The 97,936-nt window shown below is 65.6% G+C and carries 84 protein-coding genes and 4 tRNA genes (1 of these 88 cut by a window edge); 40 read left to right on the plus strand and 48 right to left on the minus strand.

Annotated elements, in window-relative coordinates:
• Together ACIBI6_RS35800 and ACIBI6_RS35805 are read right to left on the minus strand one after the other, a co-directional pair.
• Positions 1 to 611 carry the 5' end (the start) of a 3-oxoacyl-[acyl-carrier-protein] synthase III C-terminal domain-containing protein gene (locus ACIBI6_RS35800; protein ID WP_364347370.1) on the minus strand. 619 nt of this gene lie to the left of the window's left edge, so the window shows 611 of its 1,230 coding nt (coding positions 1-611); its start codon is at positions 609 to 611; the stop codon falls past the left edge of the window.
• An 88-nt stretch (positions 612 to 699) separates the two neighbouring features.
• Positions 700 to 2,172, minus strand: a complete 1,473-nt coding sequence (locus tag ACIBI6_RS35805; protein ID WP_396959374.1) for a cytochrome b5 domain-containing protein — start codon at positions 2,170 to 2,172, stop codon at positions 700 to 702.
• A 431-nt stretch (positions 2,173 to 2,603) separates the two neighbouring features.
• Here ACIBI6_RS35805 and ACIBI6_RS35810 point away from each other — a divergent pair, with 431 nt between their 5' ends.
• Complete coding sequence (locus ACIBI6_RS35810) at positions 2,604 to 3,434, plus strand: LppX_LprAFG lipoprotein (protein ID WP_364347149.1); 831 nt, start codon at positions 2,604 to 2,606, stop codon at positions 3,432 to 3,434.
• 291 nt (positions 3,435 to 3,725) lie between these two features.
• Here the strand turns inward: ACIBI6_RS35810 and ACIBI6_RS35815 are convergent, their stop codons facing one another.
• From ACIBI6_RS35815 to pdxH, 4 genes are all read right to left on the minus strand, one after another.
• Complete coding sequence (locus ACIBI6_RS35815; protein WP_364347147.1) at positions 3,726 to 4,088, minus strand: FKBP-type peptidyl-prolyl cis-trans isomerase; 363 nt, start codon at positions 4,086 to 4,088, stop codon at positions 3,726 to 3,728.
• Positions 4,089 to 4,130: 42 nt separating this feature from the next.
• Complete coding sequence (locus tag ACIBI6_RS35820; RefSeq protein WP_364347145.1) at positions 4,131 to 5,435, minus strand: citrate synthase; 1,305 nt, start codon at positions 5,433 to 5,435, stop codon at positions 4,131 to 4,133.
• Positions 5,436 to 5,591: 156 nt separating this feature from the next.
• Entirely contained in the window at positions 5,592 to 6,875 is a 1,284-nt protein-coding gene (locus ACIBI6_RS35825) for an MFS transporter (RefSeq protein ID WP_364347143.1), read from the minus strand.
• A gap of 115 nt (positions 6,876 to 6,990) precedes the next feature.
• The gene (pdxH, locus tag ACIBI6_RS35830; RefSeq protein ID WP_396959378.1) at positions 6,991 to 7,731 is read right to left on the minus strand and encodes a pyridoxamine 5'-phosphate oxidase; all 741 of its coding nucleotides are present in this window, start codon (positions 7,729 to 7,731) and stop codon (positions 6,991 to 6,993) included.
• 190 nt (positions 7,732 to 7,921) lie between these two features.
• Between pdxH and ACIBI6_RS35835 the strand changes: the two genes are divergently transcribed.
• From ACIBI6_RS35835 to ACIBI6_RS35850, 4 genes are all read left to right on the plus strand, one after another.
• A complete protein-coding gene (locus ACIBI6_RS35835; RefSeq protein WP_364347139.1) occupies positions 7,922 to 9,070 on the plus strand; it encodes a citrate synthase 2 in 1,149 nt (382 codons plus the stop codon).
• 134 nt (positions 9,071 to 9,204) lie between these two features.
• Positions 9,205 to 10,065 carry a polysaccharide deacetylase family protein gene (locus tag ACIBI6_RS35840; RefSeq protein WP_364347137.1) on the plus strand — a complete coding sequence of 287 codons (861 nt, stop codon included), beginning with the start codon at positions 9,205 to 9,207 and terminating at the stop codon, positions 10,063 to 10,065.
• A 285-nt stretch (positions 10,066 to 10,350) separates the two neighbouring features.
• The gene (locus tag ACIBI6_RS35845; protein WP_396959381.1) at positions 10,351 to 13,074 is read left to right on the plus strand and encodes an ATP-binding protein; all 2,724 of its coding nucleotides are present in this window, start codon (positions 10,351 to 10,353) and stop codon (positions 13,072 to 13,074) included.
• Complete coding sequence (locus tag ACIBI6_RS35850; protein WP_364347133.1) at positions 13,071 to 13,661, plus strand: ATP/GTP-binding protein; 591 nt, start codon at positions 13,071 to 13,073, stop codon at positions 13,659 to 13,661. The genes ACIBI6_RS35845 and ACIBI6_RS35850 overlap by 4 nt, the downstream gene beginning before the upstream one ends.
• A gap of 32 nt (positions 13,662 to 13,693) precedes the next feature.
• Here ACIBI6_RS35850 and ACIBI6_RS35855 read toward each other — a convergent pair whose 3' ends face one another.
• Entirely contained in the window at positions 13,694 to 14,218 is a 525-nt protein-coding gene (locus ACIBI6_RS35855) for a hypothetical protein (protein ID WP_364347131.1), read from the minus strand.
• Positions 14,219 to 14,402: 184 nt separating this feature from the next.
• On the opposite strand from ACIBI6_RS35855, the gene serC reads away from it, so the two are divergent.
• From serC to ACIBI6_RS35870, 3 genes are all read left to right on the plus strand, one after another.
• A complete protein-coding gene (gene serC / locus ACIBI6_RS35860; RefSeq protein WP_364347129.1) occupies positions 14,403 to 15,527 on the plus strand; it encodes a phosphoserine transaminase in 1,125 nt (374 codons plus the stop codon).
• A gap of 200 nt (positions 15,528 to 15,727) precedes the next feature.
• The gene (sepH, locus tag ACIBI6_RS35865; protein WP_396959384.1) at positions 15,728 to 16,876 is read left to right on the plus strand and encodes a septation protein SepH; all 1,149 of its coding nucleotides are present in this window, start codon (positions 15,728 to 15,730) and stop codon (positions 16,874 to 16,876) included.
• A 745-nt stretch (positions 16,877 to 17,621) separates the two neighbouring features.
• Positions 17,622 to 18,365, plus strand: a complete 744-nt coding sequence (locus ACIBI6_RS35870) for a DUF6928 family protein (RefSeq protein WP_364347124.1) — start codon at positions 17,622 to 17,624, stop codon at positions 18,363 to 18,365.
• A 262-nt stretch (positions 18,366 to 18,627) separates the two neighbouring features.
• Here ACIBI6_RS35870 and ACIBI6_RS35875 read toward each other — a convergent pair whose 3' ends face one another.
• Positions 18,628 to 18,939: a DUF2537 domain-containing protein gene (locus ACIBI6_RS35875; protein ID WP_396959387.1), complete on the minus strand. Its 312-nt coding sequence runs from the start codon at positions 18,937 to 18,939 to the stop codon at positions 18,628 to 18,630.
• Between the two features lie 13 nt (positions 18,940 to 18,952).
• A complete protein-coding gene (locus ACIBI6_RS35880) occupies positions 18,953 to 19,756 on the minus strand; it encodes a TrmH family RNA methyltransferase (protein WP_396959389.1) in 804 nt (267 codons plus the stop codon).
• 176 nt (positions 19,757 to 19,932) lie between these two features.
• Between ACIBI6_RS35880 and ACIBI6_RS35885 the strand changes: the two genes are divergently transcribed.
• The 3 genes from ACIBI6_RS35885 to ACIBI6_RS35895 all read left to right on the plus strand — a co-directional run bounded on the left by ACIBI6_RS35885 (position 19,933) and on the right by ACIBI6_RS35895 (position 22,331).
• Positions 19,933 to 21,138 carry a GNAT family N-acetyltransferase gene (locus tag ACIBI6_RS35885; protein ID WP_364347118.1) on the plus strand — a complete coding sequence of 402 codons (1,206 nt, stop codon included), beginning with the start codon at positions 19,933 to 19,935 and terminating at the stop codon, positions 21,136 to 21,138.
• A gap of 233 nt (positions 21,139 to 21,371) precedes the next feature.
• The gene (locus ACIBI6_RS35890; protein ID WP_396959392.1) at positions 21,372 to 21,788 is read left to right on the plus strand and encodes a nuclear transport factor 2 family protein; all 417 of its coding nucleotides are present in this window, start codon (positions 21,372 to 21,374) and stop codon (positions 21,786 to 21,788) included.
• A gap of 114 nt (positions 21,789 to 21,902) precedes the next feature.
• Positions 21,903 to 22,331 (plus strand): YccF domain-containing protein, encoded by a 429-nt coding sequence (locus ACIBI6_RS35895; RefSeq protein WP_396959394.1) that lies wholly within the window; start codon positions 21,903 to 21,905, stop codon positions 22,329 to 22,331.
• 38 nt (positions 22,332 to 22,369) lie between these two features.
• Here ACIBI6_RS35895 and ACIBI6_RS35900 read toward each other — a convergent pair whose 3' ends face one another.
• The gene (locus tag ACIBI6_RS35900) at positions 22,370 to 22,807 is read right to left on the minus strand and encodes a MarR family transcriptional regulator (protein ID WP_364347112.1); all 438 of its coding nucleotides are present in this window, start codon (positions 22,805 to 22,807) and stop codon (positions 22,370 to 22,372) included.
• Between the two features lie 63 nt (positions 22,808 to 22,870).
• Here ACIBI6_RS35900 and ACIBI6_RS35905 point away from each other — a divergent pair, with 63 nt between their 5' ends.
• On the plus strand, positions 22,871 to 23,107 hold the full coding sequence (locus ACIBI6_RS35905) for a DUF2530 domain-containing protein (protein ID WP_364347110.1): 237 nt from the start codon (positions 22,871 to 22,873) through the stop codon (positions 23,105 to 23,107).
• A 4-nt stretch (positions 23,108 to 23,111) separates the two neighbouring features.
• Here the strand turns inward: ACIBI6_RS35905 and ACIBI6_RS35910 are convergent, their stop codons facing one another.
• On the minus strand, positions 23,112 to 25,157 hold the full coding sequence (locus ACIBI6_RS35910; RefSeq protein WP_396959397.1) for a neutral/alkaline ceramidase: 2,046 nt from the start codon (positions 25,155 to 25,157) through the stop codon (positions 23,112 to 23,114).
• 116 nt (positions 25,158 to 25,273) lie between these two features.
• Between ACIBI6_RS35910 and ACIBI6_RS35915 the strand changes: the two genes are divergently transcribed.
• Positions 25,274 to 25,900, plus strand: a complete 627-nt coding sequence (locus tag ACIBI6_RS35915) for a TetR/AcrR family transcriptional regulator (RefSeq protein ID WP_396959399.1) — start codon at positions 25,274 to 25,276, stop codon at positions 25,898 to 25,900.
• Between the two features lie 118 nt (positions 25,901 to 26,018).
• Here ACIBI6_RS35915 and ACIBI6_RS35920 read toward each other — a convergent pair whose 3' ends face one another.
• Positions 26,019 to 29,189, minus strand: coding sequence for a sacsin N-terminal ATP-binding-like domain-containing protein (locus tag ACIBI6_RS35920; RefSeq protein WP_396959401.1), 3,171 nt, complete (start codon positions 29,187 to 29,189; stop codon positions 26,019 to 26,021).
• A complete protein-coding gene (locus ACIBI6_RS35925) occupies positions 29,186 to 31,438 on the minus strand; it encodes a DUF3027 domain-containing protein (RefSeq protein ID WP_396959403.1) in 2,253 nt (750 codons plus the stop codon). Before ACIBI6_RS35925 ends, ACIBI6_RS35920 begins: the two co-directional genes overlap by 4 nt.
• A 17-nt stretch (positions 31,439 to 31,455) precedes the next feature.
• Between ACIBI6_RS35925 and ACIBI6_RS35930 the strand changes: the two genes are divergently transcribed.
• From ACIBI6_RS35930 to ACIBI6_RS35940, 3 genes are all read left to right on the plus strand, one after another.
• Positions 31,456 to 32,229 (plus strand): glutaminyl-peptide cyclotransferase, encoded by a 774-nt coding sequence (locus tag ACIBI6_RS35930; protein ID WP_364347100.1) that lies wholly within the window; start codon positions 31,456 to 31,458, stop codon positions 32,227 to 32,229.
• A 77-nt stretch (positions 32,230 to 32,306) separates the two neighbouring features.
• Complete coding sequence (locus tag ACIBI6_RS35935; RefSeq protein ID WP_364347098.1) at positions 32,307 to 34,046, plus strand: MFS transporter; 1,740 nt, start codon at positions 32,307 to 32,309, stop codon at positions 34,044 to 34,046.
• Between the two features lie 69 nt (positions 34,047 to 34,115).
• Positions 34,116 to 34,625, plus strand: a complete 510-nt coding sequence (locus ACIBI6_RS35940) for a DUF2771 domain-containing protein (RefSeq protein ID WP_364347096.1) — start codon at positions 34,116 to 34,118, stop codon at positions 34,623 to 34,625.
• Between the two features lie 118 nt (positions 34,626 to 34,743).
• On the opposite strand, the gene ACIBI6_RS35945 is transcribed toward ACIBI6_RS35940, so the two are convergent.
• Positions 34,744 to 35,169: a cold-shock protein gene (locus ACIBI6_RS35945; protein ID WP_364347367.1), complete on the minus strand. Its 426-nt coding sequence runs from the start codon at positions 35,167 to 35,169 to the stop codon at positions 34,744 to 34,746.
• A gap of 201 nt (positions 35,170 to 35,370) precedes the next feature.
• Here ACIBI6_RS35945 and ACIBI6_RS35950 point away from each other — a divergent pair, with 201 nt between their 5' ends.
• Both ACIBI6_RS35950 and ACIBI6_RS35955 read left to right on the plus strand, forming a co-directional pair.
• Positions 35,371 to 35,601: a hypothetical protein gene (locus ACIBI6_RS35950; protein WP_364347094.1), complete on the plus strand. Its 231-nt coding sequence runs from the start codon at positions 35,371 to 35,373 to the stop codon at positions 35,599 to 35,601.
• Positions 35,602 to 35,967: 366 nt separating this feature from the next.
• Positions 35,968 to 36,591 (plus strand): resuscitation-promoting factor Rpf1 domain-containing protein, encoded by a 624-nt coding sequence (locus ACIBI6_RS35955; RefSeq protein ID WP_364347092.1) that lies wholly within the window; start codon positions 35,968 to 35,970, stop codon positions 36,589 to 36,591.
• A gap of 186 nt (positions 36,592 to 36,777) precedes the next feature.
• On the opposite strand, the gene ACIBI6_RS35960 is transcribed toward ACIBI6_RS35955, so the two are convergent.
• Entirely contained in the window at positions 36,778 to 36,966 is a 189-nt protein-coding gene (locus ACIBI6_RS35960) for a hypothetical protein (RefSeq protein ID WP_062988419.1), read from the minus strand.
• A 142-nt stretch (positions 36,967 to 37,108) separates the two neighbouring features.
• On the opposite strand from ACIBI6_RS35960, the gene ACIBI6_RS35965 reads away from it, so the two are divergent.
• Entirely contained in the window at positions 37,109 to 39,508 is a 2,400-nt protein-coding gene (locus ACIBI6_RS35965) for a helicase-associated domain-containing protein (RefSeq protein ID WP_396959407.1), read from the plus strand.
• Here ACIBI6_RS35965 and ACIBI6_RS35970 read toward each other — a convergent pair whose 3' ends face one another.
• Positions 39,509 to 40,021 carry a hypothetical protein gene (locus ACIBI6_RS35970; RefSeq protein ID WP_364347087.1) on the minus strand — a complete coding sequence of 171 codons (513 nt, stop codon included), beginning with the start codon at positions 40,019 to 40,021 and terminating at the stop codon, positions 39,509 to 39,511.
• Between the two features lie 320 nt (positions 40,022 to 40,341).
• Here ACIBI6_RS35970 and ACIBI6_RS35975 point away from each other — a divergent pair, with 320 nt between their 5' ends.
• Positions 40,342 to 41,157, plus strand: coding sequence for a hypothetical protein (locus ACIBI6_RS35975; RefSeq protein ID WP_364347085.1), 816 nt, complete (start codon positions 40,342 to 40,344; stop codon positions 41,155 to 41,157).
• Between the two features lie 3 nt (positions 41,158 to 41,160).
• Here ACIBI6_RS35975 and ACIBI6_RS35980 read toward each other — a convergent pair whose 3' ends face one another.
• Genes ACIBI6_RS35980 through ACIBI6_RS35995 form a run of 4 tightly spaced genes read right to left on the minus strand, consistent with a single transcriptional unit; the run spans position 41,161 to position 45,648 of the window.
• A complete protein-coding gene (locus tag ACIBI6_RS35980) occupies positions 41,161 to 42,552 on the minus strand; it encodes a M1 family metallopeptidase (protein WP_396959410.1) in 1,392 nt (463 codons plus the stop codon).
• 53 nt (positions 42,553 to 42,605) lie between these two features.
• On the minus strand, positions 42,606 to 43,241 hold the full coding sequence (locus ACIBI6_RS35985; RefSeq protein ID WP_396959412.1) for a LysE family translocator: 636 nt from the start codon (positions 43,239 to 43,241) through the stop codon (positions 42,606 to 42,608).
• Between the two features lie 39 nt (positions 43,242 to 43,280).
• Positions 43,281 to 43,949: a DUF3239 domain-containing protein gene (locus ACIBI6_RS35990; protein ID WP_364347079.1), complete on the minus strand. Its 669-nt coding sequence runs from the start codon at positions 43,947 to 43,949 to the stop codon at positions 43,281 to 43,283.
• Positions 43,950 to 43,989: 40 nt separating this feature from the next.
• The gene (locus ACIBI6_RS35995; RefSeq protein ID WP_396959415.1) at positions 43,990 to 45,648 is read right to left on the minus strand and encodes a DNA repair helicase XPB; all 1,659 of its coding nucleotides are present in this window, start codon (positions 45,646 to 45,648) and stop codon (positions 43,990 to 43,992) included.
• A gap of 396 nt (positions 45,649 to 46,044) precedes the next feature.
• On the opposite strand from ACIBI6_RS35995, the gene ACIBI6_RS36000 reads away from it, so the two are divergent.
• Together ACIBI6_RS36000 and ACIBI6_RS36005 are read left to right on the plus strand one after the other, a co-directional pair.
• Entirely contained in the window at positions 46,045 to 46,689 is a 645-nt protein-coding gene (locus ACIBI6_RS36000) for a LysE family translocator (RefSeq protein WP_364347075.1), read from the plus strand.
• Positions 46,690 to 46,723: 34 nt separating this feature from the next.
• Positions 46,724 to 47,374: a trimeric intracellular cation channel family protein gene (locus ACIBI6_RS36005; protein WP_364347073.1), complete on the plus strand. Its 651-nt coding sequence runs from the start codon at positions 46,724 to 46,726 to the stop codon at positions 47,372 to 47,374.
• Here the strand turns inward: ACIBI6_RS36005 and ACIBI6_RS36010 are convergent.
• A complete protein-coding gene (locus tag ACIBI6_RS36010) occupies positions 47,371 to 48,549 on the minus strand; it encodes a pyridoxal phosphate-dependent aminotransferase (protein WP_364347071.1) in 1,179 nt (392 codons plus the stop codon). The genes ACIBI6_RS36005 and ACIBI6_RS36010 overlap by 4 nt on opposite strands.
• A gap of 177 nt (positions 48,550 to 48,726) precedes the next feature.
• Between ACIBI6_RS36010 and ACIBI6_RS36015 the strand changes: the two genes are divergently transcribed.
• Positions 48,727 to 48,930, plus strand: coding sequence for a hypothetical protein (locus ACIBI6_RS36015; RefSeq protein WP_329415367.1), 204 nt, complete (start codon positions 48,727 to 48,729; stop codon positions 48,928 to 48,930).
• Between the two features lie 50 nt (positions 48,931 to 48,980).
• Here the strand turns inward: ACIBI6_RS36015 and ACIBI6_RS36020 are convergent, their stop codons facing one another.
• Positions 48,981 to 49,901 (minus strand): sigma-70 family RNA polymerase sigma factor, encoded by a 921-nt coding sequence (locus ACIBI6_RS36020; protein WP_364347067.1) that lies wholly within the window; start codon positions 49,899 to 49,901, stop codon positions 48,981 to 48,983.
• 61 nt (positions 49,902 to 49,962) lie between these two features.
• On the opposite strand from ACIBI6_RS36020, the gene ACIBI6_RS36025 reads away from it, so the two are divergent.
• Positions 49,963 to 50,544 carry a GNAT family N-acetyltransferase gene (locus ACIBI6_RS36025; RefSeq protein ID WP_364347065.1) on the plus strand — a complete coding sequence of 194 codons (582 nt, stop codon included), beginning with the start codon at positions 49,963 to 49,965 and terminating at the stop codon, positions 50,542 to 50,544.
• A gap of 81 nt (positions 50,545 to 50,625) precedes the next feature.
• Positions 50,626 to 51,177 carry a class I SAM-dependent methyltransferase gene (locus ACIBI6_RS36030; RefSeq protein WP_396959419.1) on the plus strand — a complete coding sequence of 184 codons (552 nt, stop codon included), beginning with the start codon at positions 50,626 to 50,628 and terminating at the stop codon, positions 51,175 to 51,177.
• 38 nt (positions 51,178 to 51,215) lie between these two features.
• Here ACIBI6_RS36030 and ACIBI6_RS36035 read toward each other — a convergent pair whose 3' ends face one another.
• The 4 genes from ACIBI6_RS36035 to ACIBI6_RS36050 form a co-directional block, all read right to left on the minus strand.
• On the minus strand, positions 51,216 to 52,358 hold the full coding sequence (locus ACIBI6_RS36035; protein WP_396959421.1) for a 3-deoxy-7-phosphoheptulonate synthase: 1,143 nt from the start codon (positions 52,356 to 52,358) through the stop codon (positions 51,216 to 51,218).
• A 221-nt stretch (positions 52,359 to 52,579) separates the two neighbouring features.
• Positions 52,580 to 53,050: a carboxymuconolactone decarboxylase family protein gene (locus ACIBI6_RS36040; RefSeq protein WP_364347061.1), complete on the minus strand. Its 471-nt coding sequence runs from the start codon at positions 53,048 to 53,050 to the stop codon at positions 52,580 to 52,582.
• A gap of 171 nt (positions 53,051 to 53,221) precedes the next feature.
• Entirely contained in the window at positions 53,222 to 54,100 is an 879-nt protein-coding gene (locus tag ACIBI6_RS36045) for an oxidoreductase (protein WP_364347059.1), read from the minus strand.
• A gap of 25 nt (positions 54,101 to 54,125) precedes the next feature.
• A complete protein-coding gene (locus tag ACIBI6_RS36050) occupies positions 54,126 to 57,620 on the minus strand; it encodes an amino acid adenylation domain-containing protein (protein ID WP_396959424.1) in 3,495 nt (1,164 codons plus the stop codon).
• A 140-nt stretch (positions 57,621 to 57,760) separates the two neighbouring features.
• Here ACIBI6_RS36050 and ACIBI6_RS36055 point away from each other — a divergent pair, with 140 nt between their 5' ends.
• Entirely contained in the window at positions 57,761 to 59,380 is a 1,620-nt protein-coding gene (locus tag ACIBI6_RS36055) for a (2,3-dihydroxybenzoyl)adenylate synthase (RefSeq protein WP_396959426.1), read from the plus strand.
• 119 nt (positions 59,381 to 59,499) lie between these two features.
• Here ACIBI6_RS36055 and ACIBI6_RS36060 read toward each other — a convergent pair whose 3' ends face one another.
• Positions 59,500 to 60,810 carry a salicylate synthase gene (locus ACIBI6_RS36060; protein ID WP_396959428.1) on the minus strand — a complete coding sequence of 437 codons (1,311 nt, stop codon included), beginning with the start codon at positions 60,808 to 60,810 and terminating at the stop codon, positions 59,500 to 59,502.
• Positions 60,811 to 60,902: 92 nt separating this feature from the next.
• A complete protein-coding gene (locus ACIBI6_RS36065) occupies positions 60,903 to 61,667 on the minus strand; it encodes a DUF2127 domain-containing protein (protein WP_364347050.1) in 765 nt (254 codons plus the stop codon).
• 121 nt (positions 61,668 to 61,788) lie between these two features.
• Between ACIBI6_RS36065 and ACIBI6_RS36070 the strand changes: the two genes are divergently transcribed.
• Together ACIBI6_RS36070 and ACIBI6_RS36075 are read left to right on the plus strand one after the other, a co-directional pair.
• Positions 61,789 to 64,245: a glycerol-3-phosphate 1-O-acyltransferase gene (locus tag ACIBI6_RS36070; protein ID WP_364347048.1), complete on the plus strand. Its 2,457-nt coding sequence runs from the start codon at positions 61,789 to 61,791 to the stop codon at positions 64,243 to 64,245.
• The gene (locus ACIBI6_RS36075; RefSeq protein WP_396959431.1) at positions 64,245 to 65,699 is read left to right on the plus strand and encodes an HAD-IB family hydrolase; all 1,455 of its coding nucleotides are present in this window, start codon (positions 64,245 to 64,247) and stop codon (positions 65,697 to 65,699) included. Before ACIBI6_RS36070 ends, ACIBI6_RS36075 begins: the two co-directional genes overlap by 1 nt.
• 219 nt (positions 65,700 to 65,918) lie before the next feature.
• Here ACIBI6_RS36075 and ACIBI6_RS36080 read toward each other — a convergent pair whose 3' ends face one another.
• The 5 genes from ACIBI6_RS36080 to ACIBI6_RS36100 form a co-directional block, all read right to left on the minus strand.
• Positions 65,919 to 66,638 (minus strand): polyprenol monophosphomannose synthase, encoded by a 720-nt coding sequence (locus ACIBI6_RS36080; RefSeq protein ID WP_364347044.1) that lies wholly within the window; start codon positions 66,636 to 66,638, stop codon positions 65,919 to 65,921.
• Positions 66,639 to 67,638: 1,000 nt separating this feature from the next.
• Positions 67,639 to 67,712 (minus strand) — tRNA-Phe (locus ACIBI6_RS36085).
• A 59-nt stretch (positions 67,713 to 67,771) separates the two neighbouring features.
• Positions 67,772 to 67,845, minus strand: a tRNA-Asp gene (locus tag ACIBI6_RS36090).
• A 29-nt stretch (positions 67,846 to 67,874) separates the two neighbouring features.
• Positions 67,875 to 67,947 (minus strand) — tRNA-Glu (locus tag ACIBI6_RS36095).
• A 93-nt stretch (positions 67,948 to 68,040) separates the two neighbouring features.
• A complete protein-coding gene (locus ACIBI6_RS36100; protein WP_364347042.1) occupies positions 68,041 to 68,706 on the minus strand; it encodes a TetR/AcrR family transcriptional regulator in 666 nt (221 codons plus the stop codon).
• Positions 68,707 to 69,556: 850 nt separating this feature from the next.
• Between ACIBI6_RS36100 and ACIBI6_RS36105 the strand changes: the two genes are divergently transcribed.
• A tRNA-Lys gene (locus ACIBI6_RS36105) sits at positions 69,557 to 69,629 on the plus strand.
• Between the two features lie 862 nt (positions 69,630 to 70,491).
• Positions 70,492 to 71,454, plus strand: coding sequence for an acyl-ACP desaturase (locus tag ACIBI6_RS36110; protein ID WP_364347040.1), 963 nt, complete (start codon positions 70,492 to 70,494; stop codon positions 71,452 to 71,454).
• Positions 71,455 to 71,576: 122 nt separating this feature from the next.
• Here ACIBI6_RS36110 and ACIBI6_RS36115 read toward each other — a convergent pair whose 3' ends face one another.
• Both ACIBI6_RS36115 and ACIBI6_RS36120 read right to left on the minus strand, forming a co-directional pair.
• Complete coding sequence (locus ACIBI6_RS36115; protein ID WP_396959434.1) at positions 71,577 to 71,708, minus strand: hypothetical protein; 132 nt, start codon at positions 71,706 to 71,708, stop codon at positions 71,577 to 71,579.
• 2 nt (positions 71,709 to 71,710) lie between these two features.
• Entirely contained in the window at positions 71,711 to 72,274 is a 564-nt protein-coding gene (locus ACIBI6_RS36120; RefSeq protein ID WP_396959436.1) for a hypothetical protein, read from the minus strand.
• Positions 72,275 to 72,510: 236 nt separating this feature from the next.
• Here ACIBI6_RS36120 and ACIBI6_RS36125 point away from each other — a divergent pair, with 236 nt between their 5' ends.
• The 4 genes from ACIBI6_RS36125 to phoU all read left to right on the plus strand — a co-directional run bounded on the left by ACIBI6_RS36125 (position 72,511) and on the right by phoU (position 78,263).
• Positions 72,511 to 73,377, plus strand: a complete 867-nt coding sequence (locus ACIBI6_RS36125; RefSeq protein ID WP_364347034.1) for an SDR family oxidoreductase — start codon at positions 72,511 to 72,513, stop codon at positions 73,375 to 73,377.
• Between the two features lie 393 nt (positions 73,378 to 73,770).
• On the plus strand, positions 73,771 to 74,892 hold the full coding sequence (gene dusB, locus ACIBI6_RS36130; protein WP_364347361.1) for a tRNA dihydrouridine synthase DusB: 1,122 nt from the start codon (positions 73,771 to 73,773) through the stop codon (positions 74,890 to 74,892).
• Positions 74,893 to 75,114: 222 nt separating this feature from the next.
• Entirely contained in the window at positions 75,115 to 77,499 is a 2,385-nt protein-coding gene (locus ACIBI6_RS36135) for an LCP family protein (protein ID WP_396959438.1), read from the plus strand.
• Between the two features lie 101 nt (positions 77,500 to 77,600).
• Positions 77,601 to 78,263 carry a phosphate signaling complex protein PhoU gene (phoU, locus tag ACIBI6_RS36140; RefSeq protein WP_364347030.1) on the plus strand — a complete coding sequence of 221 codons (663 nt, stop codon included), beginning with the start codon at positions 77,601 to 77,603 and terminating at the stop codon, positions 78,261 to 78,263.
• A gap of 138 nt (positions 78,264 to 78,401) precedes the next feature.
• Here the strand turns inward: phoU and pstB are convergent, their stop codons facing one another.
• From pstB to ACIBI6_RS36170, 6 genes are all read right to left on the minus strand, one after another.
• The gene (gene pstB, locus ACIBI6_RS36145; RefSeq protein WP_364347028.1) at positions 78,402 to 79,178 is read right to left on the minus strand and encodes a phosphate ABC transporter ATP-binding protein PstB; all 777 of its coding nucleotides are present in this window, start codon (positions 79,176 to 79,178) and stop codon (positions 78,402 to 78,404) included.
• Between the two features lie 14 nt (positions 79,179 to 79,192).
• On the minus strand, positions 79,193 to 80,098 hold the full coding sequence (gene pstA / locus ACIBI6_RS36150) for a phosphate ABC transporter permease PstA (protein ID WP_364347026.1): 906 nt from the start codon (positions 80,096 to 80,098) through the stop codon (positions 79,193 to 79,195).
• Entirely contained in the window at positions 80,098 to 81,072 is a 975-nt protein-coding gene (gene pstC, locus ACIBI6_RS36155) for a phosphate ABC transporter permease subunit PstC (RefSeq protein WP_396959441.1), read from the minus strand. Before pstC ends, pstA begins: the two co-directional genes overlap by 1 nt.
• Positions 81,073 to 81,163: 91 nt before the next feature.
• Positions 81,164 to 82,276: a phosphate ABC transporter substrate-binding protein PstS gene (gene pstS, locus ACIBI6_RS36160; protein ID WP_364347022.1), complete on the minus strand. Its 1,113-nt coding sequence runs from the start codon at positions 82,274 to 82,276 to the stop codon at positions 81,164 to 81,166.
• Between the two features lie 248 nt (positions 82,277 to 82,524).
• Positions 82,525 to 83,436, minus strand: a complete 912-nt coding sequence (gene mshD / locus ACIBI6_RS36165) for a mycothiol synthase (RefSeq protein WP_364347020.1) — start codon at positions 83,434 to 83,436, stop codon at positions 82,525 to 82,527.
• Between the two features lie 139 nt (positions 83,437 to 83,575).
• Complete coding sequence (locus tag ACIBI6_RS36170; RefSeq protein ID WP_364347018.1) at positions 83,576 to 84,340, minus strand: response regulator transcription factor; 765 nt, start codon at positions 84,338 to 84,340, stop codon at positions 83,576 to 83,578.
• Between the two features lie 183 nt (positions 84,341 to 84,523).
• On the opposite strand from ACIBI6_RS36170, the gene ACIBI6_RS36175 reads away from it, so the two are divergent.
• The 6 genes from ACIBI6_RS36175 (at position 84,524) to ACIBI6_RS36200 (ending at position 88,719) form a co-directional block, all read left to right on the plus strand.
• On the plus strand, positions 84,524 to 85,330 hold the full coding sequence (locus tag ACIBI6_RS36175; RefSeq protein WP_364347016.1) for an LmeA family phospholipid-binding protein: 807 nt from the start codon (positions 84,524 to 84,526) through the stop codon (positions 85,328 to 85,330).
• Positions 85,327 to 85,767, plus strand: a complete 441-nt coding sequence (locus ACIBI6_RS36180; RefSeq protein WP_364347014.1) for a thioredoxin family protein — start codon at positions 85,327 to 85,329, stop codon at positions 85,765 to 85,767. Before ACIBI6_RS36175 ends, ACIBI6_RS36180 begins: the two co-directional genes overlap by 4 nt.
• A gap of 322 nt (positions 85,768 to 86,089) precedes the next feature.
• Positions 86,090 to 86,653: a DUF4395 domain-containing protein gene (locus tag ACIBI6_RS36185; RefSeq protein ID WP_364347012.1), complete on the plus strand. Its 564-nt coding sequence runs from the start codon at positions 86,090 to 86,092 to the stop codon at positions 86,651 to 86,653.
• Between the two features lie 31 nt (positions 86,654 to 86,684).
• Positions 86,685 to 87,518 (plus strand): sulfurtransferase, encoded by an 834-nt coding sequence (locus ACIBI6_RS36190; protein ID WP_364347010.1) that lies wholly within the window; start codon positions 86,685 to 86,687, stop codon positions 87,516 to 87,518.
• Positions 87,519 to 87,522: 4 nt separating this feature from the next.
• Positions 87,523 to 87,828 (plus strand): DUF1416 domain-containing protein, encoded by a 306-nt coding sequence (locus tag ACIBI6_RS36195; protein ID WP_364347008.1) that lies wholly within the window; start codon positions 87,523 to 87,525, stop codon positions 87,826 to 87,828.
• A gap of 183 nt (positions 87,829 to 88,011) precedes the next feature.
• Positions 88,012 to 88,719: an FABP family protein gene (locus ACIBI6_RS36200; protein ID WP_364347006.1), complete on the plus strand. Its 708-nt coding sequence runs from the start codon at positions 88,012 to 88,014 to the stop codon at positions 88,717 to 88,719.
• On the opposite strand, the gene ACIBI6_RS36205 is transcribed toward ACIBI6_RS36200, so the two are convergent.
• The 7 genes from ACIBI6_RS36205 to ACIBI6_RS36235 all read right to left on the minus strand — a co-directional run bounded on the left by ACIBI6_RS36205 (position 88,716) and on the right by ACIBI6_RS36235 (position 97,773).
• Positions 88,716 to 89,300 (minus strand): Uma2 family endonuclease, encoded by a 585-nt coding sequence (locus tag ACIBI6_RS36205; RefSeq protein ID WP_396959446.1) that lies wholly within the window; start codon positions 89,298 to 89,300, stop codon positions 88,716 to 88,718. The two genes, ACIBI6_RS36200 and ACIBI6_RS36205, sit on opposite strands and share 4 nt — an antisense overlap.
• 135 nt (positions 89,301 to 89,435) lie before the next feature.
• Positions 89,436 to 89,816: a hypothetical protein gene (locus ACIBI6_RS36210; RefSeq protein ID WP_364347002.1), complete on the minus strand. Its 381-nt coding sequence runs from the start codon at positions 89,814 to 89,816 to the stop codon at positions 89,436 to 89,438.
• 347 nt (positions 89,817 to 90,163) lie between these two features.
• A complete protein-coding gene (locus ACIBI6_RS36215) occupies positions 90,164 to 92,143 on the minus strand; it encodes an ATP-binding cassette domain-containing protein (RefSeq protein WP_396959452.1) in 1,980 nt (659 codons plus the stop codon).
• Between the two features lie 32 nt (positions 92,144 to 92,175).
• The gene (locus ACIBI6_RS36220) at positions 92,176 to 94,149 is read right to left on the minus strand and encodes an ABC transporter ATP-binding protein/permease (protein ID WP_396959448.1); all 1,974 of its coding nucleotides are present in this window, start codon (positions 94,147 to 94,149) and stop codon (positions 92,176 to 92,178) included.
• 2 nt (positions 94,150 to 94,151) lie between these two features.
• Positions 94,152 to 95,183 (minus strand): cytochrome d ubiquinol oxidase subunit II, encoded by a 1,032-nt coding sequence (gene cydB, locus ACIBI6_RS36225; protein ID WP_364346998.1) that lies wholly within the window; start codon positions 95,181 to 95,183, stop codon positions 94,152 to 94,154.
• 9 nt (positions 95,184 to 95,192) lie between these two features.
• The gene (locus ACIBI6_RS36230) at positions 95,193 to 96,680 is read right to left on the minus strand and encodes a cytochrome ubiquinol oxidase subunit I (RefSeq protein WP_364346996.1); all 1,488 of its coding nucleotides are present in this window, start codon (positions 96,678 to 96,680) and stop codon (positions 95,193 to 95,195) included.
• 175 nt (positions 96,681 to 96,855) lie between these two features.
• Positions 96,856 to 97,773 (minus strand): aminodeoxychorismate lyase, encoded by a 918-nt coding sequence (locus ACIBI6_RS36235; RefSeq protein WP_364346994.1) that lies wholly within the window; start codon positions 97,771 to 97,773, stop codon positions 96,856 to 96,858.
• Positions 97,774 to 97,936: the final 163 nt, after the last annotated feature.

The following is a 97,936-nucleotide window of genomic DNA, read 5'->3' on the forward strand; positions in this document are numbered from 1 at the left end:
TCGATGCAAACGACCATCGCCTTCTTATCCGGATGCGCCCGAACATAATCCACGGCGGTTCGAATGCCGTTCATCGCGGCCGCACAGCCCATGAAGTTCACCACGACCCGTCCGACCGACGGCGACAGCCCCAGCTGCTTGACCACCGCGACGTCCACGCCCGGTGCGATGAAACCGGTGCTGGTCACGAAGACCAGCAAGCCGATCTCCGCCGCCGCGTCCTCGATACCGGCGAGGGCACGCCCCGCGACATCGACGGCCAGCGGAACCGCGTGGCGGTAGAACAGATTCATCCGGTCCCGGATCGTGCCGCGTTCCCTGCCGAACTGCAGGAATTCGGGATCGAGCGGATCGACCACCAGGCGGCGGCTGTCGATCTTCGTCTTCTGGTAGATCCGCGAAATCCGCGCCCGCTGTTGCGGATCGGTGAACAGCTCGGCCACCCGATCGGCGGCGTCGGCTTGGTCGACGAGCTGACTCGGCGCACCGGTCGCGATGCTCTCGATCACCCCGACCGTGGTCGGCGGCGCGGGCGGCAGCCCGTACTGCACGAGGCCGTGGCCGCGCTCGTCCCCCTGACGAGCCGCCGACGTTCCCTCATCGATAGTGATTGACACGAAATTCTCCCCGTTCTTGTGAAAAATGGTGATCGGCGCCGCGCCAACCCAGCGGTTCGATCGGTCGATCTCCGGAATCGATTCAGACCGTGCCGATTCCGGTGAATCCCTGCACTGTGTAGACGGCACAGGTTTTCAGCGCCCCCGGCGAGCAATGCTCGCGGACGAAGCCCCAATTCCGTTCCTCGGCTTCGCGTGAGGGCGACAGCAGGTAGGTGCGGCAGAGTTTCGGGAACCGATCGGTGAAGAAGCTTTTCGCCGGCAGCCACTCGACGCCGAATTTCGCAGACTCCTCGCGTAATACGTCCTCGGTGGCGATATTCGCGAAACCACTACGCTGGAACGGCAGGACGTGATGGACGCGGTGCGAACTCAAGCCGGCCGCGAGAAAGCAGTCGATATAACGATTTCCGATCACCTTCAGGTCGTAGGCCTGCTCCACCTGATTGACGGCCCAGTCCTCGGTATCGGAGGCGGGAAGTTCCTCGGCCTCGACTTCGAAATCATGGCTAGCGACAACCAGGAAGGTACTGATCCACAATGTCACCACGAATTGCAGTGCCCAGGCCCAGAAGTCGCCCGCCAGGGTGAAGGCCACCAACTCGCCGAGCAATAGCCCGCGCACACCGAACGAACCGATGAAGTGCGGCAGCGCACCACCCCAGGTGCCGTACATGTCTTTGATGCCGACTTTGCGGGTGAGGCGGCAGACATCGAGGAGCCGAATGGTCATGCCGGTCACCGTGTGCCCGAATTTGTGCAGGGTGTGAATCGGCACCCGATACAACCGGGGCACCCGCATCATCATGGTGAAGACGTTCTTCTTGATATCGACTTCACTCTGGGTATGCGGATGGTGCAGCAGCGCGTGTCCGTCCGCGGTGACGAAAGCCAGTGCGACGTAATTGAAATCGAAGGTATTCGTATAGATCTTGTTCAGACCCTTTTGCGCGCGATGGATCGCGTAGTGGCCGAATCCGGCCAGTGAGCTGCGCAGCAGCACCATCAGGATGACGAAGACGGGCAGCGGCATCCAGCTGCGCTCGAACAGGCGCAAACCCTGCACCGCGAAGTACGCGACGGCCAGTACGGCGACCACGAGGTTGAAGATCGTATCCATGCGCTGCAGTCGCGCGGCCAACTCCGGCTCTTTCAGCCGAGCCTTGACCTGGTGCAGCAGATCGTCTTTATTGTCGAATCGGTACTTCGGAGTGTCCTGCCAGCTGTCGAAACCCTCTTTGAACAGAAAGTCGGGTGCGTTGGCCTTCGGATGAATGTCCTCAGGTAATGCGTTGCGCCCCAACGCATACCGTTCGAGCATTCGCCCGATTCGCTCGGGATCACGGTGATAGGAGCCGATGATGGAAGTGATATCGCGATTTTTTGTTCGCCCGATGAAGAACTCGCCGCCGGGATGTTTGGAGATCCATTCGCTCAGATCGTAGGCTTTTCCGTTGTAAACCCACACATTCGACAGTTGCGGGCCACCGCCAGGAGGCGGGCCGGGCGGTCTATGGAAGTCCCGCTCCTCCGCTTCTGGCTGGCTGTTCGTCATCGCATTCCTCCGTGTCTGATCCGCGGTTCGGTGGCCGTTGTCGGCCCCGTGGTTATGGCGTGTATCGCGGACAGGCGCGGGGACGCTTCATCCGGCGAACCGGATGTCCCCCCCGAAGTCACCACACCGTCTGAGCCTTCGTGACAGCATCGTGCTTGCAGCGCCTTACATCTCACTAAACAATCCCTTAACCCGGTAACTTTCGCGTCGGATTCCCCCCGATCTGTGCGAGAAGACCGAACCAAGGGTAACGTCGGCACCCGCAGCATGCGCGGCTCGCCTGGACTTCGCTTTGCGAACCGGGTCGAGTTAGCCTGCGCGACAGGCTAATCTGGCGGGCGAAATGCTGCACTACACCGGGCGGCAGCACCAGCTGTCCCCGTCAAACCATCCGGTCGTACCCGACCTCGCACTCTTCTGGGGGCAGAACATTGAGTGATCTGACAGCGCGAGCACACACCTCGCACCGAATCCGACTTCGCCGACCGGGACTCGTGCCCGCCGTGGTCGCGGCGTCGATGTTCGCTGCACTGGTGACAGGCTGCGACTCCAGCTCCGACTCGAAGACCACCTCTTCCGCGCCGCCTTCGGGGCAACTGCCCGAGGCCGCGCAGATCGTGCAGGAGTCCGCGCGGACCACCCAGACCTTGCAGGCCGTGCACCTGAATCTGAAGGTGGACAACCTCACCAACCTCCCGGTGGAGAGCGTCTCGGCCGATGTGACCAACCAGCCGCAGGGCGCCGGACAGGCGATCGGCGAGGCGAAGGTCCGGACCAAGCCCGAGGCCGACTTCATCCAGGCCAAGTTCCTGGTCGTCGACAAGGAAATGTACGCACAGACCGGTGGCTCCTCCGCCTACGCCAAAATCGGTCCGGCGGAACAGATCTACGACCCGGGCGTAATCCTGGACAAGGACAAGGGTCTGGCCAACCTCATCGCCCAGGTGAAGAACCCGAAGGTGGAGGGCCGGGAGAAGGTCGACGGCACCGACACCGTGAAGTTGACCGGAACCATCGACTCCACGGTCATCGATCCCATCGTCCCGAAGTCCGGTGACCCGGCGGGCACGTTCCCGATCACCCTGTGGATCGCGGATGTCGCCCCGCCGTCGGGTTCGGCTTCGGCCCTGCCGTCGAACGCCGCCTCCCCCGGCAACGGCCCGAACCTGGTTCAGGCTGTCGTCAAGCGGGATCCGGGCACCATCAAGGTGACCCTGTCGGCATGGGGTAAGCCGGTCAAGGTCACCGCACCGCCGAAGTAAGGCACACATACCGCAAACCGGTCCGGGATGCATGACGGTGGCAGCAGCCGTCATCCGCACTCCCGGACCGGTTTTCGCGTCTCAGGCATCGCGCCGTGCACACGTCCCGCAAAGCGACACCAGCACTGAATGCCCACTGCCGCGCACGAATTGCGCCGCCACGCACCGATTGTCCCCACGAAATCGTGCGTGGCGCGCTAAATCGTGCGCGGCGCGAATACGGCATTAGGAGATGACCGCGGCCCGTGCTTCCAACGGGATGGAAGCACGGGCCGCGGTGGAGGATTCAGGTCAGTTGACGACGTTGAGCAGGTCGATCACGAAGACCAGGGTCTTGCCGGAGAGTTTGTGGCCGGAACCGACGGGGCCGTAGGCGAGCTGCGGCGGGATGGTGAGTTGCCGGCGTCCGCCGACTTTCATGCCGGGGATGCCATCCTGCCAGCCCTGGATCAGGCCGCGCAGCGGGAAGCTGATGGATTCACCGCGGTTCCAGGAGGAGTCGAATTCCTCACCGGAGTCGAATTCCACGCCGACATAGTGCACCTCGACGGTGCCGCCGGGCACTGCCTCGGCGCCCTCGCCCTCGACGATGTCCTTGATAACCAGCTCGGTGGGAGCTGGGCCCGCCTGGAATTCGATCTCCGGCTTGGTCATTCGGCTATCCCCTCTGATAGGTGATGGTGGATTCGGTTGAAATTAGCGGCCGTCGATCTCGTGGTAATCACGGTGACCGTAACCGGTGTAGATCTGGCGCGGACGGCCGATCTTCAAAGGCTCACTGTGCATTTCCCGCCAGTGCGCGATCCAGCCCGGCAGCCGGCCCATGGCGAACAGCACGGTGAACATGCGGGTCGGGAAGCCCATGGCCTTGTAGATGACACCGGTGTAGAAGTCGACGTTCGGGTACAGCTGGCGCGAGATGAAGTACTCGTCGGTGAGCGCGGCCTCTTCGAGAGACTTTGCGATATCGAACAATTCGTCGTCGCCGCCGAGCTTGGACAGAATCGCGTCGGCATGCTTCTTGGCGATCGAGGCGCGCGGGTCGTAGTTGCGGTAGACGCGGTGTCCGAAGCCCATGAGCTTCACGCCGTCTTCCTTGTTCTTGACCTTGCGGATGAATTCCTTGACGTTGCCGCCCTCGGCCTTGATGCCGTCCAGCATCTCCAGCACCGCCTGGTTGGCGCCACCGTGCAGCGGGCCCCACAGCGCGTTGATGCCGCCGGAGACGGAGGTGAACAGGTTGGCGTCGGAGGAGCCGACCAGGCGCACGGTCGAGGTCGAGCAGTTCTGCTCGTGGTCGGCGTGCAGGATCAGCAGCATGTCGAGGGCGGCGGCGATCTCGGGGTCGACCTCGTAGGGTTCGGCCGGGAAGCCGAAGGTCATCCGCAGGAAGTTCTCCACCAGGCTCAGCGAGTTGTCCGGGTAGAGGAAGGGCTGGCCGACCGACTTCTTGTACGAGTAGGCCGCGATGGTGGGCAGCTTCGCCAGTAGTCGGATGGTCGACAGCTCGACCTGTTCGGGATCCTTCGGGTCCAGCGAGTCCTGGTAGTACGCCGAAAGCGCGTTCACCGCCGAGGACAGCACCGGCATCGGGTGCGCGTTGCGAGGGAAGCCGTCGAAGAACCGCTTGAGGTCCTCGTGCAGCAGGGTGTGGCGGCGGATCCGGTCGGTGAACTCGTCCAGCTGTGCCTGGGTCGGCAGCTCGCCGTAGATCAGCAGGTAGCTGACCTCGATGAAGGTCGAGGACTCGGCGAGCTGGTCGATCGGGTAGCCGCGGTAGCGCAGGATGCCCGCTTCGCCGTCGATGTAGGTGATCGCCGACTTGGTCGGCGCGGTGTTCATGAATCCGGGGTCGTAGGTCACGTACCCGGTGCTGGCCAGCATTTTGCCGAGATCGACGCCGTCATTGCCTTCTTTGGCTTCGGCGATCGTCATGGCATATTCGCCGCCGGGGTAGCTCAAAACCGGCTTGGCGTCGTTGATGTGGTCTTTTTCGGGCACGGAAGGATCCCTCTCAGGCTAGGACCGTCGGCATCGGGGTGCGGTCGGCACGGCGGTGCTCTCACGTAGACGCTAGTCGCTACTCGCGCGGCCCGAGAACGAGGGTGCCCACCGGCCGACCTCACAAACAACTTCTGCTCAGGTGAGGTTTATGACTCATCCCGGCACGGTCACCGACTGCGATCTGGCCACGCGATAGCGCACAAAGGCCGGGAACACGAGCGCAGCCAGCACCACCCCGATAACGACCAGCACACCGCCGCCCGCCGCGGCCACCGCCGTACCCAAGCTCGCTGCGGCAAAACCGTGGGCAACATCACCGATGCGCGGACCGCCCGCGACGATCACGATGAAGACCCCTTGCAGACGACCGCGCATCTCGTCGGTGGTGACCGTCTGCAACATGGCGATGCGCAGCGCGGCCGAAACCATATCGACCGCGCCGCCGAAGGCCGAGCAGGCCAATGCGATCCACAGTCCCGGCCCGACGCCGAGGCCGTGCCCGGTCCAGCCGACGGCCACACCGAAGCCGACCATCGCCAGCCCCCACAGCCCGATGCAAACCACCACCGCAAGCCCCTGGCGGCGCACATGCGAGATCCAACCGGAGAACACCCCACCCAGCACCGCCCCGACCGACATCGAGGCGAACAGCAGACCGAGCGCGACGCCGCCGCTTGCCGGATCGCCGAAAGTCTCATGCGCGATCTGCGGGTAGAGCGCCCGCGGCATGCCGAAGACCATGGCGATCACATCGACCACGAAGGAGGCCAGCAGGATGCGCTGCGTCGCCAGATAGGCGAAACCGTCCAGGACGGTGCGGAATCCGGCCTTTCGCGCGGTTCCGGTCGGTGGGATGGCAGGCAGCCGCCACACCGCCCAGATGGTGGCGAGCAGCGCGATCGCGTCGATCAGATACAGGGTCGACAGGCCGACAACGGGGATCAGCACACCCGCGAGCACGGGTCCGGCAATGGCGCCGGTCTGCTGCACGGTCATGCTTAGCGCACTGGCGGCGGCCAGATGTTCGGTGGGCAGCAGCCGCGGAATTGCGGCGCTGCGCGTCGGCTGATTCACCGCGAACAGCGCCTGCTGTACGGCGAAAAGGCCGAGCACAATCCAGACGCTCTCGAGTCCGGCCGCGGCCTGCACCCAGAAGGCGACTGCGGTCACGCCGGTGCCGCAGTTGGTGATGAGCATGAGTTTGCGCCGGTCCATCACATCGGCCAGCGCACCGCCCCACAGACCGAACACGATCAGCGGGACCAGGCCGAACAGTCCGGCCAGACCGACATAGCCGGAGCTGCCGGTGATCTCGAATATCTGCTGCGGCACGGCCACCACGGCCAACTGCGAACCGACGACGGTGACGATGTTGCTGGTCCACAGCCGTCGGAACTCGGGATAGCGCAGGGGGGTGGTGTCGGCGAGCAGTTTCACCGATCGCAGCGTAATGAGTCGGTCAGCAGCCCAACAATGTTGGGGTCTGACGATACAGATACAGCATCGCGGAGCGATTCGATGACGGGTGGTGGCCGGGTGACGGGTGGGCTTTCTAGGGTTGTAGTCGGTCGACCGTCATGACGTCGCCGCTGACCCGTACCCGGATCCGGTTGTGCAGCCGACCCCGGCGGCCCTGCCAGAACTCCACCTCGTCGGGGCGGATCAGATAGCCGCCCCAGTGCGGCGGCACCGGGATCTCGTCCACCTCGGCGAAGCGGGCCGTGCTCTCGGCCAGCGTGCGATCGAGTTCGGCGCGCGAGGCGATCGGCCGGGACTGGCGCGAGGCCCAGGCGCCCAACTGCGAATCGCGTGGCCGGGAACGCCAGTAAATGGCGGTTGTCTCGGCGGAAACCTGCTCGACCGGCCCGCGCACGTGCACCTGTCGACCCAGTGCGGGCCAGACGAAGGTCGCGGCGGCGAATGGGACACCAGCCAGCTGGTTGCCCTTGGCCGAGTCGTAATTCGTGTAAAAAGTCACACCTTCCGGCGAGAGGCCTTTACACAGCACCGTCCTGGCGACCGGACGCGGCCCGATATCGGTGAGTGCCACAGTCGCGACCACCATGGCATTCGGCTCGGCGATGCCGACCGCGGTGGCCTGTTCGATCCAGTGCCGAAGCAGCGGCTCCCAGCCGCCTGCCAGCCAGGTTTCGTCCAGATCGGTGTCCTCACCGCTGCCGAATGGCATGCCGCCGTAGTCGACTCGCATGGCGGCCAAATCGCTCGCCGGGAAAAGCACCCGATCGTTTGCGGCCATTTCCTGACCGAGAGATGAATTGTCCAGGTCACGCATGGGCCAGACGTTACTCCGCGGTAGCAGGGAGCTAAGGTTTTGTTGATCGGCATGTGCTCGGCGAGCCACACCCTCCTCGACGAGAACAGGCCTTTTCCAGCGACCTGCGAGCCAGTCGCTGCTGGTCCTTTCGAGCGACCTGCAGGCAGTCGCTACGGATAACGAACCGAAGTGCAAGGAGAGTCACAGAATGACTACCAGCCATGCGGTGCCCAGCGGGCAAACCGCCGTACCCCCTGATTTCGTCAGCGGCCTGGAAGGCGTGGTGGCATTCACCACCGATATCGCCGAACCCGATAAGGACGGCGGCGCGCTGCGTTATCGCGGCGTCGATATCCAGGACCTGGTCGGCTCGCGGGTGACCTTCGGCGATGTGTGGGCACTGCTGGTAGACGGTGAATTCGGTCGCGGCCTGCCGCCCGCGGAACCATTCCCGCTGCCGGTGCACACCGGTGACGTGCGCGTCGACGTGCAGGCCGGACTCGCCATGCTCGCCCCGATCTGGGGCTACCAGCCGCTGCTGGATATCGACGACGAGACCGCGCGGGAGAATCTGGCGCGCGCCTCGGTGATGGCGCTGTCCTATGTCGCGCAGTCCGCGCGCGGCATATACCAGCCCGCCGTGCCGCAGCAGAAGATCGACGAATGCACCACGGTGACCGAACGGTTCATGACCCGCTGGAAGGGCGATCCGGATCCGCGGCACACCGAGGCCATCGATGCCTACTGGGTTTCCGCGGCCGAGCACGGCATGAACGCCTCCACCTTCACCGCCCGGGTTATCGCCTCGACCGGCGCCGATGTCGCCGCGGCGCTGTCCGGTGCGATCGGCGCGATGTCGGGTCCGCTGCACGGCGGTGCGCCCGCTCGCGTGCTGCCGATGATCGAGGCCGTCGAAAAGTCCGGTGACGCACGCGCTTTGGTCAAGGGCATCCTGGACCGCAAGGAAAAGCTGATGGGCTTCGGCCACCGGGTCTACCGGGCCGAGGATCCGCGGGCGCGTGTGCTGCGCGCCACCGCGCAGCGCCTGAACGCCCCGCGCTTCGAGGTCGCCGCCGCGCTCGAGCAGGCCGCGCTCGCCGAACTGCGCGAGCGCCGTCCGGACCGCGCCATCGAGACCAATGTCGAATTCTGGGCGGCGGTCATCCTCGACTTCGCCGAGGTCCCGGCGCACATGATGCCCGCGATGTTCACCTGTGGCCGCACTGCCGGTTGGTGTGCCCACATCCTGGAGCAGAAGCAGCTGGGCAAGCTGGTCCGCCCGGCTGCCATCTACACCGGTCCCGGCCCGCGCCAGCCGCAGGACGTCGCCGGCTGGTCCACCATCGCGCACGTGTGATTCAAACCACAATTGAATAGCGCTTCCGCGAGCCGGATGTCGCGGTGGGTTCTCATGCCCACCACGGTGTCCGGCTCGCGTAGCATCCGGGGGAAGCTGTGAGAGAGAGTTAACGGGGAATGCTGGATAGGAATGTGTCGCGGCGGCGACTGATCGGATTCGGTGCCGCGGCTGCGGCTTTCGTCGCTGGTTGCAGTACCGATAAGAGCAATACGACTGGCGCGCAGTCGAGAACGACCACCGCCGCGAACGCCGTTGACGTGCAAGCCATTCCGAGATCTCCCTTGCAGCAGGTGCCCGCGGCCAACTCCCCCGCGGCGGTGGCCGCCCGGCACGCGGGTGCGCAACCGACCCAGTGGGGCATGAAGATGGACGGCATCACAAGCACTTTCGCGGCGACCGGCAAACAGATGGCGGTCACCTTCGACGCGTGCGGCGGCCCCGGCAACAACGATATCGATGAGACATTGCTGAATCTGCTCATCTCCCAGCAGATTCCGGCCACGCTCTTCCTCAATAAACGCTGGATCGACGCGAATCCCGATCGCGCCGTGCAATTGGCCGCCAATCCGCTGTTCGAGCTGGCCAATCACGGTGTGGCACATAAGCCGCTCTCGGTAACCGGCCGGGCCGCCTACGAAATCCCGGGCACCGGCTCGCCGCAGGAGGCCGTCGACGAGGTCTGGGCCAATCACGAGCGGCTCACCAAGCTGCTCGGCAAACCGCCGCGGTTCTTTCGCGCGGGTACCGCGCACTATGACGACGTCGCGGTCGCGATCGTCAACGAATTGGGTGAGCGGCCAGTCGGTTTCAGCATCAATGCAGATTACGGCGCCACCGCGAGCGCGGCACGGGTGCAGAATGCGATGAAAGCCGCCGCGCCCGGCACGATCTCGCTGGCGCATATGCACAGACCGAATTCCGGAACGGCCGCCGGGATGACCGCGGCGCTGCCCGCGCTGCGATCTGCGGGGTTCACCTTTGTCCATCTCTGAGCCCCGTTGCCGCCCGTAGTCGGGCTCGGCGCACCATCGTGCCGGTGAACCCCGGGGTGCAATTATTACGGTATGGAGTGCACGCCCCTGCGATCGCGCCAATAACGCGCAACCCTCGGCGGCAAGCCAGTATGGTACCGATGCTGACTGGTGTCCCGACGTCAGCCGACCGCCTGACGGTCGCTCGAAAAAACAAAGGTGAGACGGATTTCGGCCGTGCACCGGGCATTTCGCCAGCGCGAGATGACCGGATCGGCCGGATCCGAGCGGAAGGCGGTATGTAGGGTGGCGCAGGGAATCTTCGCGCACACTCGATGGCGGAATCTCGAGCAATGGCGAGTCCGCTGGAAAGTCGGCGCGGCCGTTGCGCTTCCACTGGCCGCGGCCATTTTGCTCGGCGGTCTGCGCCTGACGGTCTTCTTCCGCGATTACTCCGAATACGACAGTGCGGCCGATCGCATCTCCGATATTCCGGCGATCACCGCACTCGAATCGGCGGCCTCGACCGTCGCCGGTGGGCAGGTCTATGGCACCACCACCGACCAGGACCTGGTCGAATTGTCAACGGCTATTACCGAAGCCACGGTGCGCGCCGGACGCAAGGGCATCGACGCGTCGGTCGCCAGAGCGCTGAAGCAGATGACCGCGACCAGCGAGGTCATCCGCTCCGGCGGTAAGGGCGGCGGCGATCCGGTGAAGGCCATCGAGCTCAACAACGCGATCGTCGCCGATGCCATCGGCACCGTGGACAAATTGCTCACCCCGATCGGCGTCAGCTCGGTCGTTGCCGCGAAGGCGCAGCTCTCCGATGTGCTAGCTGGCAAGGTCGAGGGCTTCAACTGGCTGATGGCAGCCATATCGGCGATCCAACAGCCATCTCAGGCCGAGAGTTTTCAAACCGCGCAGGGACGCATCCTGGCCATGGGCGAAGCGATCGAACGGGTAATGCCCGCCGCCAAGCCCGACCTCGATCGGGTGGTGCGGCCGAATAACGCCGTGCTCAAGGACATGATCGATGTCGCGATGCGCACCCACGTCGTCGACCTGGTGGAGTTGCGGCGGCTGGCCATCGAATCCCGCGATGTCTTCACCGGATTGACGCGCCAGATCGTGCAGGGCGTTATCCATGATGTCGACGACAAGGTCGCCGAGTCCCGATCCGCGGCCGTGCAGGCCTCACTGGTCGTGCTCGGGACCGTGATCGCGGCGCTCGCACTCGCGCTGTGGGTCGCGCACTCGCTGCTGCAGCCGCTGCGCAGGCTGCGGGCGGGTGCCAGCGAACTTGCCGATAAGGACCTTCCGAGTGAGGTCGAGCGGATCATGCGCGGCGCCCAACTCGAGGACATCGAGGTGAAACCGGTGCCGGTGCACACCGGTGAGGAGATCGGCGAAATCGCCCGCACCGTAGACGGTTTGCACACTCAGGCACTCAAACTCGCCGCACAGCAGCAACTGCTGCGCGATCAGGTCAACGACATGTTCGAGACCATGGCGCGACGCAACCAGACGCTGGTGGATCGCCAGCTCAGCATGATCGAGGCGCTCGAATTCGAGGAGAAGGACCCCGAGCGACTCGGCCACCTCTTCCGGCTCGATCACCTGGCCGCGCGCATGCGGCGCAATAGCGCCAATCTGCTGGTGCTGGCCGGAACGCGGTCACGGCACGACCGGTCCGGACCGGTCGAGGTGCGCGATATTCTGCGCGCTGCGGTCTCCGAGGTCGAGGACTATCAGCGGGTCAAATCCGGTGCCACACCCGATGGTTGGGTCGCGGGCATCGCGGCTACCGATGTGGTGCATCTGATCGCAGAGATGTTGGAGAACGCGCTGCGGGCGTCACCGCCCGATAGCGATGTCACCTTCGCCTACAGCCGGACCTCCGAGGGCGGCCTGCTCATCGAGGTCGTCGATGAGGGCATCGGCATCGTGGCCAACGAACTGAACGAGATCAACGAGCGGTTGGCGGTGCCGACCGTGGTCACCGTCGCGACGACGCGGCAGATGGGCATGTTCGTCGTCGGCAAACTCGCCGAGCGCCACGGCATCACGGTTCGGCTGCGCCGGACCCACGATCGTGCGCTCAGCCCGGGAATCACCGCGAGCCTGCACATTCCGCCGGCGCTGATCGAGGTGCCGTCGCAGGATTCGCAGGATCCGGCGACGCTGAAGCCGTTGATTCCGGTGCATCGGGACACGCTCGGTACCAGGGCGAAGGCCGAGGCCGGCGAGGGTCTTGCCAAGGCGAAGGCCGAGGCAGGCGCGGATGTTGCCAAGCCCGCGGCCAAGGCGGTCGCGGCCAAGGCCGAGCCTGCGGCACGTCGGATCGGTGCGCCGCTGTCAGCGGCACCCAAGCCCGCCGAACCGGAGGCCGATGCCCCCGCGGCACCGCCGGTGATCACCAGTTATGGTCTGCCGAAACGGGTTCCGGGAGTCAATCGCAAGGGGCGTCGCAAAGCGGGCGGGGCCGCCGCGAAGCCTGCGAGCACAACCGCGGTGTCCGCAGCGCCGACGCCGTCGGCTAGCGTGGCCGATTCGGGTTCCCCGACCGGTCCGCAGGATCGGGTGACCAAGACGACCTCGTTCTTCCAATCCGAAGAAGCGGATTCGCCGGAATCCCCGTCGAACGGATCCGCGCAGCCCACCAAGGGGGAAGCGGCGACGCCGATTTTCGCCGGCATGATGTCGGCGTGGTTGGCTGATCCGACTACAGGGGAGCTACCGGTTTTGGACAATTGGCATTCGGCGGCGGATGAAGGCTGGTCCGCGGCACAGCGGGCGGCGGATGCCACGATCACGGAAAGGACAACGTCCGGGCTACCGAAACGAGATCCAGGGAATCAGTTGGTGCCGGGTGGGGCCGAGTCGGGGTCGGCGGCAACGGAATCTGCGGCGAGCACGCGCCGCGACCCGGAAGCGATCCGCACAGGATTGAACCGGTATCAGCGGGGGGTACGTGACGGAAGAGCCACTGGTAAGTTGAAACCCCTTGCAGCCGAGGATGTTCGATGACCGCACCTGAACAAGCACCACCCGAAACCACGTCCCGCGCGGTCTCGGCGAAAATCGTGATAGCCGGCGAGATGGGGGTCGGCAAAACTACGCTGGTCGGCGCGGTTTCGGATATCGTTCCGCTGAAAACCGAAGCGCTGATGACCGATCTGAGCTCCGAAATCGACGACACTTCAGGGGTCCCGGATAAGACCACCACCACGGTGGCCATGGATTTCGGCCGGATCACTCTGAACGACGATCTGGTGTTGTACCTGTTCGGTACTCCGGGCCAGCACCGGTTCTGGTTCATGTGGGACGACCTGAGCCTCGGTGCGATCGGCGCCATCCTGCTGGTCGACACCCGTCGGGTGGACGAAAGTTTCGCCGCGGTCGACTATTTCGAAGAACTCGGACTACCGTTCCTGGTCGCGGTCAACGAATTCGAAGGTGCCCCCAAGTTTCCCGAGGAGGCCATCCGCGATGCCCTCTCGCTATCGGCCGACGTTCCGGTGATGATGATCGACGCAAGGGATCGAGAATCCGCCAAGACCGCGCTCATCGCACTCACCGGACACGCACTGGCCCGCGTGAAAGCCAAGAGTTAGCGAAATGGCGGCTCGAACATCGAGCCGCCTCGCTAATCCTCGCCGAGGGAGGCAAGCCAGTCGACCGCGACGGATTCGCCGCGGTCGACTGTGAAGAAGGCCACCTCGAGGTGTTGGCCGAGATCGACGAGGCCGATCGCGGCCAGCGGTATCGGTTGGATCAGGCGCACGCGCCAGGGTTTCACCTCGTCCCAGGCGCGCAGTTCGAGATCCAGTCGCAGCACCGGGTCGTCGCGCCCGGCGTAGTCGGCGGCGACCGGTGCGGCGGCGAGCACGGTGGCATCGGCGCGGCGGCCGTCGGCGAGGATCTTCGAAATGCTCGCCCGGCCGGTCTCGGCGATATCGGGCACGTAGAGCACCACGCGGTCGCGATCGCCCGGATCGACCCGGCAGCCGACCACATCACCGGGCTGCATCCACTCCAGGTCGTCCTCGCGCATCCGCTGCCGCACCCGGGCCTCGTATGGCAGCGCGCCTTCTACCTGCACTCGAACCCAGAAAACGTGTCCGGGTTCGCTGCGTCGCGGACGCACACCGAGGATGGTCGCCGTGCCCATCACGCCGTGAATGAGCAATTCGCGCCGCTGCGAATTCGATAACGCACCCGCGCGCAATCCAAAGTTCCGCGGCCCCCTGCTACGTGCTCGCCACCCGGAGTTAGCCGACGCAAGGTTCATAGGCGATAACGTTAGCCGGAGTGTGGTCAGAGTCACAGCATTACCACCGTCTACCCTGTTGGCCATGACCGCTGAGTTCCCGATCATTCCCGACGATCTCAAGCCCGCCGACGGACGGTTCGGCTGTGGCCCCTCCAAGGTGCGCCCGGAGCAGTTGCAGTCTCTGGTATCCGTCGGCGCCTCAGTGTTCGGAACCAGTCACCGGCAGAAGCCGGTCAAGGATGTGGTCGCGCGCGTGCGCGGCGGCCTGCGCGAACTTTTCGCGCTGCCCGACGACTACGAAGTGGTGCTCGGCAACGGTGGCACCACGGCGTTCTGGGATGCCGCCGCCTTCGGCCTGATCCGCGAGCGCTCGCTGCACCTGACCAATGGCGAGTTCAGCTCGAAGTTCGCCGCGGTGGCCAAGGGCAACCCGTTCATCGGCGATCCGATCGTGGTCTCGGCGGAGCCGGGCAGTGCGCCCGAGCCGGTTTCGGACCCGTCGGCAGACCTCATCGGGTGGGCGCACAACGAAACCTCCACCGGTGTTTCGATCCCGGTGCAGCGTCCGGCGGGTTCGGAGAACGCGCTGATCGCCATCGATGCCACCTCCGGCGCGGGCGGTCTGCCGGTCAACATCACCGATGCCGACGTCTACTACTTCGCGCCGCAGAAGTGCTTTGCCTCCGACGGCGGCCTGTGGGTCGCGCTGATGAGCCCGGCCGCGCTGGCCCGGGTCGAGGAGATCAAGGCCTCGGGTCGCTGGACTCCGGACTTCCTTTCGCTGCCGATCGCGATCGACAACAGCACCAAGGACCAGACCTACAACACCCCCGCACTCGGCACCCTGCTGCTGTTCGCCGACCAGATCGAGTGGATCAACGGCAACGGCGGGCTGGACTGGGCGGTCAAGCGGACGCTGGATTCCTCGTCGCGGCTGTACTCCTGGGCCGAGTCGAGCTCCTTCGCCACCCCGTACGTCGCCGATCCGGCGCACCGCTCACAGGTCGTGGGCACCATCGACTTCGCCGACTCGGTCGATGCGGCCGCCGTCGCCAAGGTGCTGCGCGCCAATGGAATCGTGGACACCGAGCCCTACCGCAAGCTCGGCCGCAACCAGCTGCGCGTCGGCATGTTCCCCGCCATCGACCCCGAGGATGTTTCGCAGCTGACGCGTAGCATCGACTGGGTTGTCGAAAAGCTGGGGTAAATCGAGCTCGGTTATTGCGACACGCCCACTTTCGACACGCTGTTTCTTGTAGCGCTGCGAGTTGAATAGAGCAGATTAGCGGGGCGCGGAGGGTCTTTCGCAGATTTCCGCCCCGCGTGTCTTGCCTCGAGATCATCAGTAGTGCACTACTGTTTCGGAAAGTGGGCGGTGTCGCGAGCCGACGCGATAAGGAGGTAACGGTGCGTGAACTTCGAGTGATCGGGGTGACGCCCGACTCCACGCACATCGTGTGCATCGACACCGAGACCGGCACCAAGTACCGGCTGCCCGCCGACGACAAGCTTCGAGCCGCGGCACGCGGAGACCTTGCCCGATTCGGCCAGATTGAGATCGAGATGGAAGCAACTATGCGTCCCCGCGATATTCAAGCTCGTATCCGTGCCGGGGCATCCGTTGAACAGGTCACCGAAGAATCCGGTATGCCGCTGAGTCGCGTGGAGCGATTCGCCTATCCGGTGCTGCTGGAACGGGCCCGCGCCGCCGAACTCGCGCAGAAGGCGCATCCGGTGCGCGCCGACGGTCCGGCCGTGGAAATCCTGATCGATATCGTCACCGCCGCGTTCACCGAGCGCGGGCACACGCTCGAGAATGCCGAGTGGGATGCCTGGAAGGACGAAAAGGGCTTCTGGGTCGCGCAATTGCAATGGCAGAACGGCCGTTCCGAGATCGCGGCGCATTGGCGCTACCAGCCCGACGCGCACGGCGGCTCGGTTTCCCCGCTCGACGATCCGGCCTCGGATCTGATCGATCCCGACTTCGGCCGTGCCCTGCGCGGGCTCGCCACCATCCTGCCGCCGCAGGCGGAGATCGAGGCGCCGGCGGCGCCCGAACCGCCGGTAGAGACCCAGTCGGTGGAAACTCGTCCGGCCGAGGCGCGTCCAGCCCGCGAGGCCGCAGCGGCACCCGCACGTCCGGCTGCCCGGACCCAGCCGACGTTGGACGAGTACTACGAGCAGCGTTCCGTCGTGGCCGGTGGTAGCAATACGCCGGTCAGCGCCGGTGGTGCGGCGGCCGCGATCCCGGCCGCCGCGAGCACGAATGCCATTCCGGCCGCGAGCGGTTCCGCTTCGGTCACCGCGGGGACGAATACGGCTCCCGCCGCCGGTGGCGCTCCGGCTGCTGCGGGCACCGCCCCGGCCGCGCCCGCCGCTGTCCCGGCCGCGCCCGCCGCTACCCCAGCCAAGGCTTCGAAGCCTGCCGCTAAGCCCGCTGCTTCGGACGAAGCGGCGAAGAAGGTGCCCGCGAAGGCGGCTCGGACCAAGCGGGGGAAGGCGCCGATGCCGTCTTGGGAGGATGTGTTGCTCGGGGTGCGTAGCTCAGGGCACTGAGTTTCATTCCCACGCTGGGGTTTCGGGGTGTTTGCCGAAGTCTCGGTGCGAGGCCTCCGGAGCCGGATACCGGGCGTCGGCCATTTTGAGAGCGGTCAGGGCGTAGTCGGCAAATCCAGGAACAGTTGGGTCCGCACATCTGGCGGCGATAAGTACGTCGGATATAGCCCACTTCGGGCTGCCGGGTTCAGGCACCCGATTTTCAGGCACACCCCGTCTTCAGGCACATCCCGTCTTCAGGCACAGCGGCCGAGGAGAACATCGGCCCGAACGCCTCCGCCGTCTGCTACGACACCACCGCGCTGACGCGGGACCCGGACAAGCCCGACGATCCGCGCAACGGCTTGAACTGTGGCGCGATCACCTGATCAAGATCAGGTGGAGCTGATGGCGGGGGGCTTCTCGCTCGGGTTCAAGGGGTGATTGCAACAGCACCGTCGAGTTGATCGGAGGGGTTGTTGGATGGAAGTCGTTGGGGCCGAGCCGGGTGGTGGTGCGATAGGTGCCACCTGATCTTGATTCCGGTCGCGCGGGGGATTGGTCGCTGCGAATTTCTTGGGGCTGCGGGCGTGTTCGAATGCGGAAGGGGGGACGTCGGCACGGCAGTGCGGGTAGATTTTCGGTGTGTCGACAACTTGATAAGTCGACGTCGGGTGGTTCACGGTAGCGGGAGTTGCTAGAGGACGCCGTGGGTTGCTCAGAGTTTGCGGAGCTGGTTTGGTGCAACCATCGGGAGGTGCCGGAAATGCTGTCCAAGGCTTCGTCTATCTGGTACGTCGACGCACAGGATCCGTTGGCGGTACTCCGCGCGAACCACGACCCGGATCCCGAAGCCGCGCTCGCACTGGCGAAACAGCTGCACACGGACCGCGATGTCATGCCGATCATGGTCGGCACGCTGGGCGGTTGCGCCGGACCGGATGCCGACGAGGTGTACATCGGCTGCTATCCCGGGGTCACGGTGATGTGCTCGGCACAGGCCGCGCGGGCGCATCCGACAGCGCTGCCGGAGTTGCTGGTTCGCCCACTCGCCTCGGAGCACACCTATCTGATCTCGTTCGACGCGCATCACGGCTGGGGCGCATTCGCCCATTGGGAGCGTGGCGAATTCCGGCGCTCGTTCAGCTCCACGCGGGTGAACATCCTGGAAGACGACGGCCTTCCGCTGGTGTGGGAACGTTCGTTTTGGGCCGGTGACCATCCGGTGCGGTGGCAGGCGGGCGAACTGCCCGACCCGCAGACCCTCCCCTTCGACCCACCCGATTTCGCCGACGCCGCCAATAACGAATGGCTCGGGTTCACCTACCGCGCCGCCACCCCCGAAGGTGCGCTGGTACCAGGCGATATCGCGGTATGTGGATTCACCCTCTACCCCAAGGGCCAAGCGCCCGACCCCGCCGACCTGATCCCGCTGGCAGAGCAGAACGGCGACGCGAAACCGAGACGAGGTCTGCTCCACTGGCTGCGCGGCAAGGATCGCGTCTCGTGAGCGAACGTCAGCGAGTGAACCATCAGCCCAGCGCGCTGCGGCACGCGACGGAGCCCGAGCGCCCGCGAGGCGAAGTCGTGAGCGGGGTCGACGAGTACTGCTAGTGCCTAGTCCTAGATAGCTTGCCGCGCCACCCGCTCCGGCTGTTCGCCGAGCGTAGTGATGTGGCGGTCGATGCGGCGTGGGCGACCACCATTCGACTGCGTTCGATGGAACTCTCCGAACCAAGGCTCGATACGGCAGGAGCTATCTGAACGCGGCACTAGCTCGACAGGCCGCCGATGATCAGGACCAGCCAGCCGAGCAACACGCCGGCCACGCCCCCACCGATTACCCAGCGGGTCACGGGGGCGAGGCGCCAGCGCCAGGCCGTGGGAGCGGCGCCGCCGACCGCGACGAGGTTGACCAGGATCGCGAGCAGCGGATGCACTTCCGCCAGTGCCGATCCGAAGGCGTACACCGCGACGGCCGTCAGCAGCGCGACCATGGTCGCGACGGTGAGTCCAGCGGCCCACGGTGTCGGATCCTGGTCCGGCTGATAGGGCCGGTACGCCCCGTTCGGGAAGTAACTCACGACAGGATCCCCCTCATGACGTCCTCACCCGCTCATAGAACGCCATGGCGGCCGCGGTCGCCACATTGAGCGAATCGGTGCCTGGTGACATCGGGATGCGGGCACGAATATCGGTGGCCCGCATGGCTTCCTCGGTCAATCCGGGCCCCTCCGCGCCGAGCAGCAGCGCCACCCGCTCCCCGGTCATCGCCGTAGCCAAATTCACCGCAGCCGGGTTCGGGGTGAGCGCGATGATCTGGAACCCGTTGCTCCGCAACACATCCAGCCCCTCGGGCCATTTCGGCAGTTGCGCGAACGGCACCCGCAGCACATGCCCCATCGACACTCGCACCGCGCGCCGATACAGCGGATCGGCGCACCGATCGCCGAACAAAATCGCTTCGACGCCGAGTCCGGCCGCATTCCGGAACATCGAGCCGAGATTCTCGTGATCGTTCACGCCCTCCAACACCGCGACCGTGCGGGCCCGCTCGATGACGTCGTGCACGCTCAATTCCGCGGGCCTGCGCGCCACCGCGAGCACCCCGCGATTGAGATGGAATCCGACCACCTCCGCCATCACCTCGGCGCTCGCCCGGTAGAACGGCACGTCGATCCGCGCCAGCTCTTGCGCGAGTTCGGCCCGCCGCTTCTCCACCCCGAGCAACGCACTCGGCCGAAACCGCGAACCCAACATCCGCTGGACGACCACCACCCCCTCCGCGATCACCAACCCCTTGCGCCCCGGCAGATCCGGCCGCCGATCCGCCGACTTCAGATCGCGAAAGTCATCGACCCGCGGATCAGCGGGATCGTCGATATCGATCACATCAGCCACCGCTACATCCTGCCGTCCCCCGACGCTTCCCCGGACACCGGTGGCCTTTCCTGACGCAGACCTTCGTGCACGGACATCGGCGAGTTACGTGGCGAGTCGGTGTGTGAGGTGTACGGAGCGTCTGCGACAGTGGAAATTCGAGTGCGGGCGGAATGGGGGCGTGCGATCGTCGAAGGATGACGCTGATACCCGGCATCACCATTCGGTCGGCCACCGACGATGACGTGGCGGACATTCAATTGCTCGGCGATACCGCATTCGGGATGCGCAGCGAACCGGAATATGCGCAATTGCGGGCGCAGGTCTTTCCGACCGAGGAAGCGATCGTCGCCATCGACGCGGGGCGTGTCGTCGGGCATGCCAGGTCCACTCGGATGACACTGACGGTGCCCGGGGAGCGCACGGTCGAGGCCTGCGGGATCGCCGGGGTCGCGGTTGCGCCGACGCACCGACGGCGCGGAATTCTGCGGGCTATCTACACCGAGCAGCATCGGCGCACCGAGGCCGCTGGGCTCCCGTTGACCATCTTCACCGCGAGTCAGGGCGCCATCTACGGCCGGTTCGGCTACGGGCCGACAATTCGGCAGAACGCGGTCTCGATCGATCGGCGGTTCATCGAATTCCTGCCGTCCGCACCCAACCCTGGTGGTGTGGTGCTCAGCACCATGGCCGATGCGGGCGAGGCGGTGCGGGCGATCTACGACCGGTGGCGGCGCTTGGTGCCCGGTGCGCAGGCACGACCCGAAGCCCGCTGGCAGATGGACCTCGCCGATTCGCCCGCGTTCCGCGACGGCGGCACCGAGCTCTTCGCATTCCTGCACCCGGACGGTTATGTGCTGTATCGCTATCACCGCCGCGAACAAGGCAAGTCAGCGGTGGTCGAGGAGATGCGCGCGGTGACCCCGGAAGCGCAAATCGCGTTGTGGCGGGCGCTATTCGGGTTGGAGCTGTGCAGTCACGTCGAGGCGGCGATCACCGATAACGATCCGCTCCCGTATCTGCTCACTGATCACCGACTGGTGCGTACGAAGGCGCGCTTCGACGATTTGTGGTTGCGGCTCATGGATGTTCCCGCCGCCCTGACTGCTCGCTCATACCTGCGCGACCTCGATGTCGTTTTCGCAGTGCAGGATCCGTTCCGCAACGCGGGCGGCACCTTCGCACTCACGGTGCGCGACGGCATTGCCGAATGCACACCGACCACCCGACCACCCGACTTCGAACTCGGCATCGACGTCCTGGCCTCTATGTACCTCGGCGTGTACCCGGCGCGGGTCTTCGCTGCCGCCAATCGCCTGCAAGCCAAGGACGCGGTGCAACTACGCAACCTCGATGAGGCATTCGGCGCGGAGCGAGATGCGGTGCTCGGCTGGTTCTTCTGAGCGTGACTGCCGGTCCGAACTCGTCGAGCGCAGCCAGGATGCGGTAGCCCACTTCGCCGAAGCGGTCGGACGCCGACCAGTGCGCGTGCGCTGCCAACGGGGTGAGCAGCCGACGGCTTCAACGTCAGGCGTGCGGTGTGATCCACGACATCACCAGACTTCATTGGCGCAACCAACAAAACCTCGTATAGTTGGCGATGCCAATGTTGGCAATACCAATGAAAGAGGATGTCATGTCCACGTCCACGGACACTCTGATCGCCGACCGCATCGAAATCGCCGACTTGTTCACTCGCTTCGCCCGCCTGCTCGACGAGGTGCGATATGAGGATGTCGACACTGTCTTCACCGACGATGTGGCGGTCCACTCGCCGCGAATCCAAGTCCGAGGCATCGACAAGGTCGCCGACTTCATTCGACAGTCTCAGGTCGAGGGTGAGCTCGCTCAGCACACGACCACCGATCTGCTGGTGAATGTCGACGGCGACCAGGCCGCGGCCTCAGCGAACTCGCTCGTGTACTACTACCGCGACGGCAAACCCCCGCACCAAACCGGCGGGCTCCGACTGGCCGGCACGGCAGCGCGGACCTCGGCGGGCTGGCGACTCCGCGAGGTACGGATCATGCTCGCCTGGATGCGCAAGGATTGATCTCTGGCCGCACGTACCGCCATGGCCACCGCTGCTGCCGATCGGGGATATCCCTGAGTCCACCTCGTACTCCGGAGTGATGTCCGATGCGAGGTGGCCTGGCATGCTTGATTCATGAAGCCGATTCAGCTGGTGCTCAATATCCTATGGCTCGTATTTGTCGGGTTCTGGATGGCGCTCGGCTACATCCTGGCGGGCATCATCTGCTGCATTCTGATCATCACGATCCCCTGGGGTATCGCCTCGTTCCGGATCGCGACCTATGTGCTCTGGCCATTCGGACGCACCACGGTCGAAAAGCCTTCCGCGGGTGTCGGATCGATGATCGGCAACATCATCTGGTTCATCGTCGCCGGTTGGTGGCTGGCGCTGGGCCACTTGTTCACCAGCATCCCGCTGTTCATCTCGATCATCGGCATCCCCTTCGGCTGGGCGAACCTCAAACTCATCCCGATCTCGCTGTTCACCCTCGGTCGCGAAATCGTGGACAGCGACCAACCATTCGGCGCCCAATACGCCCGCGGCGGCTACGTACCTCGCTAGCAACCAGGGCCCGGGACGGGACGGTTACTCCGAGTCAGTTACTCCGAGTCGTCGACGAGTTGCTTCATGATGCCGACGGCGCGGGTCAGCACGACCAGTTGCTCGTCGGTGAGGGTCGAGAGCTGTTCGGTCATCCAGGCTTCGCGGGCGCTGGTTTCATCGGCGATCAGTGCGCGGCCCGCATCCGAGAGCGAGACAATGATCTGGCGGCCATCGGTCGGATGCGGCTTGCGCTCCACCAATTCCAGATCGGTGAGTGAGGCGATCACGCGCGTCATCGATGGTGGCTGTACGCGCTCCTTGGCGGCCAACGCACCCGGCGTCATCGCCCCTTCCCGGTGCAGGGTGGCGAGTGCGGAGAGCTGCGTCAGCGAGATCTGCGCGTCGGCGCGCCGCCCCCGCAGATGTCGCGTCAAGCGCACCACCGCGAGCGACAGCTCACCCGCGAGAGCTCGAACATCCGATGGCGTTGTCACAGAGCAGAACGATACGGGACACGCTGGCCGGTGATCGCCTGTTCCCGCAGCTACCCTGTGACTGTGACCCAGAATGTCCCGCAGATCCCGCCGCGCTTCACCGATCCACGGCCGGTACTCGCGGTCGGCAGCGCCCTCTGGCTGATCGCCACAATCGTCGTGTGGACCAGCGACCGCTGGGAATCCGCCCGCCCGCTGTGTCTGATGGGGCTGGCCGTCGGCCTGCTCGGCTACACGATCTTCGCGATCCAGCGCCGGGGCGCCCGCCGCGGCGACAAAGGCGCACAGACCGGACTTTGACCGCTCAGCTCACTTCGAACTCGTCGGTGGTGCCGGTGAAGGGGTGCAGGGTGCCATCGGAGCTCAGACTGTCGGCGAAATGCTGCATGCGGTAGGTGCCGGGGGTGGCGTCCGAGGGGATGTCCCAGGTGAAGCGGGCCACGGATTCGGCAAGTCCGCGCTTGCTCCAGTAGAAGCGGACGGCCCATTCGCCCTCATTGGCGACGCGGATCCAGTCGCCGGATGCGTTGCGGCGCTGCACTTCCAGGAAGGTGCCGTTGCGGCGGGGGTTGTGTTTGGGGTGGGCGGAGACGAATTCGGCGGCGGCCTGGGCGCCGGGCGCGCACGAGACGGCAGGCTGGATCAGGACATCACCGAAGCCATGGCCCAACGGTGTGGCATCGGGACCGGCGGCGGGTTGGAAGTTCGGCTGCAGATTGGATATATCGCGTGGAGCCGGTCCGCGCGGGACTTGCCCGCGGGCGGCGAAAGCCGTTGCCAGACGTGTGAACTCCTGCTGGTAGGCGGGCAATGTGTAGCGGCCGAAGAGGGTTGAGCCGCCCTCGTACTGCTGGGAATCGTATTCCTCCGGAGTGGTGACGTATTCGTGGTACGCGTTCGCGTAGCCCTGCATCAACACCTGCTCCAGCGGCACACCGAGCGCGGCGGCAACAGCCCGACGGATGCGCAATCCGGCGACAACGGTGAATTCACCACCGCCGCAGGCCAAGTACAGCTCACCGATCCGAACGATCTGGATCGGCACCACATTCGGCACCCACGAGACCGGCGGCAACAACCCGAGCGGCACGACGATCACCTTGGGCGCCTGCGCGTCCGCGAGCCAGGACGGTGCGGGCTGGCGCGGATCGCCGAGTGCATCGACGAACGGGTTACGCACACCTTCCGGGATCGGGAGACCCGGCAGACCCGGACCGTCCTCGACGCTGCCCGCGATGAGCGAGACACCCGCGGCGGCGGGCGCGGTGTGGCGCGGCTGGCCGTCGGGCGTGAATCTGCCGTCGACGGCGGTATCGGCCAGGTCGATATAACAGAGCATCGAATCGACCGGACCGCTGATGGACTGTGCACTCGATAATGCGGTTTTCGATGCGTGGTACTGGCGCTCGCCGAGGATGCGGGTGTTGTCGAACTCGTTCTCAGTGGGGCCCGAACCGGGTCGCAGATCGAGATTCGGGGACATATCGCCCGCGTTGGTCTGCGCGAATGCGGCGATGAAATCGGCCGGACCATCGAGATAGCGCACCCCGTGCTCGGTGTGTTCATAGGAGAACGAGGCGTAGCCCTTGTTATCCGCGCTGATCAGTCGATTCTGGTTGGTCATCGAGGTGTTGTGGGTGGCAAACCAGGTGATGGCGCCGACTTGTTTGCCGCCCTTGACGAATGACAGCGCGGTGACCGCCGGGTCGATGGCATTCGGGAAGTGCTGTTTATCCACATCCGGATTGCGTTCGAAGGCGACTCGCGATCGGTTGACACTTGCGTCGTGCAGTTCGGCGCGACCCAGCGAAAGCGTGCCCGGTCCGAGATCCGCATGCGCGGCGGCGATAGCCTCCACAATGCCGTTCACTTCGGCGTCGTATACCTGCTGTTGAAAACCTAGAATCGACAGGTTGTACGCGTAATCGTTGCTGGAGCCGCCACAGGTCGCATGCGAATGCGTCGAGGTGAGCACGACGTTCTGTTCGGTGTACAGATCACCGAAGCGGCGCGCGAGTTCGAGCATGACGCCGCGATGCACCGACTGGAAAATCATGCCGTTCTCCGCTACCGCGAACACGATTCGGCGCGCGCCACTGTCGATGATGAATGCGCGAGCACGCGGGCGCAGATGGATGCCCGCCGTCTGCTGCTCGAACTGTGAATAGCCCATCATTCCGCATTCGGCGGCCGGGCCGGTGATATCGGAAAGACCGAGTCCAATTAGGTAGCCACCTGATTCGGGGGCCGGTGCGCCGAGTGCCGCGGTCACTCCTGGCACCGTGGCCACCGCGAACGCGGCCGATCCCGCCGCGGTTCGAGCCAGCACCGTTCTGCGTGACACCGGCATACGCGTCTCCCTTCGATCCCGTGTTGAAGCGAACCACACAACTGGACAATCGTCCAGTCGAGATTTTTCGGCCCTGCGAATTGACTGTGGCGGAGTTGCGGACTTAACTCGCTTGGGTGTCCTCCCGATTGAGCGTCGAAGAACGACGGGCCCACCTTATCGAGGCAGCCATCGGCCTTGCCGAGAAAAAGGGCGTCGCGGGCGTGACCACGCGCGATGTCGCTCAGGCAGCCGGTGTTTCACTCGGTGTGGTGCATTACTGTTTCGAAAACAAGGATGCGCTGATGACCGAGCTGGTCAAGGCGTTGTCGATGGAATTACGCGATTCCGTCGACGCCAACGAAACAGTTTGGCAAGACGTCGGAAGTGGAAAAGAAGCGCTTCAAAAATTGGTGCGCGCTGGACTCGAACTGATGTGGCTCAACATTGAAGCCACACCGGAACGACAACTACTCACCTACGAAACCACGACATATGCGCTACGCGAAGGAGAATCGACTCCCGCGAAACTCGCGATCGCGCGCGAACAGTACGCATTCAACGACACCACCGTCGCCGACATCCTCGACCATGCGCGCGATGCCACCGGTTGCCGATGGTCCGTGCCGGTGCCGACGCTGAGCCGCTTCACCTTGAATGTGATCGACGGTGTCGTGTTGCGCTGGTTGGTCGACGACGACAGCGAAAGTGTGCGCGGGCAACTCGATCTGCTCAGCGAGATGGTTGCGAACTACGCGGTGTAGGGGGCATGTGCACGGATGCTGGATGATTCGCACGCCATGTCGGGATCCTCGGTAGGCACATAGGTGGGATCCCCTGCAAGGGCGCGGCTCTACGGCTGTGTGCCTTCGGGCCCGGCGGTCAGGCTGAGTGTGGGGTTTGGATGTGGGTGGTTGCGCCGTCGCGCCACCAGGGGACGGAGACGACGGATTCCAGGGCGCCGCTCAGCCGGACCTGGAGGTCCTCGTGCAGAACCAGGTCGCCTGGTTCGTCGGGCAGGGTGAACAGTTGGCGGAGAACGACTCCCAGCGGTTCGGCGGACCACGTGGTGTGGCGTCCCTGGCTCATCACCTCGGCGGTGATCACATCGGAGACCATGGGGAGATCGAGCAAGGTGGCGAGGGCGGGAGCCGTGGCGGCATCGCCTGCTACCAAGCGATCCGCGGGCACGGCGAGGCCGAACCAGGGCTGGTCGAGTACCCACACGTCGTTGGGGTCGACAACTGCCGAAGACAGGGCGCGTACGTGCTCGGGGAGTTCGAGTTCGGTCAAGTCGAGATGATCCACGGCGGCGGCGAGGCGGGCGTGGGTTCGGGAAACCACCCCGGGTGTAGGGGTTTTCGATGGATCCGCGAGCGCGTCCAGTAGTGCGGCGGCCAGTTCCTGGGTGATGGCATTCGGGTTCGCCAGGATCGCGCGTAAGGACTCCAGGTCGGAGAACTCGAATTCGGGGAGCAGTCCAGCGAATTCGGTGTCGGCGGGGTGGCGGAGCAGGCCGATGGGGGTGCCGTTGATGCGCGCGTGTCTACGCAACCACCAGGCCGTGTAGCCGTCGGAATCGGTGAGCAGTTTGCGGGTGCGCGGACTGAATGCCAACTGCCGTAGCGCCTCTGGCCAGGATGACTCGTCGACCAGGTCCAGGTCGCGGACGGCGGCCAGTTCCGGCGGATCCTCGGGCAGGCCCGACCACCAGCGCTCCTCGTCGTCCAGGTGATGGTCGGGGCCGGTGGGATCGATTTCGACGACGATGCTGAAGTCCCAGCCGACGCCTACGGCACGCAGCGCCTCGGCACCGTAGCGGTCCACCAGATCCGTCGCGACGGTGCCGAACGGCGAATCCGACACCAGCAATGCGCTCAGCGGCGCGTCGGGGAGCAGCAATTCGTCCGCGGGGAGCAATTCTCCGGTGGCGTCGGGCAATTCGAGCAGGCCGAGCCAGGACGGGAGTGCCGACGGATCGGCATACGCGGCGAGCCGCAGCACGGCGTCGGTGGTATCGGGATCACCCGGCTGGTCCTCCAGCTCCGAGCGTAATCCGGGATCGCTCAACAGGTCCTCGGCGGTGGCCGAACGTGCGCCGAGTCGCGCGAGAAGCGGATGAACAGCCTCGGGATGCGCCAAACGCGCCCAGTGCACCGGTATGGCCACATCGAGCTGATCATCCAGAACCACGGTGCGCGGACCGGTTACCAGCCGGCCATCCGCCAGCGGAACCGCGACGGCGCCGAGTTCCTCGGCGGCCAACGGATCGACAACGTATGGCTCCAACGCGGCATACAGCGACTGCCACCACTTCGGGGAGCGCTCGAGGCCGCCCGAAAGTTCGGCCAGCCGGGCAAGTCCCAGTCTGTGCACATCCAGTACACCCAAGGCCTCGCTATGTGCGCGCCCTGATAACTCGGGTACTACCAGGGGGCCGACGATGTCGTCGAGCAGGTCGGCCAATTCCGGACTCAGACCGGTGAATACGCTTGCTCGCGTTGGTACTGCGGTCGCGTCATCGATTGTCTCGAGCTCGGACGAACGCTCGTTACCGGAATTTTCCGCGACAGTCCGGACGTCGGTGTCCTCACTACCGAGCGCATCGCTGTCAACGGCCGTGCGCACCGAATAGGCCTGGTCCGCAACGGCTGATCGGGGGTCGCCCGAGGCCGACTGTGCGGCGGCTTCGCTCGAGGTTTTCGAGCGGGCGGTGACAACCGGGAGCCAGGGGTGAGTCTGTAGTTCACGGATCAGGGCTTCGCGCAGGATGCCGTCGACCTCACTGCGGGCGAATCCCGGGGTGGGAACCAGGACGAGGCGGTCCCGCGGCGGAAGTGCGCGGGCGAAATCGGCGTAGCCCTCGGCGAATTCGGCAAGGCGGGCACCGGGCAGGACGCGTCGCCGATCCGGCTGCATGGGAATGTCGGCGATCAGTAGCGCCGGTAACGACAGCTCCTCGTCGGATCGCGTGGGGGCGCGCAACACATCGTGTGCGGCGGACACCGGCCTGCCATCCCGCAGCGGCAGCAACCAGCGTGCCCGGGCAGTTCGGTACTCCCACCAAACCCGCCGCTCCGATCCGGGGCCATCGATGCGCAACTCCCTGAGCCCTGGCCCCGTTGGTAGGCGTGTGCTCAGGTCTGCATCGGTGCTGTTGAATTCGACGTCGTGGGTGTACTGCGGCCCGATCGGGTCCGCACGGACGCGATTCGGGTCCGCGACGGTGTCACCACTGGCGTCTGGCAGGCCGTGTCGACCATGCGGATCCGAATCGCCAGCGCCGAAATCCGCACTGACCTGCGTGGGGTGGGGATCTTCTCGCTCGTCCCGGTGCGGGTTTTGGTTGCGGAGATCGGTGACGGTGCTGGCGATTTCGTCGTCGCCGATTCGGATGCTCTGTAGGGCGGGCAGTTCCAGGAGGAGGTCGACGGCTTCGGCACGCATTGCGGCGAGTAGCTGTTGGGGATCTATGCCGGGACGCAGGTGTAGGACGATCTCGGTGTCCGCGCCTGCCGGCGGGGTGGCCTCGGTCGGCCAGACCAGGCGCAGGACGGGTGCTGTGAAGGTTTCGGCGCGGTCCGGGATGGTGATCGCGTTGTCGCGCAGGGCTTTCCAGGTGAGGTCGTGGGAGAACCGGATGGAGCCGGTGGTCGAGCGGACCTCGATCTCGTCACTTACCGTGCGTACGGCGGTGAAACCGACGCCGAAGCGGCCGACGCTCGCGGTCGGGTCCGCCTTGCCGGAGGCGCGCAGTGCGGTCAGCGCGTGTACGCCCGAGAGATCCAGCGGTGCACCGGTATTCGAGATGTGCACGGCACCGTCGACAAGACGCACCACCACTCGGCCCGCCACACCGGACTTGGCCGCCGCATCCGCGGCGTTCTGCGCCAATTCGGTCAGCAGCCGATTCCGATACCCCGCGCGCACCAGATCCGCCTCGGTCGCCGCATCCTCCCGCAACCGAGTAGGCGAATCACGCCAAGCCGCGAGTACCCCCGCCCGCAGCCCCGCCGTCCCGAACGGATCCGCAGCCACGCCCGCCGCACTCACCCCTGCAGCGATGACCCGAACTCCGGCCGAGCCGCAGCCCCGGGCCCACTCCCACCGGCCTCGCCATCAGCACCTGCGTCCCGGCCGCCGGCGTCGACATCTCCACCGTCATCGTCCGCTCCACCGTCATCGTCCGCAGTGCCGACTGCATCCGCCGCCTCACCACGAACAGCGGAGGCTTCGCCCGCACGCACGCCGTAATCCTCGGCCGCCTCGCCACCTGAAACTTCGGCTTCGTCTGCGAAGTCTGTCGCCGCAGCGGCCGCGTCTGCATCCGATTCCGGCTGCATCCCAGCAGCTTCAATGCTCGGTTCTGTCACCACGGGCTCAGCTTCGCCCGCGGCATCGATGCCCGACTCAGCCGCGCGTTCGACGCCCGAGGTCACCGCGGCGCCCGCCCCGGCGTCCGACGCAGCCTCGTCGACACTCGACTCGCTCGCAGCGAGGCCGCCTTCCACGCCGATGGTCGCCGCCGACTCGTGGACTGCCGCGCCAGCGGCATCACGCGCGGTGGCGGCCGCAGTCGCGCCACCAGCATCCGATTCCGACTGCGGCACAGCAGTTTCAGCAGTCGGCTCCGCAGAAGTGGGGACGCTTGCCGAGTCCGCGCTCGCCGTAGCCTCGAAGTCTGCGCTCTCGGCAGCCGCGTCGTTCGGCTCGGCCTCGCCAATGGTAGATGGAGCGGGGGTCGAGTCAGCCGGGCCTTGGGCCGCATCCGCCCCGGACACCACGCCGCTGATCGACTCGTCGTCCACATCCAACGGGTTGGCGGCAGGCTCGATCACCGGGCTCGGCTCCACGTCAGCGGCAGGGCTGAATGTGGCTGCGGTGCTGGACATGTCGGGCACACCCTGGGCGACGATATCGGGTTCACCCGAAGTGCTCGGCTCTGTCGCAGAATCGCCCGGCAGGTCCGCGGTGTCGGACTCGACCGCGCTGGTCGACTGAGTGCTGATATCCGGCGTAGCAGTGCCGTGCTCCAGGGAGGTCGGCTCGGCGATCGCGTCAGTCCGGGCTGCGTCAGCCGCATCACCTGCCTCGATGCCCACACTCTGCATCGCAGAACCCTCAGCGACCGCCGAATTCGGCTCGGCCACAACATCACCCGACGCGGCAACATCCGGCTCCACCGCGCTGGGCGGCTCACTCGATGTACCAAAGCCCGGCTCGACCGAAGTCGACTCAGCGACATCTGACTCAGCGACATCATCGGTCAGATCTTCGACGGCCCCGGCATTGGCCGCGCTATCCGCGCCAGGCACCGAGACATCGTGCGCAACCGGCGCATTCGGCTCAGCAACGTCATCCGACACGCCAGCAATCGATTCCACCGAGCTGGTCGCAACATCGCCCGACGCTGCGTCGCTGGGCTCGTCGGCGGTATCGGATGCCGCGCGATCGCTCGGCTCGGCCGTGGTCGGTTCGGCGGCGGTCGCAGCTTCGCTGGTGTCCGGGGCATCCTCGGTCACCGCATCCGGTGCGGCTTCCGTGGACTTGCGCAGCGTCTCTACCGGAATCACATCGAAAGCGGCGTCGTCAAATGCCTCGTACAGCGGCGATCCTCCGCCGGACGGGACTTCTACATCCGAGTGCGCGCCGCAGCCGTATTCGGCGTGGACTACGTGGCCGTCGGCGCCCATGGCGTTTCCGCAGACGCCGAAGGCGGAGCGAAGGGCGCCGGCGAGGGGGAGGTAGAAGCCGCAGCGGCCGCAGGTGGCGGGGGCGGCTTTGGCCATATCGGTTTCGGGGCCGTATTCGGAGTACCAGCGTTCGGCGGCTTCTTCGCGGCCTTCACGGCTGAGCACCTTGGTCCGGCCGAGGCCGATTTCCAACGCGACCTCGTCGACGGCCGGATCACCACTCGCGACGTAGCCGGGCACCAGCCGCGGATCATCAGCGGGCGGGGCGAGCAGGTCACCGGGCGCCAGATCGCCGGGGCGGACGCGCTGCTCCCACGGCACGAAATCAGGTGCGACCAGCGCGTCCGGACCAGGCAGCAGAGCCGATTCGCTCACCGTCGCGTACCGCGCGTCGAGCGGGGCCGCCACCACGACCGCCCACTGCCAGCCACGATAACCGGACAGCGTGGCTTCGAATCGGTGGGTCGCCGCGGTCTCGTCCTCGGCGGTGACGCCGAGATGCGCGCCGACACCGGTCGGCTCCAGCTCCAGGAGCGCACGTCGGGCCACGTCGACGGCATCGGCAAGGATCGGCCGCACGCCGGACTGCGAAACAGATACTGCGCTCACGGCCTACATTTTGCCGTATGGAGTGCAATCGGCGTTCGTTGGCCGTCGTTGTCCTGGTCAGCCTGCTCGGAATCACCGGGTGTGGCGGCTCCGACGACGCTGTGCCGCGACTGCACATCGAGGTGGTCGGCACCCGTCCGCACGATCCGCGGGCGTTCACCGAGGGCCTGGAGGTCGCCGGCAACGTGCTCTACGAAAGCACCGGTATGCCGGGCGCGTCGGACGTGCGGGCCACCGATCTGACCACCGGCAACGAGCTGACCCGCACCGGACTGCCCGCGCCCTACTTCGGCGAGGGTGTCACCAAAGCCGGTGCCACCCTCTGGCAACTGACCTGGCAGAACCGAGTGGCGATCGCCCGCGATCCAGCGACGCTGGCCGAACGCACCAGGGCGTCCTACGACGGCGAGGGCTGGGGTCTGTGCACGCGCGCGGACAAATTGGTGATGAGCAACGGCACCGACACCCTCACCTTCCGCGATCCGGTCACCTTCGCCCCGACCGGCACCGTCACCCTCACCTCCCGAAACCGCGTCGAGCTCAACGAACTCGATTGCGCCGCCGACGGTTCCGTCTACGCCAATTCCTATCCCACCGACGAGATCCTGCGCATCGATCCCGAAACCGGCCATGTCCTTGCGGTCATCGACGCGCACGGCCTGCTGCCCGCGCCCGCCCGCGCGGGCACCGATGTGCTCAACGGCATCGCCCAACTACCCGGCACGGACCACTTCCTGATCACCGGTAAATACTGGCCGACCATCTTCGAGGTCCGATTCGTACCGCAGTGAGGGAGCCAGGTCACCTTTCCGGACGGCTTGGAGCGGCAATTGAACCCAAGTCGCCGATGTACGACAGAATTGACGTTGTGACTACTCCCCGCGATCCCTCCGGTTCCGACCGTGGTCCGTGGGATGGCGAGGAGTCCCCACCGATTCAGCGTCACCCCGGATACGACCGTTACCCGCCACCCCACACCCCGCCCCGCCGGTCCTCGCTACCGCCCATACCGCCCGAGCCGCCACAACGCCGCGAACCACCGCCGACCCGGCCGCTGCCCGGTGGATCCGCGGAACCGGCAGACCCGCCACCGGAACCCGAAGCGCCGGCCGAGCCAGAGCGCATCCCGCGCAAGCTGACCGTCACCCGCGTCGCCGCGATGCGCGGCCGCGAACTCACCTCCCGCGGCGTCGCCACCTTCCAGCGCGCCGCCAAGGCCGACGGCGCCGACAAATCCGGCCTCACCGCGCTGACCTACGCCACCATGGCGAATTTCGCCCTGGACGCCGCGATCGCGGTGGCACTGGCCAACACACTGTTCTTCGCCAGCGCGACCGCCGAGAGCAAGACGAAAGTCGCGCTGTACCTATTGATCACGATCGCACCGTTCGCGGTGATCGCCCCCCTCATCGGACCGATGCTCGACCGCCTGCAGCGCGGCCGCCGCCTGGCGCTGGCCACCTCCTTCGCTCTGCGCGCGGTGGTCGCGGTGCTGCTGATCATGGCTTTCGACAGCTGGGCGCTGTATCCGCTCGCCCTGTGCATGATGGTCGGCAGTAAATCGTTCTCGGTGCTCAAGAGCGCGGTGACGCCGCGCGTGCTGCCACCCGAAATCGACCTGGTGCGCACCAACTCTCGGCTCACCGTGTTCGGCCTGGTCGGTGGGACCATCGGCGCTGGCGCGGTCGCGGCACTCGCCGCCGCGATCGCCGGTTCCAATGGCGCACTTGTGCTGGCCGCCGCGATCGCGATCGCGGGCACCTTCCTGAGCCTGCGCATCCCGCGCTGGGTCGAGGTCACCGAGGGCGAGGTCCCGGCGACCCTCAGCTATCACGCGAGAACCGAAGTGTTCAGTCCGGCAACCGAAGCCACGGTTCCGCCGCGTAAGCGCAGGCAGCCGCTCGGCCGCGCGGTCGTGACCGGGCTGTGGGGCAATAGCGCCATTCGCGTCTTGACCGGCTTCCTGACGTTCTATGTGGCCTTCGTCGCCAAGGCGACCGAGCACGGCGGCTGGCAGCAGGCCGCCATGCTCGGTGTGATCGGCGTGGCCGCGGCCGTCGGCAATTTCATCGGCAACGCGACCGGCGCCCGGATCAAACTCGGCAAGCCGTCACTGATCGTGCTGGGCTGCACCGCCGCCTGCTGCGTGGTCGCCCTGCTCGCGGTCTTCCTGAACAATCTGCTCGGCGCCGCATTGGCAACCCTGGTCGCAGCGGGTGCGAGCGCACTGGCGAAGGTATCGCTCGATGCCTCCATCCAGGACGATCTGCCGCCGGAATCGATCGCCTCCGGCTTCGGCCGGTCCGAGACCGTACTGCAGCTCAGCTGGGTCCTCGGCGGCGCGGCGGGCGTGCTCATGCCGACCACCTACTGGCAGGGTTTCGCGTTCATCTCCGCGGTCCTGCTGTTCGGGCTGCTGCAGACCTTCATCAGCGACCGCGGCCACTCCCTGCTGCCCGGTCTGGGTGGGCACCGCCCAGAACATGCGGAGCAGGCCGTCGCCACATCCAGACACGCCGACGTCGACCGAGCCGCGCAACGCGGCACGGAGCGCGGTAGCGACACTAAGCACATGCAACGAGGCACAGGAGATCCGATCTGTGAGTGAGCACAGCGAACGAACCATCGACACAGCAGCTTTGCTCGCGACGGAGCCGAGCGCCAGCGAGGCGCAGTCGTGAGCAAACCAAGTACTCGCACTGTCGTCGCGCTATGCGTGGCGGCCCTACTGGTGTTCACCGTCGCCTTCGTCGGCGTGTTGACGGTGTTCGTCCGCAAAGCCGACCATCCCGACCCGACCGTCACCGCATACGCCCACGGCAAGACCGTCACGGTGCCCCCATTCCTGTATTGCACAGTGAAAATGGAGGACTGCAAGTACGGCGAGACCGTCACACTCGATGTCCCCGCCGGATATCCGCTGCAGCTGTCCCTGCCCAAGAGGATCGCCGACGCGCCCTGGCTGGCCCAGCTGGTCTACGCCATGCCCACCGGCGAGAAGGTGGATCGGGTGGTGAGCCGCAACGACTTTCCCGAGGGCGCGCTCGCCGTCACCATCGATTCGAAGCCGGAGCCCGAATTGCGGCTCGTCGGTATCGAATTGCAGCTGCCCATCCTCGCGCGCGACGAGACCGGCCGGGAGTTCTACGTCCCGCACGCGGCCTGGTCGATCAGCACCGCGAGCTGAGTCGATCAGCACCTCGCCGTGGCGACTGCTTGCGGATCGCTGGACAGGGTGAGCCTGAAAGTGCTTCGCGCGCTGCCCGGTAGACCGGGTAGCGCGCGAAATTCGTTATCCGCGAATGTCAGTGATCGAGTTCGCGCGCGACCGCCCGCACCACTTCCGAAATGCGCTGCGCGGTCTTGCGATCCGGATACTTGCCCTTGCGCAGATCCGGCTGCACCTTGGCCTCGAGCAGCGTGATCATGTCCTCGACCATCCCGTGCAGCTCGTCCGGGGTGTGCTTGCGCGCGACCGGTTCCTTGTGCGCCCCGCGATCGCGGTCCTGGCCTTGACGGACCGAGGGCGGCGATTCGAGCACCTTCAGACTCAGTGCCTGCGGCCCACGACGACCGGCGGCCATCCCGAATTCGACGCGCTGACCGGGCTTGAGCCCATCGACGCCAGCGGGGAGCGCGGAGGAACGGACATAAACATCCTCACCCTCGTCCTGGGAAAGGAAGCCGAAGCCCTTTTCGACGTCGTACCACTTCACCCTGCCGGTCGGCACTGCACTCACCCGTTCGTCATCGAAACTCGAGCCCCAGCGGCCCGAGCACATCCGTCTGCCCAGGTGCTGGTCCGGCGTACCGCCGCGGACAGCTCCTGTCAGTTTGCGAAAAGAACGCGCCCCACAGCTGTGCAGGACGCGATTGGCACCGAGTCTACCCCGGTGCGAATAACGCAAGCACATCAGTTTTACGGTCGAGCAGTGACGAACTCATCCGCGCCACCGCCCCCGCGCCGCGCCGGCGACCGGTTGCTGTACGTGGCACTCGGTCTGTTCGCGATCGGCTTGCTTGCGATTGTCGCCATATTTCTGACGCCGGTCCTCAGCGATTCCGACCCGGGCCTGTGGCTGTATCTGATGGCGATGTTGGCGCCGCTCGGCTTCCTCTGCGCGATCGTCTTCGCACTGTGGTCCGGCCGACGATCCCGGTGAACCGGTTACCCCTGCTAATCGTTACCGAACCACAGATGTGATCCTCGTCACATTACGGCGCGATAACGGAGCGGCAGCGGTCCGAGACCGGCCCGTCCGCACCATCTCTCAGCTGCACGGAAGCATCTCCGTCGCAACCGATACCGGTCCGAGACCCACGCGGACCCGCCGGTTACCAAATAGTGATTTTTCGCGCGGATCGTCGTACGGTCTTACCCAGCCGGGACAACCGGCAACCACCGGCCCGCCGCATCGAACCTCGCCCCGCGGGTACCGGACCCCAACGGAAGCAGGGGTGAGGGCGGGACGGACGACCTCTCAGTCCGGACCACTTGCAGATGCGTACGAGAGGCAGACGAACCCGCAATGAGTGGACGCCATCGCAAGCCAACCTCCACCGGACGCACCGTGGCCAAGGTCGCCGTCACCGGCGCGATCATCGGCACCGCAGGTGTAGCTCTCGCTGGAAACGCCAGCGCGGCACCCGATCAGGACTGGGATCGGCTCGCCCAGTGCGAGGCCGGCGGTAACTGGGGCATCAACACCGGCAACGGTTTCCAGGGCGGACTGCAGTTCTCGCCCAGCACCTGGAACGCACACGGCGGCGGCGAATACGCCGCGACGGCCAACCAGGCCAGCCGCGAACAGCAGATCGCGGTCGCCGAGAAGGTCCTCGCCAGCCAGGGCTGGGGCGCTTGGCCCTCCTGCTCGTCCTCGCTCGGCCTGAGCAGCGGATCCACCCCGCGCACCGCTCCCTCCTCCACCGAGACCCCGCGCTGGAACCCCGCTCCGGCCGCTCCGGAGCAGGCCATCGCCGACCCGAGCCAGCAGGTATTCGACGCGATCGACCGCGCCGTCGCCGTCGTCCAGGGCCAGGGCGTGCAGATCCCGCAGGAAGCCCTCGATTTCTTCAATGCCACCAAGGGCACTCAGCTCGACCCGGCAGTCGTGAACTTCTACGAGGCGAACAAGGGCATGCTGCCCTCCTGAGTCGCGCCGCGAAGCAGTGTTCGATTTGCGGCCCTCGCGGGTCTCTCCGTGGTCACGCTCCGCTACCGCCACCGGGCCCGTCGCTCACGCCGCAGACCGTACGAAGAAGGTCCCCGCATCCGATGTGATGCAGGGACCTTCTTCGTATCCGCGGGTTTTCCGTCCGGGTGCCGAGCGATTCGCCGCTCAGCGGTTGATCACCGTATTCGGGTGCATGTAGGGCAGCTGATCGGCCGGGACCGGAAACTCGGTGTCCTCACCGAACGGCGAGAGCCCACCGGAACGAGTCGACGACAGTTCGGTGACCGCGTGGCCACCGTCCTCGAGCGAGGGCCAGCCATTGTCGACATAGGGTTTCTTCGATTTATTCACCACGACCACATTGTGGCATGCGAGCGACCGGCCAGCACTCTGCCCTCCGCTGCTGCCAACGCCCGGCGACGGATAAACGACATCCACTAGGCTGACATAATCGACAATATTCGGACTGCGACGCAACGACTGATCTCGAGAGCACATGGGTAACTCGTCGGGGACGCCCAAAGCCGGACCGGGCATACGACAGCCAGCCCGCGACGGCAGTCACGCGGCACTCACGACCGGCAAAAGGCGCGGGGAGGCGGGGGAGCCTGCGACCGAATCCCTGGCCGGGTGGCTCGCGGCCCGCAGCGATGCGCAGCTGGTGGCCCTGCTCGAACTCCGGCCCGATCTGGCCGTGCCACTGCCGTCCTCCATGGCGGTGCTCGCGGCCCGCGCCGAGCAGCGCGCGTCGGTCCTGCGTGCCACCGATGACCTGGACACACTCGAGTTCGCGATCGTGGAAACCCTTGCGGTGCATCGGGCGACGGGCTCCGGCGGGACGCCGATGAGTCGCAAGGCATTGCGCGCGCAGTTGAAAGATCGGGTGAAGGTCTCGGCGATCGATGCCGCGCTGGCTCGCCTGTCCGATCGTGCACTGGTCTGGAACGACGGCGACGACCTACATCTGATTCCGGCCACCGCCGAGGCACTGCCGTGGCCGATCGGCAGCACCACCGAAATTCCGGATGCCCTCACCGAGCCCGAGGTGGTCGCGGCCCTCACGGCCGTCTCCCCTGCCGAACGCGCGCTGCTCGACAAGCTGGCCACCACCGGCCCGCGCGGACGCACCAGGGACGCCGCACCGGGCACACCGGCCGACCGCCCGATCCAGCAACTGCTCGGCCGGCGATTATTGCACTGGATCGACGAGGAGACGGTCGAACTACCGGTCACCGTCGCTCAGGTATTGCGCCGGGAGCCGGTGACCCATCCGCACGCGCTGAAACCACCGGAGCCGCCACCGACCAAGCACGCCCCCACCGAAGTGAATGCGGTCGCCGCGGGCGAAGTGGGCGAGCTACTACGGCACTGTGCCGACATTCTGGAGGCGCTCGGCCAGGCCCCCGCGCCCGCATTACGCGCGGGTGGGCTCGGAGTGCGGGAGTTACGCCGAATTGCCAAGCAGACCGGTATCGACGAACCGCGCGCCGGACTGCTCGTCGAACTGCTCGCCGCGGCCAAACTCATCGAGAAGGGCATGCCGGACCCGCCACCGGAATTCGACTCCACCGACGACTTCTGGGCCCCCACACCGGCCGCCGACGGCTGGCGGGACGCACCGCCCGCGCGCCGCTGGGTGGCGCTGGCACAGGCCTGGCTGGACCTGGATCGCATGCCGTGGATGATCGGCATGCGCGATGCCAATGACAAACCGCTGGCGGCGCTGTCGATCGAACTGCGCACCCCGCACGCACCACGCGATCGACGCACCATCTTGAATTTGCTCGCCGAATATCCGACCGGCACCGCATTCGACCCCACCGATATCGGCCGACTACTCGCCTGGCGGCAACCGCGATGGCGCAGGCACTTTCGCGCCGAGGCAGTCGAGCACACGGTGGACGAGGCCGCGAAACTCGGTTTCATCGGACGCGGTGCGCTCGCCTCACCGGCGCGAGCACTGCTGCACGGGTCGCCGACCAGCACATCCGACGCCGAGTCCGAGATGGAATCGGCGCTGCCCGAGCCCATCGATCATGTGCTGGTCCAAGCGGATCTGACGGTCATCGCGCCCGGTCCACTGACCCCGGAGCTACAGAGCCGGGTGGCACTCGTGGCCGATATCGAATCCGCGGGTGCGGCAACGGTTTACCGGATCAGCGACACATCGGTGCGGCGCGCGCTCGATGCCGGGATGACCGCAGCTGAACTGCACACGCTGTTCACCACACATTCCCGCACACCGATCCCACAGTCGCTGACCTATCTGATCGATGACGTCGCGCGCAGACACGGCCAGCTTCGGGCCGGTATGGCGCAGTCGTTCGTTCGCAGTGACGATCCGGCGCTGCTCGCGCAGGTGCTCAGCTCGCCGGTGGCGAGCGAACTCGCGCTGCGGGCCATCGCACCGACCGTCGCCATCGCCCAGGCCCCGCTCGGCGAATTACTCGAACGGTTGCGCGCGGCAGGATTCGCGCCAGCTGGTGAGGATTCCGCGGGCACCATTGTCGATCTGCGCCCGCGCGGCGCCCGGATCGCGGTGCGCCCGCATGCCAGGCAGCCATATCGCCCGACGCCGCCGAGCACCGAACAGCTGGAATTGCTCGTGGCGGAACTGCGCGCCGGTGACCGGGCTGCGAGCGCCCGTAACGGCCAGGCGGTACGCCCCGACGGCACCAGAACCAGCACCGCCGCAACCCTGGCGCTGCTGCAATTGGCGGCGCGGGTGCGGCGGTCGGTCAATATCGGTTATGTCGATGCCCAGGGCGTCGCGTCACAGCGCGTGGTCGAGCCGCTCAAGGTCGGCAACGGCCAGCTCGACGCACTGGACCCGGTGACCGGCACGATCCGGCATTTCACCTTGCACCGGATCGCGTCGGTCGCCCTACTCGAGTAATCAGCTCTTGGCCGGGCCGAGGCAGTAGGTGACCTTCGGGTCCGGGACGGTCACGAAGCTGGTCGCATCGGTGCCGCACTGCAATTCGTCGGCCTGGCCGTCGATGCGCTGCACCACCTTGAAGGTGGCTTCGGTGGAGGAGCAGTCGACGTACTTGTACGGGTTGGTGCCGACATCGGCGTAGCAGCTGCCCTGCTTGAAGTTCGGCGCGAGGCACATGTAGGCCTGGCCGCCACTGACCAGGTCCTCGGTGTAGGTGGTGTATTCGGCCGCGCAGTCGATCTTCTTGTCCGCGGTCTGGAATACCTTGTAAACCGCCTTCGGCGACGAGCAGTCGACCGGCTCGGACTTGGTGGCCGATGACGAACTGTCGGTGACATTGATGCAATCACCGACCTTCGCCTTGGCGGTGTCGGACTTGCTTGCATTGTCGAGCGCCGAACAACCGGTCACCACGGCCACCAATGCGCCCACCGCCAGGAGGGCGAGCACGATGCGTGCCAGCAGCCTCATTCCTGGGAACTTCAACGTGAAACCCTCTCTCACCGAACGTGTTCACAGCAGTTGTGAACGCGGTGAGAATACCGTTCCGGTCGCCCGAACCGCATCAGCAGTTCGGACAACCGACCAACACCGAGGCGCGGCTCAGTACTGCCCGAGCAGCCCGGTCAGTCCCAGCAGCGCGAGGCCCACGTATTTCGGGATCAGGGTGACGATGGCCGTGAGTCCTAAACTGTTCACCAGCAATGCCTTTCGCATTTCGAACACATGGACTTTTGTCCAGTATGTGCACTCTGTCGCTTCCGGAGACCCAGTCGTTACGCTTGGCAAGTATGAGGCTCGAAGAGGTCGCCGTCGACTTGTACGGACTAGACCCTGGTGAGTTCATCGCCGCCAGGGCGGCACGCGTGGCCGAGGCCAAGAATGCGGGCGATAAGGACCTCGCGACCGCCGTCGGCAAACTGCGCAAGCCGACGGTCGTTGCCTGGACGGTGAATCTACTGGCCCGCGCGGCGCCCGATGACGTCGATGCGCTGCTACAACTCGGCTCCGCGCTGCGTACGGCGCAGCGGGAATTGTCCGGCGACCAGTTGCGCACACTGACCACACAGCGGCAGCAAGTGGTCAATGCCCTTGCCAAGCGAGCGGGTGCACTGGCCGCCGATCGCGGACATCCGGTCACCGAGGCGGTACTGCGCGAGGTGGGCCAGACGCTAACGGCGGCGCTGGTCGACGACGCGGTCGCCGAGCAGGTTCGCAGCGGCACACTTGTGACGTCGGCGAATTATGAAGGCTTCGGTCCGAGTGGTGCCGCGCTCATTTCGGTAAGCGGCACGGGCACAACAAAATCCGCCGAACCCGCCGCCGAGGACAGTGCGCATCAGGAGCTCGATGACGCACTCGAGTCCCTCGAATCCGCCCGTGCGGCACGGGATTCGGCGCAGACCGAAGCCGAGCAGTCGGCACACCGGTTGGCCGAGAGCGAATCCCGCATCGAGGCACTGCGCGAAAAGCTCGCACACGCCGAACAGCAGAAGCAGTTCGCCCGCACCGCCGAGCGCGGCGCCCAGGACCAATTACGCGCGGCCCAGAAACAACTCGATCGGGCCGAGCGCCGGGTGGAACGGGTCCGCGAACGCGTCGACTGAACCTCAGCCGCGCAGGCCGCCGGGATAGAGGTACTCGTCGGAGGGGATTGTGGTGCGGTTCAACCATGCGTCGAAGAAGCCGGTCAGATCGGTCGGGGATTTCGACTGCATGAAGGTGCGGAACTCCGGCATCGAGGCGTTCCCGTAGGCGTGCGCGGCATTGAACTCCCGGATGGCCGTGAAGAATACATCGTCGCCGAGTTGTTTGCGCAGGGCATGCAGGAACAGCGGGCCGCGATAGTAGACGGAGGTGAATTCATTTCCGACGCCCGGGTTTTCCAGCGGGATATCCCAGAATTTCGGTTCGGCACGGTTCTTCCGAATGGTCTCACGGTAGGCCGCGTCGACGTCCTTACCCTCCTTTCGCTCCGGCCACAGATAGTCAGCGGTGTAGCTGGCGAAGCATTCGTTGAGGCAGATATCGGACCATCGCCGGACCGATACCGAATCGCCCCACCATTGGTGCGCGATTTCGTGTACCGCGGTTGGCAGGTCGGTCCACGGCGCGTAGATCGGACGGGTCTGGGTCTCCAGCGAGAACTCCAGATCCGCGTCGACGTAGATGCCACCCGCGGCGTCGAACGGATAGGGACCGTAAAGCGCCTCTTCGAAATCGATGATTTCGGGCAGGCGCTGCTCGGTTTCCCTATTGCGCTCCGTATTCGGGGCGAAGGCACTGACCAGCGCGGCGCCGTTGGCGCGACGCTGCTCGAGGTAGCTGTAGTGGTCGATCGCGACGGTGGTCAGATAGCCGAGCACCGGTTGGTGCGTCTCCCAGGTGACATTGCGCTTGGCACCGGTGACCGCATTCTCGGTCCGCACACCATTGGAAACCACCTCCCATTCCGCGGGAACCGACGCGTGCAGGGTGAAGGTGGCCTTGTCCAACGGGGTGTCATTGAGCGGATACCAGCTGGTGGCCGAATGCGGTTCACCCGAGACGAAGGCGCCGCCGCTGGGCGCATAGGTCCAGCCCCCGCCCTCGGTGTTCCTGGCCTGCCCGGCGTAATCGACCGTCACGGTGAAGGGCAGGCCGGGTAGCAGCGGCAGCAGTGGGGTCACCGTCAATTCGTGCTCGCCGTTGCGATCGAAGGCGGCGGGCAGGTTGTTCACCGAGACCATGCGCACATCCGGGCCGTCGAAGTCCAGGTTGAACATCCGCAGCGGCTGGGTGGCGGTGGCGTCGACCCTGGTTGTAGCGGTGAGTTGATTGCTCGGCGGGTCGTAGTCGATGCTGACCTCGTAGTGGCCGACGTCGTAGCCGCCGTTGCCGTCCAGCGGGTAGTACGGATCGCCGAGACCTGGCGCGCCGACGAGCGGATCGGCGTTCGCCGGAACCGGGGCGGCGACCAGTGCCCCGACCACGACCGCACACAACCAGCCGGACCACCTCATATGACCACCACCCCTTTCGCGGCCCCACCCGACCTCGGTGGATGGTAGCCGCTTCAGTCGGCGCTACCGCTGAGCGCCACCGACGCGCCGAGCCCGAAGATCATCGCACCGCCGGCACCGCCGACGGCCTCCAGTCGTTGCGGCGAGCGCGCGAACCAGGCGCGGGCCGATGCGGCGAGCAGGCCCCATGCGCTATCGGAGACCAGTGCGATCGCCAGGAAGATGGTGCCGAGGATCAGGAATTGCAGCTGCAGCGAACCCGCCGACGGTTCGGCGAAGTGCGGCAGTACCGCGGAGAAGAAGACGATCGCCTTGGGATTGGTCAGCCCGACGAAGACGCTCTGCCGAAACACCTTGGCATCGGCGGGGTCGATCTGCGCGTTCAGCGCCGCCCGCAACGCCTTACGCTCGCGAATCGCCTGGATCCCCAGGTACATCAGGTAGAGCGCACCGGCGAACTTGACCACGGTGAGCGCGAGCGCCGAGGCCGCGAGCAGGGTGCCAAGACCTACCGAGACCAGCAGTAGCGCGACGAAAACGCCAGCGGAATGACCGAATACCGAGACCAGAGCGGCGCGGCGGCCGAGTGCGAGGGCCCGGCCGATGGTGAACAGCACACCCGGTCCGGGGATGACGATGATGACAATCGATGCGGCGATGAAAGCCAGCAGGTTGGACGCCGGAACCATTTACCGAGTCTATTCGGCGGCGCAAGGGAATTCGGCTGATCAGGATCCCAGGTCACCGGGCAGCTGGTGCGGGTCGAGCAGCAACCGTTTGGCGGAGGTGCGCCGCACCTTGTCGGCGAGTTCCAGATTATCGGTGAGCAACCGCCATTCGACCTCGCTGATGGCCGCACGCGCCCGATCGATGACGGTGCCGTCGCGAGTGCCCCAGGCAATCGGCATGGCACTGACCGACTGCCAGCGCTCACCGACCTGACCCGGCGCCCGATCGGTGCGCACCGCCACCGACGGCACCCGCTCGCCCGCGCGCTTCTCATGTCCGGGCAGATCCCTGACCTTCCTGATCACCAGGGCATAGCGCCGATCATGGGCCTCCGGTTTCGAGATATCGACCAATGCGAGCAGTACGACGCCGCTCGGATGCGTTTCGGAGACCACCGCGGGCACCAGCTCACCGTCGGCATAGAGCTTGTCGATGCTGGAGCGGTGCGGCGTCCAGAACGCCACCCACAGCGCGACCACCGCGCCGAGCGCGAATGCGATCGCCAGCAGATAGGCCCACGGGTGGTTGAGCCAGATCAGATACGCGGTGCCGGTCGCGGCGATGACGGCGGCCGCGATCGCCATGACGCGCAGTCGACGTAGGTCGGCGAAGACTTCGTTGACCGCATGGGCGTGCTGCCGGTCCACCGCGAATTCGAAGCGTCGCACGTCTTATTCCTAGCACACGTATCGGAGATGATTCCTCCGCTTATCCTATGGCCGGTCCCAGCAAGTCATCGGCATCCGTAATGCGATACGCGTAACCCTGTTCGGCCAGGAAACGCTGCCGGTGCGCGGCATATTCGGCGTCCAGGGTGTCACGTGCGACGACCGAATAGAAGTGGGCTTGGCCACCATCGTGTTTCGGCCGCAACAACCGACCGAGCCGCTGCGCTTCTTCTTGCCGCGAACCGAATGTTCCCGAAACCTGTACCGCCACAGAGGCTTCGGGCAAATCGATGGAAAAGTTCGCGACCTTGCTCACCACCAGCACCGGAATCTCACCACGCCGGAAGGCATCGAAAAGTTCTTCGCGCTCTTTGGTTTTAGTCGAACCTTGAATTACCGGAGCATTGAGATCGGCGCCGAGTTCGTCGAGTTGATCCAGATACGCGCCGATCACCAACGTCTGCGCATCCTTGTGCTGAGCCAGAATCGATTCCACCACGGGAATCTTCGTGCGCGCGGTCGAGCAGAGCTTGTAGCGCTCTTCCGGCTCGGCGGTGGCATAGGCCATCCGCTCGGCATCGGTAAGGGTGACCCGGACCTCGATGCACTCGGCCGGGGCGATCCAGCCCTGCGCCTCGATATCCTTCCACGGTGCGTCATAGCGCTTGGGGCCGATCAGCGAGAACACATCGCCCTCGCGGCCGTCCTCGCGCACCAAGGTCGCGGTGAGACCGAGCCTGCGCCGCGATTGCAGATCAGCGGTCATCCGGAAGACCGGTGCGGGCAGCAGGTGCACCTCGTCGTAGATCACCAGGCCCCAGTCGCGGCTGTCGAAGAGTTCGAGATGTTTGTACTCGCCCTTGGTGCGGCGGGTGATCACCTGATAGGTAGCGATGGTGACCGGACGGATCTCCTTGCGCTCGCCGGAGTATTCGCCGATTTCCTCCTCGGTCAACGAGGTTCGCGCCAGCAGCTCACGCCGCCACTGCCGTCCGGCCACCGTATTGGTGACCAGGATCAACGTCGTGGCCTGCGCCTTGGCCATCGCGGCCGCGCCGACCATGGTCTTGCCAGCACCACACGGCAGCACGACGACACCCGAGCCACCGGCCCAGAACGAATCCGCGGCCATCTCCTGGTAATCGCGCAGATGCCAATGGCCGCCGATGTAGTCCAGCTCGATCGGATGCGCCTCACCGTCGACATAGCCCGCCAGATCCTCGGCGGGCCAGCCGATCTTCAACAGCATCTGCTTGATCCGGCCGCGCTCGGACGGATGCACGACGACGGTGTCGTCATCCACGCGGGCGCCGAGCATCGGGGCGATCTTCTTGTGCCGCAGCACTTCCTCGAGCACCGCGCGATCCAGACTGACCAGCGTCAAGCCGTGCGCCGGATTCTTCACCAGCTGCAACCGGCCATAGCGAGCCATGGTGTCCACGATGTCGACCAGCAGCGGCTGCGGCACCGCATACCGCGAGTAGTTGACCAGGGCATCCACCACCTGTTCGGCGTCATGCCCCGCCGCCCGCGCATTCCACAGCGCCAATGGCGTCACGCGATAGGTGTGCACATGTTCCGGCGCCCGCTCCAATTCCGCGAACGGCGCGATGGCCTGCCGCGCCACTGCGGCCAACTCGTGGTCGACCTCCAAGAGCAGCGTCTTGTCACTCTGAACGATCAGCGGACCGTCGGTCACAGCTCCGCCTCGCTAGCGCTCGGCTCCGCTGCGACCGCAGGTGCTGTGTTGATGGTTCCCTCGCTACGCTCGGTCACGACTCCGCCTCACATCTCCTCATATACGGCGTCCGGCTTCATCCGATCGCTCGTGCGACTGCGGCCCATTCTCCCCGACACCACCGACAACCCATCGGATGCGGCATCGATCCTGCCCCCGCCGACGGGGATAGCTCGCGTCGGCCTCGCACATACAGCGTCCGAGCGGCCTATTTTGTTCCGGGACGGAATGCACCGATCGCCTATTCGCGTCTGGAGACCGCGGGATCCCGCTGGATCGAGATGGGCGGGGACGCCAGTCCACCACCACCCAACTGGCCCGAGACGAGAGCGACGTGTGTGCGTGAGTATCGAGGGCATGATCGAAACTGCGGCGATTCTGGGAGTGGCGGCGGCCGCGTTGGGGATGGTGCTCACGCCGGGACCGAACATGATGTATCTGGTGTCACGCAGTGTTTCGCAGGGGCGGCGGGCCGGATTGGTGTCGCTCGGCGGGGTCGCGGCCGGATTCGGAGTCTATTTGGCGGCGGCCACGGCAGGGATTACCGCGGTGTTCGCAATCGTGCCCGGCCTGTATCTGGCGGTGAAGTTGGCGGGCGCCGGATACCTGCTGTGGCTGGCCTGGCAGGCGGTGCGCCCCGGTGGGACCTCGGTATTCGCCCCCGCCCAGCTGCCTCCGGATCCGACGCGGCGATTGTTCACCATGGGCCTGGTCACCAATCTGCTGAATCCGAAGATCGCGATCATGTACATGGCCTTGATTCCGCAGTTCGTGGCGCCCGAGCACGGCCGGGTGTGGTTGCAGAGCCTGTGCCTCGGGACGGTGCAGATCGCAGTGGCATTGACGGTGAACGGGCTGATCGTGCTCGGCGCGGGCGGGATCGCCGCCTTCCTGACCGGTCGACCGCTGTGGTTGCGGATCCAGCGCTATTTCATGGGCACGATGCTCGGCGGGATCGCGGTACTGGTCGCGACCGACCGTGCGCGGCCGATGCCTGCCTGAACGCGGGCGCCGCGGCATATGTGATCGTGTGCGCATGGCGCCTTTCGATTCCGCGGTGAATACCGCCCAGCACGTCGGGGAGTTGTTCGGCGTCTTCGCCTTCGCGACCTCGGGGGCGTTGCTCGCGGTGCGACGTGGATTCGATGTATTCGGGATCGTGGTGCTGGCCTGCAGTACGGCGCTGGGTGGCGGTGTCATTCGGGATCTGGTGATCGGCCGGACGCCACCCGCGTCGTTCGTCGATCTCAGTTACCTGTGGACGGCGCTGGTCGCGGCCGCGATCATCTTCTTCTGGCATCCGTCACCGCGCGTGACCGGTGGTCCGCTCGGCGTGGCCGATGCGTTCGGGCTCGGGCTGTTCTGTGTGACCGGCACGGTGATCGCCTACAACCACGGTCTCGGCGCGCCATCGGCCACACTGCTCGGATTGGTCACCGCGATCGGCGGCGGAGTGATCCGCGATCTGCTCGGCGGGCAGACGCCAAGTGTGCTGATACCCGAGCAGATCTATGCGGTACCAGCACTTTTCGGTGCGGCAACAACCGCGACGCTATTGCATTTCAATGCCTACAACCCGATCACCGGCGCCTGCGCCGCGCTCTGTGCCATCGCATTTCGCCTGCTCGCGATGCGGTACGACTGGCACGCACCACAGGCGCGGCGTCGCCCGCAGGACCGGGCTTAGCCCACTCGAACACCGGCCCGGAGTCGGCGCACGCCCTCGTCGAGGGTTTCGTCGCGTTTGCAGAATGTGAAGCGCACCAGGTGATTCCACGCCGCGACGTGGTCGGCGAAGGCGATGAGCGGCACGGCCGCGACACCCAGCCGAGCCGGTAGTTCCCGGCAGAAGGCCAAACCGTCGGTTGCGCCGAGCGGTGTGATGTCCGCGCAGATGAAATAGCCACCCGCGCTCTCTTTGACTCCGAAGCCGGTGTCCTTCAGCGCGGCGGCGAGGCGCAGTCGCTTGTCCGACAGCGTGTCTCGCAGCGCGGCGACCCAGTCGAGTTCATGGTTCAGCGCGTGCGCGACGGCGGGTTGGAACGGCCCACCGGCGACGAAGGTCAGGAACTGTTTGGCCGCGAGCACTCCGTCGATGAGTTCGGCCGGACCCAGCGCCCAGCCGGTCTTCCAACCGGTGACGCTGAAAGTCTTCGCCGCGCTGGACACCACGACGGTGCGCTCGGCCATACCGGGCAGGGTGGCGAGGCTGATGTGCTCGTTGCCGTCGTAGACGAGGTGTTCGTATACCTCGTCGGTGAGCACCAATAAGTCGTGCTCGCAGGCGATTTCGGCGATCGCGGTCAGATCGGCGCGGTCGAGTACGGTGCCGGTCGGGTTGTGCGGTGAATTGACGATCAGCATCCTGGTCGCGGGCGTTATGGCGGCGCGCAGGCTGTCCAGGTCGAGTACGAAGCGGTCACCGTCGGCGACGAGGTGGGCGGTGCGCCGTTGCGCTCCGGCCAGGGCCACCGCGGCCGCATAGGAGTCGTAATACGGCTCGATCAGCACGACCTCTCGGCCGGGCTCGACCAGACCGAGCACGGCGGCGCTGATCGCTTCCGTCGCGCCGACGGTGACCAGCACCTGGGTGTCCGGGTCGTACTGGGTGCCGTAGCGGCGGGCCCGGTCGGCGGCGATGGCGCGCCGCAGGATCGGCATACCGCGGCCGGGCGGGTACTGGTTCAACCCGTCGGCAATGGCCTGGCGCGCGACCTCGAGCATGCCCGCGGGCCCGTCGGTATCCGGAAAGCCCTGGCCCAGGTTGATCGCCTCGTGACGCACAGCTAAATCGGTCATCTCCGCGAAGATCGTGGAGGCAAAGGGGCGCAGGCGGGCGACGGTCGCGGGTTGCGAGGACATATCCGGAGAGTAGCCCAGCGATCGCTATTGTTGCCATCAGATAGCGAAAGGCTATATTTCACTTTTGATTTGAGCCTTCTACCTGCGAAGTTGTGCGTTGCCCCAACGACAGCTAGCCTCGCCGTGTTCTACCTCACAAACCGCCGGCCTGCGGCGGTATCTCGAAAGGGGCGCTTTATGGCCTCGTATCTGGACCTGGTACTGCAGCCGGCCGCGTCGGAGGTCGCCGGAACGGTACTGGGTTTCCTGCGAAATGTCGCACACGATCTGATCGCCGGCTTCGGTTCCTCCACCGGCGATTGGTTCAACGGCTCATCGACCGGCAATAGCGGCACCGGATCGTCGACCGGGGACTGGTTCCTGGGCTCGTCCACGCCGTAATCCGATGGCGGTGTCAGGCCCGGCGATGAGGGCCACGGCCTGGCACCGCCTCACCCCAGACGGACGTGGGACAGTTTTTCCGGATTCGCGAGATCGTAGGTACCCCAGACCAATCCGTCGCGAACCGCGAATCCGATCACCCGGGGCGGACCCTCGAGCCGCCCGTAACCCGGACCGACCCGATACACGACCAAACCCAATTGCCCATTGACCGTGGCGAATTCGAATTCCAGCGTCGGTTCCGAGGAGCCGTCCATACCGTACTTGCGCACCAGCCCGAGGAAGAAACGAGCGACCTTGTCCGCGCCGGCGATGACATTGATCGCGGTGGATGTGGTGCCGTTCGCATCGCCGATCATCACCGAATCCGGGTGCAGTGCAGCGGTTATCGCGGCGATATCACCGGCGGACAGCGCGTCGATGAACTTACGCACCGCTGCCGCGTGCTCGACATCCGGGACGGGCGGCGGGGCCTGTGCGACGGATTTCCTGGCCCGCACGGCCAGTTGACGCGCCGCCTCCACCGAAATGCCCAGGATTTCGGCGATCTCGTCGAACGGCACCGAAAGCCCGTCGTGCAGTACGAATGCCACCCGCTGCGGTGGCGTCAGACTCTCCAAAACCACCATGGCCGCGAGACTGCATTCCTGTTTGCGGACCACCGCCTCGAGCGGATCCGGCATGGTCGATGGCGTGATAGCGGTCACGACCGGTTCCGGAAGCCACTGCCCCACATAGGTTTCCCGGCGTACCGCGGCACTGCGCAAGCGGTCCAGGCAGATTCGGCTGACTACTGTGGTCAGCCAGCCGCGCAGGTCCTCGATCTCGGATTGGTGCGCACCGGCCAGCCGCAGCCAACTCTCCTGCACCGCGTCCTCGGCGTCGCCCGCACTGCCCGTCAGCCGGTAGGCGACCGAGAGCAGATGCGCCCGATGCGATTCGAACAAGTCGGCGAGAAGAGCGGCAACCATTGAGCTGATTCTACGTTCCGCGCTGATAGGCCCGACGAGCCGGTCATGACACCATGCTCATATGGAGGATCATCCGCTATCGGACACAACCATCTGGTTGTCGCGGCCGACCGAGGCCGATATCGACGATATCGTCGCATGCTGCCAGGAGCCCAGCATTGCCGAGTGGGTGACGATTCCGGTGCCGTATCACCGCAAGAATGCCGAATCCTTCCTCGACGATATGGTCGCGCCGGGCTGGGCCACCCGCAGCCCGATCTGGGCGCTGCGCACGCGCGCCGATGGGCCGGTCGTCGGCATGATCGATCTCAACGCGCGCGACGAGTCGGCATCGGAGATCGGTTTCTGGTTGGCCTCCGCGCAACGCGGACGCGGACTGATGTCGCGTGCGGTCGCCCTGGTGTGCGAATTCGGTTTCCAGCCCGCAGGATTGGGGCTGAGCCGGATCAGCTGGCGCGCCTTCGTCGGCAATCACGCCTCGGCCGCGGTGGTCCGCCGCAATGGTTTTCGCTACGAGGGCATGGCGCGACTCGGCAGCATGCAGCGCGGCAGCCGCCGCGATACCTGGCTGGCCGGACGACTGGCGACAGACCCGCCCGGCCCGGCACCCGATTGGCCGACCGGGATATTCGGCATCGCGTAGCGATTCGATGAGGGTGGCGGTCGGGAGACGAGTGGGCCCGAACCGCCGACCGGCGCGGCGCAACAGTCGTAGATTACGAATATGGCGGCCGATGCCCGATTCGAGTGGATCGCCGAAACCATGCACCTGCGGCCCGACGACCGGATCCTGGAGATCGGTCCCGGCTCCAGCGACTCGATCGCGTACCTGGCCGCACGGCTGGACGGCGGTCGGATCGTCGGCGTGGACCGTTCCCCGACGGCCATCGCCCGTGCGGCAAAACGCCATGCCGCACTGATCAAATGCGGCAAGGTCCACCTGTTGCACGCCGGATTGGAACAGCTCGACCGGGCCCGGGTACTCGCCGAAATCGGACCGGCCTGCGGCTTCGACAAGATTGTCGCCGTCAACGTGAATCTGTTCTGGACCAAGCGGCCCACCGCCGAACTAGCACTGATACGGCAGGTCCTCGCGCCCGACGGCACACTGTTTCTGTTCTACGGATACGGACAGCCGGGCGGACCTTCCAGCGCCGGTCCCAAGCCCGCGCCCGGACATCTCATCGATTATCTGGCCACCGCGGGCTTCGACGGCGCCACCGTCTGCTCCGGCGGTATCCTCGGCGTTGTCGCGAAACCGCGCCGAAATCCGTAGCCGCGCCCCGGCTTTCACCGGGGCGACAGGCTCGGGTATCAGCGATCGCGGCGCCGCTGCACCGCGTCGGCGAGGCGATCGAGCTGGGCGGCCGTGGTCTCCCAATCGATGCAGGCATCGGTGATGGACTGACCGTAGGTCAAGGCGTCGGCGTGCCCGAGGGTCAGATCCTGGCGGCCCGCGACGAGGAAGCTCTCCAACATCACCCCGACCACCCCCGGCTCACCGGCGGCCAACCGGCCCGCGATATCGGTGACCACATCGACCTGCTTGTTGTGATCCTTATTGCTGTTGCCGTGGCTGGCATCCACCACGATCCGCTGCGGAAGCGATGCCTTCTCCAAGCGCATGCAGGCCTCGCGGACCGAGGCGGCGTCGTAGTTCGGGCCGGTGCTGCCGCCCCGCAGGATCACATGGCAGTCCGGATTTCCGGTGGTGCGGATCAGCGCCGAGCGGCCGTCCAGATCTGTGCCGGGGAATACGTGGCTGGCCGCGGCGGCCCGCACACCGTCGACGGCCACCTGCACATCGCCGTCGGTGCCGTTCTTGATCCCGACCGGCATGGACAGTGCGCTGCTGAGCTGGCGGTGCACCTGGCTGGCCGCGGTGCGCGCGCCGATGGCGCCGTAGGAGACCAGATCCGCGATGTACTGCGGGGTGATCGGGTCGAGGAATTCACAGGCCACCGGCAGGCCGAGAGCGGTGATATCGACCAGTACCTTGCGGCCGATGCCGAGGCCGGTATTGACGTCGAAGGAGCCGTCCAGGTGCGGATCGTTGATCAGACCCTTCCAGCCCAGGGTGGTGCGCGGCTTCTCGAAGTACACCCGCATCACGACGTGCAGCCGATCGTCCAGCTCGGCCGCCTTGGCGGCTAAGCGACGTGCGTAATCCAGCGCGGCGGCCGGATCATGGACCGAACACGGTCCGACGATCACCATCAGCCGATCGTCGGCACCATCGAGCACGTCGACGGTGGCTTTGCGACCGGCTCGGACCACATCGGCCAGGGCATCGGTGATCCGGTGCACCTGACGCACCTCGGCCGGTGAGCGCAACGGGCTCACACTCAGCGTGCGTTGGTCGTCCAAACCGAACAGCATCGCGGAGCGATTCGATGAGGGGTGGTGGTCGGGCGACGGGTGGGCATGCCGCGCGTCGGCGTCGGCTGCGGTAGTCATCGTTTGTGGGTTCCTTTACTTCAAGGCCGACCCACGGAGGTGAAACCCGTCGAGCCGGTCAATCATCCGGCTCGGGGTGGAGGTGAGGTCAGCGCAAATGGTTGCCGCAGACCGACCCACCCGGGGCCGGCTTGCTAAACCAGAAATAGACGCGCTGCACGACGGTGACTGTACCAGGGACTATCCCGAGGTAACCGCAGGGCCGATTTTCGTGCCGCAGCTCACCCCAACTGACCGGGGACGTAACCACCGGCCGGGGTGCGGACGATCACATTCATCCGGTTCCACGCGTTGATCGTGGCGATGGCCGCGATGAGCGCCGCGGTCTGATCGTCGTCGTAGTGCTTGCGCACCTGCTCCCAGGTCTCGTCGCTGACGCCGCGGCCGTCACCGATGCGGGTGGCCTCTTCGGTGAGGGCGAGAGCGGCACGCTCGGCCTCGGTGAAGACGGTGGCCTCGTGCCATGCGGCGACGAGGTTGAGTCGCACGGCGGTCTCACCCGCGTGCGCGGCATCCTTGGTGTGCATATCGACGCACATGCCGCAGCCGTTGATCTGGCTGGCGCGGATCTTGACCAGCTCGTAGGTGGCGGCGGGCAGGGACGATCCGTCGACGACCTTGCCCGCGGTGATGAGGCGCTTGACGTAGCTGCCGGCGACCGGGTTGGCGTAGAGGTTGAAGCGCTGTTCCATGATCTCTGCCTTTCCATTCGGTTGGGTTCACAGAGAGGACGACGCGGCCCATCCGAGTGTGACATCCCCGAATGTGACCCACATCACGAGACCGCAGCCTGGGGCACTTGAATGACGACACCCTGGTCAGTAGAGGTCGAACCGAGTCGACCTGCGCCACAATGGATTCGGCTACTTGCCGAATGCGTAGACAACGCCGGTCAGCTTCTCCGACAGCTCCCACAGGCCGCGCGCGACCTGCTCGTCCTTGGATGCCGCGGTGGAACCGGACAGCCCCGGGTAGCCGCGCATGGCGCCCCATCCGTCGGGACCATAGAACGCGCCCGGCTCGACCTGCTCGGTAGCCGCGTAGATCTCCGGCAACGCACCCATTTCGGCGCTTTGGGCCAACAGCCGGTTGCCCAGCGCCATGACCGTGTCCAGGATGGATTCGGTGTGCGACTGCAGTTCCGTTGCGGCATAACCGGGATGCGCGGCCACCGAAATCTTCGACGAACCCGCCGCGGTCAACCTGCGCTGCAGCTCATAAGCGAACATCAGGTTGGCCAACTTCGCCTGACCGTAGGCCGACCAGCGCTGGTACTTGCGGCGCTCCCAGTTCAGATCGTCCAGATCGATCTTGCCGGCCCGGTGCGCACTGCTCGAGACCGTAACCACCCGGTCCGAGATCTTTTCCAGCAGCAGCCCGGTCAGCGCGAAGTGACCGAGATGGTTTGTGCCGACTTGCATTTCGAAGCCGTCGGCGGTCCGTCGCTGCGGCACCGCCATTACGCCCGCGTTATTGATCAGTACGTCGGCCCGGTCGACCGCATCGGCGAACGCACGCACCGAGGCCAGATCCGCGAGATCGAGTTCGCGCACCTCGGCCCGCGCACCGATCTCCCCTGCCACCTTCTCGCCCTTGGCCACATTCCGACAGGCCAGGACCACCTGCGCACCCGCCCCGGCCAGCGCACGCGCCGTCACCGCCCCCAGCCCGCTATTCGCGCCGGTGACGATGATCGTGCGGCCACTCTGATCGGGAATGTTCGAGGTATCCCAATGGCTCATGATCGCCAAGTCTAGTGTGCGCGGCTCACGCCTGGGCGAGGATCTCCTCGTCGGTCATGGCCAGCACCTCCAAGTACAACTCGGCGACGGCATCCAGGCGGTCGGGCGTACCGCGGCTGGTCTCCCGCTCCACCAGACGCCCCGCCAACCCGGCCACCGTCCGGCCGACCAGCAGATCGGCGACCAGCGCATGCTCCACCTCCAGCCATTCGCGGATCCTGGCGACGGCCGTGGTGGCCAGCACCGAGTCACCGCCCGCACCGAAGAAATCGTCGTGCACGCCGATGCGATCGGTACCGAGCACTTCGGCGACGATGGTGCCCAGCGCGGCCTCCAGCGGCGTGCGCGGGCCTACGTCCACCGCTTCGGCCGTATCGGGTTCCAACAGCGCAACCACCGCGCGCCGATCCAGCTTGCCGTTATCGGTCAACGGCATCTGCTCGAGGATCTCGATGCGAGTGGGAATCATGTAGCCGGGCAACAGATCTCGAACCGCGGTGACAATCGCCTCGACGGAGGCAACCTCGCCCGAGACCGCCGCGACCAACTTCGGCGCACCCGTGCCGACCACGGCGGCCACCGCGTGCCGCACACCCGGTGCGGTGCGCAGTCCGCTTTCCACCTCGCCCAATTCCACCCGGTAGCCGCGGATCTGCACCTGATGGTCGGCGCGACCGAGGAATTCGATGGTGCCGTCGGGCCAGTAGCGCGCCATATCACCGGTGCGGTACCAGCGCAGATCGTCGTGCACGACGAACCGTTGCGCGGTGCGCTCCGGATCGTTGCGATAACCGGCCGCGACATTCGCACCGCCGACCCAGAATTCGCCGGGCACCCAGTCCGGGCAGTCGCGGCCAGCCGAATTCACCACGCGGCAGCGCACATTGCGCAGCGGCACACCGAACGGGACGGTGGCCCAATACCCGGGTGGGTCGGCGACCTCGCAAATGGTGTTGTGGATGGAGGTTTCGGTGGCACCGCCCAATCCGGAGAACCGGCAGCCGGGCACCTGCTTCGCCAGCCGCCGCGCCAGATCCGCGCCGACCCAGTCGCCGCCGAGGGTGACCGCGCGCAACGAAGCGCCCAGGTGGTCCCCGCCGATCTCCAGGATCATATCGAGCATGCTCGGCACGCAGTTGAGGATCGAAACCCGGTGGTGGGCCAGCAATTCCACCCAACTGGTGGCCTCCTCGCGCTGCGCGGCCGACAGCGCGACGACCGAGCCGCCGACGGCGAACATGCCGAACATGTCGTAGACGGAAGCGTCGAATTCCAGCGCGGACAGTCCGAGTACCCGGTCGGTCGGGCCGACCTCGAACCACTCGTTCACCGCGTCGATGGTGTTCATCGCACCGCGGTGCGGCACATCGACGCCCTTCGGGACACCGGTTGAGCCGGAGGTGAACAGCACATAGGCGATCGACTCCGGATCCGGAAACACCGGCTCGGCCAATGGATTCGGATGGGTACGCGCCGCCCACAGCGGCAGACAGGTGATATCCGGGCGGCCCATATCGCCGCCGTCGACGGTTAGCGCGGCGACCACGTCGCCGGTGCGCAGGATCTCCGCGCGTCGCCCGACCGGTTGATCGAAACCGATGGGCACATACGCGGCACCCGCCGCGAGCACACCGAGTACGGCGAGGATCTGATCCGGTCCCTTCGGCAGCTGTACCGCGACGGTTTCGCCGGGCCGGACCCCGATCTCGCGTAGCGCGGCCGCGACCGAGAGCGCTTGTGCGGCCAGTTCGCCGTAGCTCCAGCCGCCGTCCACGCCGTCGCGCCGCCACAGCACCGCGGGTGCTTCGGGTGCGCTGCGGGCATGGTCGAAGAAACCCTGGTGCAGCGCTCGTCCGGAGACCGGGCCGTCGGTCGCGTTCACCGCGGCGCGCACGGCGGCCTGGGCGACCGGCAGCTGTACGGCGGCCTCGGCGCTCCAGCCCGCTTCGCCCGCTCCCAGCCTGCTGATGGCCTCGGTGTAGCTGGCGAACATGGCGTCGATCATGCCCGCGGGGAACGCCGATTCGCGCACGTCCCAGTTCAGCAGCAGCCCACCGCGCACCTCGGTGACCTGCGCGTCCAACAGCACCTGCGGGCCTTGCGAGATGATCCACACCGGCTCGCCGAACGTCTCGGTGACCGAGGCGGCGAACAACTCGCCCAGGTTGAGCGCGCTGGTGTAAACGATCGGCGCGAGCACCGGCTCGCCGCGCTGTCTGCCGAGATCGCGCAGCACTTCGAGTCCGGAATACGCGGTGTGTGCACCGCTTTCGTGCATCGCACGCTGCAGTGCCTTGGCCCGCTCGGCGACCGTCACGTTGTCGGTGACATCCACCTCCAGCATGATCGAGGAGGTGAAATCACCGATCACCCGGTCGATATCCGGATGCACCGGTTCCCGGTGGAACAGTGGCACATTCAGCAGGAAGCGGCTCTGCGCCGACCAGCCGCCGATGGTCTCGGCGAATACCGCGGCCAGTGCCATTGCCGGTGTAATGCCGCGGGTATGCGCGGCGGCGAGCAGCCGCTGCTTGGCTTCCGGCTCCAACCAGTGGTTGTAGCGGACGGTGCGATGCGGCTCGGCGCGTTCGCTGACCGGAATGGTCGGCAGTTCCGGTGCGCCGGGCAGCTCCGGCAGCCGATCGCGCCACCACTGCTTATCGCGTTCCCTGGCAACGGAATCCACCGTGCGCTCGGTGCGATAGCGGCGATAGCTGTAGCCCTGCGGCGGCACCGTGCCGCCGTGGTAGAGCTCAGCGAGGTCGGCGACGAGGACGCGATAGCTCATCGCGTCACCCGCGATCATGTCGACATCGAGATGCAGCCGGGTGCGACCGTCGGCAAGTAGGCTCAGTGTCACATCGAGCACCTGGCCGTCCTCGATGGACAGCCGCTGATGAGTCTTGCTGTCGCGCAATCGCTCGAGCTCGGCCGCAGCCGCCGCGGAAGTAAGCGCGCGTAGATCGACGACCGAGAACACGGGCCGACCCGGGTTGAGAATGGTCTGCTGGGTGCCGTCGGGAAGGAACCTGGTTCGCAGCATCGGATGCACCGCAACGAGATCCGTCACCGCCCCCGCCAATCGTTCGGGATCGACCTCGGCACCGTCGAATTCGACATACAGGTGTGCGGCGACACCGCCGAGATCCTGTTCCTCACAGCGACCAACCCAATAGGCGTGCTGCATCGCCCCCAACGGGAAGGGCGCGAATTCATCCTCGGGATCTACGTTTTCGACCCGTCCGGGTTGGACCGTCGTGACGGATTCGTCGACACCGAGCAACCGCGCCCACTCCGCGACCGACGGCGCCGCCGCCAACTGCGCGAAGTTGATCTCCAGCCCATACTTGCGCCAGCCGCCCGCCAACTTCATGGTGCGAATGGAGTCCAGTCCGAGCTGGATCAGATCATCGCCATCGGCGATCGTCTCGACGGGAACGTCGAGCTGCCTCGCGATGGCCGCGCGAATTTCGTCCCGGCTGATCCCCGCCCCGTCCCCCGGTCGCTGTGCTGGCTCCATCTGGCGCTGTCACTCCTTGGTCGCCGCCGCATCCGGCGGATCGAGACTGCTCGGCGGTAGCCTACCGCATTGAGATAGGGTTGCCTAACCTATGTTATGAGACCCTTAATCGGGCAGCAGATCTTCCAGTGAGGCAGACCGTGACTTCGACATCCACCTCGCCCACCCATCACGACGGCTACGTCCCCTTCCCCGCCACCGACGCCGCTACCTATCGCGCGGCCGGTTACTGGACCGGCCGCCCACTCGGCGACCTGCTGCGCGCGACCGCGACCCGGCACCCGCACCGCACCGCACTGCTCGATGCCGACAACGCGCGCACCTACGCGTGGGTGGATGCCGAAGCCGACCGAATGGCCCACGGATTGCTCGCACTCGGCATCGCGCCGGGCGATCGGGTGGTAGTACAACTGCCGAATGTGCCGGAGTTCCTGACGGTCCTGTTCGGATTGCTACGCGCCGGAATCATTCCGGTGCTGACCCTGCCCGCCCATCGCCGCGCCGAAATCGAGCATCTGGCCGGACTTTCCGAGGCTGTCGCGTACATCGCGGCGGACCGGCTCGGTGACTTCGACTACCGCGAACTGGCCGAAACTCTCCGTTCGGCCGTGCCCACCCTGCACCACGTTCTGATACTCGGCGATCCGGGAACCTTCACCGATCTGAATTCGATTCCCCGCGACGGTGGTTCACTGCCCGAAATCGATCCGAGCGATATCGCGCTGATGCTGGTCTCCGGCGGCACTACCGGCCTGCCGAAGCTCATCGCGCGCACCCACGACGACTACGTCTACAACGCCACCGCAAGCGCCGAGGTCTGCGGGCTGACCGAACACGACGTCTACCTCGCGACACTGCCCGCCGCACATAACTTCCCTCTCGCCTGCCCCGGCATCTTGGGCACCGTCTCGGTCGGCGCGGCCGTCACCTTCATCACCGATCCGAGCCCGGAAAGCGCCTTCGTCGCCATCGAACGACATCGCGTCACCGTCACCGCAGTCGTGCCGCCGCTGGCCCAACTCTGGTGCGCGGCAACCGAATGGGAGGACGCCGACCTCGGCTCACTTCGTCTACTCCAGGTCGGCGGCGCACGGCTGGCCGCGGTGAACGCCCGCGAGGTCGCGCCCGCGCTGGGCGTGCAATTGCAACAGGTCTTCGGTATGGCCGAGGGCCTGCTCAACTACACCCGCCTCGACGACAGCGCCGATATCGTCTGCACCACCCAGGGCCGTCCGCTCTCGCCTGCCGACGAGGTGCGGGTCGTGGATGCCGAGGGCAACGATGTCGCTCCGGGCGAAGAGGGCGAACTGCTCGCCAAGGGGCCCTACACAATCCGCGGCTACTACCGCGCGCCCGAACACAACGCCCGCGCCTTCACCACCGACGGCTACTACTGCTCCGGCGATCTCGTGCGCCGACTGCCGAGCGGCCATCTGATCGTCTCCGGCCGTATCAAGGACGTCATCAACCGCGGCGGCGAGAACATCTCCTGCGATGAACTCGAGGAACATCTGCTCGCCCACCCGTCGGTCCGGCATGCGGCAGCCGTCGGCTTCCCCGATGCCGCGCTGGGTGAAAAGGTCTGCGCCGTCCTGGTTGTCGACGGTGAGATGCCGACCTTGGCCGAGCTGAAGTCCTTCCTCACCGACCGTGGCCTGGCGACCTACAAACTCCCGGACCTGCTCCGCCAGGCCGACGAACTGCCGATCACCGCCGTCGGCAAGATCGATAAGAAGGCCTTACGCACCAGCCGAGGCTGACCGGAACGGTCGGGGGTGGCGCGAGTCCGATATCGCCACCCCCGATCCGAACCCCGGATAACCGGGTTGCCCCAGCAGATGATTCGGAACGGGGGCCGACCTTGATGGGTCTGAATTTGCTAGGCCTTGACCACGTAGGGCGCGACACTGCCCAGCTTTTCGCAGGTCTCCTCGAATTCGCGCTCCGGCCGCGACTGCCCGACAATGCCCGCACCGGCCCGCAGCCACGCACCCTGGGTGGTCTGGTACACCGCCCGCAGCACCAGCGCCGCCTCCATCGCACCGCTCGGCGAAATCGTCACCACGGCACCGGAATACAGACCACGCGGCGCACCGTCGAGACGGAATACCGAATCGACACCCGCACGCTTCGGAATACCGGACGCTGTAACCGACGGGAACAAAACCTCCAGCGCATCCCAACTGGAACGATCTGCCGCGAGCCGCCCGCGCACCGTCGAGGCCAGGTGCTGCACGCTGCCACGTTCGCGAACCGCCATGAAATCGGAGACCGCGGGCGTGCCGGGATCGGCCACCTCGGTGATCTCGGCGAAGGAGGTCTGCACCGAAATCGCGTGCTCCACGATTTCTTTGGGATCGGTGATGAGCTCAGCGCGAGCCGCCATATCGATCGCTTCGCCGAGTCCGAAGGCGCGTGTACCGGCGAGCGGCTCGGTGGTGACCACCCGATCCTCGTCGACGGAGGCGACCAACTCGGGACTGAATCCGGCGGCCTCGAGTCCACCGAGGCGAAGCAGGAACGAGCGCGCCGGAGTGTTGTTGGCGCGGCCGAGCCGATAACTGGCCGGGACATCCACCGCGAACGGCAGATCGACCTTCCTGGACAGGATGACCTTCTGATAGCGGCCGGAACGGATTTCCGCGACCGCCTCGGCGACCCGATCGCGATATCCGGTCGGATCGAGATGCACGTCGACCGGATGCGCCTGCGGCAGTTCGGTTTCCTGGGATGCGGCGATGAGATCGCGAATGTCATTGGCCTCGGTCGGTGTCGCCCCGGAAATCCGGACGCCGAACTCGCCGACACGCACCTCGATGCGCGGAATCATCAGATGGGCCAGTGCGGTACGCGGATGCAGATGCCGCGTCGCATCCAATGCCCATGCGCAGAATTCGAATCCGATCCAGCCGTAGGCCAGGCGCCCGCCGAGCGGCAGCGTGGCGAGCGCGTTGTCGACGACGCGTGCCGGGCTGCCCTTCCAGACACTGGTGGCGCCGCGCCCATCCCAGGACACGCGTAGTTCGTTGGCGTCGAGTTCGACGCTGCCGAGCGGATCCGCGGCGAATACCCATTCGCCGGGCCGTTCGTACATCACGTATTCGCCGAAGCGCTCGGCCGCCGCCAGCCGGGACATCGCTGCCGCCGGATCGGTCACATACTCAACGCGCGAGCGCTCCGTGGTCGACAACGATCCTCCAAGGTTATGCTGACCTAACTCAGAAAAGTAAGGTTAGCATTACCTGCATAGGTCGCTACTGTGCTCCAGACCACAGCGAACGGCTACTCCCCGGGCACTGCGACCGCCGACCGCTCGACGCTCAGCAAACTCTCCGTGCTGTGCTCTGCGTGGTACGCGGCCCCGCCACCCCGCACTCCGAACAACCGCTTGCTGTAGACCAGCCAGACCACCGCGACGATATTGATCAGCAGCGCCCCGATGCGCAGCACGGTGATCTTCTCGGTCAGCTCGTAGATCTCCAACGGCAGGAAGATGCTGGTCGCGACCACAGCAAAATACTCACCCCAGCGCTTCACCAACCACAGCCCGACCGCCTCGATCGCCTGCAGCGCCGCATAGGCGAGGATGCCGATGGCCACCCACAGCAAAGTGGTATTCGACAGCGAGAACGCGTCATCGATCAGATGCACGATCTTGGATCGGTCGATATCCCAGCCGATCTGATCGGCCAGCGGCCGCAGCAGCGGCAGTTCCTGGTCGAAGGCCGCCCGCATATCCTCGCGCGAGGACTGGAATTTGAAGACGGCGAGCGCGGCGACCACCAACAGCAAACCTCGCACCAACCGCTCGATCGCCAATGCCCGCATCAGCCAGCGGTCCCGCAGCAGTCGTCCGCGCGGCACCTCCGGCGCATGGTCGGCGGGTCCGGAGCCCACCGGTTCGCCGGGCACGAAAGTGCCACAGCGCAGACACCGCCACGCGACACCGGCCACCGTCTGAACATGCAGCCGCTCCGCCAGATCCTGCTCGTCCGGCGCATAGGTGTAATGGCCGTGCCAGCCGCACGCGCGTAACGCCCAATCCATGCGCGCAGCCTAGTTCGCGATCACGATCGCGCGCGATCGCAAACGCCGTGTCGGGGCCTGATGCCCAACTCGCCCGCCGGAGTTCCTGCGCGGAATCCACTGGCGGGCTTCAATAGGAGTCATGATCGATCATCGCGGGGATTCGCCCGCTCCGGCTCGAGCGGCAGCACCCGACTCCGTGGTGGCACTGATCGATGCGGGCTCCCGCGTGGAACGCGAACTCGTCGGCGCCTGGCTGGCCGAGGGCGGCGTCGAACACGAACTCGGCGTCGACGCACCCATTACCCAGTTGGATCTGGATGCGGATGCGATCGGCGATCGACTCGTCGGACGGCGCGACGATCCGCTGGTCGTGCCGATCCGGGTGCTGTGGCTGCCGGCGGAACGCGACGGGGTCCGCCGCATCACCTTCGCCGACTTGGCCCTGCTGACCAATCCGCGCAAGCCGAACCGGTTCGCGCAACGCCGGTTGATCGGCAAATCACCGGACCGTCACGTGGTGCTCACCGGCCAGCCAGCACTGCTCAGCGAACTGCGCGCCAATAACCCGGAGGCGGCGGCGCTGCTCATGAAGGGCTCCGCCGAGCCGTTCGCCCGCGCTATCGTGCGCGCCGCGGTCGTCGCTCTGGAACGCGCTGAACGTTCCATCATCGGCGACCGGTACAAGGTGCCGCGGCTGGTGGCCGAGGAGATCCTCGACTCCCCCGAGTTCCTGCGCAGGCTCGAACTCATCGCCGATCAGCTCGGCATGAGTCCGCATGAGGTGTACCGACGGGCGGAGAAGGCGCTGAACGAGCTCGTCGCCGCCCAGAGCCGGTTGGTCTCGGATCTGTTCACCCAGGCAATGCGCCCGATCCATGCCTCGACCTGGAAGGTCGACTCCGACGACTCCGGCCTGGACGGGTTGCGCGCGTTGAACCGGAACCATCCCCTGGTCTTCCTGCCCTCGCACCGGTCCTATGTCGATGCGTTGGTCCTCGGTGACGTGCTGGCCCGCAATGACTTTCCACCGAATCATGTGATCGGCGGCGCGAATCTGAGCTTCTGGCCGATGGGGCCGATCGCCCGCCGCACCGGCGCGGTCTTCATCCGGCGCAGCTTCGGTGACGACGACGTCTACAAGGCGGTGGTCGAGGAGTACTTCGCCTACCTGCTGGCCAAGCGATTCAATATGGAGTGGTACTTCGAGGGCGGCCGCACCCGCACCGGCAAGCTACGCCCGCCGCGCTACGGATTGCTGAATTACCTTGCCGCCGCGGTCCGTTCGAATCGGATCGACGATGTCATGCTCGTCCCGGTCTCGATCACCTATGAGCGCCTGAACGAACTCGGCGCCATCGCCACCGAACAGGTCGGCGGGAAGAAGAAGCCCGAGGGGCTGGCCTGGCTGGCGCGTTATGTACGCAGCCAACAGCATTCGGCCGGACACGTCTATGTGCGATTCGGCGAACCGCTCTCGGCACGCGATCGCCTTGCCGCATACGGGGATCCGCTCACCCCGCCGCCGACGATCATCCCGCTGCACCGCACCGAAGCGGCGGGCACCGCGCCGAACAATGTCGCCGAGTCGGCGCAGGTCGCCGAACTGGAGCGAAAGGCCGTACAGCGGTTGGCCTTCGAGGTCGCCGTCGGTATCAATACGGTCACCCCGGTCACGGTCAACGCGCTGGTCACGTTGGCGCTACTGGGTGTGCACGAGCGTGCGCTCACCCTCGGCGAAGTGCGTACCGTGCTGGCGCCCGTGCTGCGGTACATCGAACAGCGCGGGTTGCCGAGCGGCGAGCTGGCGGCGTTGCGCGACGAGCAGAGTCTCGCGGTGGTACTCGAGCAATTGTCGCTGGCCAGGGTCGTGACGGTGTATCGCGGCGGGCTGGAACCGGTGTACTCGATCGAATCGGGTGCGCATCTGGAGGCCGCGTTCTATCGCAATAGCGCGGTGCACTGGTTCATCAACCGCGCCATACTCGAATTGTCCATCCTGTGCGCCTTGGAAATGCAGGCGCCGGATCAACTGCGGGCGGGCTGGGACGAGGCCTTCCGACTGCGCGATCTGCTGAAGTTCGAATTCTTCTTCCCGGAGCGGGCCGAGTTCTCGGCGCAGATGACCGCGGAAATGCTACTGGTGGACCCGGATTGGCACCAACACACCGCGGCGGACACCCTCGGCGAGGATATTCTGCACAAACTCACCGCATCCGGATTCATGATGGCCCATCGCGCGTTGCGCGCGTTCGTCGACGCGCAACTCGTCGTGGCCGAGCGGCTCGAGGCCCGCGACAGCGCCGAGGAGATCGATCGCAAGGAGTTCATCGACGAATGCGTCGCCGTCGGTAGGCAGATGCTGCTGCAGCAGCGACTGCACAGTCCGGAATCGGTCTCCACCGAATTGTTCTCCAGCGCACTCAAACTCGCGGATAACCACGGGTTGTTGGCCCACGTGAGTCACGACTCGGCCAAGCCGAGGGCCGAATTGGTCCGGCGCAGAAAAGAATTCGCCGGCCAGCTGCGCATCATCGCAACCCGCATCTCCCAGGCCGCCGCACTCGACCCGTCCAATATTTCGGTACGGGGCGCCTGATGGCTGAACAGAGCCCCGCGGTCCCAACGGATCTCGCGGCGGCCATCGCCGCGATTCGATCCGGGCCGCAGGGCCCGCAGGTGGCCGCGGTCTTCGACTTCGCCACTGTTGTGGATGGTTTCGGGCGGTCGTCGCTGTGGCGGCGGACATTTCGGAGCAATAAGGGCGCAACCGCCGCAGACACCCTGCTCGACAGCATCCGCAACCAACTCACCGATGGCGAATACAGCCGGTTCCTCCAGCAGGCGATGCGGACACTGGCCGCCCAACCGGAAGCCGAGCTGGACGAGTTGGGCACGCGGCTGTTCCGGAAAAAGATCTACGGGCATCTGTATCCCGAAGCGTGGCAGCTGATCCGGACGCACGAGGCAGCCGGACACACCGTTGTGCTCGCCACCGCACTCACCCGATTCCAGGTCGAACCCGCCGCGGCCGAACTCGGTATCGAGCACGTGCTGTACACGCGGATGGCGACAACCGACGGTGTGCTCACCGGTTACGCAGACGGAAAGACCCTGTGGCGCAATGGCAAGGCCGACGCGGTTCGCGAATTCGCCGCAGCGCATGTGTTGGATATCACCCACAGCTATGTCTACGCCGACAGCATCGCCGATCTGCCGCTGCTCTCGGTGGTCGGACATCCGGTGACGGTGAATCCCGATCGCCAGCTCGGCACCGCCGCCGTCGAACAGAATTGGCCCGTACTGAGGTTCCGTCCGCGCCGACCACCGCGCGCGATCGACTATCTGCGCACCGTCGCCGGATTCGCCGGACTACTGGCCGGGGCATTGTTCGGTGTGCTGAGCAAGTCGTATACGCGCCAGCGCCGGAAGATGGCCGATGCGCTGATGGCCTACGGAACCGGTGCGACGCTCGGCACAACCGGTATCCGGCTGCGCGTGAGCGGTGCGGAAAACGCCCGCGCGCCACGGCCCGCCGTCTTCCTGTTCAACCATCAGAGCCAGTTCGACGTGATCATCGTGCCCAAGGTGCTCGCAGGCGGGGTCACCGGAATCGGCAAGAAGGAGCTGACGAAGAATCCGATCTTCGGTCCGCTGATGCGGTTCGTCGGGGTGACCTTCATCGACCGTGCGAACACCACGCAGGCCAAGGCGGCGCTCGCGCCGGTGGTGCATACGCTGCGCGGCGGGCTGTCGATCGCGGTCTCACCCGAAGGCACCCGGTCGTATACGCCGAGAATCGGCCCGTTCAAGAAGGGGGCCTTCCATATCGCGATTCAGGCCGGGGTGCCGGTGATCCCGGTGGTGATCCGCAATGCTGGTGAAGTCAACTGGCGCAACTCGATGGTCGCGCGCAAGGGCACCGTCGATGTGGCCATACTCGACCCGATCGACGTCAGCAGCTGGGACCCCAGCGATATGGACGACAATGTCGAAGCCGTTCGTCAGCTGTACACCGACACCCTGCTGAACTGGCCACAGCCGGACCGCTGATGTCGCCGCCGGGCGCCTTCACCGTGCACCCCCGTATACCGCGGTACTCCGTACACAGATGTCCGGCAGGCGATCGGGTGCCCGATATTTGGCGGACGGGTGCCCGGTTGGAGTGCGGATGCCCGGTTGGAGTGCGGATGCCCGGTTGGAGTGCGGATGCCCGACTGGAGTACGGATGCCCGACTGGAGTGCGGATGCCCGGTCATCGTCGGGAATGTGTCAGACCGAGCGGCCGAACAGTAGCTTCCACGGCATAAGGGCGGATTCCAGCTGGACCTTGAGGCTCATCTTCGAGGCGCCGAGGGTGCGCTCCTCGAACCGGATGGGCACCTCCGCGATCGTGATGCCCTTCTTGACGGTCCGATAGTTCATCTCGACCTGAAACGAGTATCCGTTGCTGCGGATCGAGGCCACGTCGATGGCGCGCAGCGTGTCAGCCTTCCACGCCTTGAATCCGGCGGTCGCGTCCTTCACGCTCAGACGCAGGATCAGGTTCACGTAGAAGTTGGCCCACGCGGACAGCGCCTTGCGGTACCACTTCCACTCCTCGGCGGTCGACCCGCCGGGCACGTAGCGGGAGCCGAGCACGACACCGGCATCGGTGGTGCTCAGCTTCTCCAGCATGGCCGGAATGACCTCGGCCGGATGTGACAGGTCGGCGTCCATCTGGATCACCACATCGGCGCCCTCGTCCAATGCCCGGGTGATCCCGGCCACGTAGGCGCGGCCTAATCCGTCCTTTTCGGTGCGGTGCAGTACGCCCACGACATTCGGCAGCTCAACCGCCAGCTTGTCGGCGATCTCACCGGTCCCGTCCGGCGAATTGTCATCCACCACGAGCACATGCAGATCGGGCACCAGCAGCGCCGTCAGCCGCTCCACCGCAACCGGCAGATTCTCCCGCTCGTTGTAGGTCGGCACAACAACGGTAACCCTCAAGGGTCGCCCTCCCTGCTCACCTGTTCCAGCCCGCAGACCCACGACAGGACCCGGAGCACTCGTCTGATTGCCAAGAACCGTACTTGATCGAACTGAAGACCACCTGAGCGCCCGCACGCTCCCGCCATCACCCGAATACCCGCGACCTGCCGACTACCTCGCAAATCACCGCACCCACCCCGCCGAGTATCCCCGGATCCGCACCGAAATCAGTTGCCGCACACCACCCCTGACGCCGGCTCACTTATCGCCATGGCGCCAATCCCGGTCCCGAGCATCTTCCCGGGCATTGCGCGCATGCACGATCTCCAACGCCCGCTCAGCAGTGGTCTGATCCGGATACGGCCCCATCCGATCCCGAAACCAACACTGCTTCCCACTCTCGGCCCGCTGATGCTTCAAGCAGTAATACCACTTCTCCGCCATCCCCCCAGCATCCCACCACCATGATCACCAAGCCCCCAATTTCCGCCCCAATGCCTGAGATCCGCTCCTTCTCCGGATCCGCCTCCTGTGGGCACGAGAGATCGCCGCACCCGAGAAAGCACACCCGGTAACCCGACGGAAAACACCACACGCGAGCAACGACCGCCCGGGCAGACCCCCCTCGAAACAACTCACCTGAGAAGCGATCACGCCCACAGGACGCACATCGACCGACAACGACACCTGGGCAGCACCACACCGAGACAAGCTCACACCAAGAAACGACCACGCCCACAGGACGCACACCGACCAGCGGCACTGGACAGCGCCACAGCCGAAACAAGGTCATGCCGTGAAAGCGGCCACGACCACAGGACGCCACTTCTACGAGAGGCCGAACTCGAGTAGCGCAACACCGGAAAACGGCCACAGCCAAGCCACGGCACACCAGGACGGACTTGGGGTTCGCGGGGCGAGAGGCCGCCGAGCGGGGCGTGAGGATCGCACCCCACAAAACACTGAACCCGCAGACTCGGCGCGCGCTTTCTGCGCGCAGAGTCCGCGGGTCTGCGGGTGGCCAGGGCCGGGATCGAACCGGCGACCTTCCGCTTTTCAGGCGGACGCTCGTACCAACTGAGCTACCTGGCCGCAGGCACCCGTGGTGAATGCCATACGCGAAACGCCGGATTGCTCCGGCGCTTATTTTGCGACCCTGACGGGACTCGAACCCGCGACCTCCGCCGTGACAGGGCGGCGCGCTAACCAACTGCGCCACAGGGCCTTGCGTTGCTTCCAACGATCCGAAGACCGTACCCCCTACGGGATTCGAACCCGCGCTACCGCCTTGAAAGGGCGGCGTCCTAGGCCGCTAGACGAAGGGGGCTCGCCCCGGATTTCTCCGGACCGGCTTCAACGGGTGTCCGTTGGGAGCTGGGATAGCTTATGACAGATCGGCCGCGTTTCCCAAATCGGCTGTTCAGGCTCCCAAACCGAGCTCTTCGAGTCGGGCCTGTGCGCGCCAGCCGTCGTTGCGGAACTTCTCGGCCCATTCCGGGGTGGCCATCGCCTCGACCACGACCTCGAGCGCCTCCTGGAACCGGGTCCGCAGATCGACCCCGTTGCCGAGGATATCGATCAGATAGCGCTGGCCGGCCAGGGCCGCGGAAATGGTGCGGGTGAAGCGGTCCGGGTCGGCGTCGGCGCGCAGCTGCCCCTGATCGATGGCTCGGACCGCGAGCGCTCTGGTGGCGCGGCCGAGTATCCGACCGCCGCCGGTCTGCACATCGCGATAGAAGTCCGGTTCGATGATCAATCGGAATTCGGCCTGCACGATGATGTCGTGCTCGAGTCGCAATGCCACCTCGTCGACCATCCCGTGCAGGACGTCGAGTGGACCGAGATCCGTTCTGGCAAGCCAACGCTCGGCCGAGGTGCGGTATCGGTCGACCGCGGTCTCGAGTACCGCGCGCGCGAGATCTTCCTTGGAATCGAAATGAAAGTACATAGCGCCCTTGGTGGCGCGTGAACCTTCCAAAATGCGGTTGAGCGATGCAGCGGCATAGCCGCTCTTCCCGAACTCAACGGCGGCGGACCTGATTATCGCCGCGCGTGTCCGGCGGGCCCGCTCTTGCTGCCGTGCCATGCTCGAAACGCCTCCGAAGCCTACTCGTCGCCAAATCGGTGCCCCAAAAGAACGGACCATTGGCGCGAAGTTATGAGTTTTATCAATACTTCAAACCGGGATTTCGCCCCGTTTCAAACTTTCGGTACGAAAACTTGCGAAAATCCTGAAACACACCAGCTGGTATAGTTTTCTTGCCCAGGTGCGCCGCAGGGGGTGCGCACCTGGGCATTACTTCGTCTCGGATCTGCCTCCCCCGGCGTCGACTCGTAGGAAGTCGCGTTCGGTCGTACCGGCCGCGACACGTTCGGGCACACCAACGATAAGCCGAATTCCGGATCGCCGGGTAAGTCGACGATTCTTCCGTAATTCACCAAGGCGTCACGGTACCCGGAAACACCATCCGACACGCGGCAAACCGTAGACTCCAGCGGCCCAAACACACGGATATCTGTTACGGCAAACTTCACGCAATCGAGCAAAGTGATGCCTCGGATTTCCGAATTCGACAGCGACGCAGCATTGTTCATCCGAGCCGACCAGCGGCCCGGTCACCACGGCGCCGACCGCGCGACACCGGCCAGCCGCCTCGCTGCGTCCCCCCGAGCACTGACCCTACACCTCCCGCAAATCCAAAGAGATTGGTACGCAACATGATTGGATGGTAGCCCGGCACGGTAGGAATGAACAAAGCTGGGTACCAAATGTTTACCGGCAGCATCGCTGCCCGCGGGCATCGTGTTACCCGGCGCGCCAGCGCGACTCGGCCCCGGCACCCGACAACCCCGAGCGAACCGAAGCAAGCTTCCGACCGACGCGCCCCGCCCCCGGTTACTCGATCCGCGCCGGGCCCACTACACTGTCCATCCGCGCCCCTATAGCTCAGTTGGTAGAGCTACGGACTTTTAATCCGCAGGTCGTAGGTTCGAGCCCTACTGGGGGCACCTTGTCAGGCGTCCGGTTTCCATACCGGACGCCTGAGTCATTTCCGGTCCTTCCGAACTCGCGACCCGCATCGGCTGCGGCCATGAAACATCACATTCCAGCGCTGGCTTTCTGATACCGCGAACGCGACCCCGCCCACCGGGTATCCCTCGGCAACAAGTGACTTCCCTCGCTGATTTGCTCTCGAGGTTCCCATCGGACAGATCGCCGACAAATCGACCAAGCCAGCACCACGAATGCGCTGAAGGCGGCATTGCCGACATTCCTCGGCGGATTACCGGCCCGGTCGTGCGGCCTCGACGGTCGGCGCGCTGGATCAACGCTCGGCCCGATGGAGAGCACCGGCGGCAACGATCTGGTCGCCAAGTTTCCGCCGGCTCGATCGCGATGGCCTATCCGGTGAGCAGTGGCGCACACCACAGACGCAGTTCGGCGGCGGCAGCGCGGACATACTCGGCGGTCTGCTCGGCGGCAGCGGCAAGAGTCCAGGTGGCATCGACGGCGCGATCGGAGAAGCGTTGGCCGAGAGCGCAGGTGGTGCACTCCGGAATCGCCTCGACGGACTCTTCGGCGACGAGCGCTGAACGATCGCGATGGCGATACCTGCGGCTTTGTGCGTTACAGCACGTTGGGCTAACGACTCTCGGCGCCTAGCGATAGACCCCTTGCTGCGGGCCGAGCCCCTACACTCGGTGTGGTTGTCGAACGCCGACGTCGGCATATGACCTCTATCACGAGGTCTTATTTGTCAGCCAGATGCGTTTCGCATCACACCTACGGTGCCGTAAGGTATGGCCGCATCGGCACACGGTCTACCCCGGGGAACTGACCAGCAAGAGCACACACATGAAGGGCTTGTATATGGCAAGGGATCTGACTCAACTCGAGCTGCTCACGGAGTTGGAGCCGGTTGCCGAAGAAAACGTCAACCGGCACCTCTCCCTGGCAAAGGAATGGCATCCGCACGACTATGTCCCGTGGGATGAGGGCCGCAACTTCGCGGCACTCGGCGGGGTCGACTGGGACCCTGAGCAGTCCCGACTGAACGAGGTCGCGAAGGCGGCCATGATCACGAATCTGCTCACCGAAGACAATCTGCCCTCCTACCACCGCGAGATCGCCGAGAACTTCTCGCAGGACGGCGCCTGGGGCACCTGGGTGGGCCGCTGGACCGCCGAGGAGAACCGCCACGGCATCGTCATGCGCGACTACCTCGTGGTGACCCGTGGCGTCGATCCCGTCGCGCTCGAAGAGGCGCGCATGGTCCACATGACCAATGGATTCGCTTCGCCGACCGAGGCCGATGCGGGCTTCCTGCACTCGGTCGCGTACGTGACCTTCCAAGAGCTGGCCACCCGGGTCAGCCACCGCAATACCGGCCGGGTCTGTGACGACCCGATCGCCGACCGCATGCTGCAGCGCGTCGCGGCCGACGAGAACCTGCACATGATCTTCTACCGCAACATGTGCGGCGCGGCCCTGGATCTGTCCCCCGACCAGGCGATCGAGGCGATCACGCTGATCCTGGAGAACTTCCAGATGCCCGGCGCCGGCATGCCCAACTTCCGCCGCAACGGGGTACTGATGGCCAAGCACGGCATCTACGACCTGCGCCAGCACCTCGAAGAGGTGGTGCAGCCTGTGCTCAAGAAGTGGAACATCTTCGAACGCACCGATTTCACCGCACGCGGCGACGCCGTGCGCGAACGGCTGGGACTGTTCCTGGAGAAGCTGAGCCAGGACGTCATCAAGTTCGAAGAGCAGCGCGACCGCATGCTCGCCCGCGAGGCGAAGAAGCGCGAGCTCGCCGGTATCGCTGGCTGATCTCGACCCCGCAAACCTGAGCGCGCCGCCGCCGGATTTCTCCGGCGGCGGCGCGTTTATGTTCGGCAACGCCGATCTCGGTGGCGAACTTATAGATTCAACCGTCGAAACTCCTCGCGGCGCTACTTCACCGGCAGTGCGCCGTCGACACCGCCCACATCGGTGATCTTCCAGTCCGAGCTCTTATCCAGCGTGACGTTGTAGGTCACTGTTGTCTGCGCGCCCTCCGGCCTCTGCGCATTCGTCGAACTCACATTTACGAACACATCGACTTTGTAGTACCGCCTTGCTCCGACATCACCTTTGCGGTAATCGGCGCGGCGGTGGAGGTCCACTTCAACGGAACCAGAATCTGTTCGAGCTCGGGCGCGGTCGCATCGAACTTATTCGCCAGTTGCGCAACGGTATTCGCCTTCAGCTCGGCCATCCATGACGGTATGTCCTGATAATTGACGGTGGCCGCGCCGACCGCGTATTCGGTGGCCACCTGCTCGGCCTTCTTATCCGCGGCTTCTCGATCTTTTCGATCGGCGAGATCACCGCGGGCCGAGACGAGAAAACCGCTCAGCACGGCGACCGCGATCACCAATGCGCCGATTACCGCGCCGCGGACGACGGTGGAGATGCGAATCGACACGGTTCCCGACTTCCGATCCGACGGCTGTCCGGACTTGTCGGCCTTCGTCTCGGACGCCTTCGTCTCGGCAGCCTTCGTCTCGGCAGCCTTCGTCTCGGCAGCCTTCGTCTCGGCAGCCTTATCCAGCTCCACGCCGGAGCCGTCGTGTCCGCCTGCTGCGGTGCCCTCGATCCGTTCCGTCATTCGCTCTCTCCGATGAGCCTGGTGGTCGCGGGTGATACCCGCGAGAAACAGGCTACTGAGGCCGTCTGAGAAGGTCGGAGTGCCCTCGGCGCTGGGGCGCCGAGCCGGGCAATCATCTCGGGCCCGATTCCGAATCCGCCGACGATCCGGGCGCGAACCTCAACACTGGTGGTATTGCCGCCGACGGCGCGCCGCGCTGACCGGCCATACTCACAGGACCGCAGGAGGCCGAGGAAATGTCCAGCACATCGAAGGGCGACGGGGCGCTCACCGGCAAGGTTGTCGCGATCACCGGAGGCGCGCGCGGCATCGGACGCGCGAGCGCCGAGGCATTTCTCGCGGCGGGGGCCGCGGTCGCGATCGGCGATATCGATGTCGAACTGGTGGCCAAGACGGCGGCGGAGTTGGGCGCGGACCCGGAGGCCAAGATCATCGGCCTACCGCTGAACGTCACGGACAAGGCTTCCTTCGCCGCCTTCCTCGACAGCGTGGACAAGGAACTCGGCCCGCTGGATGTGCTGGTCAACAATGCGGGCATCATGCCGACCGGATTATTCGCCGACGAGGACGAGGCGATGACCGAGCGGATCATCGATATCAACCTCAACGGCGTCATCCACGGATCGCGCCTGGCCGTCGGGCGATTCATGGACCGCGGCAGCGGACATCTCATCAATATCGCGTCTTTGGCTGGGACACAGGGCTTTCCAGGGCTGGCCACCTACTGTGCGACCAAGCACGCGGTGGTCGGGTTCACCTCGGCGCTGCATCTGGAGATGAAGGAGCACGGCATACATGTCGGCGCGGTGCTGCCCGGCATCGTGCGCACCGAATTGTCCGCCGGTGCCGATATGCCGGCTTGGATTACACCGCTGACCACGGTGGATCCGGAGGACGTCGCGCAGGCGATCGTGAAATCGGTACAGCAGGACAAACCACTGGTGACAGTGCCTCGCCGCCTCGCCGCCATCATCAAGTCAGCCCAACTGCTGCCCTACCGCGCCCAGCTGGGCGTCGCCAAATTAACCGGCGCCACAACGGCTTACGCCCATCCCGACGCGGCCGTACGCGAGATCTACCACCGCAGACTCCGCGACCAGTAATTCGAAAGCCTTACCGTGCTGCCGAATTCACGTTGACCGGGACCATGGTCGACCGTTGACGAATTCCGCAGTGCCACTGCGACTTTCCGCACGAGCGGGGACGCGAACGCGGCAGATGAGGTCCAGGATCCGGAGTACGACGCATACGTCCCAGCGCAAGCGTATGCGGCCGAGTTCGTAAACCGGTTGTCGAACCCGGAAGCGCGCGGCGGGGACGTCGCACATCGTCGCTTCGCAGCCTGGGATGGACGCGCCTTCGGGAAGCTGACCGGGCAGAGCACACAGGAAAAATCTTCCTACTTCCAAAACCGGAATCACGGCGAGGGCCGAACAGGGCGCAGTACCGCTGATGAGACACTGGTGGGCGTGACGATTACTGCTGAGGCCAAGAGCATGCTGCGGATCGGGCCGTATCCGGTCGATCCGGCGGTGGTGCTCGCGCCGATGGCGGGCATCACCAACCTGGCGTTTCGGAAGTTGTGCCGGGAGTTCGGTAGCTCCACCTCGATCTATGTGTGCGAGATGATCACCGCGCGGGCGGTGGTCGAGCGCAATGAGAAGACGCTGCACATGATGTCCTTCGACGCGGACGAGCATCCGCGCTCGATGCAGCTCTACGGTGTGGATCCCGCCACACTCGGCGAGGCCGTGCGGATCATTGTCGGCGAAGGCTGGGCCGATCACATCGACCTCAATCTCGGCTGCCCGGTGCCGAAGGTCACTCGACTGGGTGGCGGCGCGGCGCTGCCGTACAAGCGCGCACTGTTCAGCAAGATCGTCAAGGCGATGGTTTCCGGCGCCGAACCGGCCGGTGTTCCGGTGACAGTGAAGTTCCGCATCGGCATCGATGACAACCACCTCACCTACTTGGACGCCGGCCGCATCGCCGAGGCCGAGGGCGCCAAGGCCGTCGCATTGCACGCCCGCACCGCCGCACAGCGGTATTCGGGCCAGGCCGACTGGACGGCGATCGCCCGGCTCAAGGAGGCCGTCACGACGATCCCGGTGCTCGGCAACGGCGATATCTTCTCGGCGGCCGACGCGGTTCGGATGATGGACGAAACCGGTTGCGACGGAGTCGTTGTCGGGCGCGGCTGCCTCGGCCGCCCGTGGCTGTTCGCCGAATTGCAGGCGGCACTGCGGGGCGAGGCGCTGCCCGAGGCACCGAATCTCGGACGCGTCGGCGAGGTGCTGTACCGGCACGGCGCCCTGCTCGCCGAACACCTGGGCGAAGACAAGGCCATGCGCGATCTGCGCAAGCATATGGCCTGGTATCTGATGGGCTTCCCGGTCGGCGCGGACCTGCGCCGCTCGTTCGCCACCGTGTCGAGCCTCACCCAATTGCAGGACCTCATCGGCGAACTCGACCCGAAGGCGCCCTTCCCCCGTGACGCCGAGGGCCCGCGCGGGCGCCAGGGTTCGCCGGGCAAGGTGGCGCTACCGCACGGCTGGCTCGACGATCCCGATGATCCGGCCGTCCCCGCGGGTGCGGATCTGATGCACAGCGGCGGCTGATCGTTTCGAGCGACCCGCAGGCGACCTGTACGTGCATTCGCACTGTCATCCGATCGTCAGAAACCCTCCGACCAGCACACATCCAGATGTGCGACACAACCTCGGCTCGCCGATTTCGCACTGGGCTGGCTCGCCGTGGCGGAATCGTTATCATTGGCGGAATCGGTCATGCCGGTCGAAAGCGGCCGAAACGGCAGCGGAGACGAAAAGCGAGGTTCGTTGGTGGGTGACGATCGGCACGGGCAGTCGCCACGGCCCGGAGGTCGCGCCCCGTGGGAGCGCTATCCCACGGCGGATTACACCGAACGCGACGGTGCACGGTCCTCACGCAGAGCCCGACATAACGATCCTGATTCCGGCTCGGCACCGCTGACGGTTCAGGACCTGGTCCAGAAGGTCGACAACGAACGCAGCGGGCGCAGACGTCGGTCCACGCCACCGGACGCACCGCCCACGCATGCGAACCGGGCTGCCCCGCAGCCGCCCGAAGCCTCCGCACGCCAAGCCGACACCCCGCCGCGCAAATCGAGCGCTCCAGCGGCGCGCCAAGCGGACGCACCGCCCCGGACCTCCGCCATGCCTTCCGGACGTAACGGCGACGCGCCTCGCACCTCGGCCACGCCAGCCGGACGCAAAGCCGACGCACCGCGTACATCGGCCATGCCCACCGGACGCAACGACGGGGCACCTCGCACGTCGGGCAACCCGGCCGCCCGCAAAACCGACGCACCCCGCACCTCGAGCACCCCGGCCGCCCGCAAAACCGACGCACCCCGCACCTCGAGCACCCCAGCCGCCCGCAAAACCGACGCACCCCGTACGACTGCCACTCCAGCCGCCAAGGCCGACGCCACCCGCCGTTCGGCGGCCTCCGCGGTCGTCGACGACATCGCGGGCACCCCGACAACCGCACGCACCGGGAAACGCCGCGCATCGACAATTTCCGGGAAAGAACCCCCTGAAGTCGTCACCGACGTAATCCCCCCGGTCGAGGAAACCCCGCGCCCCAAGAAGCGCGCCATCGGCTGGCCGACCACCGATCCGGATGAGCCGACAACCGCAACCGCATCCACCCGCGTCGGCCTGTCCCGGCTCGCCGCGAGTAAACAACGCCGCAATAAGCGGCTGCAGGTTGCTGGACGCGCCAGCCTGACAATCTGTGCGGTGGTCGCCCTGCTGGTCACCGGCGGCGGCTGGAGCTATCTACGCTCGACCGCCAATGGCTTCACTCAGGTCTCCGCACTCGACGACCATCCCGAAGACGTCCTCGACTCCGGCGCCCAACTCGGCGACGAGAATTTCCTCCTCGTCGGCACCGACACTCGTGCGGGCGTCAACGGCCAGGTCGGCGCCGGCACCCTGGACGATGCCGAGGGCTCCCGCGCCGACACCGTCATGCTGGTGAACATCCCCAAGAACCGCTCGCGCGTCGTGGTGGTCTCGTTCCCCCGCGACCTCGATGTCAGCCGTCCGCAGTGCAACGGCTGGGACAACGACAAGGCCGAGTACACCAACGAGGTCTTCCCCGCGGCCATGGGCGACAAGCTCAATGCCGTGTACGCGCTCGCCGGACCGAAATGTCTGGTCAATGTGATCCGCAAGATGACGGGTCTGAGCATCGGACACTTCATCGGCATCGACTTCGCCGGATTCGAGGCAATGGTCGATCAGGTCGGCGGCGTCGATGTCTGTACACCGAAGCCGATCATCGATGGCATTCTCGGCACCGTGCTGGAGAATCCGGGCCACCAGCACATCAATGGTGAGACCGCACTCAACTATGTGCGCGCCAGGCACGTCTACGGCGAGGAACGCAGCGACTACGACCGGATCAACCGGCAGCAGCGCTTCCTGGCCTCGCTGCTGCGCGGTGCGCTGTCGAGCCGGGTGCTCTTCGATCCCGGCAAGTTGAACGGCTTCATCTCCGCGTTCACCAGCCACACCTTCGTCGACAAGGTGCAACCGACCGACCTGCTGACCCTGGGCCGCTCGCTGCAGAAGGTCGACGCGGGCGCGGTCACCTTCTTGACCATCCCGACCGCGGGCACCACCTCCTACGGCAACGAGATCCCGCGCGATTCGGATATCAAAGCGATCTTCCGCGCCGTCATCGATGACCAGCCGCTGCCCGGCGAGAAGAAGTCGACCCCGGCCCCCGGTTCGATCCCGTCGTCCCAGCCGGCGCCACCGAAGCTGACCGCGGTCGATCCGAGTTCGGTATCGCTGCTGGTCTCCAATGGTTCGGACACACCCGGCGCGGCCAACAAGGCGGCGACCAAGCTCGGCAATCAGGGCTTCCAGATCTACAACACAGGCAATTACTCGGGCGGGAATACCGAGGTCGCCACCAAGGTGCGCTTCGCGCCCGGCCATGAGGCCGAGGCGGCCACGGTGGCTAGTTCGCTGCCCGGAGCGTCGATGGAGCAGTCGAACAGTCTCGGTGGCATCATCGAGGTCGTGATCGGTGCCGATAACCCGACCATTCGCACTCCCACACCGGTCGGCGATTCGATCTCGAACGTCTCGGTCACCGTGGCGAGTGCGGAACCGGTCACACTGCCCTCGGACCTGGAGCACGTCAACGCCGCGGACGAAACCTGCAAGTAGGGAAGGCCGTGAGCTGGGGCAACGTTCTCGCTAACGTTCGGCACCGCCCATTAACCCAGTGTTGGTGACTAGGTCAGCACCTGGCACTAATGTCTCTTTTCATGCGTGTCATCTACAACGAGCAAATGGCCGACCTTGCCCACCTGCTGGGCGAGATGGCCGGTCTGGCGGGTTCGGCGATGGAACGGGCCACCCAGTCTCTGCTCCAGGCCGATCTCACTCTGGCTGAAGCGGTGATCGGCGAGGGCGACCGGATCGCCGAAATGATCACCGATGCCGAGGAGAAGGCGTTTGCCCTGCTTGCGCTGCAGGCGCCGGTGGCGGGCGACCTGCGGCAGGTGGTGAGCGCGATCCAGATCGTCCAGGACGTCAACCGGATGGGCGCGCTGGCGCTGCACGTGGCCAAGGTGACCCGGCGGCGCCACCCCAACCACGCGCTACCCGAGGCGGTGAATGGCTACTTCGCGGAAATGGGCCGAGTAGCGGTGAATATGGGTGCCGGCGCCAGGGAGGTGCTCGAGTCCCGCGATCCGGAGCGCGCCGCGCAGCTCAACGATGACGACGAGGCAATGGACGATCTGCACCGTCACCTGTTCACGTTGCTGATGGATCGCGACTGGAAGTACGGCGTCGCCGCGGCCGTCGATGTCACGCTGCTCGGCCGCTACTACGAGCGCTTCGCCGACCATGCCGTGGAGATCGGCCGCCGGGTGATCTTCCTGGTAACCGGTGAGCTGCCGCCGGATCCCGACGTCGAGCTGTAGTCGAGTTACCCTGCCGGACAACGAAACACGGCACGCACCGGCGCGCCGGGGCTCGGTCACGCGCCCCGGCGGCCACGAATAGCGGTGTCCGACATAGCAAAAGGCCCGCACCTTAGTGCGGGCCTTTTGGTTTGCCGCTTATCCGAAGCGACCGGAGATGTAGTCCTCCGTCGCCTTCTGCCCCGGGTTGGAGAAGATCTTCTCGGTATCGTCGATCTCGATCAGCTTGCCCGGCTTGCCCTGCGCCTCCAGGTTGAAGAAGCCGGTCTGGTCACTCACGCGCGCGGCCTGCTGCATATTGTGCGTGACGATGACGATGGTGAATTCCTTCTTCAGCTCGGTGATCAGGTCCTCGATCGCCAAGGTGGAGATCGGGTCCAGTGCCGAACACGGCTCGTCCATCAGCAGCACATCCGGCGATACCGCGATGGCGCGCGCGATGCACAGACGCTGCTGCTGACCGCCGGAGAGGCCACCGCCCGGCTTGTCCAGCCGGTCTTTGACCTCGTTCCACAGGTTGGCGCCGCGCAACGAACGCTCGGCGACCTCGTCGAGCTCCTTCTTGTTGCGCACACCCTGCAGCTTCAGTCCGGCCACCACATTGTCGCGAATCGACATGGTGGGGAACGGATTCGGACGCTGGAACACCATGCCGATGGTGCGGCGCACGCCGACCGGATCGACGGTGGAGCCGTAGATGTCCTCGCCGTCCAGCAGCACCGCGCCATCGACGCGGGCACTCGGGGTCACCTCGTGCATCCGGTTGAGCGAACGCAGCACGGTGGACTTACCGCAACCCGACGGGCCGATGAAGGCGGTCACGCTGCGCGGCAGTACCGACAGCTTGACATCGGCAACCGCATGGAATTTGCCGTAGTAGATATTCAGGTCTTTGACATCGATCCGCTTGGCCATTTTTCCGTTCGCTTCTATCGGTTCCGCGTGAGCAGCTTGTTGACGACCGCGGCCGCCGCGTACAGCAGGGCGATCAGCAGGATCAGTGTCAATGCCGCGCCCCACACCCGGGCTCGGCCGGCCGGTTCCGGGTTCGCCAACTCCTGGTAGATCAGCAGCGGCAACGACGCCATATTGCCGTCGAACAGGTTGGTATTGATCGACTTGCTGTAGCCGACAAGCACCAGCACCGGCGCGGTCTCACCCATGACCCGGGCGAGCGAGAGCAGGATGCCGCTGATCATGCCGGGCGCCGCGGTCGGCACCACGATCCGAACGATGGTCTTCCACTTGGGAATTCCGAGCGCGTAGGACGCCTCGCGCAGCTCGTCGGGAACCAGTTTCAGCATTTCCTCGGTGCTGCGAATCACCACCGGGAGCATGAGCAGAACCAGCGCCAGCGATACCGCAAGCGAACTCTGTGGGAAGCCCATGGTCGCGATCCAGAGCGCGAAGATGAACAGCGCCGCGACGATCGACGGGACACCAGCGAGGATGTCGACCATGAAGGTGGTGACCTTGGCCAGCACGCCACGCCCGTATTCGACCAGGTACACCGCGGCCATGATGCCCAGCGGCACCGCGAGGACGGCGGCGACGAGAGTCTGCACGATCGTGCCGTAGATCGCGTGGTACACACCGCCACCGGACTGGTCCGGCAGGATGCCCTTCTGCGATTTCTGCCACCAGTCCGGCGAGACGACGGACTCGAGGCCCTTCGACACCACCATGAACAGCACCCAGATCAGTGGCACGAGCGCGATGGCGAAGCACGCCCAGACCACTCCGGTCGCGAGGCTGTTCTTGACTCGGCGGGCCGTGCTCACATGCCGGAAAGTGGGCGCCTTGACCGGCTTGTCGAAAGTCGTCGTGGTGGTCATTACCCGTTCACCCTTCCACCGGATACGAGCCGCGCCAGCGCGTTGACGATGAAGGTCAGCGCGAACAGCACGAAGCCGGCCGCGATGTAGGCGCCGGTCGGCAGCGGCTGACTGAATTCCGAAGCGGCGGCGGCGATTTTGGAGGCGAAGGTGTAGCCGCCGTCGAACAGCGACCAGTGACCGGCCTGTGCCGAGGTGCGCAGGATGACCAATACCGCGATCGTCTCACCGAGCGCGCGGCCCAGGCCGAGCATGGAACCGGCGATCACACCGCTGCGGCCGTATGGCAGCACCGTCATCCGGACCATCTCCCATTTGGTCGCGCCGAGTGCCTGCGCGGCCTCGATATGCGAGACGGGCGTCAGGTTGAAGACCTCGCGGGAAACCGAGGTGATGATCGGCAGAATCATCACCGCCAGCACCACGCCCGCGGTGAAGATCGTGCCGCCGCCGGCGATCGACACATTGCCGTCGGAAAACAGAAAGAACCAGCCGAGCTTGTCGTTCAAGAAGGTCTCGACCGGTTCGATCCGCGGCGCGAGTACCAGGAAGCCCCAGAGACCGAACACGATCGACGGCACCGCCGCGAGCAGATCGACGAGCATCGCGAAGGGACGCGCCATCGACTTCGGCGAATAGTGGGTCAGGAACAGTGCGATGCCCACACCGATGGGCACCGCGATCACCAGCGCGAGTATCGAGCTCAGCACCGTGACCATGAGCAGGTCCCGGATGCCGAAGCGCAGGTGATCGGCACTGGTGGTGTTGAACTCGCTACTGGTGAAGAAGTTCGCCTCGTTCGCCATGATCGAGGGCCACGCACGGATCAGCAGGAATAGCGCGATCAGTGCGATGGCCGCAACGACCGTCGCACCGGCCGCGGTGGCAAGCGACCGGAAGATGACCTCGGCCCGCTGGTTGTGGCCGGGGCGGGCCTTCGGTGAGGCCGGTTCGGTGCTCGGTTCACTCGACATAGGGGCAGTATCTCCAGCCGCCCGCGGGCCAGTCGAGTCCGACTGGCCCGCGGCGGTCACCTCAGGGTGCACGGTCATGGCGTGGCAGCTATCAGGAAATGGCGTTGATCGCGGTGGTCAGCTTGGTCTTGAACTTGTCCGGGATCGCGACGTAGCCCGCGGTGTCCAGACCCTTCTGGCCATTGTTGACGGCCGAAGTCAGGAATGCCTTGACCGCCTTGGCGGTATCGGCGTCGGCGTACTTCGAGCAGACGATCTCGTAGGTCGGCAGGATGATCGGGTATGCGCCGGCCGCGGTGGGCTTGTAGAACGACGAGGTGTCGAGCACCAGGTCGTTGCCCTCACCCTTGATCTTCACGCTGTCGACGGCCTTGGCCGCGGACTCCGGGGTCAGCTTGACCGGGTCCTTGGAGGCCGACGTAACGACCTGCGCGATGGACAGGTTCTGCGCCTTGGCGAAGGACCACTCGTTGTAGGTGATCGAGTTCTTGGTGCTCTTGATGGCGGCCGAGGTGCCCTCGTTGCCCTTGGCACCCTCACCGACACCGCCGTTGAAGGTCTTGCCCGCGCCCTTGCCCCACGCGCCGTCGGCGGCGGCGTCGAGGTAGAGCTGGAAGTTGTCGGTGGTGCCCGACTCATCGCTGCGGAAGATCACCGAGATCTTGTCCGAGGGCAGCTTGGCGCTCGGGTTCAGCGCCTTGATCTCCGGGGCATCCCAGGTGGCGATGGTGCCGTTGAACACCTTGGCAGCGGTCGGGCCGTCGAGCACCAGATCGCTCACGCCGTCGATGTTGTAGGTGATGGCGATCGGGCCGAAGACGGTCGGCAGATTCCATGCCGGGGCGCCGCAGCGCTCCTGTGCCTTGGCGGGTTCACCCTTCTTGTCGCTCAGCGGCGAGTCCGAACCGGCGAAATCGGTCTGGCCGCCGAGGAATTCGTTGACGCCGGCGCCGGAACCACTGGAGGTGTAGTTCAGCGTAGAGCCGCTGCAGTTGGCCTCGTAGGCGGCGACGAAGCGGTCCATGGCGTTCTTCTGGGCCGAGGAACCACTGGCCTTGAGGGCCTTCTTACCGCCACAGGCGACATCGACCTTGGCAGCGGAATCGCCGGTGGCAGAGGTGTTGTCGTCACTGCCACAGGCGGCCAGGGGCATGGCGACGGCGGCCAGCACACCGATCAGGGCGCTGCTGCGCTTGAAGTTCACTTGTTCCTCCGGGAATCGCGTTCGACACGCCCGGTCCCTCACCGGCCCGGGCGGGTTTCGTGGTGCCGTTCGCGGGGAACTTGCGCACCAGGCGGCAACGGTGCCGCCCTTATGTAACGTAAGGTCGCTCGGTTGACATTTGGACCAGGCTGGGTGAACGGAGGGTGAACAGCCCGGCGCGATTGCTCCCGTTATGTGTGACATTTGCCCCAGTGTTACTCGAGCAACCCCGGCGGTCCGCTTGCTATTCAGTCAGCGGCCGAATACGCGACATCGACATGTGACCGTTCGAAGCCGAGTCGCGTGTAGGTGCGCACGGCCGCGGTGTTGTCGGCCTCGGTGTAGAGCAGAACCTCCGGCAGGCCACGTTCGCGCAGGTAGCGCAGGCCCGCGAGGGTCAGCAGGCGGCCGAGTCCCCGCCCCTGCGCGGCCGAATCAATGCCGACCACGTAGACCTCGCCGACCGGTGGGTTGTTCTCGTAATGCACCTTGGTCCAGTGGAATCCGAGTATGCGGTCCGGATCGGCCGGATCCACAGCGATGAACAGCCCCTTCGGGTCGAACCAGGACTCCTCGTGCCGAACCGTGATATCGCGCTGGGTCCAGCCGCCCTGTTCCGGATGCCAGGCGAAGGCGACGTTATTGACACGCAACAGTTCGGCATCGTCGGCGGTGCCTTCGTAGGTCCGCAGCACGATACCTTCCGGAACGACCAACTCCGGTAGCTCCGGCGTTGCCAGCGCCCGCCGCATCTGCCACAACTCCCGTGCGACGCGCAGTCCGAGTCGGGTTGCGAGCGCCTGCGCGGCAGGCTTATTTCCGTGTGCCCACACCCGAGCACCCGATCCGCCCTTCGCCAGTGCGGCCGAGACCAATTCCGCACCGATACCGTGGCCGCGAGCAGCGGGATCGACGGCAACCTCCGCCATTGCGGGGTGTTCGCCATGTGCGGGAACGAGATTCGCGTATCCGGCTACGACACCGTCACGCACCGCGACCAGATGTTCGGCTGCGGAATCGGTCGCGGACAGCGCGAGTACGGCCTGCTCGGACACCGGTGCGACACCGTCCGCCGCGCCGGCTCGCTCGAGCAGTGCACGCACCGCCCGCGCCGGCTCGGCATCGAGGCCCGCGCTCCAGCGCAGCGTTGTCTCACCCATGAGCGTCTCCCTCGTCGATCCCATCACCGCGACGAACGCGCGAATCCCGCGCGCCATTCCTTCGGATCAAGATCAGGTGGATCCGGCGGCGGCTTCTCGGGCTCGAATGCCGCCATGGATTCCACTCGATCCCGAGCTGCTACGGCACGGAACCGTTGACGGTGACAGGCGGGGAGTCGTCGGTGCCCTCGGCCGATTCGTCCTCGTGGAACGTGACGTGATCGCCCTTGGTGGTGCGCGCGGGTCGGACGGCCTTGTAGCCGACATTGCGGACGGTGCCGATCAGCGATTCGTACTCGCTGCCGAGCTTGGCGCGCAGGCGTCGCACGTGCACGTCGACGGTGCGGGTGCCACCGAAGAAGTCGTAGCCCCAGACCTCCTGCAGCAGCTGGGCCCGGGTGAAGACCCGGCCCGCGTGCTGTGCGAGGTATTTGAGAAGTTCGAATTCCTTGTAGGTGAGATCCAGCGGGCGACCGCGCAGCCGGGCGGTATAGGTGCCCTCATCGATCACCAATTCACCGAGGGTGATCTTGCCGGTGTTCTCCGGGCTCGCGACACCGCCGTTGCGGCCGACCAGCAGGCGCAGCCGGGCGTCCAGTTCGGCCGGTCCGGTACCGGGCAGCAGAATGTCGTCCAGGCCCCAGTCGGCATTGACCGCGACCAGTCCGCCCTCGGTCAGCACGGCGACCACCGGCACCGACGAGCCGGTGCTGCCGAGTAGTCGGCACAGGCCGCGGGCCGCGGCCAGGTCGGTGCGCGCATCGACGAGCGCGACATCCGCGGTCCCCGCCTCGAGCAGGGACGCCACCTCGGTCGGCGCCGGGCGCACATTGTGCGCCAGCAGCGACAGTGCGGGCAGTACCGACTCAGGGTTGGGGTCGGAGGTCAGCAGGAGCAGCTCCACAAGCCCTCCTCCCATCTAGTAGCTCCGGACAACAGCCACACCGCCGGGGCCACGTCGCTGATCACAGGTAATCGGATGCAAGATTAGCGCGTGAACACCGATGACCTCGCCATCCGGGGTTAGTGTGGCACCTCGACAGAGACGTGCGATACCCGAAACGCACCGCCAAGTAGTGTTGCCCGCATGCGCAAGCTGATCATCGGGCTGCTGTGCCTCGCGGCACTGGCGGTAGTCATCGATTTCGGCGCCGCCGCCTACTCCGAGTACCGCGTGTCGCGTGCCCTGCGTGTTGGCGCCGACCTCACCGCGGATCCCGACGTGGTCATCTTTGGGTTCCCCTTTCTCACCCAGGCGCTCGACGGCCGCTACCAGACCGTCGATATCCGCGCGCGCGTCATGCGACCCGATATCCCCGGCGAAATCTCGATCGGCGCGACGTTGACCGGAGCCCACCTTTCCATCGGCGACCTCACCGACGGGAACGTGCGCGCGGTTCCGGTGGATCGGGTCGAGGGGCAGATGCGGCTCGAGCCGACCGAACTCGGCAAGCTGTTCAAAATCCCTGACCTGCAAGTACATTCAGCCCCGGGGAATAAATCCGACGGAACGGGCGGATCGGGCGGGTCCGGTATGACCACCGGCGGGCAACTCCTGCTCACCGGCACCATGCCCGGCAGGGCGCCGAGCAAGCCGGGCGCACAGCTCGGCGGTGACAATGTGAGTGTGACGGCAGATCTCGTGGTCGACGGCGATCAGGTCAAGATCATCGCGACCAGCATCTACCGTGGTACGGGTGATGCAACGACGACCGCGGTCGTCACCGATACCGAGCGCCCCAAGGTGCTCGAGCAGTTCACCCGGACAATCGATACGAACGAACTGCCGTTCGGGCTGCGGCCGACGAAGGTCTCGGCACAGGGCGGCCAGATCGTCATCGACGCCAAGGCCGAGAACGTGACCATCGACCTGGACAGATTGCGGCGACCATGATTGAAATCACAATCCTGCTGGTGGTGCTGCTCGCCACGGTGGCGGTCGGGGTGGTGCTGCAGCGCCGCAACGGCACGCTGCGCGCGAGCGGCACCGAGACTCAGGACGAGTCGGCGCGCACCGATCTGCTGGCATCGGTCGGCGCCGACAACTCGGGCCCGGCGGTGCTGCACTTCTCTGCCGACTGGTGCGGACCGTGCGCCGCGGTGCGCCGGGTCGTCGCCGGAGTGACCGAGGAATTGTCCGGATCGCCGCGCCCGCCGCTGGATATCGAGGTCGATATCGATGCCGAGCCCGCGCTGGCCAAGGAACTGAACGTGCTCTCGCTGCCGACCACCTTCGTCTTCGATATCGAAGGGCGGGAACGATTCCGTATCTCCGGCGTTCCCAAGTCCGCGGACCTGCGCACCGCGCTCGAGCCGCTGACTGTGGGGTAACTCTTCCGGTGGATCGCCGCTGACGGTGGAAAAACAGGGCGTGACAAGGGTTCATAGCAACTGTGACGTACCCCGGGTCCAATTCTCCGGCAGAACCAGGTAAACTCCTCTGCGTGCAAGCCAACCACGAGCTGATGCTCACCCGACGCCGCACAGTTGACCTGTGTCGCCTCGGTGGTTGTTGCTGCCTGTGTGGCTGAGCGGTCGGCTCCCTCAGAATTCCTGATGCCGACCTGCGTCCGTCGTGCGAGTGATCTCTGGATCCCCCGGCGAACTGGCATTTTTCCCGCCAACAGCGAAATTCAGCGCAGGAGTACGCACAATGTCCACAAATTCCCGAAACACAACCGTTGAGACCGGAATTCCCGCCGTCGTAGATGTGCGCGGTCCACGCTTCGCCGCGTGGGTCACCACCGGCGTGCTCGTTCTTGTCGTGCTCGCCGCAGCAGTTTCGACACCGGTCGCCGCAGTGCTCATCGCCGCCCAGGCGGTGGTGTTCGCGATCGGCGCGGCCTACGGTCCGCGTCGGCATCCCTACGGCCGGATCTTCGCCGCGTTCGTCGCGCCGCGCCTCGGTCCGACCCTCGAAACCGAACCCGTGGCCCCGCTGCGGTTCGCCCAACTACTCGGCCTGGTCTTCAGTGCCGTCAGCCTGCTGGGTTTCCTGGTCGGCTCTACCGTCGTCGGCGCGGTGTTCGCCGGCTTCGCCCTGTTCGCGGCGTTCTTGAACGCGGCGTTCGGGATCTGCCTGGGTTGCCAGATCTATCCGCTGGTAGCCCGACTCCGCCGGGCAGGGCCGATGGGCGGTGTTCGCGGGCCCTCCGTGGTCACGCAAGCTACCGCCTCCGGGCCTGACACGAACACCGCTGGGTCCCCGGCGAACTGACACTGCAAGTCACCACCCCGAAAGGAACAACATGGCTCGCTCCGATGTCCTGGTCTCCGTTGACTGGGCCGAAGAGAACCTCAACGCCCCCGGCGTCGTCTTCGTCGAGGTCGATGAGGACACCTCCGCCTACGACGGCGGCCACATCGAGGGTGCCGTTCGGCTCGACTGGAAGAAGGACCTGCAGGATCAGGTTCGTCGGGACTTCGTGAACCAGGAGCAGTTCTCCGATCTGCTCTCGGCGCGCGGCATCTCGAACGACGACGAGGTCGTGCTCTACGGCGGCAACAACAACTGGTTCGCCGCGTACGCCTACTGGTACTTCAAGCTGTACGGCCACAACAACGTCAAGCTGCTCGACGGCGGCCGCAAGAAGTGGGAGCTCGACGGTCGTCCGCTGTCCCGCGACGCCGTGAACCGCCCGGCCACCCAGTACAAGGCCGCCGCCCCCGACCTGACCATCCGCGCATTCCGCGACGAGGTCATCGCCGCCATCGGCGCCAAGAACCTGGTCGACGTGCGCTCCCCTGACGAGTTCTCCGGCAAGATCCTGGCTCCGGCCCATCTGCCGCAGGAGCAGAGCCAGCGCCCCGGCCATATCCCCGGCGCCATCAACGTGCCGTGGAGCAAGGCCGCGAACGAGGACGGCACCTTCAAGTCCGATGCCGAGCTGACCGAGATCTACGGCGAGGCCGGACTGGACGGATCCAAGGACACCATCGCCTACTGCCGCATCGGTGAGCGTTCCTCGCACACCTGGTTCGTGCTGCAGGAGCTGCTGGGCCACCAGAATGTCAAGAACTACGACGGCAGCTGGACCGAATACGGCTCGCTCGTCGGTGCACCGATCGAATTGGGAGAGTAATCACATGTGCGCAGCGCCTACCCAGGGACAGGCCATTCCGGCCGGAGTCGATGTCGAGAAGGAAACGGTCATCACCGGCCGTGTTCTGAGCACCGACGGCCAGCCCGTCGGCGGCGCGTTCGTGCGCCTGCTCGACGGCAACGGTGACTTCACCGCCGAGGTCGTGGCCTCGGGCACCGGTGATTTCCGCTTCTTCGCGGCGCCGGGAGCGTGGACCGTGCGGGCGTTGTCCGCCTCGGGCAACGGCTCGGCCGAGGTTCGTCCGGAGGGTGCCGGCATCCACGCCGTGGATGTGGCAGTCGCCAAGTAAGTAATTGCGCCGACGGCCCCGTCGTTTCCCGGTAACTGGGAAGCAACGGGGCCGTTGTGCTGGGCCGGACGTAACTCGTTAGACTCCAGTTGTGGTCCTCTTCTTCGAGATTCTGCTGGTGGCCGTGGCCGTTCTGATCGGCTGGTTCGGCCTGTACGTCTTCTACCGGTTGTTCACCGAATCATGAGTGAACTCGCGAGCGAAGGTTCCAACCCGGCCGAGCGAGCGAGTGAACAACTGAACGGCAACGGCCCGGCCGAGTCGGCCCCGCGCCGCAGTGGCGACGAGGCCGTGGCCGAGGCGGCCGAACGGGCGAAATGGACTGGTGCGCGCAATATTCCGGTGCTACCGGATCTGCCGCTGCCCGAGGACACCGCGAATCTGCGGCTCGGTCCGGATCTGAGTTCATCGATGCTTGCGCTGCTGCCGATGGTCGGTGTGTGGCGCGGTGAGGGTGAAGGCAACGATCCTGCTCGCGGCGACTACCGCTTCGGCCAGCAGATCATCGTCTCTCACGACGGTGGCGATTACCTGGCCTGGGACTCGCGTTCCTGGGTCATCGCATCCGACGGCTCCTACGGCGGCCCCGACCTGCGCGAGAGCGGCTTCTGGCGGGTCGGCATCGACGGTGATGACGAGGTCATCGAACTGCTGCTGACCCACAGCACCGGCATCGTCGAACTCTTCTACGGCACCGCGCTGACCCAATCCTCCTGGGAATTGGCCACCGATGTCGTCATCCGCAGCCAATCCGGCATCGTCGTCGGCGGAGCCAAACGGTTGTACGGCATCGTCGAAGGTGGTGACCTGGCCTACGTCGAGGAGCGCGTCGTGGCCGACGGTCCCCTCGAACCCCGCCTGTCGGCCCGTTTGCAGCGCTACATCGGTTAGCCGCGCTGCCCGATCGACGTCAGGTCGATGTCGATCGGGAACGGGACGCTGATTTTCAGGCGGTCGTGGAATATGCCGACCAGACCGTAAGTCGCTGTGGCGGGGTCGAGTTCGTAGACATAGACAGCGACATCTGCGGCTTGCCGCTCGATCCGCCAGTAACGCGGAACCCCCGCCTTGGCGTATTTGCCCGGCTTGGTCTCACGGTCGCGCTCCTCGGAGTCCGGGGACACAGCCGCCACCGCAAGCACAAGATCCTCGGCGAAGTAGTAGTTCGATGGGTTCTCACGTCGATACGCCTCCGCGGTAACAACGAGGACGTCCGGCTCCGGCATCTGACGGTTACCGAGGCGCACCGCCATCTCTCGATCAGCCCGCAGGTGCGACGGTGCCTGTAGGTCCAGTTCCCGGTGGAAAAGTGAGACGACTCGACTGTGCCACTTTTCCTGCGGACTCGCGAAGACCAGACCCCCATCGATCAACTCGGTGTGCTTGGGAAGGCCGCGCAACGCCAAGAAGTTCTCGACCGTAAATCCACCGGCAGGCGGGATCATCCAGTCGGGCAACGGCTCAACGGTCATCGCCTCACCATAGCGCCTATCGGGGTGGAACTTCACCGGCACGCAACTGCCCCGATCCGCTGTGATGCACGCGCTCCCGTGTCGGCTCACACCGGCTGTACAGGGTGCCCGGCAGGGCCAGTGTGTGCGGTCGAATCAGGTTGGGTGCCAGGTGACGAGGAGTTCGTCGGCGAGGGTTTCGATAGCGAGTTTGGCGCCGTTCACTTCGAGGACGGCGGCGCGGAGGCGGTCGTCGTGCAGGCGGGATTCGGAGACGCCGGCGATGTGGGAGCCGATCAGGTGTGAGTACGGGGATTCGGAGCCGACGTCGAAGGCGGTGTATTTGCCGGATTCGGCGACGTATTCGATGTATTCGGGTTCGGTGAGACCGGCGAACGGGTCGCGCCACGGGGTCGATGCGACAAGGAGTTCCTCGCCGTCGGTGCCGGCATCCAGCAGCAGCACCGAACCGTCATCGAAGGTCAATTCGATGGGGCCTTCGGTGCGGTCCACATCACTGCCCTGTACGTAGAACATGCGGCGAACCGCCCTGATGCGGCGTCCAACCACTGCCGCAAGACCCTCCGATGGCATCGGCTACCCCTCGTGTCGAACCCGGTCGCCGGACTCTACCGTCCGAGGGAATTGTGCCGAAAAAGGAACGACCCCCGAGCCGTACCCTGCCGGCGGTGAAGCCTGCATGGGTCCCGGTCGGACTAGACCGGTAGCTCGGGGGCCGGGTGGCTGCCTGGAATTCGCTCAGCACTCGCGCGAACGGAATCCGTTGCAGCGGTGGCGCTAGCGGACAGCCACCTCACAAGTCCTATGAACATACATTCTTCGAACCACCTCCTTCCTTGTGTACAAACGAATCTAGTCAGTCGTCAGTAGGTCGGCAACGGAATTTCGCGGGGCGCTGAACCGGTGTGCTCCTCGACTTCGCCAATGGTCGTGACCTGGCCTGATGCATCGATTTGCAGCACCACTTCGGCGCGGTGATCGGCTGGCAGCTGATGTGTGACGACAACCACAATTCGGTCGGGTCCGACCAGACCGCTGTCGACATCGAGCAGCTCGCGTAGCAATCGGGCGCCCGCCTCGGCCTCGAGATGTTCGGTCGGCTCATCGAGCAGCAGCACCCGCGCGGGCGAAAGGAGCGCCCGGGCGAGCAGAATCCGCCGCCGCTGCCCACCCGAAACCGCCGCCGCACCCCCTACCAGATCGGTGTGCACACCATCCGGTAGCGATTCCAGCCAACTCCCGAGACCGACCACGCACAAGGCCTTCTCGGCCGCCTCGGCAGTGAGATCGCCACGCGCGACACGCAGGTTCTCGAGCACGGATGTGCCGAAGATGTGCGCATCCTCGGCAAAGAACGTCACGCCGGGTGCGGGCGTACTGAACAGCCCCGCCCACGCCATGAGCAACGTGGTCTTACCCGCCCCGCTCGGTCCGACGACCGCAATCCGCTTTCCTGCCGGACGCTCGGGGAGGTTGACCGGCAATAGATTTCGTGCGTCGCGGATGTCGGCATCGACACCTGGGCGATCGGAAGCCCACGTTAGGCCCTCCGGAGATGAGCCAGCGATGCCACACCCGCTGCCCTCCGTGCAGCCGGTCGCACTGGCCGGCAATAGACCTGGCCCGCCGCGGATGACTGCATCGACACGACCGGAAGTCCGCGAGTGCTGCTGTGCCATCGGGTTTCGCGTGGCTATCTCGAGCAGGGGTAGGCGGTGGAGGGCGGCGCGGGCGGTGGTCAGGGCCTGGGCGGCGGCGGGGAGTGGGGCGACTGCTTCGAAGGCCGAGAGGGGAAGCAGGACGAGAATGGTTAGGGCCATGGGGGTCATTGCCGGCGGGTTGGCGCCATAGCCGGCTATGCCGATCAGGAGGGCCCCGAGGACGCTGACGCCGATCGAGAGGGGCGTCGCCGCGGCGGCCCAGGCGCTGCGTGCGGCCGCGGAATCCTCCGCGGCGACCGCACGTTGTCCGGCGCGGTCGGCGGCCGCCAGCGCGGCATCCAGCTTGCCCGCGACGCGGAGTTCAGCCGCGTGGTCGAGGACCGTGAGTGCTTGCGCGGTGAATTCGGCGCGGTCGGCGCGCACCGCACGCTCGGCCGCACGGGCGGCCCACCCCGACAGCCACGGTGCAACGATTCCGGCAATACCGAGTGATACCGCCAGAATGGCCGCCGCCCCAACCGAAATGGTAGCCATGAGTCCGACTGCGGCCAGCGCCAGCACAATCGCGACGGCGATCGGTACGAACACACGCACCACCACAGCGCCGAGATCGTCGATATCGCTGCCGATTCGAACCAGCAGGTCCCCACGCCGCAACGATGCCGCACCATCCGCGCTCGTGGAGTCCGTCGCGGCGACCGGCCCGTCGACGCTGCGGTCTGAGATATTTTCCGGGCCGAACGAAGTCACCTCGCCACTGCGCCTGGACAGTCCGTGCATCGATGTCCCACCGGTGTAGACCGCTCCGTCTATATCGCCGCCTCGTGCGTCCCGCCGCATCCAGGCGTCCGATTGGGCGAGGGTCCGGTAAACGGTTGTCCGAGCGGCCGTCATCGCACGCAGCGCAACGTCATGGGTGGCAAGGCGTTCCAGATATCGGCACAACCCACGGGAGATACCCAGCGCCCGCACCGCGACAACAGCAACGCTCAGATCGAGCACCGGCGGCATCTCCCAGGCACGCGCGATCAACCACGCCGCCAACGCCGCCAGCCCGAGCCCGCTGCCCAGCGCCAACACGCCCCAACCGATCGCCACCGCAACTCGCCATGGCGACAACTCGAGCAGCCCCCACATCTGCCGCAGATCCGCTACCGCTGCGCGGCCGCCGCGACGAGCCATTGTCCTCGGCACCGAAACGTCTCCCGCGCGGTTCATGAAGCGACTGCCTGGGGTTCGGTGGAGTGAATGGGGATTATGTGGTCGGCGGCAGTGAGGACAGTCGAGCGGTGGGCTATGACGATGACGGTGGCACCGGTGCGAGCTCGCTGCTGTAGGGCCGCGAGGACGGTCGCTTCGGCTGCGGGGTCCAGGTGGGCGGTTGGTTCGTCCAGGAGGAGGATGGGGCGCTCGGCGGCGAGCACTCTGGTCAGGGCAAGGCGTTGGCGCTGGCCGAGGGAGAGGCCTATGCCGCCCGCGCCGACGATCGTGTTCCAGCCGTCGGGGAGTTCGTCGAGTACCGTGTCGAATCCGGTTGCAATGCAGGCGGCTTCGAGTTCGTCGAGTACGCGGGCCGCGCCCTTGGCGGTGGTTTCGGGCGTGCGTGCGCCGAGCAGTTCGAGATTCTCGCGCAGTGTTCCCGGGACCAACACCGGACGCTGCGGCAGCCAGGCAACACGCGACCACCACGCGTCCTGATCGAGGTCACCTACATCTGTGCCGTCGACCTTCACTGCGCCGCGCTCGGGCCTGATCAAACCTAGAATTGCTTGCAGCGCAGTCGATTTACCGCTCCCGTTGGGTCCGGTCAACACCGTCACCAGCCCCGGCCGGAACTCCGCTGTCAGCCCGGCGGGCGCAAAACCGTCCCGGGCCGGTACCGAGAGATCACATATCTCGATGCGGCCCTGGCCATCTCTGCCGACTCCAGGCCTCGTGTCGGCGCGATTGCCACTCAGTGCCGTTGAACCGAGTTCGCTGATATCCCCTCCGCCGTCCCCGCTCAGCACAGCCTCCTCGCTGCCGGCAATCCGATGGCGGGAGCCGACAGCGGCCACAGCATTCGTGCTCGAACCCGAGCGGAGAGCACCCGCATCGCCAACCATGGCACCGGCCCCACCAGCGTCCGAGACCGACCGACCAGCACCCGTGTCCCCGCCAGCCGCCTGACCACCGGCACCCGATTTGGCCTGCACCTGCATACCCGCGGGAGACTCGAGCACAGCAAAAGCCTTGTCGGCAGCCGCCATTCCGTCCTGCGCCGCATGAAACCGCTCCCCCACCATCCGCAACGGCAGATACACCTCCGGCGCGAGAATCAACGCCACCAGGCCGGCATAGAGACTCATCTCGCCGTACACCAGCCGCAGACCGATGGACACCGCGATCAATGCGACGCTCAACGTGGCAAGCATCTCGAGCACCATCGACGACAGGAACGCGATCCGAAGCGCACGCATAGTGCGCTGCCGCAACGCATCCCCGAGCGCGCGCACGCGATGTTCCATCGAACCCGTCCGCCCCGCGCTCCCCTCCCGCCCCAACGCACGCAACGTCGGCATCCCGGCAAAGAGATCGAGCAGTTGATCCGACAACCGAGTTGTGGCGACGAGCGTGGCCTCCGCCCGCCCCTGCGTGAGCAGTCCGATGAGCACCATGAACACCGGAATCAACGGCAGTGTGACCACCGCGATCACACCGGAGATCGGATCGTGAAATCCGATGACCACCAACACGATCGGCGGAACCAGGCAAGCGAGGAGCAGCGCGGGCAGATACCCGGTGAGATACGCCCGCAGCCCCGTCAGTCCGGTACTCACGACAACCGCCAGTTCGGTTCGCCGAGTTTCGAGTTCGCGCGGTGGCAGCTGAGCCCCGGCGGCAAGCACCGAGGTTTCCAGTTCCGCAACCACCTCGGCCCCCGCCCGATGCGCGATCCGCGACTGCACCCAGGTGGCCAGCACCCGGCAGCCGATAGCGACGCCGAGCACAACCAACTCGAATGTCCAAACACCGAAGCTGCGCCGGCCGGGATCGGTGACGACCCCGGCCAGTACCTTCGCCAGCGCGACCGCCGTGACCACGATCGAACCGGTGATCACCACGGACAGTGCCACACTCAGCACCAGATAGCGGCGGGTCGAGCGCGCGTACTTCCACAACCGGGGGTCGACGGGTGGACGAGCCATGATCAGTCCTTGACGGCTTCCAACGGCAGGCCGATCGGCGCGGGAATCTGCTCGACCGTAATCCGTTTGCGGAACACCCAATATGTCCAACCCTGGTAGCCGAGCACCACGGGCGTGACGATTAAGGCCGCCCAGCTCATCACCTTCAGCGTGTACGGCGTGGAGGAGGCATTGTCGATGGTCAGATTGAACATGTCGCTGATGGTGGACGGCAGCACATTCGGATACAGCGACCCGAACAGCAGCACCGTCGCCGCCGCGGTGGTGACCGCCGTGCCGACGAACGCCCACCCGTCGCGGTCGGCGAAACTCGCCGCACCCGCGAGCAGCAGCCCGATCACCGCCAGCGCCAGCGGAATCCAGGTCCATCCGGTTCCGTACGCCAACTGCGTCCACACCCCGAACACCCCGACCACCACCGCGGTCGGCATCAGCAGCAACCGCACCGTCTTCGCCGCATCGTCGCGTACTTCACCGCCGGTCTTCAACACCAGGAAGACCGCACCGTGCAGCGCGAACAGCAATCCGGTCGCGAGCCCGCCGAGCAATGCGTACGGCCCGAGCAGATCCCACACCGAACCGGTGATGTGCTTCTTCTCGTTCAGCGGCACCCCGCGCACCACATTCGCGAATACCCAGCCCCACGCCAATGCCGGTACCCAGGAACCGATTCCGATCGCGACATCACACCAGGCCCGCCACCGCGCATCGTCGATCTTGCTGCGATATTCGATGGCGCAGACCCGCACGATCAGCGCGACCAGCACCAGTAGCAGCGCGATATAGAAACCGGAGAACAGGCTCGCGTACCACTCCGGAAAGGCCGCGAACATCGCACCGCCCGCAGTCAGCAACCAGACTTCGTTGCCGTCCCATACCGGCCCGATCGTATTGAGCACCACCCGCCTTCGGGTATCGCTGCCCTTGCCGAGGATCGGCATCAGCATGCCTACTCCGAAGTCGAAGCCTTCCAGCACGAAGTAGCCGGTGAACAAGACGCCGATCAGCAGAAACCAGAACTGTTGCAAATTCATCATCGGCTCCTAATAGGCGAACGAAAGCTGTTCGACGGCAGGTTCTTCGGTCCGATCACGGCCGCCCGTATCGTCTGGTCCGCCGGGCGAAGTCGTCGCGGGCGCTTCGGCTCCGGCGACCGTGTACCGCCGCATCAGGTAGAACCACACCACCGCGAGCGCGCCGTACAGCAGGGTGAACACGACGAGCGAGGTGATCACCGTGCCTGCGACATGGTCGGAGACGCCCTGCTGCACCATCAGCCGCAGGCTCTGGTCACCCGTCGGATTCGGCGCGACAACCCAGGGCTGCCTGCCCATTTCGGTGAAGACCCAGCCCGCGCTATTGGCCAGGAACGGAGTCGGGATGGCGATCAGGCACAGCCACGAGTACCAGCGCTTATCGGTGATCCGGCCGCCGCGGGTCAGCCACAGGCCGACCAACCAGAGCAGGATCGCACCGGCCGACAGGCCGATCATGGCGCGGAAGGACCAGTAGGTGACGAACAAGTTGGGTCGGTAGTCGCCGGGCCCGAACTTCGCGTTGTAGGCGTGCTGCAGATCGGTGACACCGTCCAGCGTGACGTCGCTGAACTTGCCCTTGGCCAAATACGGCAACACATAGGGCACCTCGAGCACGTGGGTCACGCTGTCGCAATTGTTGTGCGTGCCGATGGTCAGCACCGAGAAGTCCGGATCGGTTGCGGTATTGCACAGCGACTCCGCAGAGGCCATTTTCATCGGCTGCTGTTCGAACATCAGCTTGCCCTGTACATCGCCGGTGAAGAACAGCGCGACACCGGCGATGACGATCACCCATAGGCCAGCGCGGCCGCCCGAGCGCCACATCGTTTGCGCCTCAACGACTTTGGCGGCCTCACCGCTGCGCGCATTGCGCACCATCCACCAGCCGCAGATGCCGACCACGAAAGTCCCCGAGGTAAGGAATGCTCCGGCGACTACGTGCGGAAACGCCGCCAGCGTCGTGTTATTGGTGAGCACCGTCCAGATGCTGGTGAGTTCGGCGCGCCCGCGCTCCGGGTTGTATTTGGCGCCGACCGGGTGCTGCATGAACGAATTGGCCGCGACGATGAAGTACGCGGAGGCATTCACACCGATCGCAACGAGCCAGATCGTCGCCAGATGCAGCTTTTTCGGCAACCGGGTCCAGCCGAAGATCCACAAGCCGAGGAAGGTCGACTCCAGGAAGAATGCGACCAGCGCCTCCAGCGCGAGCGGTGCGCCGAAGACGTCACCGACGAACCGGGAGTATTCGCTCCAGTTCATTCCGAACTGAAATTCCTGCACGATGCCGGTCGCGACACCGAGTGCGAAATTGATCAGGAATAGCTTGCCGAAGAATTTGGTCAGCCGGTACCAGTGCTCTTTGCCGGTAATCACCCAAGCGGTCTGCATGCCCGCAACCAGCGGGGCCAGACCGATCGTCAACGGTACGAATATGAAGTGATAGACGGTCGTGATGCCGAACTGCCAACGTGATAAGTCCAGGACGCTCAAAACCGATCTCCCGCCGATCTACGACATGTCGTAGTAAGAGTACGCCCGGTTAGAGGTCCAACAAGGAGTCCTACGCCACGACACACCGGGGCTTTAGACCCTCAACGGCCCGTTTTCCGAGCTCGCCGAGCACTCCTACATGCCGTAGTAGGACGAAGATCACGGCCCGGCGAACTCACCAATCGCCGATGGCTCCGGCCCGCTCCACTCCTCGGTCCACCAATTCGATGATTTCGGCCGCGTTGTCCGGCGCCATCATGCGCAGTCCATCCAGTGAATTCACCCTGGCGGCGAGCGTGATGCTCGAAAGCAGCCAAATGCTGTCGCAGGTCAACAGGTCGGCGGTGAACAACGATTCGTAGCCGCACTTCCACCCGGCCTTCTCGGCCTCGGCGAACATCGCGCGCTGGGTGACCCCCGGCAGTACGCCATTCTTCGCGGGCGGGGTGATCAAGTGCTTATCCCGCACGATCACCACCGACGAGCGCGGCCCCTCCAGCACCCGGTTCTCGGTACTGGTGAAGATCACGTCATCAGCGCCCATCCGCTGCGCGAACCGCAACGCCGCCATATTGGTGGCATAGGACAGCGTCTTCGCACCCAGCAGCTGCCACGGCGCGGCCTGGGCCAGATCGATCGAGATCCCGCGCGATAGCGACACCACCGCGACACCGTCGGTGCGCGCCTTCTGCACCCGGTCCGGCACCGGCAGCACCAGCACATAGGAGGTCGGCACCGGCACCGCGGCCGCGAGATCACCTGAAGTCACACTGGACGGGGCCGACAGCTCGGTATCGCGCCCGCGGGTGAGGACCAGCCGCATGAGCCCCTCACTCTCGGTCCCCCATTCCTTGGCCGCCGTCTCGACCGCGTCTCGCCATTTGCCCAACTCGAGCTCGGGTAGATCGAGCGCCTGCGCCGAACGACGCAGGCGGCCTAGATGAAATTCGATCGCGCACGGGTTACCGCCACGAACCAAAACCGACTCGAAGACACCATCACCGCGCAGTACGCCGATGTCGTCGGCAAACAACAACGGCGCGTCCGGATCTTGGACGGCGCCGTCGAGTGTTACAAGAACTCGATCCACCATGCGTCGAGCGTAGGCGGTGTTCGTTGGCCGCGCCTAGGACTCTGTTTGATTGCTGGGTTTGATGGCCGCGCCTTCGGCGCGGCGGGTTCGCGGCCCCCTGGTGTCTCGCGTCCGAGCCGTCGAGACTCGCGCCTGCGGCGCATGCGCTTCGACGGCTCGGACG

This window comes from Nocardia sp. NPDC050412, assembly GCF_044458825.1.
Lineage (GTDB): Bacteria > Actinomycetota > Actinomycetes > Mycobacteriales > Mycobacteriaceae > Nocardia.

What these genes read in the sequence shown, in the direction of transcription:
- ACIBI6_RS36195 (WP_364347008.1), top strand. Translation starts at nt 87,523, where the DNA reads ATGTGCGCAGCGCCTACCCAGGGACAGGCCATTCCGGCCGGAGTCGAT.
- ACIBI6_RS36040 (WP_364347061.1), bottom strand. Translation starts at nt 53,050, where the DNA reads ATGGAACAGCGCTTCAACCTCTACGCCAACCCGGTCGCCGGCAGCTAC.
- ACIBI6_RS35910 (WP_396959397.1), bottom strand. Translation starts at nt 25,157, where the DNA reads ATGCCGGTGTCACGCAGAACGGTGCTGGCTCGAACCGCGGCGGGATCG.
- ACIBI6_RS35885 (WP_364347118.1), top strand. Translation starts at nt 19,933, where the DNA reads ATGACGCTGATACCCGGCATCACCATTCGGTCGGCCACCGACGATGAC.
- ACIBI6_RS36030 (WP_396959419.1), top strand. Translation starts at nt 50,626, where the DNA reads ATGGCGGCCGATGCCCGATTCGAGTGGATCGCCGAAACCATGCACCTG.
- ACIBI6_RS36175 (WP_364347016.1), top strand. Translation starts at nt 84,524, where the DNA reads ATGCGCAAGCTGATCATCGGGCTGCTGTGCCTCGCGGCACTGGCGGTA.
- ACIBI6_RS36045 (WP_364347059.1), bottom strand. Translation starts at nt 54,100, where the DNA reads ATGAGCCATTGGGATACCTCGAACATTCCCGATCAGAGTGGCCGCACG.
- ACIBI6_RS36110 (WP_364347040.1), top strand. Translation starts at nt 70,492, where the DNA reads ATGGCAAGGGATCTGACTCAACTCGAGCTGCTCACGGAGTTGGAGCCG.
- ACIBI6_RS36125 (WP_364347034.1), top strand. Translation starts at nt 72,511, where the DNA reads ATGTCCAGCACATCGAAGGGCGACGGGGCGCTCACCGGCAAGGTTGTC.
- ACIBI6_RS36200 (WP_364347006.1), top strand. Translation starts at nt 88,012, where the DNA reads ATGAGTGAACTCGCGAGCGAAGGTTCCAACCCGGCCGAGCGAGCGAGT.
- ACIBI6_RS36005 (WP_364347073.1), top strand. Translation starts at nt 46,724, where the DNA reads ATGGCGCCTTTCGATTCCGCGGTGAATACCGCCCAGCACGTCGGGGAG.
- ACIBI6_RS36100 (WP_364347042.1), bottom strand. Translation starts at nt 68,706, where the DNA reads ATGGCACGGCAGCAAGAGCGGGCCCGCCGGACACGCGCGGCGATAATC.
- ACIBI6_RS36020 (WP_364347067.1), bottom strand. Translation starts at nt 49,901, where the DNA reads ATGGTTGCCGCTCTTCTCGCCGACTTGTTCGAATCGCATCGGGCGCAT.
- ACIBI6_RS35805 (WP_396959374.1), bottom strand. Translation starts at nt 2,172, where the DNA reads ATGACGAACAGCCAGCCAGAAGCGGAGGAGCGGGACTTCCATAGACCG.
- ACIBI6_RS35895 (WP_396959394.1), top strand. Translation starts at nt 21,903, where the DNA reads ATGAAGCCGATTCAGCTGGTGCTCAATATCCTATGGCTCGTATTTGTC.
- ACIBI6_RS35955 (WP_364347092.1), top strand. Translation starts at nt 35,968, where the DNA reads ATGAGTGGACGCCATCGCAAGCCAACCTCCACCGGACGCACCGTGGCC.
- ACIBI6_RS35930 (WP_364347100.1), top strand. Translation starts at nt 31,456, where the DNA reads ATGGAGTGCAATCGGCGTTCGTTGGCCGTCGTTGTCCTGGTCAGCCTG.
- pstC (WP_396959441.1), bottom strand. Translation starts at nt 81,072, where the DNA reads ATGTCGAGTGAACCGAGCACCGAACCGGCCTCACCGAAGGCCCGCCCC.
- ACIBI6_RS36015 (WP_329415367.1), top strand. Translation starts at nt 48,727, where the DNA reads ATGGCCTCGTATCTGGACCTGGTACTGCAGCCGGCCGCGTCGGAGGTC.
- ACIBI6_RS35970 (WP_364347087.1), bottom strand. Translation starts at nt 40,021, where the DNA reads ATGAGGCTGCTGGCACGCATCGTGCTCGCCCTCCTGGCGGTGGGCGCA.
- ACIBI6_RS35835 (WP_364347139.1), top strand. Translation starts at nt 7,922, where the DNA reads ATGACTACCAGCCATGCGGTGCCCAGCGGGCAAACCGCCGTACCCCCT.
- ACIBI6_RS35975 (WP_364347085.1), top strand. Translation starts at nt 40,342, where the DNA reads ATGAGGCTCGAAGAGGTCGCCGTCGACTTGTACGGACTAGACCCTGGT.
- phoU (WP_364347030.1), top strand. Translation starts at nt 77,601, where the DNA reads ATGCGTGTCATCTACAACGAGCAAATGGCCGACCTTGCCCACCTGCTG.
- serC (WP_364347129.1), top strand. Translation starts at nt 14,403, where the DNA reads ATGACCGCTGAGTTCCCGATCATTCCCGACGATCTCAAGCCCGCCGAC.
- ACIBI6_RS35980 (WP_396959410.1), bottom strand. Translation starts at nt 42,552, where the DNA reads ATGAGGTGGTCCGGCTGGTTGTGTGCGGTCGTGGTCGGGGCACTGGTC.
- ACIBI6_RS36190 (WP_364347010.1), top strand. Translation starts at nt 86,685, where the DNA reads ATGGCTCGCTCCGATGTCCTGGTCTCCGTTGACTGGGCCGAAGAGAAC.
- dusB (WP_364347361.1), top strand. Translation starts at nt 73,771, where the DNA reads ATGCTGCGGATCGGGCCGTATCCGGTCGATCCGGCGGTGGTGCTCGCG.
- ACIBI6_RS36075 (WP_396959431.1), top strand. Translation starts at nt 64,245, where the DNA reads ATGGCTGAACAGAGCCCCGCGGTCCCAACGGATCTCGCGGCGGCCATC.
- ACIBI6_RS35855 (WP_364347131.1), bottom strand. Translation starts at nt 14,218, where the DNA reads ATGGGCACGGCGACCATCCTCGGTGTGCGTCCGCGACGCAGCGAACCC.
- mshD (WP_364347020.1), bottom strand. Translation starts at nt 83,436, where the DNA reads ATGGGTGAGACAACGCTGCGCTGGAGCGCGGGCCTCGATGCCGAGCCG.
- ACIBI6_RS35815 (WP_364347147.1), bottom strand. Translation starts at nt 4,088, where the DNA reads ATGACCAAGCCGGAGATCGAATTCCAGGCGGGCCCAGCTCCCACCGAG.
- ACIBI6_RS35850 (WP_364347133.1), top strand. Translation starts at nt 13,071, where the DNA reads ATGACCGCACCTGAACAAGCACCACCCGAAACCACGTCCCGCGCGGTC.
- ACIBI6_RS36215 (WP_396959452.1), bottom strand. Translation starts at nt 92,143, where the DNA reads ATGGCTCGTCGCGGCGGCCGCGCAGCGGTAGCGGATCTGCGGCAGATG.
- ACIBI6_RS36180 (WP_364347014.1), top strand. Translation starts at nt 85,327, where the DNA reads ATGATTGAAATCACAATCCTGCTGGTGGTGCTGCTCGCCACGGTGGCG.
- pstA (WP_364347026.1), bottom strand. Translation starts at nt 80,098, where the DNA reads ATGACCACCACGACGACTTTCGACAAGCCGGTCAAGGCGCCCACTTTC.
- cydB (WP_364346998.1), bottom strand. Translation starts at nt 95,183, where the DNA reads ATGAATTTGCAACAGTTCTGGTTTCTGCTGATCGGCGTCTTGTTCACC.
- ACIBI6_RS35890 (WP_396959392.1), top strand. Translation starts at nt 21,372, where the DNA reads ATGTCCACGTCCACGGACACTCTGATCGCCGACCGCATCGAAATCGCC.
- ACIBI6_RS36000 (WP_364347075.1), top strand. Translation starts at nt 46,045, where the DNA reads ATGATCGAAACTGCGGCGATTCTGGGAGTGGCGGCGGCCGCGTTGGGG.
- ACIBI6_RS36220 (WP_396959448.1), bottom strand. Translation starts at nt 94,149, where the DNA reads ATGGCTCGTCCACCCGTCGACCCCCGGTTGTGGAAGTACGCGCGCTCG.
- pstB (WP_364347028.1), bottom strand. Translation starts at nt 79,178, where the DNA reads ATGGCCAAGCGGATCGATGTCAAAGACCTGAATATCTACTACGGCAAA.
- ACIBI6_RS36185 (WP_364347012.1), top strand. Translation starts at nt 86,090, where the DNA reads ATGTCCACAAATTCCCGAAACACAACCGTTGAGACCGGAATTCCCGCC.
- ACIBI6_RS35965 (WP_396959407.1), top strand. Translation starts at nt 37,109, where the DNA reads ATGGGTAACTCGTCGGGGACGCCCAAAGCCGGACCGGGCATACGACAG.
- ACIBI6_RS36070 (WP_364347048.1), top strand. Translation starts at nt 61,789, where the DNA reads ATGATCGATCATCGCGGGGATTCGCCCGCTCCGGCTCGAGCGGCAGCA.
- ACIBI6_RS35870 (WP_364347124.1), top strand. Translation starts at nt 17,622, where the DNA reads ATGCTGTCCAAGGCTTCGTCTATCTGGTACGTCGACGCACAGGATCCG.
- ACIBI6_RS36120 (WP_396959436.1), bottom strand. Translation starts at nt 72,274, where the DNA reads ATGACGGAACGGATCGAGGGCACCGCAGCAGGCGGACACGACGGCTCC.
- ACIBI6_RS36050 (WP_396959424.1), bottom strand. Translation starts at nt 57,620, where the DNA reads ATGGAGCCAGCACAGCGACCGGGGGACGGGGCGGGGATCAGCCGGGAC.
- pdxH (WP_396959378.1), bottom strand. Translation starts at nt 7,731, where the DNA reads ATGCGTGACCTGGACAATTCATCTCTCGGTCAGGAAATGGCCGCAAAC.
- ACIBI6_RS36035 (WP_396959421.1), bottom strand. Translation starts at nt 52,358, where the DNA reads ATGACTACCGCAGCCGACGCCGACGCGCGGCATGCCCACCCGTCGCCC.
- ACIBI6_RS36010 (WP_364347071.1), bottom strand. Translation starts at nt 48,549, where the DNA reads ATGTCCTCGCAACCCGCGACCGTCGCCCGCCTGCGCCCCTTTGCCTCC.
- ACIBI6_RS36210 (WP_364347002.1), bottom strand. Translation starts at nt 89,816, where the DNA reads ATGTTCTACGTACAGGGCAGTGATGTGGACCGCACCGAAGGCCCCATC.
- ACIBI6_RS35985 (WP_396959412.1), bottom strand. Translation starts at nt 43,241, where the DNA reads ATGGTTCCGGCGTCCAACCTGCTGGCTTTCATCGCCGCATCGATTGTC.
- ACIBI6_RS36065 (WP_364347050.1), bottom strand. Translation starts at nt 61,667, where the DNA reads ATGGATTGGGCGTTACGCGCGTGCGGCTGGCACGGCCATTACACCTAT.
- ACIBI6_RS36205 (WP_396959446.1), bottom strand. Translation starts at nt 89,300, where the DNA reads ATGACCGTTGAGCCGTTGCCCGACTGGATGATCCCGCCTGCCGGTGGA.
- ACIBI6_RS36235 (WP_364346994.1), bottom strand. Translation starts at nt 97,773, where the DNA reads ATGGTGGATCGAGTTCTTGTAACACTCGACGGCGCCGTCCAAGATCCG.
- ACIBI6_RS36025 (WP_364347065.1), top strand. Translation starts at nt 49,963, where the DNA reads ATGGAGGATCATCCGCTATCGGACACAACCATCTGGTTGTCGCGGCCG.